General features: G+C 52.5%; 99 protein-coding genes and 8 pseudogenes (1 of these 107 running past the window's edge). 65 read left to right on the top strand and 42 right to left on the bottom strand.

Annotated elements, in window-relative coordinates; all coding sequences use genetic code 11:
* Positions 1-132, bottom strand: partial view of a protease pro-enzyme activation domain-containing protein gene (locus AABA21_RS13425; RefSeq protein ID WP_338250751.1) — the beginning only. The gene continues 2,217 nt to the left of window position 1, outside the view; 132 of the gene's 2,349 nt are visible here — the first part of the coding sequence; it begins with the start codon at positions 130-132; the stop codon falls past the left edge of the window.
* Positions 133-1,148: 1,016 nt separating this feature from the next.
* Between AABA21_RS13425 and AABA21_RS13430 the strand changes: the two genes are divergently transcribed.
* Together AABA21_RS13430 and AABA21_RS13435 are read left to right on the top strand one after the other, a co-directional pair.
* Positions 1,149-1,829 (top strand): helix-turn-helix domain-containing protein, encoded by a 681-nt coding sequence (locus AABA21_RS13430; RefSeq protein ID WP_338250753.1) that lies wholly within the window; start codon positions 1,149-1,151, stop codon positions 1,827-1,829.
* Complete coding sequence (locus AABA21_RS13435) at positions 1,819-2,010, top strand: hypothetical protein (protein WP_338250755.1); 192 nt, start codon at positions 1,819-1,821, stop codon at positions 2,008-2,010. The genes AABA21_RS13430 and AABA21_RS13435 overlap by 11 nt, the downstream gene beginning before the upstream one ends.
* A gap of 805 nt (positions 2,011-2,815) precedes the next feature.
* On the opposite strand, the gene AABA21_RS13440 is transcribed toward AABA21_RS13435, so the two are convergent.
* Together AABA21_RS13440 and AABA21_RS13445 are read right to left on the bottom strand one after the other, a co-directional pair.
* Positions 2,816-3,181 carry a hypothetical protein gene (locus AABA21_RS13440; protein WP_338250757.1) on the bottom strand — a complete coding sequence of 122 codons (366 nt, stop codon included), beginning with the start codon at positions 3,179-3,181 and terminating at the stop codon, positions 2,816-2,818.
* Positions 3,178-4,065 carry a class I SAM-dependent methyltransferase gene (locus AABA21_RS13445; protein WP_338250760.1) on the bottom strand — a complete coding sequence of 296 codons (888 nt, stop codon included), beginning with the start codon at positions 4,063-4,065 and terminating at the stop codon, positions 3,178-3,180. Before AABA21_RS13445 ends, AABA21_RS13440 begins: the two co-directional genes overlap by 4 nt.
* A gap of 917 nt (positions 4,066-4,982) precedes the next feature.
* Between AABA21_RS13445 and AABA21_RS13450 the strand changes: the two genes are divergently transcribed.
* The 3 genes from AABA21_RS13450 (at position 4,983) to AABA21_RS13460 (ending at position 9,293) form a co-directional block, all read left to right on the top strand.
* Complete coding sequence (locus AABA21_RS13450) at positions 4,983-5,558, top strand: IS607 family transposase (protein ID WP_338250761.1); 576 nt, start codon at positions 4,983-4,985, stop codon at positions 5,556-5,558.
* Positions 5,558-6,796, top strand: a complete 1,239-nt coding sequence (locus AABA21_RS13455; protein ID WP_338250763.1) for an RNA-guided endonuclease InsQ/TnpB family protein — start codon at positions 5,558-5,560, stop codon at positions 6,794-6,796. Before AABA21_RS13450 ends, AABA21_RS13455 begins: the two co-directional genes overlap by 1 nt.
* Positions 6,797-7,367: 571 nt before the next feature.
* Entirely contained in the window at positions 7,368-9,293 is a 1,926-nt protein-coding gene (locus AABA21_RS13460; RefSeq protein ID WP_338250765.1) for a hypothetical protein, read from the top strand.
* A gap of 558 nt (positions 9,294-9,851) precedes the next feature.
* On the opposite strand, the gene AABA21_RS13465 is transcribed toward AABA21_RS13460, so the two are convergent.
* Both AABA21_RS13465 and AABA21_RS13470 read right to left on the bottom strand, forming a co-directional pair.
* Positions 9,852-10,451 carry an acyltransferase gene (locus AABA21_RS13465; RefSeq protein ID WP_338250767.1) on the bottom strand — a complete coding sequence of 200 codons (600 nt, stop codon included), beginning with the start codon at positions 10,449-10,451 and terminating at the stop codon, positions 9,852-9,854.
* Positions 10,452-10,596: 145 nt separating this feature from the next.
* On the bottom strand, positions 10,597-11,790 hold the full coding sequence (locus AABA21_RS13470) for a hypothetical protein (protein ID WP_338250769.1): 1,194 nt from the start codon (positions 11,788-11,790) through the stop codon (positions 10,597-10,599).
* Positions 11,791-12,095: 305 nt separating this feature from the next.
* Between AABA21_RS13470 and AABA21_RS13475 the strand changes: the two genes are divergently transcribed.
* The 20 genes from AABA21_RS13475 (at position 12,096) to AABA21_RS13570 (ending at position 35,439) form a co-directional block, all read left to right on the top strand.
* Complete coding sequence (locus tag AABA21_RS13475; protein WP_338250771.1) at positions 12,096-13,223, top strand: DegT/DnrJ/EryC1/StrS family aminotransferase; 1,128 nt, start codon at positions 12,096-12,098, stop codon at positions 13,221-13,223.
* Complete coding sequence (locus AABA21_RS13480; RefSeq protein ID WP_338250773.1) at positions 13,214-14,245, top strand: Gfo/Idh/MocA family oxidoreductase; 1,032 nt, start codon at positions 13,214-13,216, stop codon at positions 14,243-14,245. Before AABA21_RS13475 ends, AABA21_RS13480 begins: the two co-directional genes overlap by 10 nt.
* Entirely contained in the window at positions 14,226-15,617 is a 1,392-nt protein-coding gene (locus AABA21_RS13485; RefSeq protein WP_338250776.1) for a nucleotide sugar dehydrogenase, read from the top strand. The genes AABA21_RS13480 and AABA21_RS13485 overlap by 20 nt, the downstream gene beginning before the upstream one ends.
* Before the next feature lie 37 nt (positions 15,618-15,654).
* Positions 15,655-16,707, top strand: a complete 1,053-nt coding sequence (wecB, locus tag AABA21_RS13490; RefSeq protein ID WP_338250778.1) for a non-hydrolyzing UDP-N-acetylglucosamine 2-epimerase — start codon at positions 15,655-15,657, stop codon at positions 16,705-16,707.
* Positions 16,708-16,724: 17 nt separating this feature from the next.
* Positions 16,725-18,011, top strand: coding sequence for a glycosyltransferase family 4 protein (locus AABA21_RS13495; protein ID WP_338250780.1), 1,287 nt, complete (start codon positions 16,725-16,727; stop codon positions 18,009-18,011).
* Positions 18,012-18,042: 31 nt separating this feature from the next.
* Entirely contained in the window at positions 18,043-18,255 is a 213-nt protein-coding gene (locus tag AABA21_RS13500) for a hypothetical protein (RefSeq protein ID WP_338251047.1), read from the top strand.
* Positions 18,239-18,736 (top strand): sugar transferase, encoded by a 498-nt coding sequence (locus AABA21_RS13505; protein ID WP_338251033.1) that lies wholly within the window; start codon positions 18,239-18,241, stop codon positions 18,734-18,736. Before AABA21_RS13500 ends, AABA21_RS13505 begins: the two co-directional genes overlap by 17 nt.
* Complete coding sequence (locus tag AABA21_RS13510; RefSeq protein ID WP_338250782.1) at positions 18,726-19,934, top strand: DegT/DnrJ/EryC1/StrS family aminotransferase; 1,209 nt, start codon at positions 18,726-18,728, stop codon at positions 19,932-19,934. The genes AABA21_RS13505 and AABA21_RS13510 overlap by 11 nt, the downstream gene beginning before the upstream one ends.
* A gap of 13 nt (positions 19,935-19,947) precedes the next feature.
* Positions 19,948-20,766, top strand: a complete 819-nt coding sequence (locus tag AABA21_RS13515) for an SDR family NAD(P)-dependent oxidoreductase (RefSeq protein WP_338250784.1) — start codon at positions 19,948-19,950, stop codon at positions 20,764-20,766.
* Positions 20,690-21,100 (top strand): polysaccharide biosynthesis protein, encoded by a 411-nt coding sequence (locus tag AABA21_RS13520; RefSeq protein ID WP_338250785.1) that lies wholly within the window; start codon positions 20,690-20,692, stop codon positions 21,098-21,100. Before AABA21_RS13515 ends, AABA21_RS13520 begins: the two co-directional genes overlap by 77 nt.
* 70 nt (positions 21,101-21,170) lie before the next feature.
* Positions 21,171-22,892 (top strand): tyrosine-protein kinase domain-containing protein, encoded by a 1,722-nt coding sequence (locus AABA21_RS13525; RefSeq protein ID WP_338250787.1) that lies wholly within the window; start codon positions 21,171-21,173, stop codon positions 22,890-22,892.
* Positions 22,893-22,941: 49 nt separating this feature from the next.
* Positions 22,942-24,933, top strand: coding sequence for a DUF4012 domain-containing protein (locus tag AABA21_RS13530; RefSeq protein WP_338250789.1), 1,992 nt, complete (start codon positions 22,942-22,944; stop codon positions 24,931-24,933).
* 134 nt (positions 24,934-25,067) lie between these two features.
* A complete protein-coding gene (locus tag AABA21_RS13535; protein ID WP_338250791.1) occupies positions 25,068-26,525 on the top strand; it encodes an O-antigen ligase family protein in 1,458 nt (485 codons plus the stop codon).
* 56 nt (positions 26,526-26,581) lie between these two features.
* Positions 26,582-27,559 (top strand): D-glucuronyl C5-epimerase family protein, encoded by a 978-nt coding sequence (locus AABA21_RS13540; protein WP_338250794.1) that lies wholly within the window; start codon positions 26,582-26,584, stop codon positions 27,557-27,559.
* Between the two features lie 44 nt (positions 27,560-27,603).
* Positions 27,604-29,298 (top strand): lipopolysaccharide biosynthesis protein, encoded by a 1,695-nt coding sequence (locus tag AABA21_RS13545; RefSeq protein ID WP_338250796.1) that lies wholly within the window; start codon positions 27,604-27,606, stop codon positions 29,296-29,298.
* Between the two features lie 4 nt (positions 29,299-29,302).
* The gene (locus AABA21_RS13550) at positions 29,303-30,379 is read left to right on the top strand and encodes a glycosyltransferase family 4 protein (RefSeq protein WP_338250798.1); all 1,077 of its coding nucleotides are present in this window, start codon (positions 29,303-29,305) and stop codon (positions 30,377-30,379) included.
* Positions 30,342-31,106 carry a class I SAM-dependent methyltransferase gene (locus AABA21_RS13555; RefSeq protein WP_338250800.1) on the top strand — a complete coding sequence of 255 codons (765 nt, stop codon included), beginning with the start codon at positions 30,342-30,344 and terminating at the stop codon, positions 31,104-31,106. Before AABA21_RS13550 ends, AABA21_RS13555 begins: the two co-directional genes overlap by 38 nt.
* A gap of 14 nt (positions 31,107-31,120) precedes the next feature.
* A complete protein-coding gene (locus tag AABA21_RS13560) occupies positions 31,121-33,328 on the top strand; it encodes a glycosyltransferase (protein WP_338250802.1) in 2,208 nt (735 codons plus the stop codon).
* On the top strand, positions 33,322-34,164 hold the full coding sequence (locus AABA21_RS13565) for a class I SAM-dependent methyltransferase (RefSeq protein WP_338250804.1): 843 nt from the start codon (positions 33,322-33,324) through the stop codon (positions 34,162-34,164). Before AABA21_RS13560 ends, AABA21_RS13565 begins: the two co-directional genes overlap by 7 nt.
* A 36-nt stretch (positions 34,165-34,200) precedes the next feature.
* Positions 34,201-35,439 (top strand): glycosyltransferase, encoded by a 1,239-nt coding sequence (locus AABA21_RS13570; protein WP_338250806.1) that lies wholly within the window; start codon positions 34,201-34,203, stop codon positions 35,437-35,439.
* An 84-nt stretch (positions 35,440-35,523) separates the two neighbouring features.
* Here AABA21_RS13570 and AABA21_RS13575 read toward each other — a convergent pair whose 3' ends face one another.
* Positions 35,524-36,621 carry a hypothetical protein gene (locus AABA21_RS13575; protein ID WP_338250808.1) on the bottom strand — a complete coding sequence of 366 codons (1,098 nt, stop codon included), beginning with the start codon at positions 36,619-36,621 and terminating at the stop codon, positions 35,524-35,526.
* Positions 36,622-37,037: 416 nt separating this feature from the next.
* On the opposite strand from AABA21_RS13575, the gene AABA21_RS13580 reads away from it, so the two are divergent.
* Positions 37,038-38,246, top strand: a complete 1,209-nt coding sequence (locus AABA21_RS13580) for a glycoside hydrolase family 3 N-terminal domain-containing protein (protein ID WP_338250810.1) — start codon at positions 37,038-37,040, stop codon at positions 38,244-38,246.
* 104 nt (positions 38,247-38,350) lie between these two features.
* Here the strand turns inward: AABA21_RS13580 and AABA21_RS13585 are convergent.
* Positions 38,351-39,172 (bottom strand): annotated as a pseudogene (locus AABA21_RS13585) (IS6 family transposase).
* A gap of 620 nt (positions 39,173-39,792) precedes the next feature.
* On the opposite strand from AABA21_RS13585, the gene AABA21_RS13590 reads away from it, so the two are divergent.
* Positions 39,793-40,014: a hypothetical protein gene (locus AABA21_RS13590; RefSeq protein WP_338250812.1), complete on the top strand. Its 222-nt coding sequence runs from the start codon at positions 39,793-39,795 to the stop codon at positions 40,012-40,014.
* 619 nt (positions 40,015-40,633) lie between these two features.
* Here AABA21_RS13590 and AABA21_RS13595 read toward each other — a convergent pair.
* The 3 genes from AABA21_RS13595 to AABA21_RS39405 form a co-directional block, all read right to left on the bottom strand.
* Positions 40,634-42,328: a sensor histidine kinase gene (locus AABA21_RS13595; RefSeq protein ID WP_338250814.1), complete on the bottom strand. Its 1,695-nt coding sequence runs from the start codon at positions 42,326-42,328 to the stop codon at positions 40,634-40,636.
* A gap of 430 nt (positions 42,329-42,758) precedes the next feature.
* Positions 42,759-43,280: an ATP-binding protein gene (locus tag AABA21_RS13600; protein WP_338250816.1), complete on the bottom strand. Its 522-nt coding sequence runs from the start codon at positions 43,278-43,280 to the stop codon at positions 42,759-42,761.
* Positions 43,281-43,310: 30 nt separating this feature from the next.
* Entirely contained in the window at positions 43,311-43,532 is a 222-nt protein-coding gene (locus tag AABA21_RS39405) for an HNH endonuclease (protein WP_420917115.1), read from the bottom strand.
* Positions 43,533-43,994: 462 nt separating this feature from the next.
* Here AABA21_RS39405 and AABA21_RS13605 point away from each other — a divergent pair, with 462 nt between their 5' ends.
* Positions 43,995-44,270 (top strand): HNH endonuclease, encoded by a 276-nt coding sequence (locus tag AABA21_RS13605; RefSeq protein ID WP_338251031.1) that lies wholly within the window; start codon positions 43,995-43,997, stop codon positions 44,268-44,270.
* A gap of 48 nt (positions 44,271-44,318) precedes the next feature.
* Here the strand turns inward: AABA21_RS13605 and AABA21_RS13610 are convergent, their stop codons facing one another.
* Positions 44,319-44,765 carry a hypothetical protein gene (locus AABA21_RS13610; RefSeq protein ID WP_338250818.1) on the bottom strand — a complete coding sequence of 149 codons (447 nt, stop codon included), beginning with the start codon at positions 44,763-44,765 and terminating at the stop codon, positions 44,319-44,321.
* Between the two features lie 261 nt (positions 44,766-45,026).
* Between AABA21_RS13610 and AABA21_RS13615 the strand changes: the two genes are divergently transcribed.
* The gene (locus tag AABA21_RS13615; RefSeq protein WP_338250820.1) at positions 45,027-45,377 is read left to right on the top strand and encodes a hypothetical protein; all 351 of its coding nucleotides are present in this window, start codon (positions 45,027-45,029) and stop codon (positions 45,375-45,377) included.
* A gap of 769 nt (positions 45,378-46,146) precedes the next feature.
* Here AABA21_RS13615 and AABA21_RS13620 read toward each other — a convergent pair.
* The gene (locus AABA21_RS13620) at positions 46,147-46,926 is read right to left on the bottom strand and encodes a hypothetical protein (protein WP_338250822.1); all 780 of its coding nucleotides are present in this window, start codon (positions 46,924-46,926) and stop codon (positions 46,147-46,149) included.
* Between the two features lie 982 nt (positions 46,927-47,908).
* Here AABA21_RS13620 and AABA21_RS13625 point away from each other — a divergent pair.
* The 3 genes from AABA21_RS13625 (at position 47,909) to AABA21_RS13635 (ending at position 49,323) form a co-directional block, all read left to right on the top strand.
* The gene (locus AABA21_RS13625; protein ID WP_338250824.1) at positions 47,909-48,685 is read left to right on the top strand and encodes a hypothetical protein; all 777 of its coding nucleotides are present in this window, start codon (positions 47,909-47,911) and stop codon (positions 48,683-48,685) included.
* Positions 48,686-49,032: 347 nt separating this feature from the next.
* Positions 49,033-49,188, top strand: coding sequence for a hypothetical protein (locus AABA21_RS13630; RefSeq protein ID WP_338250826.1), 156 nt, complete (start codon positions 49,033-49,035; stop codon positions 49,186-49,188).
* Positions 49,189-49,323, top strand: a complete 135-nt coding sequence (locus AABA21_RS13635; RefSeq protein WP_338250828.1) for a hypothetical protein — start codon at positions 49,189-49,191, stop codon at positions 49,321-49,323.
* Positions 49,324-49,480: 157 nt separating this feature from the next.
* Here the strand turns inward: AABA21_RS13635 and AABA21_RS13640 are convergent, their stop codons facing one another.
* Entirely contained in the window at positions 49,481-50,461 is a 981-nt protein-coding gene (locus tag AABA21_RS13640) for an aldo/keto reductase (RefSeq protein WP_338250830.1), read from the bottom strand.
* 365 nt (positions 50,462-50,826) lie between these two features.
* A complete protein-coding gene (locus AABA21_RS13645) occupies positions 50,827-51,012 on the bottom strand; it encodes a hypothetical protein (RefSeq protein WP_338250832.1) in 186 nt (61 codons plus the stop codon).
* 189 nt (positions 51,013-51,201) lie between these two features.
* Between AABA21_RS13645 and AABA21_RS13650 the strand changes: the two genes are divergently transcribed.
* The 6 genes from AABA21_RS13650 (at position 51,202) to AABA21_RS13675 (ending at position 58,645) form a co-directional block, all read left to right on the top strand.
* Positions 51,202-51,564 (top strand): inorganic pyrophosphatase, encoded by a 363-nt coding sequence (locus tag AABA21_RS13650; RefSeq protein WP_338250834.1) that lies wholly within the window; start codon positions 51,202-51,204, stop codon positions 51,562-51,564.
* A 490-nt stretch (positions 51,565-52,054) separates the two neighbouring features.
* Positions 52,055-52,231 (top strand): hypothetical protein, encoded by a 177-nt coding sequence (locus tag AABA21_RS13655; protein ID WP_338250836.1) that lies wholly within the window; start codon positions 52,055-52,057, stop codon positions 52,229-52,231.
* Positions 52,232-52,278: 47 nt separating this feature from the next.
* Positions 52,279-52,902: a hypothetical protein gene (locus tag AABA21_RS13660; RefSeq protein WP_338250838.1), complete on the top strand. Its 624-nt coding sequence runs from the start codon at positions 52,279-52,281 to the stop codon at positions 52,900-52,902.
* The gene (locus AABA21_RS13665) at positions 52,899-53,507 is read left to right on the top strand and encodes a hypothetical protein (protein WP_338250840.1); all 609 of its coding nucleotides are present in this window, start codon (positions 52,899-52,901) and stop codon (positions 53,505-53,507) included. Before AABA21_RS13660 ends, AABA21_RS13665 begins: the two co-directional genes overlap by 4 nt.
* A gap of 447 nt (positions 53,508-53,954) precedes the next feature.
* Positions 53,955-58,199, top strand: a complete 4,245-nt coding sequence (locus tag AABA21_RS13670) for a chemotaxis protein CheB (RefSeq protein ID WP_338250842.1) — start codon at positions 53,955-53,957, stop codon at positions 58,197-58,199.
* Positions 58,200-58,435: 236 nt separating this feature from the next.
* Positions 58,436-58,645 (top strand): hypothetical protein, encoded by a 210-nt coding sequence (locus tag AABA21_RS13675; RefSeq protein ID WP_338250843.1) that lies wholly within the window; start codon positions 58,436-58,438, stop codon positions 58,643-58,645.
* A 127-nt stretch (positions 58,646-58,772) separates the two neighbouring features.
* On the opposite strand, the gene AABA21_RS13680 is transcribed toward AABA21_RS13675, so the two are convergent.
* The 5 genes and pseudogenes from AABA21_RS13680 to AABA21_RS13700 all read right to left on the bottom strand — a co-directional run bounded on the left by AABA21_RS13680 (position 58,773) and on the right by AABA21_RS13700 (position 63,553).
* Positions 58,773-59,959, bottom strand: a protein-coding gene (locus AABA21_RS13680; protein ID WP_338250845.1) for an IS630 family transposase whose coding sequence is annotated in 2 segments (ribosomal slippage) — positions 58,773-59,509 and positions 59,509-59,959 — 1,188 coding nt in all. Because the reading frame shifts where the segments join, the coding sequence is not laid out codon by codon here.
* Positions 59,960-60,092: 133 nt separating this feature from the next.
* Positions 60,093-60,845 (bottom strand): carbonic anhydrase, encoded by a 753-nt coding sequence (locus tag AABA21_RS13685; RefSeq protein ID WP_338250847.1) that lies wholly within the window; start codon positions 60,843-60,845, stop codon positions 60,093-60,095.
* Positions 60,846-61,300: 455 nt separating this feature from the next.
* Positions 61,301-61,639, bottom strand: a complete 339-nt coding sequence (locus AABA21_RS13690) for a hypothetical protein (protein ID WP_338250849.1) — start codon at positions 61,637-61,639, stop codon at positions 61,301-61,303.
* 179 nt (positions 61,640-61,818) lie between these two features.
* Complete coding sequence (locus AABA21_RS13695) at positions 61,819-62,523, bottom strand: alpha/beta fold hydrolase (RefSeq protein WP_338250850.1); 705 nt, start codon at positions 62,521-62,523, stop codon at positions 61,819-61,821.
* A gap of 320 nt (positions 62,524-62,843) precedes the next feature.
* Positions 62,844-63,553: pseudogene (locus AABA21_RS13700) on the bottom strand (IS6 family transposase).
* A gap of 216 nt (positions 63,554-63,769) precedes the next feature.
* Between AABA21_RS13700 and AABA21_RS13705 the strand changes: the two are divergent.
* From AABA21_RS13705 to AABA21_RS13725, 5 genes are all read left to right on the top strand, one after another.
* The gene (locus AABA21_RS13705; RefSeq protein ID WP_338250853.1) at positions 63,770-64,894 is read left to right on the top strand and encodes a glucose 1-dehydrogenase; all 1,125 of its coding nucleotides are present in this window, start codon (positions 63,770-63,772) and stop codon (positions 64,892-64,894) included.
* The gene (locus tag AABA21_RS13710) at positions 64,887-66,719 is read left to right on the top strand and encodes a glycoside hydrolase family 15 protein (protein WP_338250854.1); all 1,833 of its coding nucleotides are present in this window, start codon (positions 64,887-64,889) and stop codon (positions 66,717-66,719) included. The genes AABA21_RS13705 and AABA21_RS13710 overlap by 8 nt, the downstream gene beginning before the upstream one ends.
* 23 nt (positions 66,720-66,742) lie before the next feature.
* The gene (locus AABA21_RS13715; protein WP_338250856.1) at positions 66,743-67,591 is read left to right on the top strand and encodes an MIP/aquaporin family protein; all 849 of its coding nucleotides are present in this window, start codon (positions 66,743-66,745) and stop codon (positions 67,589-67,591) included.
* Positions 67,592-68,090: 499 nt separating this feature from the next.
* Positions 68,091-68,753, top strand: coding sequence for an RNA polymerase sigma factor (locus tag AABA21_RS13720; protein WP_338250858.1), 663 nt, complete (start codon positions 68,091-68,093; stop codon positions 68,751-68,753).
* Position 68,754: 1 nt separating this feature from the next.
* Positions 68,755-69,075: an anti-sigma factor family protein gene (locus AABA21_RS13725; RefSeq protein WP_338250860.1), complete on the top strand. Its 321-nt coding sequence runs from the start codon at positions 68,755-68,757 to the stop codon at positions 69,073-69,075.
* Between the two features lie 40 nt (positions 69,076-69,115).
* On the opposite strand, the gene AABA21_RS13730 is transcribed toward AABA21_RS13725, so the two are convergent.
* The 3 genes from AABA21_RS13730 to AABA21_RS13740 are packed head-to-tail and all read right to left on the bottom strand — an operon-like array spanning position 69,116 to position 72,766.
* Complete coding sequence (locus tag AABA21_RS13730; RefSeq protein ID WP_338250862.1) at positions 69,116-70,531, bottom strand: hypothetical protein; 1,416 nt, start codon at positions 70,529-70,531, stop codon at positions 69,116-69,118.
* 2 nt (positions 70,532-70,533) lie between these two features.
* Complete coding sequence (locus AABA21_RS13735) at positions 70,534-72,276, bottom strand: FAD-dependent oxidoreductase (RefSeq protein WP_338250864.1); 1,743 nt, start codon at positions 72,274-72,276, stop codon at positions 70,534-70,536.
* Between the two features lie 40 nt (positions 72,277-72,316).
* Complete coding sequence (locus AABA21_RS13740) at positions 72,317-72,766, bottom strand: DUF417 family protein (RefSeq protein WP_338250866.1); 450 nt, start codon at positions 72,764-72,766, stop codon at positions 72,317-72,319.
* Positions 72,767-72,957: 191 nt separating this feature from the next.
* On the opposite strand from AABA21_RS13740, the gene AABA21_RS13745 reads away from it, so the two are divergent.
* Positions 72,958-74,135 (top strand): IS3 family transposase gene (locus AABA21_RS13745; protein ID WP_420917081.1). Its coding sequence is split into 2 segments (ribosomal slippage): positions 72,958-73,248 and positions 73,251-74,135, totalling 1,176 coding nucleotides; the frame shifts between segments, so codons are not numbered across the junction.
* A 144-nt stretch (positions 74,136-74,279) separates the two neighbouring features.
* Here AABA21_RS13745 and AABA21_RS13750 read toward each other — a convergent pair.
* A protein-coding gene (locus AABA21_RS13750) for an IS3 family transposase (RefSeq protein ID WP_338248176.1) occupies positions 74,280-75,408 on the bottom strand; the annotation gives its coding sequence in 2 pieces (ribosomal slippage) (positions 74,280-75,128 and positions 75,130-75,408; 1,128 coding nt in all).
* A 1,092-nt stretch (positions 75,409-76,500) separates the two neighbouring features.
* Here AABA21_RS13750 and AABA21_RS13755 point away from each other — a divergent pair.
* The 6 genes and pseudogenes from AABA21_RS13755 (at position 76,501) to AABA21_RS13780 (ending at position 81,780) form a co-directional block, all read left to right on the top strand.
* Complete coding sequence (locus tag AABA21_RS13755) at positions 76,501-76,998, top strand: hypothetical protein (RefSeq protein ID WP_338250868.1); 498 nt, start codon at positions 76,501-76,503, stop codon at positions 76,996-76,998.
* A 96-nt stretch (positions 76,999-77,094) separates the two neighbouring features.
* The gene (locus tag AABA21_RS13760) at positions 77,095-77,520 is read left to right on the top strand and encodes a hypothetical protein (RefSeq protein ID WP_338250870.1); all 426 of its coding nucleotides are present in this window, start codon (positions 77,095-77,097) and stop codon (positions 77,518-77,520) included.
* A 285-nt stretch (positions 77,521-77,805) separates the two neighbouring features.
* Positions 77,806-78,834, top strand: a pseudogene (locus AABA21_RS13765) (uroporphyrinogen decarboxylase family protein).
* A 76-nt stretch (positions 78,835-78,910) separates the two neighbouring features.
* Positions 78,911-80,053, top strand: a complete 1,143-nt coding sequence (locus tag AABA21_RS13770) for an acyl-CoA dehydrogenase family protein (RefSeq protein WP_338250871.1) — start codon at positions 78,911-78,913, stop codon at positions 80,051-80,053.
* Positions 80,054-80,067: 14 nt separating this feature from the next.
* Positions 80,068-80,931 carry a phosphate/phosphite/phosphonate ABC transporter substrate-binding protein gene (locus tag AABA21_RS13775; protein ID WP_338250873.1) on the top strand — a complete coding sequence of 288 codons (864 nt, stop codon included), beginning with the start codon at positions 80,068-80,070 and terminating at the stop codon, positions 80,929-80,931.
* A 15-nt stretch (positions 80,932-80,946) separates the two neighbouring features.
* Positions 80,947-81,780, top strand: a complete 834-nt coding sequence (locus AABA21_RS13780; protein WP_338250875.1) for a radical SAM protein — start codon at positions 80,947-80,949, stop codon at positions 81,778-81,780.
* Between the two features lie 118 nt (positions 81,781-81,898).
* On the opposite strand, the gene AABA21_RS13785 is transcribed toward AABA21_RS13780, so the two are convergent.
* From AABA21_RS13785 to AABA21_RS13795, 3 genes are read right to left on the bottom strand one after another with little or no spacing between them, the layout of a single operon-like run.
* Entirely contained in the window at positions 81,899-82,261 is a 363-nt protein-coding gene (locus tag AABA21_RS13785; protein ID WP_338250877.1) for a DsrE family protein, read from the bottom strand.
* Between the two features lie 9 nt (positions 82,262-82,270).
* Complete coding sequence (locus tag AABA21_RS13790; protein ID WP_338251035.1) at positions 82,271-82,504, bottom strand: sulfurtransferase TusA family protein; 234 nt, start codon at positions 82,502-82,504, stop codon at positions 82,271-82,273.
* Positions 82,505-82,516: 12 nt separating this feature from the next.
* A complete protein-coding gene (locus AABA21_RS13795) occupies positions 82,517-82,786 on the bottom strand; it encodes a sulfurtransferase TusA family protein (RefSeq protein WP_338250878.1) in 270 nt (89 codons plus the stop codon).
* Between the two features lie 440 nt (positions 82,787-83,226).
* Between AABA21_RS13795 and nadE the strand changes: the two are divergent.
* The 4 genes and pseudogenes from nadE to AABA21_RS13815 form a co-directional block, all read left to right on the top strand.
* A pseudogene (nadE, locus tag AABA21_RS13800) lies at positions 83,227-83,765 on the top strand (NAD(+) synthase); the annotation flags it as partial.
* 125 nt (positions 83,766-83,890) lie between these two features.
* Positions 83,891-84,466, top strand: a complete 576-nt coding sequence (locus tag AABA21_RS13805) for a hypothetical protein (RefSeq protein ID WP_338250880.1) — start codon at positions 83,891-83,893, stop codon at positions 84,464-84,466.
* 305 nt (positions 84,467-84,771) lie between these two features.
* Positions 84,772-84,975 (top strand): hypothetical protein, encoded by a 204-nt coding sequence (locus tag AABA21_RS13810; protein WP_338250882.1) that lies wholly within the window; start codon positions 84,772-84,774, stop codon positions 84,973-84,975.
* Positions 84,976-85,696: 721 nt separating this feature from the next.
* The gene (locus tag AABA21_RS13815) at positions 85,697-85,924 is read left to right on the top strand and encodes a hypothetical protein (RefSeq protein ID WP_338250884.1); all 228 of its coding nucleotides are present in this window, start codon (positions 85,697-85,699) and stop codon (positions 85,922-85,924) included.
* A 279-nt stretch (positions 85,925-86,203) separates the two neighbouring features.
* On the opposite strand, the gene AABA21_RS13820 is transcribed toward AABA21_RS13815, so the two are convergent.
* On the bottom strand, positions 86,204-86,509 hold the full coding sequence (locus tag AABA21_RS13820) for an antibiotic biosynthesis monooxygenase (protein ID WP_338250886.1): 306 nt from the start codon (positions 86,507-86,509) through the stop codon (positions 86,204-86,206).
* A 687-nt stretch (positions 86,510-87,196) separates the two neighbouring features.
* Positions 87,197-87,949 carry a carbonic anhydrase gene (locus tag AABA21_RS13825; RefSeq protein WP_338250889.1) on the bottom strand — a complete coding sequence of 251 codons (753 nt, stop codon included), beginning with the start codon at positions 87,947-87,949 and terminating at the stop codon, positions 87,197-87,199.
* A 610-nt stretch (positions 87,950-88,559) separates the two neighbouring features.
* Here AABA21_RS13825 and AABA21_RS13830 point away from each other — a divergent pair.
* Positions 88,560-89,385, top strand: a pseudogene (locus AABA21_RS13830) (IS6 family transposase).
* Positions 89,386-89,498: 113 nt separating this feature from the next.
* Here AABA21_RS13830 and AABA21_RS13835 read toward each other — a convergent pair.
* The 7 genes from AABA21_RS13835 to AABA21_RS13865 all read right to left on the bottom strand — a co-directional run bounded on the left by AABA21_RS13835 (position 89,499) and on the right by AABA21_RS13865 (position 97,173).
* Positions 89,499-89,963 (bottom strand): hypothetical protein, encoded by a 465-nt coding sequence (locus tag AABA21_RS13835; RefSeq protein ID WP_338250891.1) that lies wholly within the window; start codon positions 89,961-89,963, stop codon positions 89,499-89,501.
* A gap of 96 nt (positions 89,964-90,059) precedes the next feature.
* Positions 90,060-90,668, bottom strand: a complete 609-nt coding sequence (locus tag AABA21_RS13840) for a hypothetical protein (protein WP_338250893.1) — start codon at positions 90,666-90,668, stop codon at positions 90,060-90,062.
* A gap of 712 nt (positions 90,669-91,380) precedes the next feature.
* A complete protein-coding gene (locus AABA21_RS13845) occupies positions 91,381-92,589 on the bottom strand; it encodes a cytochrome P450 family protein (RefSeq protein WP_338250895.1) in 1,209 nt (402 codons plus the stop codon).
* A gap of 240 nt (positions 92,590-92,829) precedes the next feature.
* Positions 92,830-94,281 carry an MDR family MFS transporter gene (locus AABA21_RS13850; protein ID WP_338250897.1) on the bottom strand — a complete coding sequence of 484 codons (1,452 nt, stop codon included), beginning with the start codon at positions 94,279-94,281 and terminating at the stop codon, positions 92,830-92,832.
* Positions 94,278-95,573, bottom strand: coding sequence for a glycosyltransferase (locus AABA21_RS13855; RefSeq protein WP_338250899.1), 1,296 nt, complete (start codon positions 95,571-95,573; stop codon positions 94,278-94,280). The genes AABA21_RS13850 and AABA21_RS13855 overlap by 4 nt, the downstream gene beginning before the upstream one ends.
* A gap of 55 nt (positions 95,574-95,628) precedes the next feature.
* The gene (locus AABA21_RS13860) at positions 95,629-96,534 is read right to left on the bottom strand and encodes a DUF4013 domain-containing protein (RefSeq protein WP_338250901.1); all 906 of its coding nucleotides are present in this window, start codon (positions 96,532-96,534) and stop codon (positions 95,629-95,631) included.
* Between the two features lie 12 nt (positions 96,535-96,546).
* Positions 96,547-97,173 carry a TetR/AcrR family transcriptional regulator gene (locus AABA21_RS13865; RefSeq protein ID WP_338250903.1) on the bottom strand — a complete coding sequence of 209 codons (627 nt, stop codon included), beginning with the start codon at positions 97,171-97,173 and terminating at the stop codon, positions 96,547-96,549.
* 181 nt (positions 97,174-97,354) lie between these two features.
* Between AABA21_RS13865 and AABA21_RS13870 the strand changes: the two are divergent.
* The 3 genes and pseudogenes from AABA21_RS13870 to AABA21_RS13880 form a co-directional block, all read left to right on the top strand.
* Positions 97,355-97,444: pseudogene (locus tag AABA21_RS13870) on the top strand (IS6 family transposase); the annotation flags it as partial.
* 67 nt (positions 97,445-97,511) lie between these two features.
* A protein-coding gene (locus tag AABA21_RS13875) for an IS630 family transposase (protein WP_420917116.1) occupies positions 97,512-98,632 on the top strand; the annotation gives its coding sequence in 2 pieces (ribosomal slippage) (positions 97,512-97,935 and positions 97,935-98,632; 1,122 coding nt in all).
* An 11-nt stretch (positions 98,633-98,643) separates the two neighbouring features.
* A pseudogene (locus tag AABA21_RS13880) lies at positions 98,644-99,399 on the top strand (IS6 family transposase).
* Positions 99,400-100,027: 628 nt separating this feature from the next.
* Here AABA21_RS13880 and AABA21_RS39410 read toward each other — a convergent pair.
* Positions 100,028-100,886 (bottom strand): annotated as a pseudogene (locus AABA21_RS39410) (IS5 family transposase).
* 231 nt (positions 100,887-101,117) lie between these two features.
* Between AABA21_RS39410 and AABA21_RS13895 the strand changes: the two are divergent.
* Positions 101,118-102,794, top strand: coding sequence for an NRAMP family divalent metal transporter (locus tag AABA21_RS13895; protein WP_338250912.1), 1,677 nt, complete (start codon positions 101,118-101,120; stop codon positions 102,792-102,794).
* Positions 102,795-102,859: 65 nt separating this feature from the next.
* On the opposite strand, the gene AABA21_RS13900 is transcribed toward AABA21_RS13895, so the two are convergent.
* Positions 102,860-103,234, bottom strand: coding sequence for a hypothetical protein (locus AABA21_RS13900; protein ID WP_338250915.1), 375 nt, complete (start codon positions 103,232-103,234; stop codon positions 102,860-102,862).
* Between AABA21_RS13900 and AABA21_RS13905 the strand changes: the two genes are divergently transcribed.
* Together AABA21_RS13905 and AABA21_RS13910 are read left to right on the top strand one after the other, a co-directional pair.
* A complete protein-coding gene (locus AABA21_RS13905) occupies positions 103,218-103,721 on the top strand; it encodes a restriction endonuclease (RefSeq protein ID WP_338250917.1) in 504 nt (167 codons plus the stop codon). The two genes, AABA21_RS13900 and AABA21_RS13905, sit on opposite strands and share 17 nt — an antisense overlap.
* A 259-nt stretch (positions 103,722-103,980) precedes the next feature.
* Positions 103,981-104,772, top strand: a complete 792-nt coding sequence (locus AABA21_RS13910) for an ammonium transporter (protein ID WP_338251037.1) — start codon at positions 103,981-103,983, stop codon at positions 104,770-104,772.
* Positions 104,773-104,906: 134 nt separating this feature from the next.
* On the opposite strand, the gene AABA21_RS13915 is transcribed toward AABA21_RS13910, so the two are convergent.
* Positions 104,907-105,062, bottom strand: a complete 156-nt coding sequence (locus AABA21_RS13915; RefSeq protein WP_338250919.1) for a hypothetical protein — start codon at positions 105,060-105,062, stop codon at positions 104,907-104,909.
* A 460-nt stretch (positions 105,063-105,522) separates the two neighbouring features.
* Between AABA21_RS13915 and AABA21_RS13920 the strand changes: the two genes are divergently transcribed.
* Together AABA21_RS13920 and AABA21_RS13925 are read left to right on the top strand one after the other, a co-directional pair.
* A complete protein-coding gene (locus AABA21_RS13920) occupies positions 105,523-106,383 on the top strand; it encodes an MBL fold metallo-hydrolase (protein ID WP_338250920.1) in 861 nt (286 codons plus the stop codon).
* Positions 106,384-106,692: 309 nt separating this feature from the next.
* Positions 106,693-107,514, top strand: a complete 822-nt coding sequence (locus AABA21_RS13925; protein ID WP_338251039.1) for an IS6 family transposase — start codon at positions 106,693-106,695, stop codon at positions 107,512-107,514.
* Positions 107,515-107,737: 223 nt separating this feature from the next.
* Here AABA21_RS13925 and AABA21_RS13930 read toward each other — a convergent pair whose 3' ends face one another.
* Positions 107,738-108,307: a DUF1326 domain-containing protein gene (locus AABA21_RS13930; protein ID WP_338250922.1), complete on the bottom strand. Its 570-nt coding sequence runs from the start codon at positions 108,305-108,307 to the stop codon at positions 107,738-107,740.
* 643 nt (positions 108,308-108,950) lie between these two features.
* Here AABA21_RS13930 and AABA21_RS13935 point away from each other — a divergent pair.
* Together AABA21_RS13935 and AABA21_RS13940 are read left to right on the top strand one after the other, a co-directional pair.
* Positions 108,951-109,646, top strand: coding sequence for an SCO family protein (locus AABA21_RS13935; protein ID WP_338250924.1), 696 nt, complete (start codon positions 108,951-108,953; stop codon positions 109,644-109,646).
* Positions 109,647-109,664: 18 nt separating this feature from the next.
* Entirely contained in the window at positions 109,665-110,930 is a 1,266-nt protein-coding gene (locus AABA21_RS13940; RefSeq protein WP_338250926.1) for a Vgb family protein, read from the top strand.
* 146 nt (positions 110,931-111,076) lie between these two features.
* Here the strand turns inward: AABA21_RS13940 and AABA21_RS13945 are convergent, their stop codons facing one another.
* The 3 genes from AABA21_RS13945 to AABA21_RS13955 all read right to left on the bottom strand — a co-directional run bounded on the left by AABA21_RS13945 (position 111,077) and on the right by AABA21_RS13955 (position 114,914).
* A complete protein-coding gene (locus tag AABA21_RS13945) occupies positions 111,077-111,916 on the bottom strand; it encodes a CHRD domain-containing protein (RefSeq protein WP_338250928.1) in 840 nt (279 codons plus the stop codon).
* A 353-nt stretch (positions 111,917-112,269) separates the two neighbouring features.
* Complete coding sequence (locus AABA21_RS13950; RefSeq protein WP_338250929.1) at positions 112,270-114,186, bottom strand: copper resistance CopC/CopD family protein; 1,917 nt, start codon at positions 114,184-114,186, stop codon at positions 112,270-112,272.
* Positions 114,187-114,218: 32 nt separating this feature from the next.
* Positions 114,219-114,914 carry a hypothetical protein gene (locus tag AABA21_RS13955; RefSeq protein WP_338250931.1) on the bottom strand — a complete coding sequence of 232 codons (696 nt, stop codon included), beginning with the start codon at positions 114,912-114,914 and terminating at the stop codon, positions 114,219-114,221.
* Between the last annotated feature and the right edge of the window lie 429 nt (positions 114,915-115,343).

Here is a 115,343-nt window from a genome sequence, read left to right on the forward strand (position 1 = left end):
GAGCAGATTATTGGTGGCGGTGTGTGATATCGGGGTCATATGCTGGACCAAAGGGATCACATGTCCGGGGATGCTGACCATGTCGGCCTGCGGCCTCTGGGTCGCTGCCAGCGTCATTGAGTTTCCCGCCATGATACTCTGCGTAATCAAAAGCAGGAGCGTAGTGCTAGTGATGAGCGCAAGGCGAGGTTGCCATTTCTGGCGCAATGTTTTTCTCAAGTGTACCTCCGAAGACCCAATGGCGAGGGTGTAAGTAAAAAACAATCCAGTAATACCTGGCGCCACTGGTACATCCCTATAAAGGAAAAATCCTCAATTCTACAGTGGCTGGCATGCTGATCATTGCTTAACCTACGCCAGATATAAATAAATCATTCAAAATACGCTTTAAGATCATCATATAAATATTATACATTTTATTTATTAATTTTCCAAATTACTAATTAATACATCAATATGATATTAAATAACATTAAATTTATTTTGTGGCAATTAAATGCAAAATTGCCACAAAATAAGCAGCTGAGCAAACAAATCTGCTACATATGTGGAAGGAACGTAGACATCTTGTTGGATAGAAGAGGAAATGCATGTCTGAATATCTGACGGTTCCTGAAGTCGCGAACGTCCTGAGCGTGGATGATACGACGGTACACCGGTGGATTCAGCCAGGGATATGAGAAGTCATTCGTCTTCCTGCAGCTGGTTCCCGCACGATGTATCGTATTTAGAAAAAAACACGTAAACAGCTGCTGAGAGAACCATTGTAATCTGGTGCTCAAGAGGCCTTGACTGAGCCGCTTCTGGGCTGGTTCTGTTTGTATGGAGTGGAAGAGCAATCGTGACGGCCAGTCCAGTTGGCTAGACATCAGTGATTGCTCTCTATCTTCTTAGATGTACGCGTTGCTGTGTATGTGTTTGATGCGCGTCACCAACTCCGATACGATGGGCCCACTAGTGCTCTGTCAAGCTAAGATTGATAAGTGAAGACAAATGCCAAGTCCAATTTTGGCGCGGTTTCGCGAACAGATGCGACTCGTCAAGAGAACATTGACAGAGCACTAGTAGTCTGTCAAAACAAGATTGCTAAGTAAAAAGAAAAAGGGTTATCCTTGAGATTACACAAAAACCAACTCAAGGAAGACTCCATGAAAAAGTATATCGTGAAACTGACACCACAACAACGCCAGAAGTTGTCTGAGATGATCAAGAGCGGGAAAGCGGCTGCTCGTGAACTTATTCTCTTGAAGGCTGATTCCGGCCAAGATGGGCCAGACTGGAGCGATGCCAGGATTGCCGAAGCCTTGGACATTAGCATGGCAACGGTCGCTTGTGTCCATATCTGTTGTACAACGGCCTCGGTCCAGGTGGCCATTTCGCCTGCGAAAGCCAGCCGTGTGCGCTGTCGTCGTCTGGATGGCAATCAGGAAGCCCATCTGATTGAGTTGGCCTGTAGTACTCCCCCCGAGGGGACAATGCGCTGGACGCTGCGACTGCTTGCCTCGACCCTGGCCGAACTGGGTTACGTGGAAACCATTAGCCATGAAACGGTGCGCCAGGTGCTCTTGGCCGATGAACGCAAACCGTGGATGATGCAGCAGTGGTGCATTCCCACCCAGGTGGAGGCGGAGTTTGCCTATCATATAAAAGATGTACTTTCGGTCTATACCCATCCCTACAATCTGACACGACCGCAAGTGTGTATGGATGAAATCAATACGCAACTGCTTTCTGAGAGCCGCCACTCCTTGGAGATGAAACCAGGGTACCCAAACGCGAAGACTATGAGTACGTGCGAGAGGGTGTCTGCAATGTTTTTTGGCTTGTGAACCCCTCACCGGTGTGCGCTACACAATGGTTGCGGCCCAGCGGACCAAGCAACAACGGGCTCAGTTCATCTGTCAGCTTTCTGATGAGCACTATCCTGGCGCCGACAAAATTGCCCTGGTGATGGATAATCTTAATATCCATATCCTGGCGATGCTCTACGAGGTTGTGTCCGGTTGCTGAGGCACGCCGGCTGTGTCAACGCTTCGAGGCGCATTACACCCCCAAGCATGGGAGTTGGCTCAACATGGCCGAAATTGAACTCTCGGCGTTGGATCGACAGTGCCTCTCGCAACGGCTGCCCTCTTTGGAAGTGGCCCAATAACACGTCACAGCATGGACGACTCGGCGCAATCAAGCCGCTGTGACCATCAATTGGTGCTTTACCGCTGAAGATGCTTCGATTAAGCTCGAACATCTTTACCCGTCAATTTCCGATTGACAGACTACGAGAGAATGAGCCAGATAGGATGCCTGCCGTCCTATTCTTCGATTGGGAACTCGTACTCGTATCGCTCTCGACAGCAGAATAGCTCTTCGTTCGGTGCCAGTGCTCCCCTCCACCAGCCGAATCACGCATCTCTATCGCTGCGCCTCCTCCCGGGCTGGTGGAGGGGAGCACTGGTATCCGCCACATGCCCACTCATGTGTGCTCCTGCACGCTCAAGTGTCACCTTCGTCGGTGGTACGCTCAACCGTTCTCATATCATCTGTCCCGTAGGACGTATCTCCCACATGAATTGCACCCCATCGGGATCGACGTGCGTTGTGTCGTGTTGGTATGCAGTCGCCTCGCACTTAGAGCCACACTGTGCCGGCGCTTCATCGCGCCACCTTCACATACAAAGGATCGATCAGCGAACCGGCGCACTCCTGGTCCTACCTCATGTGTCTCACGCAGCCCTCTCTCCAGGCAAAATGGCGGCCCGCTGCTTCTCCTCGCAGTTTCAATGGTGCGAGCCGCATCGTGACACAGAGAGGATCCTGCTTAGCTGGTGAAGATGTCGCTCTCGAGGATGGACTTCAACCCAGTCAGTTCGGTAATCGCATTGCTGCGCTCCTTGGACGGCGGACTGCCTTCATAGTGCTCAAGGACATGATTGATCATCATCTTCATGGCCAGACGCTCATCCGGCAGAATGGGCAGCATGAGCGTGATACGCTCGTTCTGTGGTTCCATCTGGCTCATGATCTGCCCCTGGAGCGCCTGTAGTGCCCGCAGCGCCATATTGCGTTCGGCAGTTGGCTCAAGTTGCTCCCAGGCAAAATGGCGGTAGCGCTGGATATACTGGATCATACGGTGCGCTTGCGCCGCGGTGAGACGGAGGCCGCGTGGGGAGAGGGAGTTGTTCATGCGCCTAGTGCTCTTCTTCCATAGGCCGCGTGGAACACATAGGAAGCACGCAGCGTTTCCCATTCCTCGGAGACGTCCTTGACCCAGGCATCAAAGTGCGCCGGGCTCATCTGTGCCTGGGTACAATAGATCCCTTTCAGCGCGCCGAAAGCACTCAAGACGTTTGCCTTGAGCATTGCGCCAACATGCCCTCCCCAGGTACCTAAGGGGGCTGGAATATGATGGATTTCGACATCCTGGATTCCAGCCTCGATGAGCATCTGGCCCAACTGCGGCACCACTGCCATATCAAACCCGCGTTCTTTACTGCACGCTCCCATCCAGGCGAGGAGCCGTGTTGTCTCAGGTCCAGCCTGCTTGATTGTGACTCCGATTTCCAGTATTTCGATCCATCCGCCAGGACGCGTTACGCGGATGAGTTCCTTGATCGCCGTGGGCCACTGGGCCGTGGGAATCGCGGCTACCAGCAGCCGTTGATGAACAAACGCAAACTGCTTGTCTGGAAAGGGGAGTCCGTGCAAGATATCACCGAGCATGAATGTGTATGCGGCTGTTGATGGGTGCTGAAAAGACGTGGATGAAACATCCAGGCCGAGAATGTGTGCCTTGGGAAAGAGGTGACTCATCTCTACCGGCCAGATGCCAGTGCCGGTGCCCACATCGAGAATCGTGTCCGTCTCGGGTGTGAGCGGGGCAAGGTAGTGGTTGCCAATGGCCGCATAGAGCGCACGGTGTTGAAAATTCAGGCGCGAATCTTCTTCGGCGTCCTTGGGGAGGAAATATGGCGTATCAGTCGAGCGCACCCGATCATCGATAGCCTGTGGCTCCACGGGCTGCGGTGCCTGGTCTCGATGGCGGGTCTGTCGGCGACGAAACAAATGCATCGTAATATTCCTTTCAAGAAAGAGATGATGATCTCGTGATGCAGAATTTCCAAGAATAAAAGGTAATGAGTAGCTGCATCTATAGGATTATTTGAAGTAATAGGGATGATATGTTCACAATAGGTATAATACAAGAATCATCTGCATTGCACTGCTCCAATTTGGAGCAGTGCAATGCACTGGGGTGGAAAATGAGCTCATGGTACACGGTGCTATGGTGACAGAAGCCTTCAGACAGGGGAGCTGAGCAGGGAGAAAGCATGCATACGCGATCCCTGCACGAACGCTGTCGGGCAGGTGCCCGGTAAAGTGCTTGCACCAGCTACTGAGCTGATCCTCAAGTGACGTTACATGATCCATTACAGGTTCCCTCCGTGTCGTTGAAAACATAGGCAGACAAAGTCCTATCGAGGCTATGGGCAAGTGCTGACTCTGTGACACCTTGCGTTGTCGTACAACCGTGCGTCGACGAGCCAGACCCTCCTTGTTCCTCACCCTTATAGAGATGGAAGAAGATCCCTTCTGGTTATGGGTAGCAGCAGGATAGGCTAGTAATTGATGCATTCCGATAAATCAGTTGGGGAACGTTCTGGTTGGGCGCATAGGCTCGGTGCGATGTACGCCGTCATGCAGGGGACGTAACGGTTCCAAGGGAGAAAAGGATCCTCGCACAATGAAGGTCTTTATTCTGGTAAAATGCCCTATAAAGGTCTCTTTGAGTTTAGTATAAGAGGTACAACAAGCATTTTGTGGCACTATTCTCGTTCAATGTGGCGCTGCGCCCGCTTTCTTGGAGTGGCTTGCAAGAATATTCACATCCTTTTTGCCTCTTTTTACCAGGATATGCGTGTTGTGAACGTTTTCAAGAAATGATGTCAAATGTTGACAAATGGATATGTCTATGCTATTGTGTCACTATGAAATTAAGTCAGTATGCCAAACAACAAGGAATTAGTTATCGGACAGCGTTACGCTGGTTTCGGAATGGAACGATCCAGGGCTATCAGGTTCCATCAGGAACCATTATCGTGACGGAGCAAGAGCCGGTGCAAGCCACTCAGAAAGTCGCGATTTATGCACGTGTCTCTTCATCCGAACATCGGGAGAATTTAGAGCGACAAGCGGAACGGTTGAGCCAGTATTGTACGGTGCGTGGCTATCACGTAGCGCTGGTAGTCAAAGAGATTGCTTCCGGGGTGAATGATAGCCGCCCGAAGTTGCTCTCGCTCCTAAAAGATACGAGCGTCACGCGGGTGGTTGTGGAGCATCGGGATCGACTGACGCGTTTCGGATTTCACTACATTGATACGCTGTTTTCTGTGCAGGGACGAGTGATTGAAGTCGTCAATCCTGCAGAAAACGATAAAGAAGAGTTATTGGCTGATCTGGCGAGCATTATCTATGCGTTTTGTGCGCGACTCTACGGGCAGAGGCGGGCAAAACGGAAAACCGAGAAGGTTGTGCAAGAGCTCCAGGCAAAGGAGGAAGCCTGATGCAATTGGTCGAACGACATCTCATTCATCGAGCTGATCCACGCTTTGCTGTGATTGATGCGGCAGCGTTTGCGTCCAAGAACTTGTATAATCAAGCTAATTACCAGATTCGGCAAGCCTTTATCCACGAGGGGAAATATGTGCCCTATGTGGAAATCTTTCATCGCTTGAAGCAGCAGGAGTGCTATCAGGCTTTGCCTCGCAAGGTAAGTAATTCTCTCCTGATTCAACTGCATACAAACTGGGTCGGCTTTTTTGAAGCCCTCAAAGCCTATCAAGAAGACCCCTCTTCGTTCACTGGACGCCCCAAACTGCCTGGATACAAACACAAGGAAAAGGGGCGCAACATGCTCATCTATGATAAGCAAGCACTGGGCAAGAGGACTTTTAAGAAAACGGGGAAATTGGTTCCATCGGGTCTTCCCCTGGAGATAGCCACACAAATCACGGACTGGGAGAAGATTGCCCAAGTGCGCATTATCCCTCGCCTTGACGGGTACATGATTGAAGTCGTGTACGAGCAAGCAGTACAAGATACGTCGGTTGATCCGACTCTGGTGGCGGCCGTTGATCTGGGAGTGAATGTGCTGGCTGCACTCACCAGCAACAAGCCTGGTTTTGCCCCCCGTCTGGTCAGTGGCAAGCCCATCAAAAGCCTCAATCAGTATTACAACCAACAACGGAGCGCGCAGCAAAGCCGCCTGAGCCATGAGAACCGTTTCACCTCGCGCCATCTGGATCGCGTGACGACGAAGCGCAATCGCCGCGTAGACAGCTATCTGCACACGGCAAGCCGTCGCATCATAGACCTGTTGGTGAGCGAGGAGATTGGGACAGTAGTCATCGGCAAAAATCCGCTCTGGAAGCAGGAAGTGGCAATGGGGCGGAAAAACAATCAGCAGTTTGTGCAAATTCCCCATGCTCGTTTCATTGACCAGTTGACCTACAAGGCCAAGCTCGCCGGGATACAGGTAATCCTTCAGGAAGAAAGCTATACCAGCAAAGCGAGTTTTCTTGACAACGATTTCATTCCCACGTATCAGGCCAATCGTGCTGAGAAACCGATATTTGCCGGCACGCGCATTGCTCGCAGTTGGTATCGGGCAAAGGATGGAACGGTCATTCATGCCGATATTAATGGCAGCTTGAACATTTTACGGAAAAGTAACTCCGACCTTTTGCAATTGGGGCGAGGAGTAGTGGGGACCGCAGTTTCCCCAAGACGGCTGGCCGTCTGAACGGATGACCGATAGGCATATTTGTCATCATTTCAAGATACTGTTCCCTTTACGACTGCACGAGCCGCAGGTGACGTGATTTCGCGTTTGTTGTCTATGTGGTATGGATCCATTGAAGCTGGGGAGCGAATCGATGACGACCTCATGAAGATGATCTATTTAGCTATGGGTCACATAGAGCAAGATGTCATCGAGATTGATGAAGAAGTTAGCCCCGTCCCGCTGGAGCCGCTGGCTTCGCAGACGAGCTGTACCGTTTTGCCGAAGTAGGGGGCCAATTGCGGGGTCAGATCAAAGCTATACTGTACTCAGCCGTTGGCATCGGTATGGCACAGCAACTGGATGGAGATGACCGTGTTCTCGCCGGAACGTCATTTGACGAAATTGTTGGCATGGTTGCCAGATACCATGCCACAATTTTACAGGTTTCATAGCAATCATCCTCTGCTGCATAAACGGGTCTTCCCACGGGATGCGCAACGAGCTGACAGCAAGCTAGCAGCATAGAAAGAAAAGAGACCTTTAATGAGAGAGCAACAAAACACCATCTCATGAGGAGGTCTCTTTAGGTATGATACCGAACCCGAACATCGAGGTTCAAACCTCTCCAGCGAATCGTCCCTCTGTTCCTGCGTGGTTTGCTGAAGTGGTTATCCTCTCCCAGCATCTCGCCGCAAAAGGGCTTCTGGAAGCTTTCACGCATCAAGTCCGTCTCGTGCGCGGACGTTTCGGCAGCTATGAACCGATTGATTTTCTTGCACTCCTGTTCGGATATGCCATTAGTGGGGAACGGACACTGGCCGACTTCTTTCATCGTTTGGTTCCATTTGGACCAGCCTTCATGGCCCTGTTTGGGCGCGCTGACCTTCCCCATCGGGCCACGTTGAGTCGCTTCTTGGCGTGCGTCGATCATCCCTGCTTGGAAGCGTTTCGCCAACTCTTTGAGCAGAACAGCTTCACAGAAGGGTGGACCACTGAGACGATTGGTGGAATTTGGGATCGGCAGGGACGCCGCTACATCGTTTTTGATGTCGATGCCACCCGTCAGGCAGCGCGGCAGCGAGCATTGCCCTGTGACCCAACGTTACCTTCTCCTCGACGCCGACGTGATGCGGTCTGTGCGCCAGGTTACACCGGACGAAAACGAGGGGAGGTCGTCCGCACTCGCACGGTCGCTCTTCAGATGCATACCCGTCAATGGATTGGCACCTATGCGGGTCGAGGCAATGGTGACTATCAAGGAGAGCTTGCGTTGGCGCTCCAGGCCATTACAACCTATGTGAAGTTCTTTGCGCTCACTCCAGAGGCTGCCCTCGTTCGTCTCGATGGGCAGTATGGTGACACTGTAGCCATTGCTCAACTGATTGAAGCCGGTGTGTATTTTGTCACCCGGGCAAGGGGATATCGAGTCTTGGAGCATCCCCAGATTCAACGCGTGTTGGCTCACCTCCTAACAGCAAAGGTAACCAGAGTGAACAGCGAGGAGATCGTTGAGTTGTTTGATGGCGGCTGGTTATCATTGGATGAGGGAGTGCCTCAAACTCGCATCATTGTGGCGCGGCACTGCGTCTCCACGTCAGGAAAGAGTCCTTCGGTCGGCAAGTGCATCGGCGAGTGGGTCTATGAGATCTTCATCACTACCCTGCCCATCGATGGGTTCCTCGTCGAGGATGTCCTGGATCTCTATCATGGGCGAGGAGCCTTTGAGGCAGTGCTTGCGGATGAAGATGTCGAAGAAGACCCTGACCGTTGGTGCTCCTCCACCGAGTGTGGGCAGGAACTGTGGCAAATAGCCTGCCAATGGGTCTGGAATCTACGCCTTTCACTTGGAAAGATGATGCAGGAAGTTCAGCCACGCGAGATGGAGTGGGCACTGCCCAAAGAGACTCCCCCTTCGCTCTTAGCTACGGAAGACGCGCAAGAGGAGTATGGCCCCTGGCAGTGGGCCGCAGCGTTTGGCGGAGCAACTGGACGTTTTGGTGCTGATGCCTTTGCCTTACAAGAGAACGGGACCCTACGTTGTCCCGCAGGATCAAGCCTTTGGTTGAGTGAAGTTCGTCAAGAAAATGCCTTTACTCAGCGGGCGACGTATCTTGGGTTCCGAAGCGATTGTGAGCCTTGCGCTCTCAAAGAACGGTGTTTGGGGCGCGGTGCAAAAGGGAGTCGTGCCCGTCGGGTAAGCGCTGTGCGCCGTCTCTTGCCCTCGCCGGCTGTGGTTGAGCACAAACCAGTCATGCTCGCAGCGATGCGATGGGTGGATGTGGCAGGGCGAGCCCTTCGCCGCAGGTGGATGACTCATTGGCGGAGCCAATACGTTGAGGTGATCTCACTCACGACAATGGCAGAAAAAATCTCTCCACCTCCTCGACTGCCTCGTGCCGTGCGTTCCCATCATCGCTGGAGTTGGCGTGATCGGCTCGCCTGCAATGCCTGGTGGGGACCACCGCAACGGCGTGTAACCGTGGCTGGTGTCCCCTCCTTTCTCGCAAGCAACTAAGACAGGAGGGATTGCCAAACGAAGTAACACACGTAACGAAGTGCACATTCCCCCTCTGGGCATTTCATGAGGGCCAGAGAGCTCTGTCTGCTTTTCATCCTCTCCAGAAAATTTAGTGCTAGCTTGCTGTCAGCTCGTTGCGCATCCCGTGGGGTCTTGTTCGCTTTCGGTAGAGGTTGCTTGCTTTGGAAAGAAATCGTCACCTCCTTGAGCATCAACAGGAGAAAGTGGGCGCATATCTTGATGAGCTTTTCCACCGAAAGTGAGCAAGACCCGTATAAACTGGTGAGGCTTCATGCTTTTTTCCTGGTTGATGAGGATGAGGCAGTTTTCACCAGGATCCTCTTCCTTGTGACACGATATGGGCCCTTGACTACTTTCGGGGCTTACAGATCGCTTGCCAGGATTTGACAGGCGAGGCTCCGAGATCCTTGAATACAAGGATATGCCACTGAAATTGGGCACGTCATGCTTGCCCATAGCTGTGAGGGGGCCAGCGTTCCTGTCATTATGGGATGTATCTAGAAGGCACGGTAAAAAAGCATCATCCCCGTTTCCTCAGAAAAATGTTTCCACCTGGTACTGCATTTGACAAGATGTACACCACCCCTCTATATATCCATCCATGTGTTTCAGCTTTGAGAGGGGATGGGCGCATTTGCACACAAAGCCATGTTGATAGGCAGGATTGCCAAAGACGAGGGTATAGGGAGCCACATCTTTCGTCACGACCGAGCCGGCGCCAACCAGAGCATATGCTCCAATGGTTATCCCACATACAATAACGGCCCCGGCCCCGATAGATGCACCATATCCGACAGATGTTGGCGAAATCTTCCAGTCATGGGCATCTTTTAAGGTACCAGCCGGGGTAATAGCACGTGGAAACAGGTCATTGGTAAAGCAGACATGCGGTCCAATAAAAACTCCATCTTCTACCGTTACCCCTTCGAAGAGAGAGACGTAGTTTTGAATCTTAACACGTGAACCGATGCGCACACGCGTATCGATGTACACCCCTTTCCCGATGTTACACTGTTCACCGACAGCTGCGTATGCTCTTACCTGCGCATGCTGCCATATCCGTGTTCCTGCTCCAATTTCTGCTCCTGTTTCCACATCAGCCGTTGGATGAATGTACCCCGGTATATCAGCCATCTCTACCCCTCTCTCCTGTCTTTGTATTTCAATCTCTCTTCACCGATAGGTCTGCGAAGCCTTTTTTCTTTAAGAGGCGGCGCAAGATCCTCATATTGAGAGCAATGCTTTGAATTGTGCTTTCCCCTTATATCCTCGTCGTCGCTTATTGTACAAAAATGGGGGTTACAGAACTCATGCCCGTTGTATCATCGATGTCTACAATGTTGTATGTCTTGTTATGACTCGCCGTTGACGGGATCTGGAAGATGGTGGCAAATTGTCCGCGAGATGATGCGGTTAAAGTTCTCACAATGGTACCCACGGAAGAGGAACTGATATTGGGATCGACGAAAACTATTTCTACTCTGCCGTTGGGGGAAAACTGGCTTCCCATGCTAGAAATCCAGCCGTTGGGGGAAGTGACCCGTGGGTAGACTGAGGAGGAAGGTTGTACCTGGAACGATGCCCAGGCCACTACTCCACTGCGTAGGCCGACTGCACTTACATCATTCGTTGATGGTGAAAGGGTGGCTGTACCGGGTACCTGAAAAGCAGTGTGAAATCTGCCAAACCTATTGGTATGGGCCCAGCCTACAACAGTACTTTGAAACGATAGTCTGACGTTTTCATATCGTTTGAAACCTTTTCCATAGATAGAAACGCGTGTACCGACTGGTCCCGTGACAGGCAAAACTCGGATTCTCGGGGTAAAGTGGATGGGAATTCTCCAGGCAGGTGTGTGTCGAGTATCGCTGATGGTTAACAGCGTGCTACTCTGATAGGATCCGTCCTCTGTACTGATGGGAAGCGTAAAGGTGCCATTGCTATCTGTCGTGAGTTTGCCTGTCTGTACTGTTGCCGCCTCATTACGAAATTCAAAGCTGACCTGTTCATTGGCCATAAACCCTGTCCCACGAACAAGGACAGAAGACGGCAGATCCTCGTTGCTGGTTTTAGATGCCTCGGCCGCTGTATAGGTCAAAGAAGGCGTGGCAAAATGGAGTGGCACCCTGGTTGTTATCGAGTCACTGACAGCATAAACATACGATGGCCCATCACTATATTGCCTTGGGAGTTGTAGTGCGACATTAAAGAAGCCTCCCCCATTTGTAACCGCGTCCACGACACCATTCGCTCGATTTTGGAAATATACCTCCACCTTTTTCGAAGCCACATAGTGAAAGCCGGTAACCATGACTGTTGTACCAGGACTGGCGAGATTGGGTCCAACAGACAACGTTGCACCTGGGGCTGAATGAAGACGATGGCTCAACTGCCCATACAATAATGACGTTGCCAATAGTAACACACATCCTACAAGTCCTATCCAGAAGGGCTGGTAATGCTTTCCTCTCATCGCCCTTGTCCTTTCATTTTTACTACATACCCACGTGTCTGGTGCAGTGCCGCATAGCGCAGCCATCTTCACTCCCATACTATGCCTGATGTTATGTCTATATTATAATCATCATAACGTATTAAATATTTATATCGTTTAAAAAATAATTTAAGCTAAAGTATTTCATGTCCTTATTATTATGTAATTAGCAATTATCCATGAAATTTCTATCAAAACTTTTTATCTATCCGTATTATCTTTTCTTAACGGAAAACTATGAGCTGAATGGAATGTCCTTATGCTTTCACGGGAGGAGGAAGCTCATGATCCCTATTGCTTTTCCATTGCTTGGGAACGAGGAAAAAGATGCCGTGCTTCAGGTATTCTCATCTGGTCGCCTGGCGCAAGGTAATCAAGTCGCAAGGTTTGAGCATGACTTCGCGCAGTTCTGTTCTGTTCAGGAGGCCGTCGCGGTCTCTTCAGGGACGGCCGCGCTTCACCTGGCGTTGCTCGCTCATGGTATTGGGCCTGGTGATGAGGTAATCACAACCGCTTTTAGTTTCTGCGCCACCGCGAATGTGATTCTGCTTGTTGGTGCAACGCCCGTATTCGTCGACATAGAGCCGGATACGTATAATATAGACCCCGACCTGGTTGAGAGAGCCATTACGCCCCGTACAAAGGCTCTCCTGCCGGTTCATCTGTTTGGCCACCCCTGTGAGATTGATCGCTTATCCCAACTTGCCCAGAGGCATCACCTTGTCCTTATTGAAGATGCCTGTCAGGCTCATGCGGCTATGGTAGGCAGTAAACCAGTGGGAGGATTTGGGACGGGGTGTTTCTCATTTTATGCCACCAAAAACATGACCACCGGAGAAGGAGGGATGGTTACGACCAACGATGCTGATATCTCCAGACGTCTACGTCTTCTGCGCAGTCATGGGCAGAAAGAACGCTATCAGCATACCGATCTCGGTTATAACTTGCGGATGACAGATATCCAGGCAGCGCTTGGCATTGTCCAACTGCAAAAGTTACAGCACATGACGATGCAGCGTATTGCCAATGCGGCGTTTTTAACGGAACAGCTTGCTGGCGTCGTCCAAACGCCAACGGTGCGTCCTGGTCATCACCATGTCTACCATCAATACACCATTCAGGTTCCGCATGAGCGTGACCAATGGGTGGTGCAACTACGCGAACGCGGCGTTGACGTCGCTGTCCACTATGCTGTGCCCATCCATCAACAACCCTTCTATCAGGCCAGAAAAGAGATGTTCCGCTGTGTATCTGCCCATGACTCCACCACAAGGACCGGCGCCCAGGTAGGGGGACAGTTGCCGTATACGGAACAGGCGGCTCGGCATGTCCTCTCGCTTCCGGTGCATCCCGCCCTAAGTCGAGCAGACGTTATGACAATCACAACGGAGGTTCTGAATTTATGCCATTAAAGATTGGTGTTGTGGGCGCAGGTTCAATGGGAATGAATCATCTGCGTGTGCTCGCTGATTTTAGCGCAGAACAGGTTTGCCTGGTTGGGGTTGCAGAGACATCAGAGGGTGCTTTAGCGTATGCCATGAACCGCTTCCATATAGCAGGGTATCGTGACTATCGTCAGATGATAGATACTACCCATCCTGATCTGGTTGCGGTCGTTGTCCCCACCAATCTCCATTTTGAGGTCGCATCGTATCTGGTAGAGGGAGGCATCAATGTGCTGATCGAGAAACCAATGACCAGTACCATTGAGGAGGCGGAGGCCCTGCTCCGACTGGCACGCAGGAGTGGTGCTCTCGTTGCCGTAGGCCACATTGAGCGCTTCAATCCCGCCATCAGCGTGTTGAAGCAACATATAATGGCCGGTGATATCGGGACTATCTTTCATTTACATGCTCGTAGAGTTGGCCCGTTTCCGCCTCGTATTCGTGATGTGGGGGTAGTGCTTGATCTGGCGACACATGATATTGATATTATGCGTTATCTGACTGGATCAGAAGTGGCGCATGTGTATGCAGAAACGCAACGCCATATCCATACTATCTGCGAAGATCTTCTCCTCGGTGTTATTCGCTTCACGAATGACGTGATTGGTATGCTCGACATCAACTGGCTCACTCCCACAAAGATACGTGAACTCACTGTGACGGGCGAGAAAGGCATGTTTCTGGTGAACTATCTGACGCAAGATATCTATTTTTATGAAAACGACTACACCTCAACGTCCTGGGACGCGTTACGTTCCTTAACCGGGGTAAGTGAAGGGACCATGACGCGCCTCAAAGTGCCAAAGGCTGAGCCTCTTTATTTAGAGTACCAAGATGTCATTCACGCTGTACAAACTAAGATGTCTCCTACGGTAACTGGAGAGGAAGGCTTGGCCACGTTAAAGATTGTCCATCAACTTCTAACGACAACGTCGGAAAGAGCGGCCGCGAGAACGCGGGAGGTAATATATGCCAGCAAGCACGCCTGATGCGACGCAGATCTCAACCGTAGCGGTTGTTGGCCTGGGGAAGATCGGCCTGCCCCTGGCCGTACAGTATGCGCGCAAAGGGTATCGGGTCATTGGGTGTGATATCAATAGGCAGGTGGTCCAGCAACTGAACCGGGGACAAACGCATGTGCAGGAAGAAGCTGAACTGGCACTGGAGATCCCACGCCTGGTACGCACAGGACAGCTCCGTGTCACGACAGAGACAGCCGAAGCCGTGCGCGAGGTAGATGTGGTAGTGGTGATTGTGCCAGTACTCGTGAATGTCGCGCGTATCGTGGACTTCCAGTCCATTGATGCCGCGACCGCGGCCATCGGTTCCGGATTGCAACCGGGTACGCTGGTTATCTACGAGACGACCCTGCCAGTGGGAACGACGTCCTCTCATCTCCGTCCGTTGATGGAAGGCGGCTCAGGTTTACGTGCTGAACGTGATTTCTATCTCGCATACAGCCCTGAACGTGTCTCGTCTGGCACCATTTTTCGTGACCTGGCCCGCTATCCCAAGATTGTCGGTGGTATTGGTCCGGGCAGTACCGCGCGGGCCGGTGCTTTCTATCGATCGGTGCTTGATGCCGAAATTATTACCATGGCCTCAACCGATGAGGCGGAGTTTGTGAAGCTGATTGAGACCACCTATCGCGATGTGAATATTGCTCTGGCGAACGAATTTGCTCACTATGCTGATCGGCACGGACTCGATGTGAGCAGCGCGATCAGGGCCGCAAACACACAGCCGTATTCCCATATTCATACGCCAGGGGTAGGGGTTGGTGGTCACTGTATCCCTGTGTACCCCTACTTCCTTTTCGCTAATCCGATGGAGGAGGATGAAGAGAAAGAGAAAGATGACATGCTCATGCTGCCTCGCAAAGCGCGTGCCATCAACGATGCTATGGCTGAGTATGCCGTTCAACGTATTGAAGGGGTAATTGGTTCTCTATCCCACCGATCTGTCTTGGTGCTGGGGGTGGCGTATCGTGGTGATGTACGCGAAACAGCTTTGACCAGCGCGTACCTGCTACAGCAGGCATTGATACTTCATGGAGCCGACGTCTATGTTGAGGATCCGTATTTCAGTAGCGCGGAATTGCAGGAGCAGGGATACACGCCACTGCCATTGGGGCACGATCAGCGTATCGAAGCCATCATTCTCCAATGCAATCACCGTGCATTTCAGCAATTTGATTTTGGGCGTGTTCCGGCCTGCAGGGTGATCCTCGATGGCCGCCAGGCGCTGTGCCGCGAGAGGATTGAAGCGCTCGGTATACATTACATCGCGATTGGAGATGGGGGCGACAAATCTGGCAGACGCGTTGATGCTGGTGACATTGGATTGGTAGAACAGGCATAGTCTTACGCGTTGTGATGTGGAAAGGGGGAGGAAGAAGTTGCGCTTTGCTTCTATTGTCGGTGCGCGGCCACAATTTATAAAAATGGCGCCGGTCAGTGTGCTTTTACGGCAACATCACGAAGAGATAATCATTCATACTGGGCAACATTATGATTATATGCTGTCAACCAACTTCTTCAAAGAGTTGTCCATTCCTGAACCTGATTATTCGCTGGAATGTGGCTCAGGTACCCATGGAGTTCAGACGGGCAAGATGCTGGCAGCCATTGAGCAGGTGCTGATCAAAGAGCAGGTTGACTGGGTCATTGTCTATGGCGACACCAATTCTACGCTGGCTGCCGCGCTAGCCGCCGCCAAGCTACATATACCAATCGCGCATATCGAGGCAGGACTACGCAGCTTTGATCGTGCGATGCCCGAAGAGATCAACCGTATCGTGACCGATCATATCTCGGACCGATTGTTCTGTCCTACTGAATCAGCTCACCAACAGCTTCTGAAGGAAGGAATTACGCAGGGAGTGAGCGTTGTTGGAGATGTGATGTACGATACCCTGCTGAGTATCCAACCCAGGCTAGTCGATCATGCCAGATCGTTGCTGGCATCACTGGGTCTGACTCCTGGCAACTATATGCTGACCACTATCCATCGCGCTGCCAATACCGATAATGCTGCGGCCATGCAGTCCATTGCAGCTGCCCTCAATAAGGTAGAGATGCCGGTGCTGTTTCCAGCCCATCCGCGCACCAAAGCATGCCTGCAACACTATCAGATTCAGTTGAGTTCCCATGTGCGCTTGCTTGAGCCTGTCGGGTACTTGGATATGCTCGCTCTACAATACGCAGCCTATCGCATCCTGACAGACTCTGGTGGCATCCAGAAGGAGGCATTCTTGCTGGGGGTACCATGCATCACGCTGCGCGAAGAGACGGAATGGATTGAAACAGTGCAGAGTGGTTGGAATATTCTGGCTGGATCGCATTGGCAGGCAATTCTGGATGCGGTGGCCCAACCAGCCCCCCAGCCTCCGCAACACAATCCATTTGGGCAAGGTGACGCAGCACAACGCATCGTGCAAAGCTGGCTATAAAAGGGAGCATCATAGATATGACACACATTCTCTTTGTGACTCCGTATTACCCACCTGAAAAAGCGGCACCAGCGGTGCGTATTAGCGAGACTGCAGCCTGCCTGGTGCGGCGGGGCTATGAGGTGACGGTGCTAACGACCCTGCCCAATTATCCTAACGGCATCGTGCCCCAGCAATATCGGAAGGGCGGTCCTGTTCAGGTCGAAACATACCAGGGGGTTCGTGTGATCCGCGTGTGGAGCTACATCCATCCCAATAAGGGATTTTTTCGCCGCATCCTGTCTCAGCTTTCCTTTGGCTGCCTGGCACCGCTGCTGGGCTGGCACGCAATTGGATCACCCGATATCATCCTTGCTGAATCTCCTCCTCTCTTTGATGCTATTGCGGGACGCTTGTTATCCAGATTCAAAAGATGCCCGTTTATCTTTATTGTTTCTGATCTATGGCCTGCATCCGCAGTGCAATTGGGTGTGCTACAGAATCGTATCCTGATCAGGCTTGCTGAGTGGCTCGAATGGTCGACCTATCAGCGAGCCGCCCTGGTATGGTCTCTGACCGAGGGAATTCGCACCGATATACTTACACGGGGACTACCGCCAGAGAAGATTTTTTTGCTGACAAATGGTGTAGATACGCGGAAATTCAGTCCATCCTCACAGGCACAGGCGCGCGCCGCCTTGGGCTGGGATGACTGCTTTACCGCCCTCTATGCTGGCACCCATGGTCTGGCACACGGGCTTACTCTGCTGCTCAAGGCGGCCGAGATACTCCGCGTGCATCCCAATATACGCTTTGTCCTGATAGGCGATGGAGCCGCGAAAAAGGAGCTGATGTCTGAGGCAGAGCGACGCAGGCTGATCAATGTGCTCTTTTTGGAACCCACCTCGCATGATCAGATGCCACAGGTGCTGGCCGCGGCGGATGTGTGCCTGATCCCCCTGAAAAAATTACCATTGTTTGAGGGGGCGCTTCCATCAAAGATGTATGAAGCCATGGCCTGTGCCCGCCCTCTTGTATTGAGCGTCTCGGGGGAGGCACGGCGCCTGGTGGAGCGGGAGGCGGGAGCTGCTATCTGGGTTGAGCCAGAGAACGCCGACCACCTGGCATCGGCGATCCTCTCCTTACAGAAAAATTCCGCTCAGGCCGCGCTGCTGGGCCAGAGAGGACGAGTATTTGTCGAGCAACACTTTGATCGTGATCATCTGGTAGCTCAGCTTGAGAAGCATATTCGTACGCTGGTCACAAAGCATACTTCCGAACCGATAGTATCCCACCTCAGTATATCTGATACATCATCGACGTAACTGTTCCACCGTTGAACATGGATCAAAACAGATGAGCAGAAGGAGGATTATAGTATATGCATACAAAATCGAAGTGGCAATCAAGCATATTTCTGCAAGATTCTTCCTGGCGGCAGGGGAGGAAAGAAGCGCTGCCGGCCTTTTATTTGTGCTGGTATTTCAGTATGAATCTGATCTTTGGGTTTATAGCCTCATTTCTGCTGCTACTGATTTTGCCTGTTCTGGCTATGCTGATTGTGATTGATTCTCGGGGCCCTATTTTCTATACCCAGGAACGGTTAGGATACCGAGGGTCATGCTTCTCTATGTATAAGTTCCGTACCATGCAGGTTGCAGCGGGACAGCAAACACAACTCACCTGGACAACATCACGCGATCCCAGGATTACGCGCATAGGAAGATTTTTGCGCGCAACTCATCTGGATGAGTTACCACAGGCACTTAACATCTTGCGCGGCGAGATGAGCTTGATCGGACCAAGACCAGAACTTCTTCAGTTTGCCAGCACATTGGAGAAAGAATTGCCTCAATATCGTTCTCGCCTGCATGTAAAGCCTGGGCTCACTGGTTGGGCACAGGTCATGTATCACTACGGCGACACGCTTCAGGACGAGCAGATCAAACTGAGCTATGACCTTTACTACATTGCACATCAGTCATTCCTGCTTGATCTGCAGATACTATTGAAAACCGTTGGGGAGGTGGTTAGGGCTCATGGAAGATAGAAACATTCGACGCTCTGTGACCACGCGTACGAAAATGCCGCGCACGACCTTTCTTCCCTTCGCGGTACCGCATATCACGCAGGCAGAGATTGATGAGGTAGTGGATACGCTGCACTCGGGATGGTTAACAACTGGAGCCAAGACAAAACGCTTTGAGCACGAGTTTGCCGGCGCTGTCAACGCCCCGTACGCGGTAGCGGTGAACTCCGCCACTGCGGCGTTGCACCTGGCGCTTGATGCGCTGGGCATCGGTGAAGGCGATGAGGTCATTGTTCCCGTCTATACATTTACGGCCACAGCTGAAGTGGTTCTCTATTGTCGTGCCCGCCCCATTTTTGTGGATGTTGACCCCGTCACCTGTAATCTCGATCCGCTGCAGCTTGAACGGCGTATCACTCCACGGACCCGCGCCATTTTTGTGGTACACATTGCCGGTCTGCCTGCTGAGATAGACATGATCCTGGCTATTGCCCGCGCCCATGCTTTGCCTGTGATCGAGGATGCCGCGCATGCATTTCCCGCCACCTATCGAGGGAAAATGGTTGGCTCGATCAGCGACATGACGGCATTCAGCTTCTATGCCACCAAAACGCTCTCGACGGGTGAAGGCGGCATGCTGACCACCGCCAATCCTGAGTATGCGCAGCGAGCTTCAATGATGTCGCTCCATGGCATCAGTCGTGATGCCTGGAAGCGGTACAGGGCGGGCGCGTCATGGTACTACGAGGTGCTGCAGGCTGGATATAAATATAATATGACTGATATCGCGGCCTCACTTGGGCTCCACCAGCTGGCGCGTAGCCAATGGTTACTGCAGCGGCGGCAGGCTATTGCGCGTCGGTATACAGAAGCCTTTTCACAATGGGCTCAGCTCGAAACGCCACCCGATCCTGCACATGTTGGACATGCCTGGCACCTCTACATGTTACGGCTATGTCTGGAACGGCTTACAATCACACGTGATGTATTCATTCAGGCACTTACCGAAGCTCGCATTGGGGCCAGCGTTCACTTTATCCCACTTCATCTTCATCCCTTCTACCGTGATACCTATCATCTGGCGCCTGGCGATTTCCCGGCAGCGCTTCACATGTATCAACGTGTGATATCCCTACCATTGTATCCGGGCATGACGGATGAGGATGTTGATGATGTAATCTTTGCCATCGAACAGATTGTTACAACACACAAAAAGTAAGAGTAGGATTGCGATGAAGAAAGATTTTACCTTTCCTCATGAAGGGATGCTTCATAGAGGTCAAGGGCATGGAAATACGATAGATCTGTCCGCATTGCTTGATAGAGAGGTCCTTTCCCTTAATACGCAGGCTTCTTTCACCTTCATCAAGGATCGCATTATCCTTGTGACCGGTGCCGCGGGATCAATTGGATCTGAATTATGTCGTCAGTTGCTTGATCATCAACCTGCACTTGTTATTGGCCTGGACAGCAATGAAACAGGATTGTTCGATCTCGCCGAAAGCCTAGGTCCCCATCCAAATGGGCATCATTTCCTGCCCAACATTGGTGATATAACGGATAAACCAGGTATGGAGCACCTCTTTTCACAGATTCGTCCTCACATTGTGTTCCACATTGCCGCGTACAAGCATGTTCCTCTTCTCGAACGGCATCCGAAACAGGCAATCCGCACCAATGTACTGGGGACGTACTACCTGTGTCTCCTGGCTTTGAAATACGCAGTCGCCAATTTTATCTTCATCTCAACGGATAAAGCCACCAGGCCTGCCTGTGTTATGGGCGCATCAAAGCGTTTTGGAGAGTTCGTTATTCGTTCACTCGCAGGTACCAGCACGTCGGAAACATGTTTTTGCGCGGTGCGTTTTGGTAACGTGCTTGGTACACGTGGCAGCGTCGTCCCGACATTTATACGTCAGATTGAACAAGGGGGGGCCTGTAACCATCACCGACCCTCGGGCTACTCGCTACTTTATGACCTGCACCGAAGCCTGTGGTATGGTTATTCTTACCGCGTCGCTGGCCGAGTCCGGCAACATCTACCTGCTTGATATGGGGCAACCTATACGTATTGTAGATCTGGCCTCGAAGATGATCCAGGCACAGGGATTAAAAGCAGAGGTTGATATAGCTATTGTCTATACTGGCCTGCGACCGGGCGAACGTCTGCATGAATTACTGATCGCGCCTGATGAAGAACTGGTCGCCACCTCGTACGACAAAATCTTCTGCATTACTTGTAAAGATCCTGCTCCTTCCCGCCCAATGATCGCTCAATGGACACAGACATTGGAAATGAACTTGCTGAACGAAAGCGACGAGCAGGCATGTTATCAACTTTTTTCATATATGTATTGTTGTAATGATGTGGTGGTGTTTAAATGAATAATTGTTGTAATAAGGATGTATAATATAAATAGTGTATGGGTGGTGTATGAGGAAGTGAAGGGAATTTATGACTTTTGAGCGATTCTGGCTTGTGGTGACCAAACAATGGCAACTGATTATCGGCTGTATCATAGTGGTAGGATTGGGAACGTATGTCGCGGGTCGTCTAACCACGCCAACCTATCAGTCCAGCGTACTCATGCGTGTTGTTATTCAATCAACGAACACATCCTCTGACTATACTAATCTGCTCGCCAGTGAACAACTGATGCAGACAGAAGCTCAACTTGCCACCAGTGATCCGGTCTTGCGCAAGGCTGCCTCATACTATCCTGGTGTGAGCGTCGAACAACTCGCGAAAGCGACAACGGCTGCACCCAGGCTGAATACACAATTATTTGATATTACCGTCAGGAATGCGAACCCATACACAGCGGCGGACCTGGCGAATACCATCGCCAAAACGTTGATTGACCAGCAGGTACAGGAGAAGCAACAAGATCAAAATCAATCCAGGCAGCAGATTCAGAAAGAGGTTGATGAAACTGGAGCGAAAATTGATCAGACTTCAAAAAGATTGTTGCATCTCCAACAGCAGCTGATCGCGCTGGGCAACAATGCACCGGCCCACGCAGCCAGCTTACAAATGCAGATTGCCAGTGTACAAAATCAATTGAACAAGTTACAGGAGCACTACAGCCAATGGCAAACAATGTTATTGCAACTGAATGTAAACCAGGCTCAAAATAGCGACTTCTTGCGCATCGCTCAATCCGCCCAACCGGCGGATCATCCTGTACAGCCTCAGATTCTACAGAACACGCTCGCCGGCATCGGTGCCGGCCTGTCTCTCGGCTTCTTGCTCGCGATGCTCATTGAACAGTTTGATACACGTGTCCGCTCGGCTGAAGAGATCACCACCATCCTTGGATGCCCCATGTTAGGAACAGTCTGGCAGGTTGAGAACACCAAGAGCAAGCACGAACCCATCGTGAATCCAGAGGTTAGCAGCGCCAATGCTGAAGCATATCGTATGCTGAGAACAAATATCGGTTTTTCCGCTATCAATGAGCCAGTACATTCGCTGGTAGTAACGAGTGCCATGCAAAATGATGGAAAAAGTTCTATCGCCGCCAACCTGGCGATTTTCATGGCCAGAGTAGGGAAGAAGATTCTCCTGGTTGATGCGGACTTCCATCGTCCCACGCAAGGTACGAAGTTTTTAATTGCCACCCGTACAAAAGGCCTCAGTGATGCTATTGTTGCCTGTTCTCAGTCACCAGTGTGGAAGGTTAACAATAATGCTGAACACGATGATTTCTCGCTGGAGACATATATCTACAAGGTAGAAGACATTCCTGATCTGTATATCATGCCTGCGGGCCCACTTCCTCCTAATCCTTCGGAACTACTTGATTCAAAGGCCATGGATCATCTTCTCACAATACTTACGCACAGTGACTTTGAAATGGTGATCTTTGATACGCCACCGCTGCTGAGCCTGGTAGATGCCAGCATCCTGACCGCAAAAGTGGACGGTACCGTGATCGTTGCGGATATTACGCACGTGAAAAAGAAACACCTGCGACTGGTAAAGACACAGCTCATGCAGGCTGGTGCGCGTATTCTTGGGTGTGTAGTCAATAAGCATCCATATAACCGTCACAATATGCCTTATATCTACTACTATCATGATGTTGATGAGGAGCGGCAGATGCCGCAGCAGCCAGAAGAGGGCAATGCTATTTCCTCGGATGCCGTGCCGATCTCACAATCAATCGAGCCGTAAAATCACACATCGTCAGGTCGTATCCGTGGAAAGTGCGAGGGGTGGGGAGATGGGACGAATAAAAGTGGGATGTGTGCGACCAGTTCGCTTGCAATCCCTCTCTGACAATCGTGAGTGGCTACACTCAAGGATGCTTTTGCCTGGTTTCCTGCTTGTCATCATGTGTGGAGCAACCTTGTTCCATTTTGGATACCGCGTAGGAACCGCTCACTATCAACGCGATCTACTGTTAGCAAAAGAAGGCATGCAGCATCTCTGGCAGGGTAAAGAGCGTCTGTTCGCGCTGGCTCTTGGCACTCTGGATACACAGAGCATAGCCAGAACACAACAAGAGTTTGTCCGTGCGGTGGAGATATTTACGCACATAGAAGATGACTTGCGATTTATACCAACTGTAGCGGCCTCTCTTCCCTGGTATGGGCATCGTATCCACAGTGCCCAGCACCTGGTTCCGCTTGCCCTCGCGCTGGCTCAAGCGGGCATAGCGAGTTGTGATGTGTTGAATGTGCTCGCCGTTCGTTTGTATCATCCTTTCTCTACTCAAGCGCATGGACTCATGGTGACGGACCTGCCCATGCTGACGCAGAATATACATGCTATGCAAGCATCAGTCGCACAGGCAGTTGACGAAGCTGCCCAACTGCAATCATCTGATGTACAAGACGCTGGTATACCGAATGTACTGAACATAGCCCACAGCGATCTCCCCAAACTCCAGCATTGGCTGGACGGTATGGTGAACGTATTCTCAATCGCACCGGCAATCCTTGGCATTGGCGCCCCAATCCATTACCTGGTCGAGATTCTCGATGCGACGGAATTACGTCCTGGCGGTGGTTTCATTGGCAATTATGGCATACTGACCCTCTCTGAGGGACGGCTCGTTTCCACCCATATTACCGATACGGATCTGCTTGATCAGCCATTTTATGCTTCGGGACGGGGCATACCGTTTCCCCAGGACGATCACTGGTTTGATATTGCACGCGGCAACTGGGGGCTCCGCGACTCCAATCTTTCCGCGGATTTCCCCACCAACGCTCGCAATGCTGAGTCAATGTACCAGCGTGAAGGCGGGGACACCCCCCTGCAAGGGGTTATTGCCATCACTCCTGCGCTTATTCAGAGCATGCTTGCTGTCATCGGCCCGATTTCTCTTCCTGAGTACCATGAGACGGTGAATGCAGGTAACTTGATCGAGCGGATCCATTATCATCAGCTCGGTCGCGGTGGTGAAGGGCCGGACTATGTTGCCTCGTCAGATGGCTATTCCTCGCTGCGCAAACATTTTGTGGCATTGTTAGCGCACCATTTTGTGGCCCGCGTCCGCCAGGTAGGAACATTGCATATCTTGCAATTTTTTCGCCTCCTGGCCGATGCTCTCCAGACAAAGGATCTACAGCTCTACATCAATGATCCGAAAGCTGAAATGTTGCTGCACCGCAACCATCTCGACGCGGCAATCCAGGCGTCAAGAGGCGACGATCTCTTCGTTGTTGATGCAAATATCGGGGCGAATAAAGCCAATCATCTGATCAAGAATATGCTGAGCGATACCATCAGCATTGATGAGCAGGGCAATGCTACCCATCATATGATGCTGCACTATGCATGGACGACCCGGGGCTCAGCATATGGACTTCCGCTCTATCGAGATTACGTGCATATCTATGTGCCGCGTGGAAGTGTATTGAAGAGGCAGATTGGATGGCAGCCGCGTGGCACCAGCAGTGATGCTGGCCATATGGTCTGGGCAGGTTTTTTCACGCTCTCTCGCAATCAAACCCATACCATTACGCTGACCTGGAGCGTACCTCACGCGGCTGTACGCAATGGGGATGATTGGCGATATCATCCCATGTTGCAAAAGCAAGCAGGTGCTGTATGGATCACACATATACAGATATTGCTGCCAACATGTGCGGCGGTGAAGGGAGCGGCAAGAGGAAGAAACATGCTCCATACACAAACAGCCATATTCGATTTTTCTCTGGTTAAAAATACAGCCTTAAATGTACCACCCTATGTCTGTCCTAAGTGAGGGCCTCCTTTTGTGGATGCGTTGATATGGTATCCATATCCTTCCTTATGCCAGGCATGTAATGAGCTATGGTCGCATCACGCAGGGTGGGCTCGCAAATGGAGTAATGACATACTAGGAGGTGGCAGAAAATAATGCTCATCATGAAATTAAAACAAAAAATGGACACAGCTTACCAGCCATGCAGAATAGTATTCATTATCTGCACCATTTTTGTAGGGTTTACGATAATCACATGGCTAGGACTATTTTTAGGTCAATCTGTTCTGTATGCGTCTGAGACGATCATCGCGCTATGCGCGCTAGCAGTAATGCTCTTATTGCGGCAAAACGAACTGATGGTTGTTTCGATTCTCGCCATTCATTTATATGTTGATTGGTACCTGGGACTGGGCGGAATTGCTCTGCTATTAGCATGTATGTTGCTCATAAATAATTATATGAGACGGTCTCCCGCCTACCTCTGGCAAGAACCGCGCCACTTATGGCTTTGGGGGCTATTTCTACTGCTCTCCCTCTTTTCTGCACTGCATGGCATCTCCCTTGCAGATGCACTGTATTACTACTTCAATATTGTTGTTGGGGCTTTCCTCATGCTCTGGTTAGGCATAGTCATCGTCCGCACCCCGCAAAACCTGAAGTATGCTTTAGGTTTCCTATCAGCCTTCGGCGCGCTCGTTGCTATTCATGCAATCATCCAGGCAACTACAGGCCAAACACTCTTTGCCTCAACTCGTTTTGAGAGGTACTTTACAACCATATCAAACTATGTAATCGCGGATACGTTTCACCGCTCAGGATCTTTTTTGATAAATCCTGATTCAAGTGGCAGCTTTTTCTCTATGATGCTCTTGCTCCCTCTCGGGCTGTTTTGCGCCAGCGCTTCCATATTGGGAAAACTCTTCTACGCTGTACAGGTTGCCTTGATTACCATAGCATTATCTTTCAGCTACAGTACAGGAGGATGGGCTGCTGCGGGTGCAGGATTGTTTGTTTTTATCATGCTGGTGAAACAGACACGTTACCGCTTACAAATCATTATGCTCTCTATTCTTATTGGCATCATGATCCTGAATTTCTTTCCCCAGCAGTTCTCTATCCAACTTCAGCATGCGATTGCGCCGAATGAGTTATCATTACGCCAGGGTGCCTGGCTTACAGGAATACAGGTCATCACTGCTTTTCCTCTTACTGGAGTAGGGTTAGGTCGTTATGCCTATATTATGCGTGCCGAACCCTATCGCGTCATCGAGCAATATCGACCACTGGCACATCCGCACAATTCCTACCTCGAACTTGCTGCATTGGCAGGCCTGCCTGTGATGGTAATATTTGCTGTTCTTCTAATCATTTCTTTCTACGCAGCTCTACAAAATTGGAGACCAACCGAAGGGAAAAAATGTTTGTGGATAAGTAGTGGAATAGCAGCTCTTGTAGCTTTAAGTATGAATAGTTTTGTCGCGAGTGGTTGGACCCTTGCTCCTCTTGCTGCAATTGGCTGGTTGATTCTGGGCCTTATTTCATCTCCGCTCCTGAAGGGACGTCAGCTACATGAAGCGGAGAAAGAGTTATCTGGAGAGGCACAATCATGAGTTTGTACACTCGGAAGCCTGGCGTGCGAAAAAAAAGGTCACTTGTAGATCTTTTTATGTTGGAATGGCGAAACTGGCAGAAGGAGTGCAGCCAACCCCGGCATCAACTGGCCCATAGATTGCTCCAGACAGCAGCCTTGTCGCCATATCCTATCGACCTGGACGCTATGCTGGCTTTGCCTCACGGGATGCTAGATCAGAGTGGCGTGCCTGTTAACAGAGCTTATGGATCATATCCCGAGGTCTATCATCCAACCACGATCGCTGAATATGCTCTTGCTTGTTGGAATGTCTATCTTTATACCAAAGCTGAGAAATATCGTGATGCTTTTATGAGCCAGGTCAACTGGCTCATAGAACATGAGTCCCCACTTGCTGGTGGTGCTGGTGGCTGGCCTATCCCTTTTGCAGTGCCTGCTTACAACGCTTTACCCATGTGGCTATCAGCCTTAACACAGGGAATCGTGCTATCTGTGCTCATACGCGCTTACCAGCTCACAGATGAAGAGCGTTTTCTTCAGGTGGCGCGGCGCACGGTGCGCACATTTGAACGAGACATTCGTGATGGAGGGGTTGCATCACAGATAGGTGCAAGCGGGATCTTTTTTGAGGAGGTAGCTGTCGAGCCAGCGTCACATGTTCTAAATGGCTATATTTTAGCCCTCTTTGGCCTCTACGACTATGTTTTTTGTACTGGTGATAGCACTATTGATGCCCTTATCCAACGCAGTCTCACAGCGCTCCATGATCTCATCGCTGATTTTGATCTTGGATACTGGTCACTGTACGATCTGCATTTTCGCACACCTGCTACATTATACTACCATGCACTGCATGTAACATTGATGGAGGCGCTGGTCCAGATCACTCAATGCGAACATTGTGCGGCACTGGCCAGTCAATGGGACAGGTATCAACGCAGTTGCCTCTGTCGCTGGAGGTATTTCGTTGTCAGCCGCATCATCCGTTATCGGCGGGCGTTGCGACGCAGAATCACATGTGTCACTTTTTTTGCACCATCAGGGATGAACTGATCAGGGCGGTGAGAATGGGGCATTGAGAGGGGAAGGATCAGGTCATGTCAGAAATGAAACAGGATCACATGGATAAGAGCATAGTATGTGCGCATTCAACTGGTAAACAACGTACCGAACCGCTACAACAGTCTGATCTATCCGCAATAAAGAAGAATAAACAATACATCTGGTCCAAGAACTGGTTGCGCTGGCGGCACGGAGCAGCAGCAACAGAGCGTGGATGTTCTGTGAGGGAAAAAATAGCTGAGGTGAGCGCTTATGTAGATTATCAGCTACCGTCGTTAAGTAAACTGGTGAAAGATTCAGGGGTCTACGCTCTCTCGTCTATCGTTGTCCCCTTCATCTCTCTGGTGCTTGCACCATTTTTAACGCATCATCTTTCCTCGTCAGATTATGGTATTCTGACATTGCTTAATACCGCCATTAGCCTGGTAGCGGGGATCACGCAACTTGGTCTGGGATCGGCTTTTCTGCGCCTGTACAACTATGATTATGCCGTGAGCAGTGATAAACGTGATGTTATTGTTACAAGCGTACTCTTGCTTATGGGTATATCTCTCCTGGTTGCCGGAGGAATTGCAGGAATCGCCCCCTTTCTGGCCCATGCTTTACTCGGCCATCCATCACTCAGTCAACTCATCATTCTGGGGGGGATCGTCGTACTGGTGCAAAATCTGACGATTCCCGGCCTGGCCTGGCTACGAGCGGAGAGCCGCGCAAGCTTTTATTCTCTGCTCTCGATTGGCAATCTGCTGATCACATTAGTTGCCAATCTCTTCCTGATTGGAGTGCTGCACCGTGGGATTGACGGCTCGCTCATCGCCACAGGGTGTGGCTATGCATGCATCGTAGTTTGTACGCTTCCGCTGCTCCTTTTGCGTACGGGAATCAGGATACGCCTAGATATTGCGCGTGGCCTACTGGCATTTGGCGCGCCGCTGGTCCTCAATTTTGTCGCGTATTGGATACTCCAACTGTCGGATCGCTATTTATTGAGCCATTTCAGCTCATTTGCAGAGACTGCGCGCTATACGGTGGCCTACAATTTAGGGTCAGCTTTAATGGTTGTTGTCATCACTCCATTTACGCTGGCGTGGCCTACTGCTATGTTTACAATAGCCAAACATGAACATGCGACCAGGGTGTTTCAGGTGCTTTTCCGCTGGCTCAATGCATTTTTGCTGCTATCGGCTTTTTGCCTATCTATCATTGCCACGCTCCTCCTCAACTGGCTTTTTCCGCCTCTCTATCGTTCAGCGGCCCCTGTGATCCCCATGGTCGCCATGTCCTGCGTATTCTTTGGCCTCTACTATGTTTTTAACATAGGCATCAACATACAGCGTAAGACGTGGATGCTGGGAGTATTTACCACCATCTCCTCGATTGTCAATCTACTGCTGAATCTGATTTTGATCCCATGCTATGGAGCGCAAGGGGCTGCGCTCTCAACTCTCGTGGCTTACATGGTGCTTTCCCTGCTGGCGTATGTGGTAAATCAACGCATCTATCCCATCGCCTTTGAGCTAGGTCGCTTTGGTATTGCATCGCTGATTGGCTGTACGCTGTATGTTGGAAGTAGCTTTTTGGCTCAGCATCAAGGGATATATGTCGCATTGGGTATCTATGCGGGTTCTCTTATAGTCTATTCCGGCCTATTTGTTATTCTGGGGAAAGGGGGTGCTATTTTCCGTATCAAAGCTCCTCTGACAAGAGAAGCGGTTCAGGCGGAGGGATAGCAGGATGCGTATTCTTTATATTCATGATATCAACCGGGTTGCCAGTACTTATGCTCGTGAATTTTCGCAACGAGGCCATATCACTGCTCTATACGAGCCTGATCTGCGTGGTGCTGGTTCCTCGCTCTGCGGCAAGCTTTTGATGTTACCACTACGCGTGCTGAGCTTGAGGCATCTGGTGGCAAGGCTTCAACCAGCTTCTTTCGATCTAACGCATATTCATTGGGCCAGCTATGGGGTGCTCGACTTGTTGAGCCAGGTACCGGTAGTTGTCCATTGCCATGGATCCGATGTACGTAGACGTTTACGTCATCCACTCTTGCGTCCACTACTGGCGGTAATATTACGTCGGGCGGCTGCGGTGCTTTGTATCACTCCTGATCTACTCCCAATTGTGCGTAGTGTACGCTCAGATGCCGTTTTCTCCCCTGCCCCAATTGATACACAGCAATTTGCTCCCGTGACAGAACAGGCGATTGATCCACATCACCTGTGGACGATACTGCTTTTTGCTCGTCTCGATCCTGAAAAAGGTACCGGCATAGCAATGGCTGGTATCCGACGCTTCACGCAACGTCATGCCAACATTCGTGTGCGTCTGATTGACTGGGGACCTCTGAAGGAAGAATACCGAAAGTTGTACGCTTACTGTTGTGAGTTTGTGCCTCCTGTCTCACAGGATCAGGTGCAACAGCTTATTGTATCCGCCAATGTTGTTGTTGGCCAATTCGCTCTCGGTGCCCTGGGTTTGTCCGAATTACAGGCCATGAGTTGCGCCAGGCCAGTGATCTGCTCATTTCACTATGATGAGGTCTATCCCACCCCTCCTCCACTCTGCCGGGCAGATGTGGCCGAAGAGATTGATGCGCATCTGGAACTCCTCTTTCTGCAGCCGGAGATGGAAAGAGAACTGGGACAGCAGGCACGTGCATGGGTTATCTCTCATCATAGTCACCACGTGCTTGCAGATAAGCTCGAGGCGCTCTACTGTTCAATTTTGGGATGGGCTAGCCCCCGAGATGCCTTTTTTGAGGAGGTTGGTGATGAGAGAAATAAAGGAACAAAAAGATCCAGCACCTGAGCTGGAGCGTTTAAAAGCCGAGTATGCGCATCGTGATACTAGCGGCCTCTATGTTGGACGCTACAGCTACTTTAACGAGGCGGCCCTCTTTCATCTGCACCGTTTAGAGTGCAACCTGCTGGCGTTGCTGAGACGATATAGATTCACTGGTCTGGCGCAAAAGAAGATTCTGGATGTGGGGTGTGGTAATGGGAATCAACTACGGCGCTTTCTGGACTACGGGGCCTCACCGGCAAATCTATTCGGTATCGATCTGATGTCATCACGCATCGAACGAGCAAGGTATCTGCAGCCGGATATTGATTGGCGGGTGGGCAGCGCCCACCAGTTGCCCTATGCTGATGCTGCCTTTGATCTGGTAACAGCCTTTGTTGTTTTCAGCTCTATTTTTGATGAATCTCTCTGCCAAAAAGTCGCTGCTGAGATGTGGCGGGTGTGCAAACCAGAGGGTTTGATCGTAGTCTACGATTTTACGTATAACAATCCGTACAATGCCGCGGTGCGACGAGTAAGCCGAGGTGAGATTAAAAGGCTGTTTGGCAGGTCTGGTGCTGCCTTTGACTTTCATACCGTCACGCTGGCTCCTCCCGTTTCGCGTATGCTGGCGCCGCGAGCGGATTGGTTTGCCACGCTACTGGAGCAGTGCAAATTATTGAATACCCACGTGCTATGCGCCATCAGGAGCAGTGAAACCAGGCCAGTGGGAACAGCAGGGAGAGAGAGGTAAAGGGGCCGATGACTATGTCCCGATGGCGAGATGACAGCATTGCTTGGCAGAACAACAACAGTGGAGATATACCGGCCATAGATGATGCGCAGGACAAGTTGCTTGCGACTCATCTCGTTACGCTATCGTCTTTGCTCATGCACAATACCCCTTTGTTGGACAGCGAGAGTGCCCAGTGTGCTGCCCTGGTAGCCTGGAACCACTATTGGGAAACAGGCAATGAACAGCAAGGCACGCTTTTTCTCAATCAAGCGTATCGCTTGTTGCTCTACGAGGTACGCATTGGCAATGATGCAGGCGGTTGGCCCATAAACGTACCACATCCAACCATCTCCACGCGCGGTTCATGGCTATCCGCGCTGATACAGGGGGTTAGTTTGCTGATACTGATGAGGGCATATGTACTGACGCGCAAGGAGCAATTTATGCAGGCCATTAAGAGGGTTGTAAGAACATTTGAATATGATATCCTCGATGGCGGTGTGAGCGCGCCCCCCGGTGTGGATGGCATCTGCTTTGAGGAGGTTGCTGTCTATCCTGCTGCCCATCACCTCACAGGTTTCCTCTGCGGGCTGATTGCCCTGCAGGATTATGTGATTGCAACAAGGAATGGTCGGATCGAGCTGCTTGTTCAGTGTGCGCATATGACCCTGCATCGTCTATGCGCCGAATTTGATACCGGCTACTGGACTCGTGCTCATCTCCTGCAGTATGACCTGGCTTCGACGGAGCAGCATCTATTGCAGGAAAGATTGCTCCACAGTTTTTCCTCCTCTGCGGGCTGTATGGAGTGCGCGAGGCGGGCGGAACGGTGGGCAGGCTATGCCGTGAGTCCTCTAGCGCGTCTGCGAGCATCTCTGCGGAGCCGCCAACTGGATTTCCAGCGTATGCTACTGAAGTACATGCGCGCGGCGTTGTTTCCGAAGTCTACCACAGAGGTAGTGCGCATCGTGATACCGATTACGGCATTTCCTCTATCGGGTGGTATGCGTGCCATCATCACCGATGCCGATCGCATCCTGCGAAAAGACTGGCAGATCGCATATCTCACGAATTTCGTTGGAGCCAATTCGGGCGAATACATTATTTATCGTTTCGGCAAGGCGTGGACCCATCCCTGGCAGTTTCCCGCGGTCTGGTTCTATTGTCTGGCCGGAGGGATGAAATTGTTCTCTTTATTGCGTCAGGACGCGGGATATCAACTCCTGCTACCGCAGGATGGGGTATTCTCATCTGCCTTCACGACCATCGTTGGCAAACTGGCCGGAGTGCGTGTCGTAGTGATGGATCATGGCAATATGACCTGGCTAGAGAACCCCGTTTTTCGCGCCGAACGCCTTCGGCAACCGGAGATGGAATCCGCGTCGCGTTTGAAGCGATGGCGGGCGCATATACAATTCCAATGCTACTGGTTTTCCCTGCTATTGCTCGCCCGCATTACCGCTTGTCTGGCCGACCACTTTTTCATTCCCGGCGTAGATGGGGATGAGGAGACAGACGTGTGCCGATACTTGCATATTGAGCCCAGTCGAGTCACCCGCTATGCTTCAATGATCGATCCTGGTCAGTATCACCTGCTGACCGAGGATGAAAAAGGTCAGAAACGAAGACGGTATGGTATTGATCCGGAGGCGATCGTTATTGTGCAGATCTGTCGACTCGCTCCCGAGAAGGGCATAGAGGTGTCCCTGGAGGCTTTTGACTCCTTGTTTGCGGCCCTTCCCCCTGAGCGTAAGACACGGGTGCAGTTCATACTGGGGGGTGATGGGCCATTACGCCAGCACCTGGAAAGGCAGGTGCAGCAGCGTGGGCTGAGTGGATCTCTAACGTTTTGGGGCGATCTTTCACGACAGAAAGCCATCGATCTATTGAGTTTGAGCAACATTTCTCTATATAGCAGCCTGCGAGGCGTTGGAATGCCTTTATCCATTCTCGAAGCTATGGCCTCTGGTTGTGCCGTGATCGCAACGCCAGAACCGCTGGCAAACGTCACACTGCTTGCCGATGGGCGTGGGATTGTTGTTAATGCTGGGGATGCACCTCAGACAGGAAGGGCATTAATGAGGCTTGTTAATGACGCCATACTCTGTCAGAGTATGGGAAAGGCTGCACGAGATTATGTTATCCACCATAATCATCCTATTCAATTTGGCCGTGCGCTGGCCCGCGTCACTGGTTGTTCATCTTTGGATGCATTGAAAGGAGAATCTACAATATGGTAGAGCATCAAGAATCCTTTAATCCGCAGACCTACTGGGAAGACCGTCTGCGTGCATATCCCGGTATCACTGGTGTTGGTTACCTGGGGTTTTCGCCTCAATTCGTTGAGATGCAGTATTATGTACGTCAACTTCAGGTTGAACGCATCTTACAGCAGGTTGGGCTGACCGATCTTGCGCAGGCTTCAGTGCTTGATGTTGGGTCTGGCACGGGTATCTGGCTCGACTTCTGGCATCGGCATGGAGCAAAGCATGTTACTGGACTCGATTTCGCACAACCCAGTATTGACAGACTCAAGCAGCAGTTTCCCGATGACCAGGTCATTCAGGCCGACCTCAGCGTCATACCACTGCCTCTGGCTGTAACAGCACAGTTTGATATTATTTCGGCATTTGATGTCCTGCTCCATATTGTGGACCCGGACCGTCTACGTTGCGCTATCGCCAATCTCGCGGCCCACTGTGCGCCAGGAGGTAGGCTGCTCATTTCTGACCCTATTACCTGTGGTCACGGATATGTGCCAAAGTTTGCTTACGCTGTACATAACAAGGTACGCACGCTGGCTGAATACCGCGCCATATTGATGGAATATAGCTTTGAGATTGAGGTGTTTCAACCCGCAACGGTCTTCTTGAATAATCCCCTGGAAGCAACAAGTTACCTGGCTTTTCTGGCATACAAGGCCTGCTGGAAAATAACGAGATTATGGGGCCGCTCCAGACGATGGTCTCAACTGATAGGCCCCCATGCGGCCAGGTGGGATCAAATAGCTTGCCGCCTCTGTACTGGTCATAGAGCCCCGACAGCCAAAGTTCTCCTTGCGCGCAAGCGTCATTAATGCTTTCAATATAATCCGATTGAGGGTTGGTGGATCTTGGAACGAAAAACGAAGGTATCAATTCCCACACAAGAGCCAAAAACTGGGATACGTGGTGAGAAGACGAAAGTTTGTATGTATGTGCTGGGGATGGCACGTACCGATGTCCGTGTCATGCGGGAGGCGACTGCTCTACAACGGGCAGGGATGGACATCACTGTTGTAGACATCGAACGTGACTCTAATCGACCATGTCAGGAGGATGTAAATCGTATTCATATGAAACACATTACCATGCCCAGATGGTTTATGCCAGAGCGGTTTAAGCCATGGTTTCTAATCAAAATGATATGGTTGATGATACTAGGGACACTAAAACTTATAAATACCCCTGCAGATATCTATCATGCGCATGATGATACTGCTCTTCCTGCCTGTTATCTCGCCGCGCGTATACGCGGCAAGCCGCTTATCTTCGACTCTCATGAATTGCCCCTGGTAGAGCCAATGGTCACAAGATGGAAACTGTTATGCACCCTGGGGCAATGGCTGCTTAGACACATGATGGTCCGCTGTAGTGGCGTCATTACCGTCTCACGTCCCATTATGTATGAGATGCAACGACGCTATGGTGGTCCCATGGCAGTAGTCATTCGCAACATCCCCAGTTTTCAATCACCTGCCGCCAGCAATGCTCTACGAGCGTATCTTGGCCTGAGCGCTGATACGCATATCGCTTTATATCAGGGAAATCTAGATAGTCGCGGGCTCGATAAGTTGATCCTTGCCGCCAGGTTTTTAAATCCCGGCAATATGATTATCATGATGGGGCAGGGCGTGATCCGATCTGAGCTTGAAAGGAGTATCATGCGCGAACGTGTGGGTGATCGTGTAAAGATTATTCCTCCTGTTCCGTACACCGAACTCCTGACCTGGACAGCATCCGCTGATATAGGACTGGTGGTGTATTCGCCCGATGCTGCCTCGACCATCACCCCAAATATTCAGATGTGCCTGCCGAACAAGTTGTTTGAGTATGTGATGGCGGGCTTGCCTGTTCTGGCCTCCTCTCTCAATGCTGTCGCGGATCTCATCAAAACCTATGAGGTTGGGCGCATTGTACCCTCACATGAACCCGAGGAGATTGGTCACGCGATTAACGCCATGTTAGAGGATCGCCAGGCATTAGTTTGTATGCGGGCCAATGCTCTGGCGGCGACTCGACAAGATTTGAACTGGGAGCGTGAAAGCAAGCGGCTGATTGATTTTTACGGCGAGATTAGAGCCACTCGCTAAGGGAAAGACATCCCTCTATAAGGAATGTTCCCATCTATCTCTTTTGAGTGTGAGCAATTTCCGACTTCTACGAAAAGTACTCCATCAATGATGCACAGTGGAAGCAGATGCCCAATACTGCCGGCATGCGCTGATGCCATCCCGAATGCCTATCACAATATCTGGTGTATTCATCGGCGATTGTGAGAAAACGCCAATTTCGGAGTCACTCCAGGCATAAAATACCAGGCCGATGGCACCATGAGCGCAAAAGCTTTTGCTCTGCATGGCTATATATTTTGATGTTGGTGCTAAGCGGTACCTGTTGCTATTGGGTATGGGTCCACCAAAGGCCTGTCCTATACCGATCAATGGCTGATTATTTCTATTCCATCCTCTCCGTTGTAAGCTTTTGAATATAGCAGGGAGGATGGATGACATCGACCAATCATAGGTTTCGGGAGCAGGAATTGGATTGGTGGCAAGCATCGTGGTTGCATAGATATAGAGACCGACTTCATCACAGCCATCAGGCGAAAAGTTATCCGCCACCCAATCGTCCCAACCGAAGGTGTGGTTCGCTGTTAACGTTCCGCCAAAGCCACAGATCGCCGGACGATCGGGGGTGAATTGCTGGATCAAAGCGTGGATCTTAACAAGGAGTTGTTTGGCGTTGCCTTTGTCCCATGGCATCCAATCGTCAAGGACCCAATAGCCTATGATAAGGTGGTTATTGATAACGTGTTGTAGATGTGCTGCGATAGCTGCAAGAAACGTCTCCTCACCACTAAACCTTGGATAGCCGTAAGCACAATATGTATTCAGGGCAGGCGGCGGTGGTATTATGGACCTTGAACGCTGGCATTCGTAGTAGTGCAGGTAGCTGGCAATAAACCCATCAACAACCTTCATATGTAAAGCGTTGAATTTTTGTCCAAGCTCACTATTCTCCGCTGGAGGATTGCCATATTGAAACTCAACTTGAATACCCATAGTTGCTGCCTTTAGGGCTTTCTCGGGAGTAGCAGCACTAAAGCCACCGATAAGATGCATATGATGAAATGGTTTTTCCGGTTTTGGTAGTGGTGACCTGATCCAGTAAAATACAGCGAAGAACAATAGAAGGGCGACAATGCTGATGATAGTAAACCGGAGAATTTTATAGAGCCGTTGCGCCGGGTTATGATGCCTGCTATACTTCATATTACACCATTTCCTCCTCCTGGTAATTCCCCATAATCCATATTCTATGTTGATTAGTATCGACATGGGACGCTGCTCTCTATTTCGCGCTCACTTATTCTATGTCGTCACCAACCTGTTGGTTGAATGTTCTTTGCTCTATCTCTCAATAGATCCGAGCAACCATATCTTCTATATCGCCCTTTCATCAGCTTTTGATATAATAATATATTTTATATTTTATTTTGCAAATTCTAGATTATTTTATTCAATAGTATAATCAAAAGTAGTACGGTGATTAGGAGATGTATATGACCAAGAGATGGGAAAGAAGAGAGATGGGAGAACCTGCTGTCTCTGCACCCCCTCGACCACGGAGACGGTTTATCCGGGCACAATCAGGCTATTCCGGACGAGTAGCTTTTGTGGCTTGCACCATGATCATGGTGCTTGTAGGTGGGGTCGTGTTGCTTGTATTTAGTGGCAGTGTCTGGTCATGGTTTATGTACTCGAAGCCTACAACACTATCTTCCGTGCCTACAAAGCAGAAGCTATCTAATAGTCAGCAGGAACCATATCAACAAATTGTGACGCATTATGTTGCACATATGACCCTGGATGAAAAACTAGGTCAGCTCTTCATGGTAAGTTACCAGACGTCATCATATTCCAATGATCTTGATTCTATGCTTGCCCGATTACATGCGGGAGGCGTCATTTTATACCAACCACAGATCAATACTCGAGCGCAAATACAGCATGATATTGCAAGAATGCAACAACGAGCCAGCTTGCCACTGCTTATTGCGGCCGATGAAGAAGGAGGATATGTTGATCGCCTCACTCATATTTATCCTCCCCGTCCTTCTGCTCTCGCTATCTATCGAACAGGCGATCCCGCAATAGCTCAAAAAGAGGGACACCAGACGGCGCATGACCTGCTTGCCCTCGGTATTAATACAAACCTGGCGCCCGACAGCGATGTCGCGTTGGTCAATGGACCAGATCAAATAACGCGTACTTTTGGCTTTACCGCACAATCAGTCATTGCTTTTTCCGGAGCTTACTTGCGAGCATTACAGCAGGACAATGTAATTGCCTGTGTAAAACACTTTCCTGGACTTGGAGCAGCCACCACAGATGCGCACTTTGCATTGCCCGTTGTTCGTCGCACAAAAGCACAAATTTATGCGACAGAATTGGTTCCATTTCAAACTTTCGTTCAATCTCCTCGTGTCAGAGAGCGCCCGGGAATGGTCATGTCTACGGATGTGCTCATGCCAGCGATTGATCCGCAGTTTCCGGCGGAACTTTCACATATATTTGTTACTGATATTCTCCGTCAACAATTTGGCTACAATGGTGTTGTGATTACCGATGCATTAACTATGCGTGGCATTGCCAACCATTGGGATATGTCCGAGGCATCTATCCAGGCGCTCAAAGCCGGGAATGATATGATCCTTGGCGTTACTAGTTCTACGCAAATGGCCCAGGTCATTGCAGATATCAAATCCGCACTCCAACAGGGCAGACTCTCATCCACCGGGGTAGACACATCGGTTACACGTATCCTTACGCTTAAACTTCAATATCATCTATTTCCTCCCGCAGCTTTGTCAAGACTGGCGGCCAGACTACACTGACTTGTTGTAAAGGGGTGTAGTGGGAAAGAAATGGGGTTCTGTCAGAACTGAGAACAGAGAAGCTCATCAGAGGTAATCGGATGCTTAGGTATCGCTGTCTCTCGCTAGAAGGCTGCTTGCATTGATGACTTCAAGGCCGTAAGCCGATTGAGGAAAGCTTGTCGTTGTTCTGAGCGTGAGGCTGGTTCTCCCATGGTGTTGCGTGGATGAAGATAGTTCCGTAATTCGTCAAAAGCACAACAGAAACGGGCTGCGGAGTCGAAGTTTCCGAAGCCATGCATGGGATAATACCGTTGCTTGATCCCGCGATGGTTTTGCTCTAAACAATTATTGAGGTATGTGTTGGTCCGATGCTGCACGTTATCGCCAAGTGTTTCACGTACTGCTCGTGGATAGGAAGCATGGCCATCCGTTGTCACGCGCTCCGGGGGATGGCCGACAACGACGAGCGCTTGTTTGAAAAACCGCTGAGCGGCCTTCATGTCCCGCCTTTCGCTGAGACGTGAATCAACCAGGTTGCCATCTTCATCAATGGCGCGATAGAGATAGCACCATTTTCCTTTGACTTTGACGTAGGTTTCATCGACGTACCACGACTGCCCTGCTTGTCCGTGCCGTTTGGTCCGCAATTGCTCTGCAAGAAGGGCAGCAAATCGTGTTTCTCACTCCCGAACCGCCTCATACGTGAATGTTACCCCTCGCTCAAGAAATATTTCGGCAAGATCTCGCAGGCTCAACTTGTACCGAAGCCGCCAGAGGACAACCAGAAGGACAACATCGGTGGGATATTCCAGGAAGTTGAAGGGTGTTCCTGTACGCTCGTTAAAGAGGCGCTTACAAGCTGAACAACGGAACGTCCGATAGCCAAGCGTTGTCTTCCGAATTTGTTCTTTGGTCGTAGCTGAGGCGCAATGTGGGCAATGCATGAATCACTCCTTTATCCGATAGGGAATGGTTCTCATCATACATCGCAAACCATTTCCAGGACAAGCCTCTCTCTGAGTTCTGACAGAACCCGCTAACGCCACCATTCCTTGTTCTTTCTCTCATCGACAAGATATCGATGCACCACACCAAATGAGGGGTAATTCTGTCCAGGAACCGGGGCCTCAGGACTCACGATTGAGGGGAAATTCCTTCGCGTGTGTGGTTGTGCCAGAAACTGGGTCAAGGCCCATGTTATGATCTGCGGATGGGATGGGGGGGGAGCGAGGGGGTCGGCTGCATGCCCTGTCATCGCTGCATGCCCTGTCATCAAAGCATATGGGGCAGTGGGCCAGCGGTTTCTCAGCGGGAAACGTGGCGAGGAAGGGGAGCGACTTTTATCACAGCAGGAATGATGGACGGAGGAGTATCCTTTGGAAAGGAACAGGTAGGAGAAAGAGGGCACCATCTCTGGAAAAGAAAAGCTCTGTTCTGCTTATGACAACGCGAGAGAAGTGCCGAGGTTCCGTTGCTCGCGATCCTCTTCGTCCCGCTGTGTCGTATTGTGCTGGTACAACCGGTAGGTATTGGGCATTTCCCTGAGAGGGAGAGGCAGGTCTGTATGAAATGTGATGAATGTCAACAAGAACTGTGGAAAGCTGGCGAGATCGCTCCAATGGGGGCCTACGCGCGGGTTGATGATCAATCGTATCACCTCATCATCTTGGAACAAGAGGGACCGCTACCAGCGACATTTGATGGACATACCGCGTGGTATTGTGCCTCTGCATGCCGGTGTGCCACGCGCGCCAGGCTGATCCAGGAAGCAAAAGCCGCGCGATGATGCAGGAAACCTTCTGGCTTGAGCCACTGCCGCCTTTGCGCCTGGATTTGATCGTATGAGCACGCTGAAGGAGAGCGAACAATCGGATCGATCGGTGAGATGGAACGAGGTACACGCGGGTATTAGTGCTCGACGGGCAACGGTTCTGTTCCCTCCGCGCAACTGCGTGCGAGGATGAGCAGTATCTTGCAGTTGATGCTGGGGTGAAGCGCGTACGCTTGTTGTACGGGCGTGCGCGCGTCTTTGTGTGTAGCACATGTGGCGGCACATTGCCACATGTGCGGAAGAGCGTGTGTGCGAGGACCCGAATGTTCCCTTGAGCCACCGTGTCCACGACCCCAACACGCCCCCGATCCGTCCCCAATACGCCCTCTCCGACGTTTAACTACCATGATCCGACGGTTGGCCTGTTATGCTGACGCCTTGTGACGTCTGGCGACGACGAGTTATAGTTGCCTTTTGAGGAGGCGTGGTTCTGTCAGTGATGTATTTGCTGATGAGAGGGAGATATGTTTCCGCTTTTCCTGGTGTGGCAGAGCACATTTTGATCTTCTGCGGTTGCGCGTCTTGCATCATCAAAAGGGTGCATGAACCGGCAACATGGGTTCACTCCATTGTTTTACCCCGTCTGTTCTATAAGTGGCAGTGAGAACCAGAAGGTGGTGCCATGGCCGAGCGTACTGTCTACGCCCACGGTACCCTGATGCTTCTCAATCAGTGTGCGGCAGAGATAAAAACGTATGCCCATGCTAAGATCAAGTTCATGCTGGGGAGCTGTTCCCTGGGAGCGATACAGACGCTCCCAGATATGCTCTTGCTCTTCTGGCGCTATGCCTGGTCCTGTATCATGAACACTGATACAGGCTTGCGATGCGTCAACGCGTAGCGTCACTTCAATGGGTTGATTGGCCGGCGATTGGCGGTGGGCGTTTGACAGATAGGTTTGCATGACCTGGTTGATGCGCCTGGGATCAATGGTAACCCACACTTCCTGTGGTGGCAGCGTGAGCTGGAACTGCCGGTCACGAGAACGTTTCTGTTGCTGTGCCACCGCTTTCTTGATAAGTTTTTTCAATTCTTCGCGCCGCCTATGGAGCTGCAGCGTATTCTTCTGAATCTGGGCGTCATCGATCATGTTTTCAATCATTCGTTGCTGGGTACGCGCACTCTCATTGGCCGCTTCCAGAGGATCTTGTACCCGTTCGATGCCTTTGCTAATGACCTCTCCTTGCTGTTTGCTCTGGTATTTCAGTTTTTCCAGGCGCCGCAGCGCGAGCTGGATATTGCCCATGGTCGTGGTGAGTGGCGTCTTGAGCTCATGGCTGGCCAGATCTAAAAAAGCATCGATAATCTGACTGGTGGCTTGCAGGACCATCTCGCTGCTCTTCTCATGATCCAGTGAGGCGAAAGAGCGTGCGTATTCGATCATCAACGTCGTCAGGGTCGCTACGGCGCGCACCAGCTCGCGCTCCTCGGTATTGCAGGGATAGTTGCGGCCCAGCACAAATGCCCCTACTAACTCCTGTTTGATACACAGAGGGGTCCAGAAGAGGTATGAGCACGGCAAGTCGATTGATTGTACAAATGGGATATGCATATGCTCACGGTCAACGGTAATCTGCTTCTGCGCATGCAGGTCTTCAATCGCGCCTGGGTCCAGGAAATCAGCCAGTCTATAGCGTCCACTATTCTTCCAGCGTAGTTCAGTCTGTTCTGCCGTCAGACCGCTGAACGCTATGTAGTAGAGCCGTTGGTCGAGCGATCCCAGCGAGAAAAGAAAGACGGCCTGGCCCTCAAGCAGATCTCGAATCAGATCAGCCAGGTGTTGCCCGATGATATGGATAGAGGAGGGAATTGAGAGCGCCTCTTCCGGCGGTGAGATTGCCAGGAGATCGTGAAGATGGAAGATCGCATGGATTAAGGAGAGCTGTGCTGCATTGTTCTGGGAGATCTGTATCTGCTGCAGATAAAAATCTGTCAGGTTATGCAACTGACAAAGGATCTTTGTTGGCTGTTCCTCTTCTTGTAAGAGTGTATACACGATATCGACACAGAGCGTGTGACCAGAGGGTAAAAAACAGAGGATCGTCTGCTTGTTTGGCCCTGAACTGGCTAGCTCCATGAGAGCCTCATAATTGAGACCTGGTGAGATAGGATGATAGGTGAGATCAGAGGCCCGCAGGGATTGAAACAGGTCCAGAAAGGATGTGCCGGATGGAATATCCTTGCATGATAATTCCAGGAGCATCAGCGCAGCCTCATTCAACCATTGAACTCTGCCCTGGGTGTCGAGAATAATGATCCCCTCAGCCATTTTTAGCAGGGCTGTTTCAATTTGACTGGGCGGTACTGGAGGGGAAGATGCCCATGAACACACTCCCCCTTCATGTATGCGAGAAGCAGATGGTCCAGAGCGATGAGCGACGTCTGAAGCCTTGAGCTTTCCTGCACTGGATTTTGTCGTGCTTATTGCCTGAGTGTTGTGCTCTTCCACGTAATGTTCCCTTTTCATCCTCATAGAAAATGGATCACCCATCTGTTATGCTGCTCGCTTGTTAGAGTATACCATACGCTGGCATGCCCCGCTCATTTCGTACGTTCATTTCCCTGGAAGGACCCTGTTGGGTGCATGCTAGAGCTCGTGCGCTCCATGGAGTGTTTACGCGAATGTGCAAACTACCGTTTTGTTAGGCTTGATCCTACCCAGGAACACAAAAAAAACCTCCAAGTGTTACTCTTCCAACCTACCCACTGTTAATCACTCTACCCACTTGGAGGAAGGGGCTAAAGATAGAAAAGAGGGGGGCCCATGCCTCTGCTTGCTGCAACCGATGGAGATAGCGGTACGACTCCCCAACAAATTCCACGATCCGTCCTTTGTGAGTCAGCCGATCAAGAAAGGCTATCGTGAGTGTTAGATCACCAAAAATAGAATCCCAATCACCAAAGCGCAAATTGCTAGTAATAACGAGAGAAATCTGCTCGTACAGGTCGCCGACAAGTTGAAAGAGGAACTGGCCTCCAGCTTTGTCAACGGCGATAAAGCCCAGCTCGTCCAAGATGAGTAAATCAAGTTGGGTAAAGCGAGCCATGAAGTTGGAAAGAATTAATGTCTTCTGAGCAACTTGCAAGTCATTGACCAGAGCAGCAGTTTTGTAGAATCGTACTCGTTTGCCGTGTCGGCAAGCAGCTAGAGCCAACCCAATGGTTAAATGTGTATAGGGTAGGCGTCGTGCGCCTTGATACATTGCTGCATTAGGTTTCACTACGCCCCCTCCGAACCAGACTTGAGCCTTTCAGCTCATCCGGCTCTCCAGAACATCACAGGTACGTTGTGAGAGAACAAGCTTTCCCGAGTGAATTGCTCGGTGACATGGCATACAGACGACCAGCGTTTTTCGACGCAAGGTAATCATCCGTTTGACCCATTCTGGTTTCTCTCGTCGACCTGTCCACCGCGTCTGCAGATCAACGAGTTTGTGCACGTGATGAACCTGACAGTTCTCTGAGAACCGCATAGTTCGCACGTGTCTGCCAGAAGCCGAGTGATAAAATCAGAGCGGCTTTTCCAAAACATCACCGGCTTGGTGCCAGCAATCGGGACGTTTCCTGGTTTCATGGCTTGGAGGGGTTCAAATCCTGACTTATCTGCACCTGTATAGAGCTCGGCGGTAAGTCCCATGGCTTCGATTGCCCGACGAAGAGGAGCAACAATGTCATCGACATAGTCAGCATAGATAACTGTTCCTTTGCGCAGATACGAGCGTACGGCCTCCAATTTTGCCAGAAGCAACACCTGCTCCATAGGAAGTGGGTTATGGGAGGCCGTTAGAAAGGGCTGGAGTAAGTCATTTCTCGCCGTGGCCACACCCTTTCAATGCATTTCCTGCTCATAACGCGGCCGATAGCGAAACCTATACAACATCAGGGCACGGTGCATCATGAGGGCATTATTGACGGTAGAGGCGGTTCGTTCCTAAATCTGTAAACGCTCTTCTGTTACCACTTCGAGCAGTTTTTTCGCTTTCCGCAAACTTGCAGGTTTAGAGAAACCAGGGAGGAAAGAAAGACCAGTCTGGGTCAAACAGATGGCAGCAAGACGGCGCAAAACATGGGTGGTGTGCCGGGAGTGTCATGAAGAGATCCATACCGGAAAAACCACCGCGTCCTTTCGAAAACAGGGACTGGAGAGCCGGATGACACAGGAATGGCTATCTTGCGTATGTCGGGAAGAGGGTAACGGAAAAGAGCCATGAGATACTCTTATGGGACCTCGCCGATACCCCACTGCATTCGGGGGGAGGTCACAGGAACCTGACCAGGGCGGTGTGGATGGTGTGATCTGGGAACGACGTGAGGATGTCAGCGACGATGCGCTGGAGATCGACGTCGAAATGATCGGGGCGGGGCAGAGGCATGGCCTGCAGGCGTGTCCAGAGGGCATCAGTGGAGGCGTTGTGCAGGCCGAGCAGGGCGCGTTGCTGTGCTGATGAGAGGCCAGTACGCTGGCGGTAAAGATGGAGGGCGTGGCCGAGAAAGCCAGGGGCGCTGGCGGCGAAGGCGCGAACGCGCTGGAGAGCGGCGTCGACGTGTTGGAAGCGAGGCAGAGGCATGGGCCTGGTTGGATGTTCCAAGCAGGCCATGTGTGCGAGCACCCACCGGCTTAAAGAGACCCTGGTGAAGAACTCCAGGGTCTTTTCCATAACCACGCTCAATGTGCCATACAGAGAGAGAAAGATGATGTGTATCATGAAAGACCTACCTATCATAATCGACATCTTTCGTAGAACGAATAAGGCACCTCATCAATATGTTTATATCTCCCCGCAAGGAGCATCGTCACAACAATTGCAGGAATGGTCTCAAATGAACCAATACATAGCCTATCCGGCTACTACCCATAACCAAGAAACATCCAATCGCATCTATACCTTCATGGATTATCAACCCGCCCCAGACCAGCGCTGGGGCTTTCTGTGACTCAGTTTTCAATTCCATGGAGGAGACTTTGAATGGATCTCGTATTCCCACTTGAGTATCAGCCTGGCAACTGGTGCAAGCACTTTACCGGACGCTTTCAGAAGCACTGTCAGGCAGGCATTGCGTACATCACATTTCAGGCAAGCGCGCTGCCTTGCCTGAAAGACAACTGTGCTACAGAAATATGCCCTCATGCCTCATTCCCGACCGTGACTGAAGTCCAGGCCCAGATGCAAGAGATGGAAGGGCTCATCAAGCAGGCCTTGCCCAATCTCTCTCAAGGCATCTGCCCACAGTGTGGACACCCAATTGAGCGCAAAGAGATGGAAGGATTTAGCCAGTATGCAATGCCTTGCCGGCACCGCCTGGGAACGACTTTCTAAAAGAAGAGAAAGATCAACATAGAGCTATGTATATCTTAAAACTATTTTGGGGTATGTTTATGAAACAAGTTTCTTCTGCCTGTATCAGGGATGCTCGATCATACCACTTCGTATTGAAGACCCAGCAACGTGGACAAACACAGTCCTGCTCATGTACTGGTGCAAGCAAGGATGAGTATCAAAAAGCCCTCAATGACTTCATCGCGAAACAGCTCTCGCATCAGTCCATTGCATGGGGGAGGGTGAGAAGCGTCTAAAAAAAGAACGTCCCGGCACGCGCCCGGGCGTTCTTTTTCTGTCGGGATACGTTATACCAGCAGCTTATCTCCTTCTTCTTCCCTTGAAGATGATTCCAGAGTTGGAAGTCTGTCAGCAGATATGATTTCTGCGTTGTCAGTAAGCATTGCAACGTCTTTCAGCCCTGCATATCGAGTAGTTCTCTGAAAAAGAGACAAGCTCAGAATGCATGTAAAACTCTTTCATAGCATCGTCAATCAATTGGGAAATTCACTCAAGGGCTGACGGTTTTTGCACTCAAGGGTGGGAATGTGATGCGAAGGATTGGAAGCCATGAGTTCGCATCCAGGGATACTGCTCTGGATGCGAACTCACGGCACTCGACGGTTGTACATTTGCGGGAAGATGTCTCGTTGAATAGAGGCAGAAAGGGGAAGCAGATGTTGTTCTGATGAATGTGCATGTTGGGAGCAAGAGAAGCGCGAGCGGGAGGCAAAGGCCCGGCAGCAAGAGGAACAGCCGGCACATCAACTCATTTCGTAACAGCAGGGAAAACGATATGGAGCAGGGATGTCACAAGAAGAGTGCCAGGGGGAAGATGTGGCACGCGGCATGGTACATGACCGCGGGAGCGTGTGTTTGTGAGGTGAGCGATCCCATGGATCAAGGTCCACTGTATCGCCGCCTGAAGCGTGCATCCCGCGGCAGTGAGGGATGCAGGGGGACTAGGGGGAAAACGGTCGAAGATGAGGGGAGGTGGACCTGGGAGACGGGCCTGCATCCAGCGGGTGAGTTCGTGCTGCGCGAAGTCCACCATGAGGGTGCGGGCTTGCTCGGGAGTCATCTGTTGGGCGACGATGAGCCACTGTTCTTGTGCCTGTCCGCAGTGTGCCGCAGCCTCCTGAAAGGTGGCATTATCATCGGTTTGGATGGCCTCTTCCATGGTGGTAACGGCCCTGGCGGCGGTATCCTGGAGTGCTTTGGCAGCAGCGGCCCGTTGCACTTCTTCGGTGGGAAGCACGTTGAGGTGCAGCTGCAGCTGGTCGCCACTGGCCGCGATCTGGGTGTCGATGCGCGCGTGAAATTGGTCCCAGGTAGTCGTTGGTTGGACCTGGTAGGTATCCCTGAAGAGTCTGAGCGTGATGAGAAACGGCGGGACATTGGCGGCACTGGCGAGTCGTTTGATCTGCTGATATTCCTCCCGATAGTGGGGGTTGGTGGCACTCTGGCTGGTCCAGAGTTGGGCAAACTCCACGAGCCAGGCGGGGACGCGTTCATGCTGCATGGTTGTCTCTGTATTCCAGGTATCCATGGTGTCTCTCCTGTGTGTTGCTCTTGGTCCTTCCCTGGAGGTGGCTCGAAGACAGAGGCATGATCGTCGCACATCTGTCTTGTGAGATGTGGGTTTCTGTTGTTTTCCACGTTTGGCCTGGGAGCCAGAGTGACAGGAGAGTGGTGAGTGTGCGTGGAGAGGGTCGTGAGCGTGTTTTGTGCTGGGGTGCAATAAAATGGGTCAAGGCCCATTTTATTGCACCCCAGCACAGGGAGGAGGCCTGAGTATGATGTGGTTAAGCATCAGGAGAGGGGAGTGGGAGCGCTGGGCACCTGCGTACCATGTCGTCAAGCATGAGGGGGCAGCGGGCCAGCCCTGTTGATACGTAGTAGAGCACGGGGAGCAAGCGGCCTGTGAAGGCACGAGGGTGTGCCAGGGAGGTGATGTTTGTGTGTAGAAAATGCGGCGCGGTGCGGCGACCTGTTCGTGGGTCGCTTGGACGAACGGGGTGAGCGAGCAAGCCATGCATGTTGATGGGTGCTGCTCGTAGGTGTGTGTGGTACCTTCCTTGTCAGGTGTGTCCCTTATTTTGTGATAGGAGGCATACTAAAAACGGTAGGATAAAAATTGGGAAAAGGGAAAACACTGGCAAGGCATGACGACCTTTACCAGTGTTTTTTTGTGGTAAATATGACGATACGTCGTTACATTTACCTGTCTGGGGTGTGCGGTGGGAGGGCATAGATGGTGAGAGAGGGTGAGAGCCAGACGATGCCCGTCGAAGATACCTTTCGGGGAATGTGGTGTGATTTGCCGTCTCGAGGAGCCGAGGAAGATAGAGATACAGAAATGGAGGCGGTAGAACGGTGTCACTGTGAGTGGCGATCCCTATGAGAATCATCGTGAGAATACGTGGAAACGCCTTGGTGAGAATCATCCACCCCTTCCCTTTCTGAAAAAGACGCAGTAAAATGATGAGGTTATAACTCAATGTTTTATAGCATGAAAGCGAAACATATCTATGCAAAATGATCCTAATATCTCCTCATCTTTTACTCCCTCTCCACCTCCGCAAACCAAACTGATGCCGCATAAGCGTCTTGCTGCCTGGTATAAAAGACAAATGCATGCCACCAAGATTGGAATGGGATGTGGAATATTTATTGTTGTTTTGAGCATGTGCATTTGTACAACAGCAGCGGTTGCAAATGTTTCTCCCACACCGCAAACAACGGCGGCTGTCGCAACACCTGTTCCAACAAAAACTAGTGCCACGCCAACGCCAACGCCAACACCAGCGCCCACGCCTAAACCCACGCCCACATCCACACCAGCGCCCACACCAACACCAGTGCCCACGCCCATTCCTACGTTGAAACCAACGCCAAGTTCACCAGCGTATACTCATGCGACGCATGGGCCAACGGTGCTTGGTGTCTCAGTGAGTAATTTCTTTGGGAAATATGGCAACTACAGCAATATTCCGCTGAATCGTGGGTATACGTGGTCGGTAGACGATCAAGACGGCAATCCCTCCCAAGGGGTGGATGCATCGATACACACTGATGGAACCGTGTACCGCGTCGATGTGATCAATTTAACGGATACCAATTGGAGTATCGCGCAATCGACACAAACATGTAGCGCCTTTTTACCAGCAGGGTCGAGCTTTGAGGAGCAAGTAACCGACCAGATAACACGGTATAATTCACCAGCAGGTGAAATCCAACTGGACAGAATGAATGACTATGGTGATTGTATCCTTCAATTCTCAAACACCATCGGCGCGAATAATTAAGTGCCCAAGGCCTTTATCGCGAATGGAGCTTGATATGTTCTGTTATTTGTAGCAGGAAAAGAAGAGAGGCGCACGCATATGCATGATCAGATGGGTTGTCTCCATTTGCCCTCATTGTCATCGTAAAGCGCCTTATACAGAGGATTCTAACCAATAGAATCAATATTCCATTCAAATAGCCAAGTGCTTGAGCGCAACCGGGTCTAAATGATAAGGAAAAAGAGCCCACTAGAGGCAGGATAAGATACTTTATCCTGCTATTTTTATGCACTTTTAGAGGTTACGTATGAATAATATCGTGGTTATATAACCATGTATAAGGAAAAAAGTGTTGGAGTGAACATTTTTTGCAGGAGCACAGGGGATATGAGCGGGAGACGAGTAGGGTCACGGCCGCCTCGCTGTTTCGGTTGGAGGTGATCGAGCAATTATGCCAGGGTGCGTGTTTAGACCTGGTGACGGTGATGGGAGCGGGTGTGCTGATGGAGCAGGAGCAGATGTAGTTGCCAGGATCCCTGGATTTGCGGATGTGGGAGCAGGAGGTGAAAGAAGCACAGGTGCATGGGAACGTGGTGTTGTCGAATGGGGGACGGCTAGTGAGCCTGCATATTGAAGTGTCGGTGGCCCCGGCAAGCTGACATGGTGCGTCGTCAGCACGATTTCGCCTACCGGCTGGCATAATTGGGACCTCAACACAATCAGGTTGCGTTCCAGCAGAGAGAGGCTGTGTGTGTCCGTCCATGGAAACGGACACACACAGCCTCTCTTATACTCTTCGCGGGTTCTGCGCGAAACCTATTGGAAACCTTCTGGTTTCTGGGGAATGTAGGGTTCCTCAAGGCGACGGACCTCGTCCTCGCTCAGGCTGAAGTCAACGGCAGCGATCGCATCAGCTAGTTGCTCAAGCTTTGTCACACCAACAATCGGCGCTGTGACCGCCGGATTTTGGAGTAGCCATGCCAGTGCTACCTGAGCGCGAGTGGCTCCACGTTCTCTGGCGATAGCGGCCACGATATCCGCAATCTTGTGGTTGGCCTCCTCTGCTTGTCGATATAACCTCTGGCCGAACAGATCGGTTTCGCTACGTTTCGTCGTGGCATTCCAATCATGGGTAAGACGGCCGCGAGCCAAGGGGCTCCAGGGGATAACGCCAACGCCTTGATCGAGACAGAACGGAAGCATCTCTCGTTCCTCTTCACGCATGATCAGGTTGTACTGATCCTGCATGGAGACAAAGCGTGTCCAGCCATGCAGGTCGGCAACATACTGCGCCTGCACAAATTGCCAGGTCCACATCGATGATGCCCCGATGTAGCGTACTTTGCCAGAACGCACCGTATCGTGGAGTGCCTCCATGGTCTCTTCAATAGGGACGTTCGGATCGTAGCGGTGAATCTGGTAGAGATCGATATAGTCGGTCTTCAGCCGTTTGAGACTGTTATCGAGTTGCGCAAAAATAGCGGCTCGAGACAGACCTCTTCCTTTCGGGCCATCATCCATTTTATTGAAGACCTTGGTAGCGATGACCACAGTATCGCGTTGTGCGAGCTCGCCCAACACCTTCCCAATGATTTCCTCACTCGCGCCCAATGAATAGACATTTGCGGTATCAAAGGTCGTAATGCCAGCCTCAAGAGCCTGTTTGATAATCGGTCGTGACTCGTCGATGCTCAGGGACCATTCATGCGTACCCCGATTGGGATCACCAAAACTCATGCAGCCAAGGATGATGCGCGAAACTTCGAGCCCTGACTTTCCCAAATTGGTATATTTCATAGGAGCTTCCTTTGTGTCTTGTATAAAATGCTTTGTGGCATTGTTTATATCATCACACATTTCTCCGCTTGCCTTCAAGTGAAACCGAGGACGGAGGCACCGTTTCCCCAGAGCTTTTCCGCGCATGGTGAGCAGCAGATGTCAAGAATATTTGCGGTAGCTCGATCCAGCGCCGAAGGTAGCGTCGCAAAAAAATCAAAACTTAGCAAATTTAAGTGAACACGAACATATTTAACTGGTAAAAGATGTAGACATGCACCTTTTTTCTGCACATGACAGTGATTGGCGATCTGCTGGGTTTGGGAAGCTTCGTCAGGAGCAACTTCGCAGCGCTACGAGCGAGCGAGAGAGCAGCACGCAGGGGATTACTGGGAAGCAGATGGAGGAAGGAAGCGGTCAATGAGGTGCTCGAGTTCCTCCATCTCAAATGGTTTCGCGATGATGGCATCCACCAGTGAAGCGATCTCAGGCCATATGCTGCCCGCAGTGAGCAGCACGATGGGAGGCGGTGCCATGCCCCGTGCGCCGGCTTCCTCACGTAACCCCTTCACCACCTCATTCCCCCCCCAAAATCCCACGAATTGCGCAACGAGCTGCGAGTACGTTGAGAAAAGAGCCAAATAGTCGTTTTATGTGGCTCTGAATGGCGACGTATCCCGCGTTGGTGATACACTGATTGTACCTCGTGCAGAGGTGAGTGACCGTGCATCATTTCCACGGAGGAGTTCAGGAGCAGTTGTATGTCATCGACAGCGTTTTGGGAGTCCCTTGATGCGCTCGTCTCGGCCTGCGAGATCTTCATTGACCGTCCATGTGGTACGGCGCATCCGCGCTATCCCGATTTCACGTATCCTCTCGACTACGGCTATCTACAAGGCACCCTTTCCAACGATGGGTCTGGGATCGATATCTGGAGGGGAACCATGCCGGGGAAACGGCTCACGGCCATCATCGTCAATGTCGATCTCCTGAAACGCGATTCCGAAATCAAACTCCTGATCGGCTGTACTGCTGAAGAACAACAAACCATTTTGCGCATCCACGATCAGTCCTCCTGGGGAGGAGCGCAATCCGCGCTCTTGATTCCGCGCGAGCCCCGTTGAGCCTCCTCTGGCCTCGTGGAGAAAAGACCAGGGGGTAGCGAACGCTCTCAAAATATGTCTCCTTGAAGAGAAAGAACATAACCATTCTCAACAAGGAGGTCCATATGACAAGTATCGACGATGGCTCGGTGAAGATCCAGACAACTTCAGAGTCCAGCCCCTCAACCCCGTCGTGGTTCGGCGAATCGAACCCAACAAGAAACCCCACTTTTAGACAAAGTCTGTGGTGAGGTTACGATAACTGATCCCACTCATGCCCTCTATGGTCAAACCCTGCCGCAGCTTCCTGTGCGGATCAATCACCTCGCGCCCCATGTGATGGTGCTGCTGCCAAGCGGGCGGCGGCACATGGTTCCACGCGCTGCCACGAACCTTGAATGCCCAGCAGAGGCTGTCTCGCCTCCTTCTCTCTTGCCTTCCATCTCGGTCCGGACTATTCTTCCTCTAGCATGCTTGGTGCAACAACTCAAGCAGGCCAAGGAGGAAAGCCATGCCGAGCAAACAATGTCAACCAATCATTCAACAGAATCCTGTGTCGGCAGATCTCACGACGATCTTCCAGCAGCTCCCCCAGAGCCACCAGCAGCAACTTGCCCATCTGATCGCCGACCTCATTCGACGCCTGCGCACAGCCGCACAAGAGGGGGAGGGCGACCATGAACGCTGAATCGCTGTCTCTCATGCCGACTACCGAACAGCGGGCGAAGATGGCCTATGTCTACATTCGCCAATCCTCTCTCATGCAAGTCACGCGCCACGCCGAGAGCACCGAACTGCAGTACTCGTTGGTGGAGCGAGCTGTCAAATTGGGATGGCCTCGGAGGCCAGATCTGGGTGCAAATCAACTGGCAAACAGGGGCAAGCGAGCAGTTCTGGTACCAACGCCGGGTAAGCAGCTACGCCGTGTTTGCGGAAACGCAGGCACTCGAGCAGCGGGTGCAGGAACTCAACGCAGCAGGGCTCATGGATGCGCAGATTGCTGCGACATTGGAGGCTGAGGGATATCAGACCCCTGGGCTTGTTCACCCGATTACGAGCAAGATCGTCTGCCACTTACGTCATCAGTGGCAGATCCCCACGGTCAAGCTCAACAAAAATCAGCACAATCTGGCTCAATGGGAAGATGGCTCTTACTCGGTCGAAGGTGCTGCAGCAAAGCTGGATGTGGGCCAGGACACGATTTTCAATTGGCTGAAAACAGGCAGACTCAAAGGCGAACACCTGGCCAGAAGCATGCCCTGGAAAATTTATATGACGGAAGATGATGAAAGACGACTTCACGAATGGCTGCGACGTCAAGGCCGACGTACCAGACAATCAAAAAGGGAGGCATTATGACGTATTCGAGGAAGTTGCGCTACTGGTCCATCATCTTCCACGCATGGGGTGCTTTCAGCCATCGCCGAGCAGGTCCGCTTTGCCCGACGCCGCTTCGGAACCTACGACATGATCGATTTTCTCGCCGTGCTCTTGGCTACGCTATCAGTGGCGAGCCGACGCTAGAAGCCTTTTACGAGCACCTGCATCCCTTCGCCTTCACCTTCATGGCGCTCTTTGGACGCGATCACTTGCCTGCTCGCTCCACCCTGTTGCGTTTTCTAGCGGCATTGACCCCAGAGCCGGTCGAGGCGCTACGCACGTTGATGCTTTCTGACCTGCTGGCTCGCCCGCTGAATCCAGAGGAGCACGAGGCGGGGGTGTGGGATCGCACTGGCGTGGGGTGGCAGGTCTTTGATATCGATGGCACGCGGGAGGCTGCCCGTCAACGTGCTCTTCCCTGCGACACCGATCGTCCTCCCCCTCACCGTCGCTTGCGTCCTCTCTGTGCTCCCGGCTACACCGGTCGCAAGCGTGGGGAAGTTGTCCGCAGCCGAACAACGGTTTTGCATGCCCACACCCATCAATGGCTCGCCACCTTTGGCAACCCGGGCAATGGGCAGTAGGCCTATCGGTGCGATCCTGACGAAAAGATACGATGTACCATATAACTGAACGTTTCTCTTGCGCCTGAAATCAGAGGCTTCTGACGACGAGACCAGAGATCTCACTGGTCAGGAGTCGTTCAACAAGTGCTTTCCATGTTGTCTAGCAACCCCTTCTTGTTGCCTCTTGCTTTGTGATCATCCTTTTTTATGGCTCCTCACGAAACATCTCTTCAGAGACCATCTGGTTACTTTCACCTTCAACAGACAAGCATCGTTCTTCGGAAGAAGGATTCCCTGCCGCTTGAATCGTCACAAAGAGCTGATATGCATGGGAACATTCTGGTCATTTCTCACGGATCTCACCTCCCCATTGGAGAATCTGATACAATACTGGAGAGAGCGCAAACCAACGCCAGAGCAATTTTCTAGTGCAGCCATTCGGATTGGCAGCGGAGAGCAAACCAGATGAACACATCCATCCCTTTCTCCTCAAGCACCCCCATCAAGGTCATCGGCATCGTCGCATCGCTGGGAGGAGTGGAAGCGGTCCAGCACGTGCTGGCCAATCTGCCTGCCGATTTTCCCGCCCCCATCCTCTTGCTTCAGCACCTGGGGGAGCAGAGCACCATGCTAGTCACGGCCCTCAGTCGCAAGAGCCATCTCCGTATCCGTTGGGCCACAGAAGGAGACGTGCTTGAGCCAGCGACTGTCTGGGTCGTGCCTCCAGGCTTCTCCTTGCATACCTATCCCGATGGAACCATCTCCCTGGTTCCAGCGAGCGAAGTGGTCAAGAGCGGACACAGCGCAAAAGGTTGGCCAAGCGCCGATCAGTTCCTGACGTCCATCGCCTTCAGCTACGGGACTGGGGCACTCGTCGTCGTCCTGACTGGGATGGGGGAGTATGGCGCCCGCGGTGTGCGGGAAGTGAAGCAGCAAGGCGGCATGATCCTCGCTCAGGACGAAGCTACGTCCTTGAACTGGGGGATGCCCAAAGCGGCCATTGAGACGGGTTGCGTCGACCTCATTGTACCGCTGCACGAGATTGCTCCCGTCCTGGTAGGAATCGTCAAGAAAGGGACAGGGCTGCCTCGGAGTCCGCAGGAGATCCAGGCGAGCGAAGCGCTCTTCTCCGGAGGCGGAGTGGCGGGAACTGTACTCCATCGCATGGATTGGTCTCAGACGCCACTGGGACGCGTCCGGGACTGGGGGGCAACGCTTTCGGCAGTGACCCGCATCATGCTCGCCAGCCCGCAGCCACTGGCCGTGCTCTGGGGAGCAGAGTTGATCCTGCTGTACAACGATGCCTGCAGTCCCCTGTTGGGTGATGCCCACCCCCAGGCACTCGGACAACCTCTCAGGGAGAGTTGGAAGGAAGGGGCCGATGTCCTCTTCCCTCTCATCGATCAGGTGCGCAGTGCTGGCCGGGCAGTCGAACGGGTAGACCAGCCGTTTTGTATCCGCCGCTACGGCCTGCTGGAAGAGGAATATGCCACCTTCGCGGTCAGTCCCATTCGTGACGAACATGGCGATGTCGGCGGCTTTCTCCTCACGATGCGTCGGACCACTGACCAGCATACGAGCGAGCGGCGGTTGCGTACCTTACGTGAACTGGGAAGCTCGAAAGCCTTCGCGTCGTCCCCCCAGGATGCCTACGAAGCCGCAGCCCTTGTCCTTTCCGACAATCGTACTGACCTCCCCTTTGCTTTGCTCTACCGCTTCGACGAGCTACGACAACACGCGTTCCTCGCAGGCCTCACCGGTCTCGCCGATGGCGGGCCAGCCAGTCCTCAGACCATCGATCTTGATCGCCAGAGTCCCGCCCTTTGGCCACTGGAGCAGGTCGCGAGCATGGGCAAAGCCGTACGCGTGGAGAATCTCTCTGATCGCGCCGCTTTCCCGGCTGATGCTAGCTTTCCGGAAAACGCGTCAGCCGCATTCTTGCTCCCCCTGCGACCCTCACTGGATGCTCCTCCCACAGGATGTGCTGTCCTGGGTGCCAATGCACGCTCCCTGCTCGATCCAGCCTATCGGGACTTCCTCGACCTGGTCGCCAGGCAGATTGCCCAGAACGTGCAGGCCGGACAACAGATCGAGGAAGCCCGTCGGAAGGCTCAGGCGTTCGCCGAACTCGATCGTGTCAGGACCGAGTTCTTCAATAACATTAGCCACGAGTTCCGTACTCCCCTCACGCTGTTGCTCGGTCCACTGGAGGACCTGCTTGCTGGAACGCGTGGCCAGCTTTCGCCACCGCAACAGTCGGCAGTGGAACTGGCCCACCGCAACAGCCTGCGCCTGCTCAAACAGGTCAACACGCTGCTCGACTTCTCGCGCCTTGAGGCCGGGCGCATGCAAGCTCGACTTGAGCCGATCGACCTGGCTGCGCTGACCATCGAACTGTCGGAGGGGTTCCGGCCTGCCATCGAGCGGGCTGGTCTGCATCTGTTCATTGATTGCCCTCCTCTGCCAGAACCGGTGCTTGCTGACGGGGAGATGTGGGAGAAGATGGTGCTCAATCTGCTCTCCAATGCCCTCAAATTTACGTTTGCTGGAAGTATTACCGTTCGCCTACGCGCTCTGCCCAATCATGTGGAACTCACCGTCCGAGATAGCGGTGTGGGGATCGCACCAGAACATCTTCCTCACCTCTTCACTCGTTTCTATCGGGTGCCCGATGGCCGGGGCCGGACCAGGGAGGGTTCAGGGATCGGCCTGGCACTGGTTCATGAACTGGTTCACCTTCACGGAGGGGCGGTGCGCGTCCAGAGCCAACCCGAACAGGGCAGCACCTTCACGATCTGGCTTCCGCGCAGGATCAGACAATTGCCAAGGAAACCGGTTGACCAGCCTCTCCTGTCCACGGCGACCGGTGTGATGCCATTCCTCCAAGAAGCCAATCAGTGGATCGAGGGCAAGGTGGATCAGCTTGCTGACGAACTGCTGCCCTCGGTTGAACCGTTGTCGGCACGCAGTCCGGGTGCTCGTGTCCTGGTGGCTGATGACAATGCCGATATGCGCGACTACCTGCACCGGTTGTTGGGCTCCTATTGGACGGTGGAGACCGTTGCTGACGGCGAGCAGGCGCTCTTGGCCCTCGAACGCGAACTCCCAGATGTGCTGCTGGCAGATGTGATGATGCCCAGGATCGATGGCTTCGCTCTCTTGCGCATGATCCGCGAACGTCCTGCGATCGCCACGTTGCCTATTATCTTGGTGACGGCGCGGGCGGGAGAAGAAACGGCGATCGAGGGGTTGCTTGCTGGCGCAGATGACTCGATTATCAAGCCATTCTCGGCTCGTGAACTGGTGGCACGGGTGGGTGCGCAGCTCGAACTGGCGCGACTGAGGCGGGAGAGCCGGGCAGCGATTGAGCGCAGCGAGGCCTTTCTGCGAACAGCCGTCGAGGCAAGCGGGGTCGGAGTGTGGGAGCTCGATGTCCGAACCAGGCAGTACACGTTGTCAGAGCGGGTGTATGAACTGCTGGGCATCGAGGCAGACGGCGAGGATGTGAGTACGGCAGTGACTGCACACGTCCATCCAGAGGATCGCGAACGGCTCAATCAGGCACAGGCCCAGGCCCTCAATCCGCAGGGAGATGGGCGCTACCATGTGGAATACCGGGTGCGGCACAAGAGCGGGCGTCTGCTCTGGCTGGACTCTCGCGGGCGTGCCAACTTCCAGGAGCGCGAGGACGAACGGCACCCAATCATGCTGCGCGGGGCCATCCTCGATGTGAGCGAGCAGAAGCACCTCCTGGAGGTCGTCCGGCAGGCGCCCGATTTCATCGGGGTGTGTGGTCCAGACCTCATGCTGGTCTTTTTGAATGAGGCAGGAAAGCGGCTCATCGGGCGCGAGGGAGTCGACGTCTCTCAGATGAGTATTCCCGACTGTTTTTCCCAAGAGGAGCAGATGCTGATCCGTGAGGAGGTGCTGCCACAGGCGATGGGTGAAGGGTTGTGGATGGGAGAATTGCACCTGCATCACCAGGGTCTCTCGTCCCTTGTGCCAGTGGACTGCCACATGTATGCCAATTATGCGGATGACGGGCGTTTTGTGGGGCTGGCCATCATCGCCACCGATATTAGCGAGCGCAAGCGTGCCGAGGCGGTGCAGGTCCATTTCCGGGCGCTCTTTGAGAGCGCTCCGGGCCTCTATCTGGTGCTAGAACCCGAGGAGTTCCGGATTGTGGCGGTGAGCGATGCCTACTTGCGTGCGACCATGACGGAGCGGGAAGAGATCATGGGCAAGACGCTCTTCGAGGTCTTCCCCGATGATCCCAACGAACCCTGGTCTGACGGGGTGCGCAATCTGCGAGCTTCGCTTGAGCGTGTGCGATCAGAGAAACGGGCCGATGTCATGGCGGTTCAACGCTATCCGATACGTCGTCCGATGCCGGAAGGCGGAACGTTCCTAGAGCGCTGGTGGAGCCCCATCAACTCGCCGGTCCTGGGTTTGGACGGAGAAATGGCCTACATTATTCACCGCGTGGAGGATGTGACGCCCTTCATTCGACAGATGCAGGAGCAAGGCCGAGAAGCGGACGGTCTGCACCAATTGGAAAGCCGGGCGCAGCATATGGAAGCCGAAATTGTCCTGCGGGCGCAGGAACTCCAGCGGGTGAATGAGCAGCTCCGGGAGAGCGAAGAGCGGTATCGGAGACTTTTGCAAGCCTACTCATCCCCTCAGCACTCCCAAGGGAAGACTGGCCAATGAGAAACTCCTGCCAAGCACGATCCGTACAGATGCAGCGAAGCAACAGAGCAGGCCGAGAAGATCCACAGTGTGTACCATATAACTCTTATTATATGGTACGATCAAGCAAAATGGAAGGGATCGACAAGGAATCAATCGGCTTCTGTAGCCCATTCATCGTTCCTTGTTACTCCTGTCCAGAAGAGGCAGTTTTCGTAGTTATATGGTACTCACTACAAACAGAGAGAGAACACACGATGCCAGATCAACCGCCATTGACTGCTGATGCCGTCGAAGCCTTCGTCGCCAGCCTGCGCCAGCGATTGGTGCCCGCCAACACCGTGAAATCCTACGCCCATGACCTGCGTTTATTCCTCCGAGCTGCACCGATGACCCTGCCAGAGGTCCATGCGGAAACAGTACGAGCGAGAGATGCATCGCGTGTCCGGCGGTGCCAAGCGATGTGAGTCCCTGCGTACCAGCGCCGCTTGGTACGGCATTGGGCACATACGTAATTGCCTGGCTCCCCTGGCCGATGGGGCTTGTTGATGTGGTTGTGTTGCAAAAAGAAGGAGGGGAATGATAATTAGTCTGTCACACTTTGTTTGCAACATCTACGGGCTCGGAATCGGTGGTTGTGGCTTTCAAAGAGGGATAGAGCCGCTTGAGCTTGATGCGCGCATCTGTGGTGGTGAAGCGCCAATTGACCGTGGTTACAGCCGCGTTGCGCTGTTTTTGCCAACACGCGATCTGGTGTTCCAGTTCTTCCATCGTGGCCATGCGGCGGGCGAGGCACTGGCGAGCCAGGGCAGCGAATTCGATCTCGGCCATGTTCAGCCAACTCCCATGCAGTGGCGTGTGATGGATCTCCAGTTTGGAGGCCAAGCGGCGCGCTTCGGCGGGCGGGAAGGTATGGTAAAAAGCGGCTGGAGAATGGGTTGCCAGGTTATCCATGACCAGCACAATTTTCTCGGCATGGGGGTAGTGGACATCAATCACTTCTTGCATGAAGTGGGCCCAATCCTTGCTCGTTTTCTGCTCGGTCACCTTCACGATCCGTGTGCCGGCGAGCGGTTCGCACGCCAGGAAGAGGTTGAGCATGGGTCCCTGTGCATAGCTGTAATCGTAGCGTTCCGGCTGTCCTGGTTGCATGGGGCGTCCTTCCTGCTTCTCGGCAATCAGTTGCCTGCCTGATTCATCCATACAGATTTGAGGAAAGCGTTCGTCATACGGCCGGGTGTACACTTCCAGCACATCTTCCATGTGCCAGACGAATCGCGCATCGCAATGAGGGGGAATGCACCAGCACTGCTTTAACCACGGCTTGCGCTCGTTTTTTTGAGCGTGCGTCGCACGGTTTCGTAGCTCACCTGCTCCACGTAGCCCAACTCCACCATGTGATGAGCCAGCAGGCGCAGCGTCCAGCGGATTTGCCCCTCAGGACAGGGACTGCAGGAGAGCGCAATGAGATGGGCTTCTTGCTCTCCATCCAGGGTGCGGGCTCGCGTTTGCGTGTGAGGCCGATGGCTCAGCGCATCCTCCAGACCGTTGGTCACGAAACGTTCGCGGATCCGGATCACTGTATAGCGGCTCATCTCGAATGCCTCGGCGACGTGTTCATCGGTCCAGCGCGGACCTGGGGCGCTCCGATCGATTTTGAGTAAGACGCGAGCATGCGCCAGTTTGCGGGCGGGGGCCTTGCCTTTCGAGATGAACTGGTGGAGCACGTGGCGCTGTTCCTCAGTTAAAGCAACTTCATGTTTGTGTGGGCGTTCCTGCATGGCTTTCTCCTTGCTCTCGGTTTGTTCTTCCAAGCTCAAGGATAACAGATCTTTGTTTCTGTTGCAAACGTTGTGTGACAGGCTAATTATGTTCCCCTTCGGTTTTTTGCAACACAGCCTCGCCGCGTACATTTCACCGCTTTATGGAGCTTAAAATGATGCGCACTGTTCCTGCGTCGAGGTCGTAGTCGCCACCAACGATGGTCAATGTGCCTGTCTGGACTGCTGCGCCGATGATTGTTGAGCGCGAAGAGAGCGCATGCACCGTGTACACGATGTTATTGTGGATTGCGCTGGAGAGGCGAGCATTTCCCTGGCCCTGTGCCTTGAGGACAGAAGGGCGAATGTAGTCAACAAGATACTGGATGTGACCCGGCGCGACTGCGTGGTGATCAACGGCTTCAAGGGCAGCCTGTACTGCCCCACAGCGTTCATGCCCAAGCACCACCAGGAGAGGGATGGCGAGTTCTGCAATGCCGTACTCAATGGTGCCAAGCGCTGCATCATCTATGACCTGACCAGCGGTGCGGATTGTGAAGAGATCGCCTAAATGCTGATCGAACACCAGTTCAGGTGGTACACGTGAGTCAGCACAACTGAAGACGATGGCCAATGGCGTCTGTTTCTGCGCAATGGCTTGGCGCAGTGCGGCGGTCTCACCGCGCTCAAAACGGCGGTTTCCATCGAGCAACTGTTGCAATGCTTGCTGAGCGGTAGGGACGGTTTGCGTGGCAGTGGGAGGGCTGCTCGTCTCCGGTGCTCTTCCTCCTGCCGGGGTAGCGTAGAGGGTCGGAGCTGTGGGAGAGGAGGAAAGACCGGTTATGCCCATGACAGCCAGACCTGATGCCGCCAGGAAAGCACGCCGCGTTGCCAGTTTGCAGAGCATACGAGGTTCCTTTCTTTGATACCAAAATGACGCCAGGAATGCCGCAGAAAAAGAAACAGGGTCTAACTGAATGTTCTTCAATCTTATAACTGATTACTGCTTGCTTGTCAAGAACCTTATTGGTAATTTGGGCCAAGAGTGATTGGGTGTACATGCGAAAAATACATGATCACGTTTTTTCGTGGTGGCCTGGGGAGAAAGAGGGAGGAGGAGAACCGGGAGGGAAAGCGCATGGGGAGAGGATGGAAGCAGGTTGAGGCAGGAGCAGGAGCGCTCAAACAGCGACGGAAAAAGCCACCCAAAGAAAAATGGAATTGACGGTGCCAGCCTCCTTGTGTCATTCTTTGAACAATATGTGAGATGAATTTGTGAACACTACGTGAGAGGGGAACAAGGTGAGCAGGACCGGTCACCGTGCCGGTCCTGCTCACTACCGTGTGAGAGGATGCTGGCCGTTATGGCTCCACGTGGGCGTGCAGGAAGGTAGCCAACTGGGCGGTGTGGATGATGCCATCTGGGAAAGACGTGAGGACGTGGGTAACGATGCGCTGGAGCTCGGCGTCGACGTGTTGGGAGCGAGGCAGAGGCATGGCCTGGTTGGATGTTCCAAGCAGGCCATATGTGCGAGCACCCACCAGCAAAAAAGAGATCCTGGTGAAGAACTCCAGGGTCTCTTTGTAACCACCCTCACCATACCATACATGCAGAAAGAAAGACGATGTTTCTCGTGCAAGGTCTCCACAATACAATCCAATGGTGAGCAACAGTGAGCCATCGTCGCTAGAGCATGGCATGAGATCCGGTTCATGGCACTCGACGGTTGTAAATTCACAGCGGAATGGACAGGAAATTTCCGCCGAGGCGCATCTCGAAAAGAGAGGGATGCAAGCAAACGAGCAGCATCACTGCTCTGGTCGAGGCCGTGGTGTCCTTCATCACGCCTTTCGCCCGCTGCCAAGATCCCCGACGCGCTTTACGCTGTCGGGGATACTTGAACGGAGTTCGCAGCGGTACGGATCACGTCGATCACGAGGCTGGGGTTGGAGAGCATGGGAACGTGGCTGCTGTCTACCTCATAGGTGGTGGCACCCATCCGCTTCGCCACGAAGCGTTCCAGCTCCGGATTGACGGTGCGGTCGTTCTTAGCGACGATGTACCAGCTCGGCTTCGACTTCCAGGCGACGCCTTCAACCTTCTGGTTGAACAGGTCTGCGACCGGCACGCCCTGGGTCGCCCAGACGAGCTTCTGCTCCTGCTCGGACAGGTCTCCCGCGAAGCACCCGATGCCTTCCGGAAGCAACCAGACGCGCCCGTCCGCGATCTCGATATGGGCGAAAACGTCCGTGACAGGGAACTGGGCCTGTAGGCTCTGCGCCGTCTCGCTCTCGTCCGGGGCGAGTGCGGCGATGTAGACCAGCCCGGTGACGCGGTCATCGGTTCCCGCGGCTGTGATGATGGTTCCGCCCTGCGAGTGGCCGACGAGGATGACCGGGCTGCTGACCCGCGAGAGAGCGCGCCTGACTGCGGCGACATCGCCTTCGAGTGAGTCGAGGCTGTTCTGGGTGGACACCACCTCGTGGCCCTCCGCCTGAAGCGTGGGGATCATTTTGCTAAAGCAAGAACCGTCGGCCCAAAGCCCGTGGACGAACACAATGCTCGGTTTGTTCTGCGTGGACATAGTCCGCTCCTTTATGGGGTATGACACCGAGATAAAAAATGGGACTACGTGTTTGTTCCAACGAGGTCTTCTTGTCTTCACCGTACCAAGTATACGGCCTAACTGTTGCTTTGTCAAAGAGAGCAGCAAGAAGCCATCGGATGACGCGCATCGCTCCCGAGGCGCTTTCCAGCATTCGATGGTGGTAAAGCAACGGCTGTATGAGGCAACAGTGACAACGGGCCTGTATTTGACGTGGCGTGCCCCCTCCCTCTTCGGCTGTGTTGCAAAAAACCGAAGGGGAACACAAAGGACGGAGTTTCGTCGTCCTTCTGCTAGGTTTAGATGGCCACTCCGAACAGTTTTGCGATGAACGCCGCTTGCCTTAGATTATCTCCTTTGCTCACTCCTTGCATCTGTCCTTTTCGCATCATGTTTATGACTTCGTATCCCTGCCATGTTCGCCAAGCCGTCGCGAACGAAAAGAAGCCCATGCCTGGTTTGACCAGTCGTTTGATGAACCGATGGTCTTGTTCGACCAGGTTGTTCAGGTATTTGCTCTGTCGAAGTTCACAAGATACGACAAGCGTCCTTTCTCCTTTCAACTCGCAGAAGGCTTTGGGGTAGGCCGCATTTTTGTCGACGGTGATCACACGGGGAGTCACAGTATGGCTCGCAGCCAGCGTTTTCACGAAAAAGCGCGTCGCAGCTGGGGCATCGCGAGTTGCGCTCAGCAAGAACTCCAGGGTATTTCCTTGTGCGTCCACTGCACGATAGAGGTACGTCCAAATCCCCTTGATTTTGACATACGTCTCATCCACGGCCACGAATCATTGGTCGTCTTGAGATGAGGCCGGCAGCGCCTCTCCAACTCGGGGGCATAGCGCTGGACCCAGCGATACATCGTCGTGTGGTCCACCCAGAGTCCTCGCTCCGCCATGATTTCTTCCAGGTCTCGATAGCTGAGCGCATAGCGCAGCTACCAACGGACGCACAGCAAAATAATCTCGGCCTCGCAATGACGCCATTTGAAAGGAGCAGACACATCCATACTGGGGATTCCTCACGATCTTCGAAATAAGCCCAAGCTTATCATTCCCCTCCTTCTTTTTGCAACACAACCAACTGGCTCTACTGTGTGATGTGCTCGGGGAAAATCTCCCTTGTTGATGGCAGCTGTAACAAATTCGCCACGCCACGCGAGCAAAGAGCAGGCAAGCATAATCCAGGAAGTGTCGTGAACACAGAGTGAAAGAAAGGACAGACAATGAAAGCCATAGCAGTCTACCCCGGTCAACCTCATACCATGCACCTTGAGGATGTGCCAAAGCCTGATGTGAAGGATATTCCTGGTGGGCGAGGTGTTCTTGTCAAGATATTACGCGTTGGAGTTGATGGAACGGACAAAGAGATTAACGCGGCCGAATATGGCCATGCGCCTGAAGGCCAGCAATTTCTTATCACCGGGCATGAAAACTTTGGTCAGGTTGTAGAGGTCGGCCCAAATGTGCCCAGTACGGTCAAGCCTGGCACCTATGTTGTCGCGACTGTCCGACGGCCTGGCCACAGTCTCTACGACACCATTGGCCTTCAGGATATGACCACTGATAGTGTGTATTATGAGCGCGGTATCAATCTATGCCATGGGTATCTCACCGAGTATTATATCGAGGATGCAGCGTATATTGTTCCTCTCCCCGCTAGCTTACGGCAGGTCGGCGTCTTGTTAGAGCCACTGACCGTCGCTGAAAAAGGACTCAACCAGGCTTATGAGATTCAGAGGCGTCTCAAAGTCTGGCAACCACAGCATGCGGCAGTTGTAGGGGCTGGAACGATAGGTCTATTAGCTACAATGGCGATGCGCCTGCGGGGTCTGGAAGTGACCTGTTACTCACGACGGCTACCTCCTTATCGCAATAGTGACCTGCTCATCACGCTTGGTGCACGTTATATATGCTCACAGCAAGTCTCATTGAGCGAGGCCAGCGAGATGTATGGTCCCTTTGATATCATCTTTGAAGCGTCTGGTTTTAGTCCGCTGGTTTTTCAGGCAGCCGAGGCACTGGGGAAGAATGGCGTGCTGGTGCTCTCAAGTGTCACCGGTGGGACGAAGAAAGTCGAGATTAATACGGACAAGATCAACCAGGGCTTTGTGCTTGGCAATAAGGTGATGGTTGGAACCGTGAATGCCTCACGCACGGATTTTGTCAGCGGCGTAGATGATCTGGTGAAGGCAGAGGCTTTTTATCCTGGTTGGCTCAATAACCTGCTCACGACACGAATACAGGGGCTGGAAAATTATGAGGATATGTTGTGCCACCTGATAGAAGACAAAGACGCTATCAAAGTATATGTCGAGGTGGCAAAAGAGCAGGAGGAAGATCATGAGTAACGTGCCTATAGCCGATTATGCGCTGCTATCGGATTGTCGTTCGGCCACACTGGTGAGTCGAGGGGGCTCTATAGATTGGCTCTGTTTTCCACGTTTCGATGGTCCATCGGTTTTTGCTCGTTTGCTGGGTGAACAGGCAGGACACTGGTCAATCAGTGTGGATGGGGAAGTGAATGTGAGCCGTCGTTACCTTACAGGCACGATGGTGCTCGAGACCACCATGCGCACACGAACCGGACACGCGGTGCTGCTTGATGCCATGGCAATGGGACGCAACGAGCGTGGTCATGATCTGGGTGTTAATTCACCGGGTATTGTGCTGCGCTCACTGGCATGTGAGAGCGGCACAGTCGATATCAGCATCGAGTACGCTCCTCGCTTTGAGTACGGGCTCATTTTTCCTCTCTTGCGACCCATACAGGGAGGCATCCTTGCGCGTGGTGGTGCCGATGTGCTGGTATTATCAACACCGGCAGAGCTCTCTATCGATGGTTCGGTTGCTCGCACTCATATTACACTTCGGGCCGGAGAGCGCGTGAATTTTGCGCTGCAACATCAGATGTGTTGGGAGCAGACGTCCCAGGTCCATCGTCAGGCAGAGATCTCAGATGATCTCCAGGACACCATCAAGGGATGGCAAACCTGGTCCGTGCTGCACCAGAAGTATGAGGGGCCGTGGCGTGAGCATGTTCATCATAGTGGTTGTGTGCTTCAGGCGCTCATGTTTCGCCCTACCGGCGCTATAGTGGCGGCCGCGACCACATCTTTGCCGGAAGCCGTTGGGGAAGGACGCAACTGGGACTATCGCTATACCTGGATTCGTGATGCCTGCCTGACCCTGGAGGCGCTTTGGATTGCCGCGTGTCCCGACGAGGCTCACTGGTTCTTTTCCTGGATGGCTGGTGCCGCTGCGACCCAGATTCGGCGAGGCGTTGCACTACAGATTATGTTTGGTGTCGGCGGAGAGCATGATTTAAGTGAACGCCAGCTTCCACATCTGGAAGGATGGCGCAATAGCCGACCAGTGCGCGTTGGCAATGGAGCATGGGAACAACGCCAGCTCGATGTCTATGGAGAGCTTCTCAATGCAGTTCGTCGTCTACGTGACCAGGTGAGCGGATTAGATGATGTCTCCCGTAATTTCTTGATCGAAGTTGCTGATGCTGCGGCTACCCACTGGCAGGAACAAGATCAGGGGATCTGGGAAGTACGTGGAGCGCCCCAGGATTTTCTCTATTCGAAGCTGATGTGCTGGAAGGCGCTTGACTGCGCCATTGAACTTGCTGATATCCTGGGTGCGAATGGTCGGATTGAAGGATGGAAGAAGATACGTCAGAACATCCGTGATGCGATCCTCACGCGCGGATGGAGTGAGAAAGCCGGTGCATTCACACAGGCATTTGGCTCTGATAGTTTGGATGCCTCTGTACTGATGATGCCAATCGTCGACTTTTTGCCCGCGACCGATCCTCGTATGCGCTCCACCATTGATGCGATTGCCGAGCGGCTCACTGATGAGCACGGTCTGGTGTATCGCTATCGGGCCTCGGATGGTCTGGGTGGCGAAGAAGGAACCTTCCTGCTCTGCACATTCTGGCTAGCTCACGCACAGGCATTAGCTGGAGAAGTCGGGCGAGCTCGAAAAACATTTGAGCAGGCACTGACGTATGTCAATGATGTCGGCTTGCTGGCCGAGGAAGTCGATCCTGTGAGCAATGAACTGCTCGGAAATTTCCCGCAAGCATTCAGTCATATCGGACTGATTAATGCGGCCTGGGCCATTTCACAGGCAGGGGTAAGGGAAGAGAACGTCGTCCTGCGTTGATTGTCTGTTAAAGAAGGGAGAGCATGATGCGGCAGCATAAGTGGTGGACACATCTTCACTGGCCTGAATACGGAGCTGAACTTTTGGGAACGGCATTTCTCCTTTTCTTCGGTATCAGCGCCGGAATCTTTGATTTCGATACAAGTTTTCCCCTTGTGCATCTGCTCCCCAACCAGGGCCTGCGTCTGCTGATCACTGGACTTCTGTTTGCTGGCGGAGGTGCCCTGGTCGCGCTGTCACCGCCGGGCATGCTGAGTGGAGGACACATCAACCCGGCCGTCTCGCTTGCCTTCTGGCTCCAGGGGAAGATGCACCATTCTGACCTGGCAGGGTATCTGTTGGGGCAGTTTCTGGGTGCGATCATAGGAAGTGCCCTGGTCGTCCTGGCCTGGGGTGAGCATGCATATCGTGCGGGAGTGGGCCGAACAGTGCCAGGAGCAGGATATCCTCTCTGGTTTGTCTTTCTCATGGAGGTTGGGATGACCTTTCTGCTGGTATTCTTTATCTTTCTCTTTGTCAGTCATCACCGCCTGATGCGCTGGACTCCTTTTATGGTCTGGATACTGGTCGCGGTGCTGGTCTGGTTGGGCGCCCCTGTCTCAGGCACCAGCCTCAATCCAGCACGCAGTTTTGGTCCTGCCTTCGTTTCCTGGTTCTGGCAGGATCAGTGGCTCTATTGGCTGGCGCCTGTGGCCGGGGCCCTATGTGCCGTTGGCGTTTTTCGCCTGCTGACCGCCAACAAGCGCGATGTACTGACTGGTAAGTTATTTCACATGCCCCATTACCGCAGTGTCTTCAAGGATGTCAAAGCCCCTTGCCTACCAGCGAACGGAAAGCTCAAAGCGACTGAGCGGTATCGAGCAGCGAGATAATCGAGTGCGTGGATTCTTTCACGAGGAGTCGACTTTTGAGAAGTTCTGCAGCGACCTTGATACCACATGAGAAGCGTGCTCAGATAACTATTGCCTCACTATTGGCTGGCCACATCGGCGCAGAAGCGGACCATCCCTGAGGAGTTTACCCAGATCGCGGGCTATCATCGCATATATGCCATTGGAAGTGATCTGTGGAGCTAGGCCAGCGCGGCTGAGCGACAGTCTGACAACAAGGCATAGTCGGCGATGGGTACGTTACTCATGTTCTCTCTCCTCGGACCTTCCGACGCAGTTGTATGGCCAACATCCTGGAAGACAGACGTTTCTAGCATCCTAGCGGTATCGATACGATGAGCGCACAGATCTATCCATTTCTATCATACTACACCCTTTCGTTTAGCTTGATTGGACGGTGGGAGGGAGGTATACTGCGTTGTTTCTGCTTCAAGCCAAGACACCATTGCAGGGTTTCTGGGCAGCGCGAAAGGACACGGTGATGCGTGAAGGAAGAAATCAGCCAGCAAGCCAGAACGAGCTCCATTTGCTGGAACTGTTACGCGATGGCAACGAAGATGCTTTCGTTTCCTTGATTGAACGATATCATACGTCGATGTTTCGCCTCGCCATGATCTATGTTTCTGAGCGAGCTGTTGCTGAAGAAGTCGTTCAGGAAGCCTGGATGGGCGTGCTTGAGGGACTCAACCGCTTTGAGGCCCGCGCTTCTCTGAAGACCTGGATCTTTCGCATTCTGACCAACTGTGCGAAAACACGCGCCTGTCACGAGAAGCGCTGCGTCCCGTTCTCTTCCCTGGCGGCCCTGGAAATCGACGTCGATGAGCCCGCTGTGGATCCTGATCGTTTCTTACCAGCGGATGCTCCCTTGCCGGGGCACTGGGCCTCGCTGCCAGCGAACTGGGATAGCATTCCCGAGCAGCGACTCCTTTCGCGGGAAACCTATGCCTGCATCCTCTCTGCCATGGATGCCTTACCGCCTGCGCAGCGCCTGGTCATCATTTTGCATGACGTCGAAGGTTGGACATCTGCAGAAATCTGTAACGTTTTGGGCATTCCCGAGACAAATAGAAGAGTCCTTCTTCACCGGGCGCGATCGAAGGTTCGACGAGCACTGGAACAATACTTTGAGGAACAAGAGAGCTAATATGGAGAACTGGTTCAAACGATTTTTTAGACATCCCACGCATTCCACGCACAACAAAAATGCGATAGATAAAACGAACTCTACTCAGGGGCTTGCCTGTCGGGAGGTCGTGGAGCTGGTGAGCGATTATCTCGAAGGCGTGCTTGTATCAGAGCTGCGCGCGCAGCTTGAGCAACATCTTGAGGAATGCCCCGGGTGTATGCAGTATCTGGAACAGGTGCGTTTGACCATCAGCATGTTGCGTAACCTGGCGTTGGAACCCGTTTTCCCCGCGACAAAAGCGGAACTGGTGCAGGTATTTCGGCAGTGGAAGCAGGACTGAAGCTCCTTCTGCCTTTGGCTTCTCTCACAGATCACACCGCCTATCCCAGCATAACCGGTAATACCACGCCCAGGCCGAGCACAACCAGCCAGAGCGCGGGCGCAGGGGCTCCCGATGACCGACGCGGGCGCTGTTCATGTCCCGCGACGCGATGACTCAGGAGCAGCCGTTGTGCATGGTGGTTTTCTAACCAGAAAAAGACCAGGCCCGTCACAGTTCCATAGATCAAATGAGCGGGTAACGAGGGCAGGAGCTGATCGGCGGCCTGTATGGTCCAGGTGACGGGATGACCAAACAGAATGGGCATGAGCGTCAAAGGGCCCAGGAACCACCATGCCAGCCCGTACAGCATGCCCCAGGCCATACTTGAGCCCGCATCAGGTGACTCATGGTGAAAGAAGAGCCCGTAACTCATGCCGATCAAGACGCCTATGATCAGGTAGGCCGCGAAGCTGGCGAGAGGTGATGACCCTCTCAGGAGTGATGCCATCTGTGGGAACACTCCTGTCGCCACCGTAATGCCACTAAAGAGCAGTCCTCCCAGGACGCTGGCAAGCGCCCCCCACGCCAGTGAGCGCAAGGTCACGATGCCAGGCCCCTCCGCCTGGCGCTGGATAGGATCGGATTCGATGAACAATCCTATCCACAGGCGATTTCCCCAGGCATAGATCCAGCCTAACAACATCCCGTAGATCGCGTGACCGATGAGCGAGCCGAACAGGGCACTTCCATGCAGGTACGACCAGTCAATGGGCTGGTGGAGCAGGAGAGGCAGGAGAGTGAGTGGCCCCAGAAACCACCAGAAGAGTCCGTAGGCCAATCCCCAGCAGATGCTTGAGCCCGTGCCATGGATATCCTTTTGAAACAACAGGCCAAAACTGGCACCGATGATGGCCGCGATCAGGTAATGCACCAGTATCCCGACGGCTGAGGAGTCGGAGTTGATGATGCCCGCGATCAGTACAAAGGCGTTGTTCTGAGCAAACCAGGCACTAAAGGCCCACCCACCGATCAGCCCTGCCAGCCCTCCAATAGTGACGGCACGCAGAAATGTAAATGAAGACATCCTGTCCCACGCATCCGCTTTCATCTTGAGCAGTCCGCTGACGAACCCCAGAGGAAAGCCCAGGAAGAGGAGATAGGCCACCAGTTCGGGAACGTGCGCGCGCGCCTCGTTGAGCATCCCCATACGTCCCGCCCCCCGGAGCAGTGGAAGCAGTCCGGTCGGGATCGCCAGCCAGAGCAAGAAGGCAGAGCTCAGGCCCCAGATGAGCCCTGAGCCGGCAGAGGTGATGTGCCTGGCTATGAGCCAGCCGAAGAGCAGTCCGTACAAGGCCCCCAGGAGCGCACCCAGAAGTGGCGAGAGCGATGATGAGGGGATCCGGGCCAGCAAGGCTCCTCCGATACCTCCTACCACTACACCGGTGATGATTGTTCGTGACAGGGAGAAACGCATAGCTACCTCTCTTTCCGTTTCTCACCCAGTGATGCCTTTTCCTGGTGTGGTCCACTGAACTGACGGCGATCGTTGCGTTCTAGCGTCTGGGCAATGTCGCCGGGGAAAAACAATGCGGTTATCCAGTCGCTGAGGACGCGCAGCTTGCGTTCTAAGCCGGGAAGCTTGGAGAGGTAGATCCCTCGCCATAGGACCCAGGCAAAGAAACCGGAGAAGCGCAGCCCCTTGATTTCAGCGCACGCTGTCTGATGGCCAACGACGCATAGCAGTCCGAAGGCGTCAAAATGAAAGGGTTTGCGTGGGCGATGATGGACGCTGGCATATAGGTTGTCGGCGAGCGTGTGTGCCTCGCGCAGCGCAAACTGGGCCGTCGGAGGACAGGGCTGACCCGTTTTCGCATCCGTGACCAAGGCACAATCGCCCAGGGCCCAGATACCATCCAGGCCGGGGACGGCCAGGTAGGGGTCCACAAGTATTGCCCCTCGTGCATCATGCGCCGCTGCCAGCGTCTGCACGAGCGGGTGGGGTTTGACTCCCGCTGTCCAGATCAGCGTCTCAGCCCGCACTTCTTCCTGCGGCTGGAGCCGAATCATGCCTTCTTGCGCCTCGACCAGGCGCGTATTCAGCTTGAATGTGACTCCACGAACCCGCATGCGTTCAAGCGCATACTCTGCCAGCGAGCGGCTTAGCTCCGGCAAAATGTGATCGCGTGAATGGATCACCATCACGGTGACCTCATTGGGTACCAGCGTGGGATACGAGGAGAGCGCGCCACGTACGAAGTCATTCAATGCGCCGGCCAGTTCCGCGCCGGCGAAGCCCGCGCCGGCGATCACAAAGGTGAGCATGGCACGTCGCTGTGCTGGATCGGGCTCACGGTCGGCCAGTTCGAGCATGGTGAGCACATGCCAGCGAATACGCATGACATCGGTCAGGGACTTAAAGTTCAAGGCGGCTTCCTCAATCCCTTTGAGTCCCAGGTAATTGGAGACACTGCCCACCGCGAGCACCAGGTGATCGAAGCATATCTCGCTCGGATGAGATATATAAGGTGGTTCGGGCGATAAGAGCAGCCGTTTCTGCTCCACATCAATACACTCGACCTGGCCGTACACGATATGCGTGCGTCGCAGACTGGTACGTAGCGGAGTGCAAATGTGCATCGGTTCCAGGCTGCCCCCGGCGACCTCCGCAAGCATCGGTGTGAACAGCAGCGAGTTTGAATCACTGATCAGCGTGAGCGAAACCGTTGGATCGGAAGCAAACAGCCGCTCCAGGCGTTCGACCGTGCTCATCCCCGCAAAGCCTCCTCCGACGATGACGATGCGTGTCCTGATGACTCGTTCTGGCTCAGGTGGCTCGTATTCCGGCCCCAGGAGCCGCGCTGTGAGATCACTTATGCCCTGGACAAGCAGTCCCAGGCTGGCGCCATAGAGGACCCAACCCACCAGCGCGGGGAAGAGCAGGCGCATTCCTTGCGCCGTCCATTGCGGTGGCTGACCTGACAGGAGAGGCAGAAAGATGACACTGACACCTACCCAGAGCAGAATACCAAACGCGGCCGCCTTCATCGCGCTCGGCGCGTATGCCTGGGACGCGGGACGAAAGGCCATGGCAAAGCAGATGCCCACGACTACGCCCGCCAGAAGGCCGGCGAGATGAACAGGAAGCGTCAGCACCAGGATGACTCCGCTCAAGGCGCCGGCCAGTAAACCGATCAAGCCTCGCCGTACATATGTATTCATACGATAATCCCTTTTAAGGCCAGCGCTCAACATAGCCTGGCTATCGCTTGCCAGCCATTGAGGCTACCTGAACCATGGGCTGTTTACTGGTTTGTCGGGCCGCGTCCATCGCTGCGATGCTAGTAGCGGCGGCGGCCAGAACCACGTCCTTCAGTAGGAACTGTCCCGCCAGGTTAAGCGCGGGGAAGCCGGTCACCCCGGGCGTCGTCAGGAAGATGAACAGGGTCCCGGCAAACAGGATCAGGCACAGCAGACCAACGTAACGCAACCAGACCCCCGCAAAGAGGAGGAAGGCGGCAATGATTTCGAGTGCTCCAAGCACGTAGACAAATGAGTTAAATGCCAGGAAAGGGAGCGACGCGTGAAGCAACATTCTGATTGGTGTAGGATCGACGAACTTCAGCGCTCCTATCCAGAGAAGAACAAGAGCCAGGCTGAAGCGCAAAAAGTAAGGCGCAATACGCTCGATAAATGAAAACACGCTTTTCATTGTATTCTCCTTCGTTATGATAGAATCCAGAATGGATGGAAGAGTAGATTTTTTCGTACTCCCTTCTTGTCTCTGGACCAGAGAAAATGTTACATATCGCTGGAGAGAGCTTATGCATTGCCTCACAACAATCTTCCTTTGTTATCTTCATATTGTAATTGTCCCGGTTTGGATGACTCAATAAACTGAACATGGAGAGTCGGAGAAGGAGTGAGGAAATCATGGCAACGGGACAGACATACGACAAAGCCTTTAAGCAAGAGGCAGTGCGATTGGTACAAACGAGTGAAAAATCACAAAGGCAAGTGGCAGAAGACCTGGGAATAGCGATGAGCACGCTGAGCCGCTGGTGCTCAGAATTGGCAGCCAACGGAGAACGAGCGTTTATCGGGAGTGGACATCTGCAGCCAGAAGCGGAGGAGATGCGCCGCTTACGCCGAGAAAACGAGATCTTAAGACAGGAGCGTGATGTCTTAAAAAAGGCGCTCGCCATCTTCTCGCACCGGTAGAAGACCGTTTCCACTTTATCGAGCTCCATCGAGGCCACTTTGAGGTCCGCCTCATGTGCCGCGTGCTCTCGGTCTCGGTTGGTGGGTTCTACGCCTGGAGGAAACGTCCTGCCTCGGCCAGAGAGCAAGAAGATGGCACCATTACCGAACAGATTGTGAACATCTATCGCCAGCACCAAGGGCGCTACGGCAGCCCACGGATCCATGCACAACTGCGTGATGAAGGCATTCATGTCGGGCGTAAACGCGTCGTACGCCTCATGAAGCAGGCACAACTGGCAGCCCATCACACGACCCATCGCGTGATGACCACACGAGCAGACCCAGCCGCAGTTCCTGCGGAAAACGTGCTTGACCGTGCCTTTCTGGCGCAGCGACCTAACGAAAAGTGGGTTGCTGACATTACGTACATTCCGACAGGGAGTAGCCGGATGTATTTGGCGGTGGTGCTTGATCTCTTCTCTCGACGCGTTGTCGGGTGGGCGATGAACCACAGACAAGATGAGGTGCTCGTGGAGCAAGCAGTAACCATGGCGGTCACCCACCGCAAGCCTGCAGCAGGGCTGCTGCATCATTCAGACCGTGGTTGCCAATATACCAGCCAGGCGTACCAAGCCTTGCTCAAAGGTCTCGACTTTCAGATCAGCATGAGTCGGAAAGGCAATTGCTGGGACAATGCAGTCATGGAGCGGTTCTTTGGAACCCTCAAGCGAGAATGTACCTCACGGGCACACTTTGTGACCCATGAGGAAACACGTCTGGCCATTTTCGAGTACATCGAAGTGTACTACAATCGAGTGCGCAAGCATTCCACATTGGGCTATCTCAGTCCAATGCAGTTTGAAATCATGAAGAACTGACTTTTCCACTTCATGGGATCATTCAAAGCGGGACAACAACATATCGCTCTTTCTCCTGGCCTGGAATTGCAGCAAGATCGCCAGTATGGTGGTACCACTTGTCTAGACAGAAATGGGCCAATTTTAAGAGAGAACTCAGCAGTATTAGAGAATTGATGGTGAACAATCAGGTCGATACACTGCAAAAGGTGTTTTGTACTCTAATGACTGATGGTACCGTTGGTAATTGTAAAAATGAAAATAGTCTGCTAATCCTTTTCTCGCTTCGGACACGGTTTGGTAGTCTTTGATATAGACCTCCTCATATTTCACACTGCGCCATAAGCGTTCCACAAAAATATTGTCTAACGCCCGTCCACGCCCATCCCAACTGATACGAATAGCTGACTGGAGTAAACGACCAGTGAAGTCTTTGCTCGTGAATTGGGCACCTTGATCGGTATTGAAAATCTCTGGCCGGGCCGCTTGTAACGCTCGGTCTAGCGCTTCCAAGCAGAAACTGCTATCCAATGTCGTTGAAAGTTCCCACGCCAGCACAAATCGGCTGAACCAATCAATAATCGCCATCAGGAACACAGAGCCTCGCGCTAGGCTAATGTAGGTAATATCGCAGCTCCAGACCTGGTCAATCCGATCAATGCTCATACCACGCAGAAGATAGGGATAGCGTACCGAGGGTTCTCCCGGCAGGCTCACCCGTGGTTTTGGATAGATCGTTTCCAGGCCCATCCGCTGCATCAGCCGTCGTACTCGTTTCCGATCGACGGTATATCCTTGTTCTTGAAGGAACACCACCATTTTCCGTTTTCCATAAAAGGGAGTCCGCGTATATTGTTCATCAAGCAATCGCATCAACAGCAGATCTTCCTCACTTTCAGGCACAGGCTCATAGTAATAGCTTGAACGAGCTAAACCCAACAGTTCACACTGGCGCGCGATCGACAAGTGCGGGTGATTGGGCTCGATCAAGAACCGCTTGCCTTCAACGGTACTGATCTGATTTTTTTTTAAGGAAATCTGCCTCGACTTTGAGTTGACCAATTTGTTGATATAAGCTTGCTATCAAGGCGTCGTCATTCTTCGCTCGCTCAGATCCAGGACGCTCAAAGATGGCTGGCAGCTCATCGAGAACTTGCTTTTTCCATTGCGTAATTTGGGTAGAATGCACTCCATACTCTGAAGATATCTCGTTGATTGTTTTCAGACCTTTTATTGCTTCCAGAGCCACTTTTGCTTTGAAATTGCTGCTGTACTTTTTTGGTGAACGTGCCATGGTTTTCCTCCTTGCGGATGCTTGTCTCCTTCCTGCTATTTTATCTCATTGACCTGTCCAGTTTTCCGCCCCCATTATACAGGGCATCGACAGTCCTGGCTACACTGAAAACCGGTCAGTATACTCAAGGACAAAAGGAAGATGTGTTTGAGGCAAGCGGAATCGAGTCTGTCGCAGAGGCACTCTGGAGTGGGAAGATAAAGGGGGGATGAGGTGGGAGAAAAGGTGCCGATGCCCGTCAGACGGACCTTCCGCCAGCAGGTTGCGCCTCGATATCAGCAGGCTGCTGCCTCGCAAATTCGAAGTGTCGCCATTTGAACAAAGAGCGGGTTTGCATACAGAAGAGAAGCCTCTCAATCAACAGAATATTTTTGAGTTTACCTCCACCTTGCTATTTCTTGCAACACAACCCGGATTTACATGAAGTCGCCAGGAACATCAGTGAACATGAAAAAGAGCGAAATCATGAGAAGTAGGAACATGTGTTTTCCTTGGAAAGGATGAGACGGGTTGTAATAGCATTTGTTGTTCCTTCGTGAGAAGGGTATGGCATTGTGAGAGAAGAGAGAGGTAAACTGTTTTGGAAGGAAGCATGTTTCAGAGGCAATTCTGGCGCATCTAGTTGCCTCATGAGAAATCGTAACTGAACATGCAAGAGGACCGATCAATTGGTAGTGTTCAGGATCTCCTCGAAGCAGGTGAAACCTTCCTTCAGGCAGAAAACGGGCAGCAAGAAAGGATGAAAAGATGATACCTCGGCTACGATTTCTCGCGAGGCAATACGAGTAGTATTGCGAGTAGTATCGAGTCGTATCATGAAGTGAGCAGGACAGGGATACGAGTCAGTATTGCAGACGGGGCATTGCCCTCCATGGAGTCTGGCTCTGAACATTGCCATTTCTCGTCCTTCACACTAATAGCATTCGTACGACCTTTCTATTTGCAGTAAAAAAGCGCAGCTCTTTTCGTGATAGTAACAGCATAATCAAGGTCAGCATTAGTTGATGCAAGCGTGTCTGTTGCCCTTTTAGGCGGTATTGTTTCTTCGTTTTCGGGTTTTATCAAAATACGTTGGGCAAAAGGAGAGAGAGCATGAGCAGATCCTCATCGTTAGGTGGCGCAGAAACGTCAACCTCGTCGATTGGAGCACAGCAGCAAGAGGCAAACCGAGCTCCCATTACGCTTAGCGAGTCCAGTCTACTTATCATCGCACTCGTACGCATTTTCGTCGGCTACCTCTGGTTTCAACAGCTTTTTTGGAAACTGCCACCTACCTTTGGTGGACTTCACACGTTTGTGGTACGTGAGGTCAAGGGCACCTTCCTTCCAGGTTATGGCGCTATTGTACAAAATGTGTTTCTGTCACACTTCGGCCTGCTTGGTACCTTCACCTTTATCGCAGAACTCTTAGTCGCTCTCAGCCTGATGCTTGGCATCTTTAGCCGGGCTGGTGCATTGCTGGCAACGATTCTGGCGTTGCAATTGTATGTCGGGCTCTCTAACACTGGAATGGTATTGGACCTACGGTATGCTGGTCCTGCTCGGGCTCGTGTTGCTTCCCTTGCCAGCAGGCCGGCGTCTTGGTATTGATCAATGGCTGGCTCCACGCCTGCAGGCTCTCGCGACCAATAAACGCTATGCTCTCTGGCTATCCTGGTTTGTCTAGTAGACGCGAGGAGGGAATTTATGAACAGGGCATTACAACGCGGAGCAACTTCCGGCCTGCTGGCAGGGCTGATTCTGGGTGTGCTCTTCTTTGTGGACTATGGGCCAGGCGCTGCACTGGTCAGAGCGGCTAGCTGGTTTGGGCTCGGCCAGCTTGGGGGCTCAAAATGGCTTGGGTTTCTGATCCTCATTGTGATGGGTGGACTCTTTGGCCTGCTCTTCGGGGCTTTGCAGCGCAATAGAACACCAGAGTTAGGACGGTTACTGCTTCAGGGGCTGACCATGGGTATAGTCTGGTGGGTGATCGTTGTGTTTCTCATAGGCACAGGACTCTACCACGTCAGGCTCGATCTGAGTGGTTCCCTCTATGCCTTTGGGATGCTCCTGCTTTATGGCGTCCTGCTGGGCTCACTTTTCTTCCAACGCTCAACGGTACAGGTAAAGTAGTTACAACGGCTGGAAGTGTGAATTTGGTAAAGAACGTTAAGCAGGTCGAAGAGATCTTTCAGGTGGAATCAGAGCTTTCATGCAAAGAACCTATTGAGGTTCAGTGCGTCATATTAGCCGAACTTTTATAGAAGGATAGGATAACCATGAACTTTTTTATGGTATACTTCTATTCGAGAAAAACAAACATTCGTTATTCGTACTGTCTGGCTGGTCAAACTTTTCACTGACAGTGGCGTTGCTGCTCTTTTGTGCAAACAGGTAGAAAAGAGAGGTGCATGTTTCATGGTAAAAGACCTGCTTATAGATGCGCTACGAGGAGGACGAGTGGCGCAGGTCCCGTGGCTTCCACACATTGGGACGCACGCGGCGCAATTGCTAGGCGTCAGTGCGGAGCACTATCTGCAAGATGCTGACCTTCTGGCCAGGGGAGCAACCCTCTGTGCGGCCCGTTATCGTTGCGATGGTATTCCTCTGCTTGACGACCCGGCTCTGGAGGCGATGGCGTTGGGATGTACTGTTCACTGGTCAGAGCAGGGACCACCTTCCATCGTTTCTTCTCCACTCTCTACGCTCTCACCTGAGCAGATTGTTGAGCACCTTCCTCCGCTGCCAGATGAAACAATGGGCCGTTGGCCCACGGTAATTGCAGCGGGAGCGCAGGCAAAGTTCGAGCTAGAGCGGCGTGATGTTGCCCTGGTAGGTGTGGTCGCTGGCCCCTGTACGATTGCCTACCAGCTGCGCGGCATGCGGTTGTTTGCCGATCTCTTCCGCAGCCCTGAGAGCGCAGCACAGTTGTTCGCCTACGCCGGCCAGGTAAGTGCGGTCTCCGCCCGTATCTATGCAGAGGTTATTGGCTGTGACATTGTTGCGGTCAATGATACTCCCGCTACGATGTTGCAGCCGGCCTATTTTCGAGAATATGTGCTTCCTAATGTGCAGCCAGCATGGCAAGTCATTCATGGAGCGGGCAAGACCTCAAGCTTCTGGGCTTGAGGGGACAGTATTCGAGTCATCCGTGAGATGGCAGGTAGCGGCGCACATAGCATCGCGATCGACGAGTGCATGTCCCTGGCGTATGTTGGGGAGATCGCCCAGGAGCATCACGTTGGTTTTCTCGGCAATCTCCATGTGACTGCGGCGCTCTTTGAGGAGACCGAGGAGGCGGCAGCGGACGCCCAGCGTTGCCTACGCGAGGGACAACGTTTCCCCGGTTACGTCTTTGGCCTGGGAGGGCCACTGACTCAGCCTATACCTCCATCCAGGCTTGATGCAGCCATTGCGACCCTCTTTACTCAGGCGCGAGGTTCCTAATCGACTAATAGGGTAATAGAGATCACCGCTTCAACGAAACAGATAGATAGAGACGTAAGCAGAAAGGCGAGCATTCATGTCAACAACGACTACATCGCATCCCTTTTATCTCGACGCTCTTGATGGTGTGATTACAGAGATTATTGCCCCTCTTGCCCCCGAGATCGATCAGGCAGGAACGTATCCCCGGGCTGCTCTAGAGGCGCTGGGAAAAGCGGGCCTATTAGGGCTGATCAGTGCGAAGGATGTTGGAGGGTTAGGCGAAGCCCACCGGGCTGCAACGCTGGTCGTTGAGAAGATCGGTACCTACTGTGCCTCCACAGCTATGGTCGTGTGCATGCATTATGCAGCGACTGCGGTTGTCGAGGTGTATGGAACACGCGATGTTCGCGAAGCCATTGCTGCTGGTCAACATATTACGACGCTGGCATTTTCTGAAAGCGGGTCGCGCAGTCAGTTTTGGGCTCCAACGAGCACGGCTCTCTCTGAAGGCGATGCGGTTCGTCTCGATGCCCAGAAGAGCTGGATTACCTCAGCCGGGCAGGCAGATAGCTATGTCTGGTCGAGCCTTCCACTGACGGCGGAGGGAATGAGTACGATGTGGCTCGTCCCGGCTCATGCATCTGGTCTACAGGTGACGGTCCCATTTAATGGATTGGGTCTGCGTGGCAATAGCTCAAGCCCGGTAAAAGCTGAGGGCGTGATGGTGCCGAAAGAGGCGATGCTCGGTGAGGACGGCAAAGGCTTTGATGTGATGATGGGCGTTGTCCTCCCTTATTTCCAGTTAATGAATGCAGCACAGAGCTGCGGGGTAATGGAGGCGGCAACAAGTAAAGCAGCCGCACATGTGGGCGCGACCAGGCTTGAGCACCTGGGACAGTCAATCGCGGACCTGCCAACGGTTCGCGCCTATCTTGCGCGCATGCGCATTAAGACCGACATGGTACATTCGTTCCTGCTTGATAGTATTGACGCGCTTGAGGGCGGGCGGGCGGACGCTATGCTGCGGGTGCTGGAGATTAAGGCCGCCGCAGGTGAGTCGGCGACCGAGGTTACCGATCTCGCGATGCGCGTCTGCGGTGGGGCCGCATTCCGCAAAGAGGTGGGGGTAGAGCGTCACTTCCGCGATGCCCGCGCGGCTACCGTTATGGCCCCGACGACCGATGCGCTCTACGACTTTATCGGCAAGGCGGTGTGTGGCATACCCTTATTCGGCTAAAGAGGAGGAACGTGATGAGCAAAGATACGGCACTGCTGCTCGGAGCAGTGGCCTATGATCCCAAAGTGGTGACAATCTGGGAGGGCTTCAAGGCCTACTTTGAGCGCCAGGGACTTCTGATGGACTATGTCCTCTACTCAAATTATGAGCGCCAGGTCGAAGCTCTCATCGATGGTCATATTCATATCGCCTGGAACTCTCCTCTCGCCTGGGTACGGGCCCATCGCCTCGCCAGCGCTCGCGGCATAGAGGCTCATGCCATCGTCATGCGTGATACCGACTGCGATCTGACCTCGGTAGTGGTGGTACGCGAAGATTCGTCCGTGAAAACGGCGATGGATCTCAAGGGACGAGTCGTTGCGGTCGGCGCGGTGGATTCGCCGCAGGCTACACTGCTCCCACTTGCGCACCTTCATTCGCTCGAACTCGACCCGCGCGCCGATCTGACCATTCAGTATCACAACATCCTGGTGGGCAAGCATGGCGATCATATTGGCGGGGAGCGCGACGCAGCAGAGGCGCTTGTCGCAGGGGCAGCTGATGCAGCTTGCCTGCTCGAATACAATTATCACCAATTTCTCTTGGACGGAACACTGCCTGCCGGTACGACACGCATACTGACTCGAACCTCTTCGTTTGATCACTGTAACTTCACAGTCGTGTCGACAGCGTCACCCGAGATGATTGAACGCTTCAAGGCGCTGCTCATCGACATGTCTTATGATGACCCAGACGTGCGACCTCTCTGCGATCTGGAAGGGTTAAAAGCGTGGTATCCAGGCCGGGTCGCGGGCTATCAGGCACTTGAGCAGGCTGTCGCACTCGCTGGCTTTTACGATCAGCAGGGAAATATCACTGCGCATGACTATCACTTTTAGGCAAAGGTTAGAGAGATGCTTGAAAGGCAGGTGGTGGATATGCCACTAGTCCATACTGATGAGTCGGGTGATGGAACAGATCTGCTCCACCGCCTGTGGATCTATACGAATTATGATTGCAATCTTTCATGTAGCTATTGCGTTGCGGAGTCCTTTGTGGGAGCCGCGCGCAATGGAGTTGCGCTACAAGAGGTCTGTCGCCTCATTGATGAGGCGGTTGAGCTAGGGATGACAGAGCTCTTTCTGACGGGCGGTGAGCCATTCATTCTGCATGATATCTTCTCAATGCTGCAGTATGGCCTGGAACGAATGCACGTTACAGTGCTCAGCAATGGCATCCTGCTCAGGGGTAAACGCCTGCAGCAGGTAGAGGCCCTGTCGCATCGTGAGTGCCTGACCATCCAGATTAGTCTGGATGGTTCGGACGCGTCAACGCATGACTTTTACCGGGGCACTGGAAGCTGGCAGAAGGCCATTGATGCTATTGTACGTCTCAAAGCAGCCGGTTTCCATGTTCGCCTGGGGACAACAGAGACCCCTGAAAATCGGCATGATCTTCCCGCGATGTGTCAGCTCCACCGCCGACTTGGCATTCCCGATGAAGATCATATCGTCCGCCCCTTGGTCCGGCGTGGCTTCTCTACGAAAGGCATGGCAGTTTCCTTACCCGCTCTCGAACCAGAAGTCACGGCGGACCGGCATGGTATCTACTGGCATCCCGTAGCGACTGACCCGGATCTCCTGATTTCGCCCGACCTCTTCCCATTAAGGGATGCGGTAGAGCACATCAAAGAAATTCGCTCTTCCATGCTCGCAGTCACAGGCGGAGCTGCCAGCCGCTTCAGGTGAGGATAGGTGAGAGGTGCTCCGTGTGAGCGTAAAACAAGGTAATCACGAGCAGGCAAAGACGCCTGCACGTGAAGAGAAATATTTCCCCACATAGGGAGAAATAACAGGTCTATAGCTACTAGTACGACACCGATGCCGCATCATTCGAGAGGAATTCGACCAACTTCGCTCCGCCAACAATGGTCGCACCTTCGATCAGGTGCTCTTCAGTATAAGAGCGCTTCTTGTAGCAAGGAGAGCAGACCCAGATTTTGCCACCGGCCTGGATGAAATTTTTCAGCAAATCTGCCATCGGCTGAAAACCTTCCTCATGGATGGTTTCGGCGGTCCCCTTGGCGGCCAGGCGAGCACCCTCGCTACTCAGGAAGACCATTGTGTCTTTGCCAGAGGCCATGGCGGCATTGGCCACGACCAGAGCAACCGTCGCGCGGTCGTGATCATCCGTGGAATGAGTCAGATTGATGCAGAAGCCATTGTGCATGATGAAAGATTATCCTTTCTTTAAGAGAAACTGATTGTCGGGAAGCTCCCGCAATCCCTGTACTAGTATATTACCAGTCATGCGGCACCAAGCTGCAAGATCTTCAGGCGCAGCAGGATCATACGCTGTTACGAGAAGAGCTTGCCCGGATTGCAGTTCGCGCATAGCCAGCATCACCGACATGACGAGCTGACCACACCCTTCCTCTCCCAGGTCAAGTAAACGATCGGCGTGCACTGGCATGTTGCTCACGCTTTAGGCCTTTCTTACAAAGTAACGATTACCCAATTCACCTTCCGGCCCTGCAAGCAAAGCATTACCAGTCATGCGGCACCAGGCCGGCAAATCCTCGCGCACTCCAGGATCGGTTGAGCGTACCTCAAGCACGGTACCGCTCTCCAGCCGCTTCATCGCTTGCAGCATGAGAATCAGTAAGCCGCCGCCGCAGCCCTGATCTCCACCATCACACAGTGCGCTCACAGTGATAGTATTTCCATCCTGTGTAGTAAAGATATCTTGAGTCAATGCAGAACCACCCCTCTTTGCTTACTGAAGCATCTCTTCGCCATTGATCGTACCACATTATTGTTCTGATGGCATAGCCGATCAACAACGCCAGAAAATCAAGTGGTTCATAGCGGTCGAAAAATCGGATTTGCTGCGCGAAGCTTTCAAGAAGTCCTTTCGTTGCGAGGTGTTGGGAGAGGATAACCACTTCGGCAAACCACACAGGAACAGAGAGACGATTTCCTGGAGAAGTTTGAACCTCGATGTGTGGGTTCGGTATCATACTGTAACGTACCTGATAAAAGGGTTCTCGCTCATCTTCCGTGCAAAAAACTCATCAGCAGAATTCTGAAAACCCTTGATCTGCTCCGGAAGCGGATGGCGAAAAGGTGAAAAGTTCTCATAAGCTCATCCTGCACGGAAGATGAGCGAGAACCTAATTTATGGGACCATTATAGGACGAAGAGGACGCGCAGAAGGCACTGCAATTTATTGCTCCCGATCGAACCTACAGCATGAACATTCAGCCCGCTGTTGATAGCGCGGTTGACTCGTTTAAGGAGGCCACCGGGTTCAAGATGTCGGACTACAATAAGGGGAACCAGAAGGCGCAGGAACGAATGACGGTCCACTATCGCTTCGCCAATCATTTCAATGCTTTGGTGGTAGGCACGGATCACGCGGCGGAAACTGTGTCAGGCTTCTTTACCAAATATGGTGATGGTGGCGTAGACCTGACACCGCTATCCGGGCTTACCAAGCGCCAGGGAAGGCTGTTGTTGCAATACCTGGGCGCGGGCGAACAGATCTATACAAAAGCGCCAACCGCCGATCTACTCGACGAAAAGCCAGGACAATTTGATGAGGATGAGCTCAATATTACTAGGATATGATCGATGATTACCTCGAAGGAAAGGAGGTTCCCGCCGAAGTAGCTCAGCGCATTGAGCAGAGATATTACGCGATGGGAGTGTCACTTCTTATGATACGGCTATGAATTCTATCTGGTATTATACTTTTATGCATTGAGGACTCGATCCTACGTGATCCTTTGGCTCCTTACCGTTTGAGGTATGCTGGTGGTCCTGGCTAGCGTGTGGCATTCTCAAAAAGAAGCAGATCATGATGAAAAAGAAAACGAAAGACCTGGCGAAGCAGATACAAGACGCGCTCCTCGCTCTGCCAGATGCGATGCTGATGGAGACACTCACACGGTGGCTCGATCGTGCTGAGGATGAACTGGCATACCTGGATTGGAGTGACGAGTATCGCTATATGCTTGGGTACCGTGTTCAATCGGACACGACGGGCGCAATCTACACCTCTTTCGAGTCATTGGATGAGGCAGAGCCTGACGGAGATGGCGGGACCTGGGTTGTGCCACCTATAGAGATGGTACGCAGCCTTCTCGTGAACCTTTCACCAGAAGGTTTCTATCGCGGTATTCTTCCTCTAGCTGGTGACGCGCTACGCCACCAGGCATACGAAGAGGGTTGGGACTCTCCACCGTCGACTTCCAGTGATGGCTACAATTTCATGCGTTGCCTGGCAATTCATCTGCGCTACAAATATCTGGAAAGGCAAGGGATGAAATACAGGTATAGCTTTTCCTTGCAGCATATAACAGGCAGAAGAAGGCCGATGGATCATTCCAGTGCTGAGTTTGCATTCTGGCACGCTTTTGTCTCACATCAGTGAATATCGTGCCCTCTCTGTACAACTCGTTGATAAGACGGAGACCAGATCTAGTTCTTCCCAAAGGAGGGGATGGGGCGAGTATATGTTTCAGAGCATCCTTCCTGTTTTGAGGAGAGGTGAGCCTGGCATCATGATATACTCAGAGTTGCGGAAGGCAGGAAAGGCCAGCATGAGAGATCAGCCAATACGAGAGGCCGTAGAAGAACAGAAACGTGGCTCTGAGGAGCGTTCGTGAGAAGCCCGAAGTCGTTTTCAGACGCTGAGACGCAGTTTCGAGGCAATCTGTACCGGGGAAGAGCCCTGGATTGCCCTGGGGAAGTTTATGCACCAATTTTGGGGAATTCAAAACCTACCAGGAGGAACTGATACGCGATCCGATCCATCTTCCTCGGGAGGCGACCGCCGAACAGTTCCAATGGGCCGCTTTTGCGCGGCGTCTGCCGAATACCTGTGTCACACATATGGTCTTGATTGCCCCACACGGGTACACGAGCCAGCATACAGCCTGAAAGAACCGTGGTACCATGGATTGGCGGCGATCGTGCCAGCGTGCAGGAAAGGCTTCGTCTGTGCACGCCGCCAGCGTTTGCCCGACGCAACATTTTTTGTGGGGATCGCGTGTTTGTGAACAAGTACGAGCCAGGCCGTGTGAGACGGTTGGTGTAACAGAACCATGCAAAATGTCATGACCAGTTGGGATCTGTCATTGCGTCCTGCCTTGCCACGCCTCGTGACGACGAGTAAATGTGACGGTGCGCCGACATATTTACTGCATCCGGGGAGTGGTGTGGGAGCACAGGAGGAGGGATGTCCTGCTGGATGGAGCGTGGGAGGAGTGCTGTCGGAGCGGGAGAGGCGTGAAAGAGGCACAAAAAAAGAGCGGCCGTTCTGCGCCACTCAAAAAAGCTTACCTATCAAGTAGAGCTGATCGTGGTCCAAAAATCAAGGGGGCGTTGATGGTTGATGGTTGATGGGAGAGGGGAGAGCTGGCCAACTGCATACCATGTCGTCAAGCATGAGGGGGCAGCGGGCCAGCACTGTTGTTGTCGTAGAGCACGAGAAGCAAGCGGCCTGTGAATGCCCGGAGCGTGCCAGGAAGATGCTATTTTTCTGTGCAGCAAATGTGACGATGCATCGGCATATTTGGGTGTCATCTGGGCGAACGGGGTGAGCGAGTAAGCCTGGTGAACGTGCCAGGCCTCTCGCACGTGGTGAGAGGAATGTGTTGTGGTGCTAGACGTTCGAGGGAGCATGCAGGAAGGCGGCCAGCTGGGCAGTGTGGATGGTGGCACCAGGGAACGACGTGAGCACGTGAGCGACGATGCGCTGGAGATCGGCGTCAACGTGCTGGGAGTGAGGGAGTGGCATGGCCTGCAGGCGTGTCCAGAGGGCATTCGTGGAGGTGTCGTGCAGCCGAGCAGAGCGTGTTGCTGTGCGAGCGAGAGGCCAGTGCGCTGACGGTGGAGATGGAGGGCGTGGACGAGAAATCCAGGGGCGTTGGCGGCGAAGGCATACCAGGCCGTGAGGCGAGTGGTGTTGTTGGCCATCATGGTGGTCCATTCTGTTGAGCTGTTAAAAGTGGCGAATAGAAGTGATTTCACGAGAGTTCTGCCGTCGCTGCGTGAAGGTATCGCACGAAAAGGGGCGAATGTTGGGAACTGAATGGAAGAGTCGTGTGAGGAGGAAAGAACGGGGCTGGCGATCTCAGCAGTAGCTGATCCGCAGCCCTGATGGTTCTTATGGCGTGGTTCTCACCTCGTAATGGCGAGCGAGTGGTTCAACTTTTGAGAGCAGGTTTCTGGCTTCTGGCTCAAAAACAGGGATAGTGTAGTCTGGCCCTGCAAAGGCCCGCACAGCATCCAATGATTCAAAGAAATTGACCACGACGAACTCTACTTCACCGCTGGCCTCCTGTCGGAGAATGTATCCGCCTTGATACCCATCGATCTGGTGGAGACCAGGAATCACGTGTTCTCGAAGCAACCTCTCGTAGGCATCTGCGTGTTCTGTCGATGTCCAGCCTTTCCACAAGCGTGCAATCAATGCGTCGTACCTCCTGTCATTTTGTCTGCGATAAGATGCTCAATGAACTTGTTTGTAGTATATCTCTTCTCTCCGTTGGTTCGTAAGAGGAAGAATAGCTTTTTTTCTCCCGGATGCCTCTTTTTGTGATGATGGCACTGTCGATGGTGCTATGCGTTGACATTGGCTGTTGTTTGTTGCCCTGTGTGTTCCATTCCTCTGAAAAAGCCTTCCTCTGAAAAAGCCTTCGCATGACGGGGGCTGAGGGTCATCCCACCTCCGAAGATGACCTGGTTTTTACCCTTTAACTGTTCAGCTTTCCGCGAGGCGCACTGACAGCGTCTGTGAGCGTCGTCTCGCAGCCCCCTTGAGAAGCCAGCGCGCCTAGGGCATCCAGCGTCTGAGCGAGCTGAAGCCGATTGCGAACCAGGGTGGTTGTCCGTGTGGATGCGGGAAGATGCCGAGAAGATGCCAAAGGATACCAGCAGGGAACCACCCGGAGTAGGAGTGAGTGTGCAGCAGGTCGAAATGCATCACCACAAGTTCGTCGAGCTTCCACTATGGCCCCTCCTCTTTTCCCGTTCTGCCGGTTTTCTTTCCCTTCGTATCCTCTCTTGGTCTAGACAGGCTTGCCATTCTCGGTTTATTTAAGCAATGGCAGCTTGCCCTGATCTTGTTTGCCCGGGAGCTGGATTCGCCGCGTACATTTCACCGCTTTATGGAGCTTAAAATGATGCGCACTGTTCCTGCGTCGAGGTCGTAGTCGCCACCAACGATGGTCAATGTGCCTGTCTGGACTGCTGCGCCGATGATTGTTGAGCGCGAAGAGAGCGCATGCACCGTGTACACGATGTTATGGTGGATTGCGCTGGAGAGGCGAGCATTTCCCTGGCCCTGTGCCTTGAGGGCAGAAGGGCGAATGTAGTCAACAAGATACTGGATGTGACCCGGCGCGACTGCGTGGTGATCAACGGCTTCAAGGGCAGCCTGTACTGCCCCACAGCGTTCATGCCCAAGCACCACCAGGAGAGGGATGGCGAGTTCTGCAATGCCGTACTCAATGGTGCCAAGCGCTGCATCATCTATGACCTGACCAGCGGTGCGGATTGTGAAGAGATCGCCTAAATGCTGATCGAACACCAGTTCAGGTGGTACACGTGAGTCAGCACAACTGAAGACGATGGCCAATGGCGTCTGTTTCTGCGCAATGGCTTGGCGCAGTGCGGCGGTCTCACCGCGCTCAAAACGGCGGTTCCCATCGAGCAACTGTTGCAATGCTTGCTGAGCGGTAGGGACGGTTTGCGTGGCAGTGGGAGGGCTGCTCGTCTCCGGTGCTCCTCCTCCTGCCGGGGTAGCGTATAGGGTCGGAGCTGTGGGAGAGGAGGAAAGACCGATTATGCCCATGACAGCCAGACCTGATGCCGCCAGGAAAGCACGCCGCGTTGCCAGTTTGCAGAGCATACGAGGTTCCTTTCTTTGATACCAAAATGACGCCAGGAATGCCGCAGAAAAAGAAACAGGGTCTAACTGACTGTTCTTCAATCTTATAACTGATTACTGCTTGCTTGTCAAGAACCTTATTGGTAATTTGGGCCAAGAGTGATTGGGTTTCAGCGCGACATACGGAGGATGACACCCAGTTATCCTTGATCTCGTGTACATATTTTAGAGAGACCACGTGAGAGTCGCTCTCTTACGGAACGGGACTGCAGACCCCTTTTCAGCGCGTGGGAAGACCCCTGATGCTTCATTGGGGGATGTGGTTGGACCCCTCATAAGTACGTGAGGACCCATTGGCAACCTCTGGTATGTCGGTGGGCATACCGCATCCACAGTCCCAGGTCTCTCTGCCCAGGAGTTGCTCGAAGATGAGAGGAGGTTGGACTGATGACGAAGAAAGCAGAGCAGCGCCCTGATCTCAATGCGGTTCCCCTGTTCAAAAACGAGTCCTTGTACGTTGGTATCGATGTCGGGAAGAGGTTCTGTCAGACCTCAAACAATATCTTGGCACAGAGCCAAGCTTCTGTTATTCTTACTGGGAATAAGAAATGTAAAAGGAAAGCCTCAACCGATGAAATGTCCTTATTGTGCGGCATCCGTAACCAAGAAGCGTGCGAAGAAAACGGAACTTGGCTATACAACCTTCTTCTGCCCAATGTGCCGGCGCACTTTTTTTTAATGAACGAACTGGCACTCCATTCAACTATCTTGAGGCCCCCACAGACGTCGTCTTCCTCGTTGTTCTGTGGCGACTGCGCTATAAGTTGAGCCTGCGTGACGTCGCCGAAATGTTTTTAGAGCGGGGTTTTATGTTTACGCATGAGACTGTCCGGGACTGGGAAACACGGTTTGCGCCCTTGCTTGCGGACCAATTACGGACAAAACGGCGCGGCCAGGCTGGAAGATTGTGGTACGTCGATGAGACCTACATCAAAGTCCAGGGGAAGTGGTGCTATCTCTATCGGGCCATTGATACGGATGGCAATCTGGTTGATTCGCGGTTGAGCGAAAAACGAGATATGGACGCAGCCAAACAGTTTTTCAAGCAGGCTATGGCTGTGGTTGGGCATACTCCAGAGTCGGTGACGACTGATGGGCATCGTTCCTATCCACGTGCAGTACGCGAGACCTTGGGCCATGAGGTCGTACATCGGACGAATGTCTATCTGAATAACCGCATCGAACAAGATCATCGAGGGATCAAACAACGCTACTATCCCATGCGTGGCTTCGGGAGCTTTGCATCAGCAGCCCGCTTCTGCCGTGCGTTTGATGAGCTTCGTCAGTTCTTTCGGGTTCGGATCATCAGAGAGCAAAAGGTTTCTTTGGCCCAAAAACGTGAGGTGTTCCGTCAGCAATTGGACGCATTGAAGACTTTGGTGCCGATGGCCTCGTAGGGAGAAGTGCGAGATAAAGGACATGCTTTGTTTGCTTTTGTGTTCTCAATTCTGACACTTCCGAAACCACCTGATCGGTTTATGAGTTCCTTCCTATTTCTACCTCAATAGGGTTAGGCTGTTCGTCGGCGTCCCTGGTACTCATATTTATTATTAAAGATGCGATTGCCACAAAAGATATTTCGTTGGCTAAATTCCTCTGGAGTGGTGGCCCGAAGTTTTTCTTGCCCTCGTACATGGTCCGCTCCGAGTCCCTGATACCAAGCGCGATCTAATGTGTAGTATGGATCACGTGCCCAGTCTGGGCACTCGAGTGAATACATATGACAGAGGTAGTTGGCAGATGCTGCGCAAAAAACGGCCCAGCGAAATTGCTCGGGTGTTATATTTGGAGGAAGCAATAGTGGATCGTGAAGTAACGCTTCACGGTGCCCTTTAAATTCACCGAAGAACTGATGCATAAATTTGCCCAGAGGAATCCACGGATCTTCTCCTGCGCAGATTTGTTCAAATGAGCGTTGCAATGTCTGGAAGCGAGCACGATCTCGTTGCTCTATTTGTTGCTCGCGCACTATCATGTATTCTTTCCTCCCTTTCTCTAAGTATATCACGTGCGAAGGAATATTTATAGATTGGAAGTGATCCCTGAATTGAAAGGGATCACTCCTGTTCAATTAAGGGAACAACAAGTCAAGCTGGTCATCTACCTGCCAGAACATTTGGGCTTCTGGAAGGAGAAAACGATCAATGATCTGTTTGGCCTGTGCCCGATTTTTGATCTTGAGGTCCCTCATCAGCACTTGAATGTCATTCACATCCTTTGGTCGGCTCGCCGCGATCTTGGTGGCAAACACATATTCCCTGGTGGGAAGATAGCAGTAGAGGATTCCTTGAAATGATTGCCAAAAGGTGACCTCTGGTTGAGGAGCATCATCGTAGTAATATGAGGCCGCCTCATCATTGAGCCAGTCTCCTGCAAGTTCAGAATGACGTTGTGCGATGATGTGCACCGCTCGCTTAAATTCTGCTGAAAAAGGTACTCCCGTACGAGCCTGAGCTATTTCTGTGTGTTCTATGGAAACCTGAAATACTCGATTTCTTGGGATACGTGAAGGCCGCTGGATGATGGCAAAGTCGATATCTTCAGTAAACCTCCGCTTTTTTTGTATCAACATATATGCTCCTCCAGCGATTAATAGATGAAATTGGGCCGAGGGAACTTGCAATTGTCGGAGGACTTCGGCTAACTCATCTAAGTATTTTTCAATTTGCTTGCTATCCATGTCTTTTCCTCTTTCATTATGAGAAATGAAACAATAAGGAAAGGAGAATAAGACATGTTGGGCTTAGCTGATATACATCAGCATGCTACAAGCATGTAATATATTTAAACTCCTTTCCATATTATACGCTAATCAGATGTTTTTTTATAGACAAAGTGCTTTCACCTATAGCAGTTTGTCTCAGTCCGTAGGAGAACCTGACTTATGCAAAATCCTCCTCTGCTCGTTGCCAATCGCACTCTGTGAGGCCGATTTGCAATGCTCGCTCGCACCATTCGTCGTCGAGGCCTCTCCGGGCGGGACAGATGGGCGCATCGTATTTCCTCTTGCCGTATTTTTTCTTATTTGGAGAAAGTAATGGTAGCTTTTTCGTGCAAGACAGGTTTCCACAAGGACGAAAAGCGCCTGGTGGTACGTCATATGTGATTGTTTTGCTAGTTGTTGAGCAGCTGTTTCTACACTATCTACCCAGCCACCAACCTGTTTTCCCTCTGCGCACAAAGAGGACAGATCATCCCTGTGGCTTCATCGCTGAAGTCTGTGTTTCTCCCCCTATGAAGCAGAGCTTTGCTCGACCTCACCTTTCTTGGCGGTGCATCTCTTTATGAAGGCGATGTGGAAAACGAGCAATTATCCTCGCGCAACTTTCTGATTTTGTGAACAGATGTCCCAAGTAGCCAACACAGGGGAAAGATGCCCCTCCTGCTCAGTTTTAGAAGGTTACGGGAAGCGCCTCGAGTCCACGCAGGATCATACCGCCGCGCCAGCGCAGGTTCTCGGGCTTACTTGCCAGGTGGAGATTGGGCAGGCGTTGGAGGAGTGTGGGTATGGCGATCTGACCTTCGAGTCTGGCCAGGGGCGCACCGAGACAGTAGTGAATACCTTGTCCGAAGGCAAGGTGGCGGTTATTCGTCCGTGCAATATCGATGGTGTCGGGATTATCGAAGTAGTTGGGGTCGCGATTAGCTGAGCCAACCACGGCCAGAACCATCTCTCCGCGTGGGATAGTCGTGCCAGCAATAGTGACGTCTTCGCGAGCATAGCGCTCGGTCGCCGTTTCAGCGGGACAGACGAAGCGGACCAACTCTTCAATTGCGCTCTTGCTTAGCTCTGGTGCGTTGCGTAGCTTTTGCATCTGGTCAGGATGCTCCATCAGTGCCAGCATGCCGCTACCGATCAGGTTTACTGTTGTCTCATGACCAGCGCTGAGGAGGAGGAAAATCATGGAGACGACCTCGTCTTCATTGAACATATCGTTGCCTTCTCTGGCTTGTACCAGCGCGGTAATCAGGTCGTCCTGGGGGTGGGCCTGGCGCTCTTTGATCTGTTTGCGCAGGTAGCGCATAAAGCTCATCATCGCAGGCACAATCACCAGGGGATTTGGATTTGACGCGGCTGAAAGGAAGGTTTTGGTCCAGCGATGGAACTTCTGGTTGTCACTGCTGGGAATACCCAGAATGCGTGCGATCATGGTCAGAGGCAGTGGTAAGGCGTAGTCAGCGATCAGATCCATCTGCCCTCTGGGCGCGATCCCCTCTAGCAGCTCGTCGGCCACAACCTGAACCTGGTCCCGCATCTGCTCAATACGCCGGGGCGTAAAGGCTTTATGGACCAGGACACGCAAACGGGCGTGATCAGGATCATCCAGGCTGAGGAGGCTCTTTGAGAGTGGCTTGAACATAGCTGGCATGCGTGGGGCCTTCTTCAGCTGTTCTGGTGTCATAGCGTTCTTGGGATCTTTGACAAAGCGCTCATCCTTCAATACCGCCAGGACGTCGTTGTAGCGTGTAACCAGCCAGGTTCTGCCGAATCGTTTGAGCGTGACAGGATAGACCGGGGCTTCGCTTCTCAGTCTGGCATAGAACGGAAATGGATTGGCTTTGAATGTCGCGTCGGTGATATCAATATTTGTCAGTTCCATAATCTTGTTCTCCTTGTGTTACTGTTTGGCGTAACGATTATCTTTTGCTACCTCTACCTGAGGGGTAGCGATGGTATCTTCTCCTTGAGATGCGAGTGTATCCCGTAAGAACACTGCCACGACCAGGATGAGCAGGCTGAGGCAGAACGTGATGACGAATGCCTGATGAATGCTGCTCGCTAATGCCTGCCGCACGATCTCAAAAAGATGGTCGAGTAGCGACGTCGGGGCAAGCCCTTTCTATACAATGCTCTGGCGATACGCTGTACTGGTGAGCACCTGCTTATCGGTGGCCGCTTTCAGAAAGGCTGCTGGTAGGTGGCGAGCGGCGTTTGGTAAGTGATTGCTGATCTCTAAAGATGAGACCGTATTGATGATGGTGCCTAATACAGCGGTCGCCACGGTTGAGCCCATAGAGCGTAGAAAGGTGACTGCGCTCGTGCCTACGCCCAGGAGTTGCCTGGGCAGGGCGTTCTGTGTTGCCAGATTAACCAGCGGCATGAGTATCCCCAGACCAATGCCGATCAAAAACACGTCGCGTGTAATCTCGAACGAGGTCGTTGTGGGTGCCATCTGCGTCATCAGAAAAACACCTGTGGCAAGCACCACAGCGCCGATAATGGCAATAGACTTGTAGCGACCAATCTTCGCGATGATACTGCCGGTGAGTATTGAGAGTATCGCCACCGTGAAGGTCAGCGGTGTCATGACCGCACCTGAACTGGTGGGACTCTGTCCCTGCACTGCCTGCATAAAAAGCGGCAGGTAGACGACGATGGCGAAGAGCACCATACCGAGTAAGAGCGAGAGCAGTGCGCCAGCGGAGAAGCTCTGGTTCTTAAAAATGCTGAATGGCAGGATCGGGTCCTGTACATGAGACTCGGTGTAGCAAAAGAGCAGGAATAGCAGCACAGTGGCTACGAAGAGTCCGAGTATCTGTGGCGAGTTCCAGCTAGAGAGCTCACTACCCCACGTCAGAACGAGCAGCAGACAGATGATCGTACCTGCGATTGTGAGCGCCCCGATGAAATCGATGCGCCGCAGTTTCTCGCGGATAGACTGTGTGGCTTTCTCTGCTAAGAAGGTGCGCGGGAGCCATAGGCTCGTCAGGACCAGGGAGCAGACTCCCAACGGAATATTGACGTAGAAGATCCAGCGCCAACCGAGATGATCGGTGATCCATCCACCTGCCAATGGTCCAATAATGCTGGCTATGATAATCACGGCTGAGAAGAGACCCAGCCAGCGCGCACGCTCTTTGGGCGGGAAGATATCGGCCACAAGGACGAGCGTCATCGTCTGCAGGATGCCTGATCCCATTCCCTGTACGCCACGAAAGATGATGAGCTCGATCATACTATGTGACGTTCCGGCGAGCATTGAGCCTAGCAGAAAGATTAATACTCCTCCAATGAGAAACCATTTGCGACCAAAAAGATCGGATAACGTGCCCGCGATGGGAATCGTGGTGGTCGAGGCCAGCAGATAGATGGTTACCAGCCAACTGTACAGGCTAAAGCCGTGCAGGTCCGCGATAATACGTGGCGTGGCTGTATCGACGATCGAGCCATCGATGGCTGCCATCAGCAGGGTGGTGAAGAGCGCGCTAATGGTTGCCACGAGCGGCCAACCACGCAAGCGAGCTGACACCGTGCTTGCGCTCTCTGTGGCGCTGTCTTGTGTTGTGCTCATCTGGGTACTCCGGTGCTTCGTGGAGCGGAAAGACTTTTATTCTGGCTCTGCTCGATGATCTCAACTGCTCGTGCAACGCCGTTCTCGGCGCGGATACGCTGACCAAGTGTGGCTGCCTTCTTACGCATCGCGTTATCGTTCATGGCCTGCTCAATAGCATGTGTGAGCCTGCCGGCGGTGAGCTTTTTGCGCGGGATCGGTTGAGGTCCGACGCCGAGCGGGTGGACGCGCTGACCCCAGAATGGCTGGTCGGCGAAGAAGGGGACGATGATCGAGGGAACCCCTGCCGCCAGTCCCGCTGCTGTGGTACCGACGCCACCGTGATGGACGACCGCCGCCATGCGTGGGAAGAGCCAGCTATGCGGGATCGACTGTGTCATATAGACATTCGATGGCAACTGTTCTTTTTTGAGGCCGCCCCAGCCTTCATAGACCACGCCGCGCTGGCCGGTGCGCTCCAATGCTTGCAGGACCAGGTCCGCTGTCTCTTCTGGCTTACTGTTGGTCATGCTGCCGAAGCCGACGTAAACGGGTGCGGGACCCGCTTGCAGGAATTGCACGAACTCGACGGGTGGCTCCCAGCCCTCGGATGGTTCGAGAAGCCAGTAACCAGTGACGTGTTGCGACGCATCCCAATCGTGTGGTCGTGGAAGAACATGCGAACTATAGCCGTAGAGTGTTGGTTGCTTGCTTTTGCGTAAAGCGGAGAAGGGTCCCCAGAACGAGGAGGGTTTCAGGTGTAGCGCCTGCGTGCGGACCTTCGTATCCCCGCCACGGAACGATTGCCACATCATCTGTTGCGCGATCTGGTGGGATGGCTTGTTGAGCCAGCGGGTCAGTGGAGACTGCGGCAGGGGCGTCAGCGCGCTGGGAAACTCGCTGGTCGGATGGAAAGGAACCAGATAAGCGAGCAGGAGTGGGATGTTGAGATACTCCGAGAGCGAGGCGCCGCTGGCGATGCCACTGAGTCCACCCAGCATAAGATCTGAACCTTCGCAGGCACGGATGCTGGCCTCAACGGCCTGTACGGCCTGCTTTTCGGATGCTTCCCGCATACGTGCCAGAACGGTTAGCATGTTCCCTTTGTCTAAGAGCCCTTGCATCTCTCTGGCGGCAGCCTCAGCACTACCGCCAGTCGAAAAAGCCTCCAGGCCATACTCGGTGATCAGTGATTGAAAATCGTCCGAAGTCACGACGCGAACAGCGTGACCTGCATCCTTCAAGCCCTTGCCCAGCGCTACATAAGGCTGCACGTCGCCACGGCTCCCTCCGGCAATAATAGTAATCTGCATAAAGTGTGTACTCCTATCCTATTCGTGCGGTTGAATGGTAGTCCGTATGTCTGTACTAGATTACTGTTGGTGTCTCTGAAAAAGAGACATTGTTTGATGGTGTCGTGCTGTTTATTGATGTGATCCCGATCTGCATCCCATAGCGGGCAAAGAGATACCACATTGCGAGCGAGCAGACGACAATGGTGAATAAGCCAGGCAGGACCAGCAAGACCAGGCCCAGGCAGCTTACAAGGAGCGTGATGACTCCCAGCAGGAATAGATTGAGTATGAGTATACTAGTGGTGGCGCGGTGCTGGAGAAGAAGCGTGATACTGGTCGTTGGTGAGAAGAGTCCCCGTTGCATGATCGCCTGACGTACTCCTCCCAGACCCAGGCCGAGCCCGATTACAGAGATGAGCAGGGTGAGTAGAACGTACAGCGCGATAGTTGCAGCGTTTGGTCTGCGAAAGTTCGTATCTGACACAACAGCTTGCAAGACAAAGATGGCCAGAATCATTACGAAAAGCGGTACGATCTTTGCGAAGATGGAACCAGATTTTGGTGCCTGCTTGAGTGCGGCTCCCGTTTGTGTCTGCTTGTGGCTGCTCATGAGCAAGCCTCCAACGATGGCAATCAGAGGGATGCCGATAGAGAGGATAATGCTCAATGTACCCATGCTGCCGGTGTTCACACGTAGACCAATTGTGCTCATCCCTATGATGGCTCCGGTTATAAGGATGGGCAGGCAGTAGAGGAGTCCAGCCATTATCATGCGCAGGCCATTGCCGAGTGCTTGTTGCCAGCGTATTGGTGGCAGATTGGCCTCTCCGGCGTAGACCGCACGCACGATCTCGAGGCCATAGCCAAGGAGCATAAGCTGACCGATAACAGGAATCAATTGCAGCAGTGTCAGAGCGAGAAGGCGGCGAGTCCAGCCCCTCCCCTGAAAAGGATAACGTAATGCCTGTGTCAGGATCATTTTTCATTTCTCCTACAATGGTTCTTTTTTGATGCCGTTAACAATCAGTGAGGCAAGCGTATCAGGCAATGTATCCCATTGTGCTTCAAGCGTTTGATCGCCCATGCTCTGTTCTAGCAACAGGCCAAGGATCATCCCTGCAATGGCACGTATCGTCAGATCGATATTCTGTGGTGAGATCATGCCTTGCTCTGACCAGTGGCGCAGGTATGCTTCACCTCCTTGCAGCATCGGTCCCAGCACCTGTTGATGAAACCGTTCGCGTAGCTCCTGATTGACCAGAATCTCCGAGACAATCACTTTAAAGAGTTCGAAATTATCTTTTTTGAAGGCCATCAATGGCTGGTGGATAAAGGCCTTCATAACGCTATGAATGTCTGCATCGGGTTCTAGCAAAAAGCTCATATCCTGTTGAGCTCGCGTTCTTGGGGGCTCAAGGATGCCAAGCAAGAGCGCCGTCTTATTTTCGAAGTATTTATAGATCGTTCCATCCGCCAGATCAGCCTCGCGCGCGATATCTTTAATGGTCGTCGCATGGAAGCCTTTCTGCGCGAACACCTTGATCGCCGCATCGAGGATCTGAGCGCGCCGGGCGGCAGCCAACTGCTCTTGTAGGGACGCTTTCACGGGATCTTTCATAAGCCTGCCTCCTTTATATAAATGAATGAATGATCGTTCACTGTGAATGATTGTTCGCTCATTATAATAGAGAGATGCTAGGCTGTCAAGGCTTGTGATACCATTCGATCAACATGGTTGTGTTGCAAAGATGACGCCAATGCGATAAGCTTGGGCTTATTCTCTGAAGAGAGGCCCTGCCATGGAACATGCCAAACTATTCAAATGGCGTCATTTTGAAGCAGCGATCATTTTGCTCTGTGTTCGTTGGTATCTTCGGTATGCTTTAAGTAGTCTTCCACACTAGATTTGATGCCTGGCTTCTCCTTGAGGTATGCTAAGAGAAAAAGGACAATTCAATGGTTCTGATCCACCAAGTCAACCTGACGGAGGAAGAGCGCAAACAACTACACGATCTGCTCAAAGTGGGAGAACATCCGGCGCGAACCATTGTTCGAGGATATATCTTACTGCTGGCCCATCAAGGCAAATCGGACGACGACATTGCGCAGACTCTGGAAGTAGGACGAGCAACAGTCCAACGAGTACGGAAACGCTATTGTCAAAAAGGACTTGCATATGCCCTCAACGAGTTGCCGCGGCCTGGAGCCAAACCCCGACTGGACGGGAGACAAGAAGCCTATTTGATCGCTTTAGCCTGCAGTGATGCTCCCGAAGGGCGCACCTGTTGGACCTTACAACTGCTCGCCAATAAGTTGGTCGAGCTTCACATCGTCGAGGAAATTTCTGATGAAACCGTCCGTCGTGTGCTAAAAAAAACGACCTCAAGCCCTGGCTCAAAGAAGAGTGGTGCATTCCCAAGGTAGGTGCGGAGTTTGTCTGGCGGATGGAAGATCTTCTCGACTTGTATATGCAGCCCTACGACGAAGCATACCCTGTCGTCTGCATTGATGAACGTCCCTGCCAATTGATTGGACATCTCCAGTCACCGGAACCACCGCGCCCCGGCCGGCTCGCTCGCGAGGATACCGAGTTTTCGCGACATGGTGCATGTAGCACCTTTCTCATGTTTGAGCCACAAGCAGGCTGGCGCCATGCTCTCGTGAAAGCAACACGCACGAAGCGAGATTTTGCCGATTGTCTCAAATACTTGCTCGATGAGAAATATCCTCAGGCTTCCAAAGTGCGACTGGTGCTCGATAATCTGAATACACATACTCCTGCTGCACTCTATGAAACGTTTGCCTTTCCAGAAGCGCTCCGCTTAGCCAAACGAATCGAATGGCATTATACACCCTTGCATGGAAGCTGGTTGAATATGGTTGAAATCGAGCTTTCCGTCTTAGTGAACCAATGTCTCAAGCGGCGCATCGGCGATATCGAGCAACTCCGTCAAGAAATCGCTGCGTGGGAGCAGGCACGCAACGCGCAAAGAGCTACGGTGCAATGGCGTTTTACTCCTCCTGATGCGCGGATTAAACTGAAACATTTGTATCCGTCACGTGAGGAGGCTCCTTAAACGAAAAGAGGATCAGGCATCACCTTCAGTGTGGAAGACTATTAAGCTACCGAGACCTGGAAGAGATGATGCGGGAGCGGGGCCTATCCATCGACCATACGACCATCTATCGTTGGGTTTAGCACTATGCTCCAGAATTGGAAAAACGCTGTCGGCTTCACCTGAAAGCCTGGAATGATTCGTGGAAAGTCGATGAGACGTACATTAAAGTCAAGAAAGTTTGGATGTACCTCTATCGCGCAGTGGATTCTGAAGGAAATACGATCGAGTTTCTCCTGAGCCCAACGCGGGATGCAGAGGCTGCCAAACGCTTCTTCCTCAAAGCCTTGCAACGCACAACGTATTCTCCCCCTCAAGACCGTTTGCCCCTGGAACTCATGAAAGATCCCTCGGTAGAGGATGCAGCTCAACCCACCGCTTCTGCTCGTTTTGAGGTCCGCAGCATGATCCCAAGAGTGATCAATGTCGATAAGAACGCAGCCTATCCCAAAGCGATTGCCGGGCTTAAAGCAGCCGGAGTGCTGCCTGAACATGTGGAACTGCGGCAAGTGAAATACCTCAACAATCTGATCGAGCAAGACCACCGGTTCATCAAACGCTTGACCAAGCCAGGGATGGGCTTTTTCTCCTTCGAAACAGCCTGGCGAACCGTCCAAGGCTTCGAGGTGATGAACATGCTGAGGAAGGGGCAGGTACAAGGCGTGAACAAAGGCGATGTACAAGGGCAGGCCGCACTGGTCGCCAGACTCTTTGGAGTTGTTGTCTAAGCTGAACAAGGAGAGGCATTCCACGCTCATCTTGTTTCTTCTCATTTCTTGCAACACAACCCCTGAAAGAAAAGGGATGATCTGAAAGAAAGAGGATGACCTGAAAGAACTGGAGCTGAAAGAAACAGATCTACCTGAACCGTGTATGGATGGGTCTGGGTGGTGGTGTCTGTGTGGAGGAGGATGCACACCCCCTGGAAAGAGGTGGTTGGTAGACGGACATATCCCCACGCCAGTCGGTTGAGTTGAGCTTCATCCTGACGAGGAGGGGATGGCGTGAACCGTGTATGGGAGGGCCTGATTGGTGGTGCGCTGCGCTGGTGAGTTGGTGGCGCGAGATCTGGTTGCTGACGTGTCAGGAGACGGCTATGGTTTGTGCTGGTGGCAGCGAGAGTTGAGGTGGGAAGGATGTCAGGTGCCATGTCAGGTGACGGGTCAGGAGACAGCGTGGCGTGTGGAGGGAGGGAGTGGTCTGGTCGGATGAGTGCGAGAGCGCGTGAACAGGAGAGAGGTGGGCGGTGCTGGAATGCCCTTTCCAGCACCGCCCATGTAGCGACAGCCAGCATATTCCGCTTTTGCTATTGTTGAGTCCTGATTTCTTGTAGTTACGTGTTAGAGTGTGTCGTAATTAGGTTGCCACTGAATGGAAAGGAGCCAAACGAGTCAGAAAGAGCCGGATCGAAGCGATCTGGATCAAAGCTTCACTGCTGGAAGGCAGGCCCTCATAATCGCGAGCCAAGCGCCGGGAACGGATCAACCAGCCAAAAGTGCGTTCCACCTTCCATCGGTGCCGTTGCACCTGAAAGCCGCCTTTGGGGCCACAAACGCGGACAAGTTCGCCGTTGATGAGAGCCCAAGGATCCGGCTTGGGAACAATCTCGGTTGTCCAACCCAGGTGCTCTTTGATCCACGCAACGAGTGGCCCGCTGTAGCCGCTATCGGCGAACAGATGCTGCAGACGCCTGAAGCGCCCGGCGAGATCCTGCAGGAGCAAGGGAGCTCCTCGACGATCAACGAGTCCTGCCGAATGAACCTTGACAGCGAGCGGCAGTCCAAGGGTATCCACCAGCAGATGCCGTTTGCGCCCGAAGATTTTTTTTCCCGGCGTCGAAGCCGCGGTCGCTGCCTCGCACGGGACTGGTCTTGATCGATTGACTATCGATGATGGCCGCACTCGGTTCTTCATCTCAGCCTCTCTGCGTTCGGACTTGCTTGCGTAATGCGGTCATCGCCTTTTCCCAGGTGCCATCGAGTTTCCACCGACGGAAATAATGATAAACGGTTTTTCCGTTGGGCAAATCATGTGGCATCTGCCTCCATGAACAGCCTGTTCGCAAAAGGTAGAGAATGCCATTGACGATCTCGCGCCGCGCAATGGGTTCACGAGGCGACCAGTTTCCGGGTTCTGGAATGAAGGAAGCCAGGATCTCCCATTGCGCATCGGTGACATCGGAGGGATAGGGCTTTCGGACACGCTGCTTGCTCATCTGATCTCATCCTTTCTCTTGGCTTGACGGTCTCCTTTCTTTTTCTCTATCGGTACATTTCTTAGTTACGACACACTCTTAATGGTAACCTATTTACGAGCGCTTGATGCGAAACGTTGCGCAAGAACATTTATTTAGGGATACAAACCAGAATTTTACAGGGGTGTATTATTCTTTATTCTGTGGTTTTGTGTTGCCTGTGGCGAAAAAACATTTTGAGGGAAATATAATATGTCAAAAAGGAAGCATAAGAGTTCTTCGCGCGTTAAGCCGGGGATGCTGGTGAAGACGGAGAATGGGAATCTGGGGGAAGAGGATATTAGTCAGCCTTATGTACATGAGGTGGTGAGGGATGAGCAGGGGAATACCTCAAAACTTATTGTTCGAAAAGGGACCGTGTTTCAAAAGCAACTGGATGTGCCTTTAGATCGTGTGCAAAAAATTGTGCCCGCCAGCAGGCCTGAGGACGGTAATCCCGGTTATGTGATTCTGGATATTGATGAGCGTGAGGCTGAAGCATTGAACATCCGCAGGGTGGAAGAGGTAATGAGCAAGCAGCAACATCGGGATTCGTTACTGACAGAGGTTGAGAAGGATATTCCTACCGCTGATGGTGTCCGGGCAATGGAAGTCAGGCGCCATGAGCATAGCGATCAGGATGATGACCATGATACGCAGTTGCCCTCTTCTCTATGGCTGCGTATCCTGGGTCCAGGTTTTCTGGCGGGTATGGCCGGCAATGACTCATCTGCGGTGGCTTCATATTCTATAGATGGTGCGCAGGCGGGCTTTGGGCACCTCTGGCTGTTGTTGCTTTCCACCCCTTTATATCAAGTGGTACAGTACTCCTGCGCCCGCATAGGGCGTTTGACGCAAAAAGGTCTGGCGGAAGTGTTAAGCGAGCATTATGGCCGTGTCAGTGCTATTGTGGCTTCCCTGACCTTGATCATCGCCAATGTCGCCCTCATTACCGCCGACCTGGTTGCGATTGGTAGTGGCTTTCAACTTTTGACAAATATCAACTGGATCTGGTTTATTGTTCCGATCGCTCTGATCCTCTGGTACTTAACCGTTTTTAGCAATTTTGAGGCGCTTAAAAGAATTTTCATTGTGATGGGCCTGGCATTTATAACCTATATTATTACCGATATTATGGCCCGGCCAGATTGGGGCTCGATTCTTAGCAATACTTTTCTACCACATATCAATTTTACTTTTGCCAGTAGTAGTAGCGCCGTGGCTTTGTTGGGCGCGACTATCTCTCCCTATAACATTTATTGGCAGGTGCATGGGGAGAAGGAAGAGCGCCGACCGGGTAATACCAGGCAGAAATTGTTGCAGGCCTTTGGGGATATCGGTGTTGGTGTCGTGAGTGGAAATCTGGTGGCCTACTGTATCATTATATGTACCGCGACCACATTGTTCACCCATCATAAAAACATTACCACGGCCTCCGATGCAGCGCTGGCCCTGGTCGCAATTATGGGGCCCGTGGCGAAATACCTGTTCGCAGTCGGTTTGATCGGCGCGGGCCTGGTGGCGATCCCTGTGTTGCTGGCCAGCACTTCTTATGCCGTTACCGGTACGTTTGGCTGGCCGTCCGGCCTATCGAAAAAAACCTGGCAGAGCGAGGGCTTCTACCTGATCCTTACCATAGCCCTGCTGCTTAGCATGCTGCTTGCCTTCTGCCATCTGGATCCAATTCAGCTTATTCTGTGGGCGAATATTATCTCTGGTGTGCTGGCGCCCGTGCTGGTTGTGTATCTCTTGCTGGTCGGCAATAATCGCAAGATTATGCACCAGTATGCCTTTGGCTGGATCTCTAATGTGTTTTTGGTATTGACCTTCCTGATTATGGCTGTGGCAGCTGTCATGCTCTTCTATGGACTTTTGACCGGACAGCAGTAAGATAGATATCCTGCCGACAAATGATCCCTATCTGTTTTTTCTGCTTCTGGATTCCAGTCAGCAGGCTAGAAGATGTTGGCGACGCGGCTGATCAGGAACGCGACGATCATAAATGAGATGAGTCCCTCTAACTTCATCAATACTTTGGCTCGGCGACCGAGCGGGGCGGTATCGGTGGGACTGAACGCCGTGGCACCCGTAAAGGCGACAAAGAGGTAATCAAAGAAGTGCGTTTCCCAGGAGGCTCCATTGACCTGTTGGGGAAACAGGAAGTCGTTGGCCTGGTGCGCGTTTTCGTGCCGCTTGCGTGGACCTCCACCATCGATGTTCCAGTACCATACCGAGAAGACGAGTACATTGCTGATCCATAGCAACGTCTCTGAGCGCAGCAGGATAAAGCCACTGTTGAAGGTCGATATTTTGATGATGAGCAGTGCCATTTCCACGATCAGGGCCAGCGTTACAAATCCCATTGCGGCCAGGCAGCAGGTTCTTGAGGAAGAGCGCAAAGAGCGTGAGCGCCTCGCGTACATGGATTCGATCGGGAAACTGCTGGCGCTCTCCCCGCGTGAGTTTGAAGAGGTCATCAGGAGCCTGTTTGTTGGGCTCGGGGTTCTTCAGGACGCGTCGGTTGTTGGAGGATCTGGAGATCGGGGTGCTGATATCATTGGGACAAACCACAGCGGCGAGAAAATCATCATCCAGTGCAAACGCTACGCACCAGGGAGTCGCGTGGGCACTCCGGATATTCAGCGCTTTATCGGGGCGATCCACATTCACAAGGCCGCACGGGGTATTTTTGTTGCGACGTGTTCTTTTTCTGGACCGGCGGAGGCCCTGGCCGAAGAGCATCATGTGGGTCTTGCTGATGGAGAGCGATGTGTTCGGTTATTGCAGAGGCTTTCTGAGCAGCAGCAACAGCACTAGCGAGAGATAGGAGGCATGCTGACTGGTGTTCCCGCTGCTTTCTGTTTCTGTGAGTACGGCAGATTGTTCTGTATGTGTCGTTAGGTGTCCTTGGATCTGTCAGAACTCAGAACACAGTCAGGGAATGGATGAAAGGTTTCCCCACTTTTCCTCTAAAACAGCGCTCATATACTTGTGTTTTCCCCACCAGCTGCTCGTTTTGCAAGAGGCATTCCCCACTTTCTGGGGACATTTCTCGCCGTGTCCTGAGTTCTGACAGATCCCTCATTGGGTCTGGAATCCTGATGGCTGGCTGCACAAGCTTGGCGCTCTTGACTTCGCAGGTGGCATCGTCGTTCATACCAGTGCAGGGTTTGCTGCGCTGGCAGTGGCTATTGCCGTTGGAAAGAGGATCGGCTTCAAGAGGGGAGAAGCGACGGAAGTCAATAACGTTCCCCTCACCGCCTTGGGAGCTGCATTGCTCTGGTTTGGCTGGTTCGGCTTTAACGCGGGAAGCGCATTAAGCGCTTCCCCTCTGGCTGTGGGCGCATTTGTCGTGACGAATACGGCGGCAGCGGCCGCCGGACTTACCTGGCTGGCACTTAGCTGGGTTCAGAACGGTCGACCAAGTGCTCTGGCACTAGTAACAGGGGCAGTGTGTGGCTTGGCTACTATCACACCTGCAAGTGGATTTGTTGGCCCCATATCCAGCATTGCCATCGGCGTACTCGGAGGTCTTGGGACCTATCTGATGGTACTCTTACGCACTAAGTGGATACAGATCGATGACACGCTTGATGTGTGGGCTGCCCACGGCATAGGAGGACTGATAGGCGTGCTACTTACTGGTGTTTTTGCGGAGAAAGTGATCAATAGCGTCGGAGCAAATGGGTTGCTCTTCGGCAATCCAGGGCAACTGCTGGTACAGATTCTTGCAGTGGGAGCAACGGCGGCCTATTCTTTCGTATTCACGTTCCTTCTGCTCAAACTCCTTTCTATTATGGGGTTGGGGGTCACAAGTAAAGAGGGAGCGGTAGGACTCGATACCGTCAGCGCAGAGAAGCCATCTTGATAGGAGTAGGAAACCGAAGGGATGAGCGCATTAAAGGAGGAGGACGACGATTATGAAAAAAGCCAGGACGTATGAGAACGTGGTAAAGCGTTTTGTTGTTGTCCCGGGTTTGAATGATCCCATGAAGTGAAAAGTCAACGCTTCATGATTTCAAACTGCATTGGGCTGAGATAGCCCAGTGTGGAGTGCTTGCGCACTTTTAATTGGAGATAGAGCAGATGATCATAGGAATGAAATGTCTTTAAGGCTGCTGTTCGGCGATGGTAGTTCGTCCATTGCTGGTTCCTCATGATGGTGACCTCTCGCGCGCTTTCCTTCGCTCTGTAGCAGATCATCTTTTTCTTTACAATATTTTACCAGATAAAAGCATCTTCTGTATCGGGATGATATATTTTTATATTTTGTTTGTAATACATATTTTACTTCTAATATTAAAATTGTGCATTGTTTTCTATATATTACTAGAAAATTGCTATTTTTCTATTCGCTTTTGAAACTATTGAGAAAACATGATCGATGCTTTATGGTAGCACTTCCTGCATGGTTCAAAAAGTGTCAGAGAGAGGGGGGTATCCGCTGGCCGAAATCTGATGAGTATCTTTCCCGAGTACGAAAACGTGTTACCCTCTGATATGGAGGCTGGATAGAATCATGCTGTCGTTTGACTCGTATTTTATGCGTCAGCAATGGCGAATTTATGATCTTTTCGACACACGCATATACATTTTATACAGCAGAGGAGTACCAACTATGGCTCAGAGCACGCCAATCGAACTTCCGCCTTCGGGCGCGGTCAACACGGACGCCGGGGAATTATACTTCATAGGGAATGCCACCACCCTCATCACGTACGATGGGTTCACCCTCCTCACCGATCCTGCCTTTATGCACCAGGGAGGCTTCACGCCACTTGGTCATGGCATATATGCTCGGCGCGAGACTGAACCGGCATGCGCACCCCAGAACCTTCCGCCACTCGATCTGATTGTCCTCTCTCACTATCACGGCGATCACTTTGATGATGTGGCAGCCAGTGAGCTCGATAAGCAGATTCCCATTGTCACGACCCAGCACGCGACGGAACAGCTTGCTCCGTTGGGATTTAAGAACCTCCACGCAATTAACACCTGGGAATCGCAACCGATCAAAAAGGGTGACTCCGAACTTCTCGTGACGGCTATGCCTGCCAAGCACGCTCCTGACCCCGTTGTCGACCTCCTGCCTCCAGTGATGGGCAGCATGTTGGAGTTTAGCCGCAAGGGTGAGCATTTGTTTCGCTTGTACATCTCGGGAGATACGCTCATCTTTGATCCTCTTCACGACATTCCAAAGCGCTACCCTGATATCGACCTGGGCCTCTTCCATGTGGGAGGCACGACGCTCCTGGGTGTGCTGGTCACGATGAATGGGGAGCAGGGCGTTCAAGCAGTGAAGATCATCCATCCCCATGAAGCCATCCCGATCCACTTCAACGATTACTCCGTCTTTCTGTCGGGGTTGGACGATTTTAAGGAAGCGGCGAAGAAGGCTTCCCTCACCACGAACATACACTATCTCACACAAGGCGACACCTATCGATTCCGTGTGGGAGTGAAGTCAGGTGGGGATTGATGTTTTCGATACCATGCCCTGATTTTGGATGGTGGCAACTTAGTCTCGTGACCTTCGGACACGCTAGCCAATCATTGCCTGTTTTTCTGCTGACACAAAGACCAGTAGTACGATCAGGGGGTGATCTAGTAAAGGATGATAAATGATCGCATCTTCTCTGACAAGCAAATAGGGAGTAAAACCTGGTTTATCCCGCGGGTTGCGCAACAAGGGGTTCTGTCAGAACTCAAACACCATCTTGGCGATGTGATTACCTTTCTGTTATACTCATCCTCGAAAAAGAGTGTTGAACGAGGAGAGCATGAACTGATGAACTGTCCCCATTGCGCAGCGTCTTCAGCAAAAAAACGAGCGAAGAAGACAGAATTGGGTTATGCAACCTTCTTCTGCCCAGGATGCCGACGGACCTTCAATGAACGGACTGGGACTCCATTTAACTATCTTGAAGTACCTACTGATGTCGTTTTCCTTGTTGTTTTCTGTCGACTACGGTATAAGTTGAGTCTTCGTGATGTGGCTGAGATGTTTTTGGAACGTGGCTTTGTTTTCACACATGAGACCGTTCGAGAGTGGGAAAGACGTTTTGCGCCCTTGATGACCGACCAGTTGCGGACAAAGCGACATGGACGAGGAGGAAGATCCTGGTACGTGGATGAGACCTACATCAAAGTGAATGGAAAATGGTGCTATCTGTATCGAGCTGTTGATGAAGACGGCAATCTTGTGGATTCGCGGTTGAGTGAAAAGCGCAATATGGATGCCGCACAACCGTTCTTCAAGCAAGCCATCGCAGTTGTTGGGCACACCCCGCAGCAGGTCACAACTGATGGGCATCGTTCCTACCCTCGTGCCATCGGCGAAACGATGGGAAATGACGTATTGCACCGGACAAGCGCCTACCTCAACAACCAGATTGAACAAGATCATCGCGGGATCAAACAACGCTATTCTTCGATGCATGGCTTTGGAAACGTTGTATCCGCTGCTCGCTTCTGTCGAGCATTTGATGAGTTACGCCAGTATTTCCGCCTTCACGCAACGACAAAGAACGCCATCTCACTGGCTCAACGGCGCCAGATTTTCCGTGAACGGCTTGTGGCCTTGCATGAACTTATAATGCTTGTTTCATAGCTTTACCACAGTCTTTGAAGAAGCTCTTTTGGATCTCTTGTACATCTATGTGTTCTCAGTTCTGACAGAACCAAAGCAGGCAACACGTTCATTGTTCGCTCGGGCGAGCATGCGAGGATATCATCTTGCCCCGCATCTCGCCCTCCTATACTGTACTTCTTTTCCCTTATTTATCCTATGTAGGTATTACTTGCGAGGATATCTTGCTTCTCTACGTGACGCTTTAGCCTTTGAATGTAAAGGTCTCTCTCAGGGCCATCAATCCCTGGTAGTTCCAGGCTCTGGCCTGTGGGGCCGCCGCGTCATCAGAGGTCCGTACCAGCGATTGCTGATCCGGGTTGAAGACTGCATGTAGTGTGGGTGTTTGAGAATTGGTGCCATCATAGTTGATGCTGGCACGATACACCGCGCGCTGCGTTCGAGGCAGGGGTGCTACTTCAGCTGGGACGCTCTCTAAGTGCTGCTCAAAGCTGTTTAACAGGGCTGTAATCTGTAACGGTGTGGCGTCGGCGTCGACAAGGATTACGTCTTGCCAGCGATCGTTTTGCCCTTCAATGACTGGTTGGGTCAGGCTCAGGATGGTGCGCTGTGACACATCAATGTCTTTGATCATTCCATTTTCGATATAAAACCCAGTCACGCGCCAGAAGGGATAATTTGGCAGGCTACCGTTGAGGCCATCACCGCATTTACAGGGATTACAATCACAAGGATCGCATGAACAGGAATCTCCACGAGCTCCAAAGATGGCTCCTTTAACCAATGTGTGTTGTTGCTGTCTTGTTAGTACCATCGTCGTCCTCCTTTGATAGCAATGCGATACTTATTTTTATGCCTACCAGTATTTAGTATAACATAAGATGTTTGGGTGCTGTTTGTGGAATATGGCAGTTCATTATCGTTAATACTGGTACCATTATATACTGCTTTCAATTTGTTTTTTGGATAAGGATTGATCTATCAAGTGTGCATTAGGAGAAGTACCTATTTTGGGGGTTGTTTTTTAGTGATGAAATGGAGGGGTACGCCGCTTGCTGATCAAAATAACCTCAATCTACTATGCTCCCAAGAGATACAACTTCGCAAAATTGTAGATGGGTTGGCGAGAGTAACGCAGCCTGTTACTACTATCTTACAGAAAAAAGTTAGGGAGAAGGCCGAATAGGCAATACCACTCTGATCTCCTATCCTGTGGTCATATTTGCTAGGGATATGTACCTATGCTCAATCTACAGCGTCCTCCCTATTTTCTGTCTCCTCCCCACTGTATTAAGGGATTTGTATGGTCTGAATGAAAGATGTTAAGGTTCCTGCGCTTGCGCTGTGTCTATGCTTGTTTGGAACAGGAATACTGTGGGCGAAACGCCTGGTGTACATCAGTCTGAAAATGAAGAACACTGTCATATATATAGCTGGCTAGAAAAGGATATCTATTCATGATTCCAACCGTATCGAACGAAGAAGAAGGGGTCACGCAAAAAAGTACGCTGAAAAAAGAGCATCGGTGGAAATGGCTTGTTGCCCTGATGGTAGGCGTGCTCCTGATCCTGGTGGGCGCGAATGTGTTGTTCTACGTTACCAGACTCAGCACAGCGCCAAAGAGTGCTCCCGTTGACCAGTCGTATCAGGGCACGGACATGGGAAAGACGCCGGCACCGGTATTTCAACTTCATGATCAAAATGGCAAGCTAGTTTCATTACAGGCGCTTCGCGGTCGACCCGTTGTCTTAACCTTTCTCTATACAACATGTCCTGGCCCGTGTCCGCTCACCGCCGAAAAGATGTACTCCGCAACGCAACTGCTCGGAGCGCAGGCCGCACAGGTCCACTGGGATGCTGTTAGTGTTAACCCCGCAGTCGACAATGCACATCTGGCGACGGCATTCGTGGCCGCGCATCGCCTGACCGGCTACTTACACTTCCTGCTGGGAACCGAAAAGCAGTTGCGCCCCATCTGGAAAGACTATGCCGTTGGTGTCACGCCTGCCCAGGGCAATGCGGCGATGACGCATTCGGTTGGTATCTACCTTATTGATGCTCAGGGGCGGGAACGCGTGTATCTGGGGAGTAATTTCACACCAGAGATGTTGGCAAAGAATCTGCAGCAGTTGCTGGCGAACAATACAAAGTAGCGTGAGGGAGGATGGTCCATGCATACGGATCAACAAAAGAGGCAACGGGAAGTAGACCCCGACCAGTATGGGAGGGCTCTAGATGATGGTGGGACGTTGCCAAAGTCTTCGCCACTGCCTGTGATTCTTCTCAGCCTCCTTCTCTGTATTGTTGTGGCTGCCGCGGGCCTGTTTATTTTCTGGCCATCAAATGGCGATAATGGAGCCCAGATGAAGGGGACAGATGGGACTGGTGGCGCGTCTGCCACGACTAAGGCCGCCAATGTTGTCACAGGTGGCATCCTGCATGCGGGGAGCGTGGCGGTGAAAACGTATCCCATTTCCCATCCCAATGTCGATTTAATGCCCCCAATTGCCGATAAACAGGGCAACATCTGGTTTGGGGACATGTCGAATAATCGGTTGGTACGCCTGGATACACGTACCGGAAAGATTGCGGACTGGCCTCTCACGCAGAATCAAAATGGTATCATGAATACTGTCCTTGACGAGCAGGGAAACGTCTGGTTTGCTGAGCAGAGTAGTAATTCTATTGGTCGCTTCCAGCCACAACAGCAGCAATTGCAGCGTTTTCAGTTGCCAACCACCCAGGGGCAAAGATTAAGTCCTCAGGATCTCTTTTTTGATGCGAAAGGGATGCTCTGGTTTACGGCGGTGAGTAGCGGCCAACTGGGTCAGCTCGATCCCGCGACCGGAAAAGTCCGCCTCTGGTCATTACCGCAGGTTGATGGAAACCAGCTGTATCCTTATAGTATCACGATTGATTCACAGGGACAGATCTGGCTCGGAATGCTCACCGGAGGGGTGATTGCTCGCTTCGATCCTGCAACCACCCAATTTACCATATCAAAGCTTGCTGATCCTCAAATGGAGGTGTCTGCATTGGCATCTGAGCAGCATGGTCAGATCTGGTTTGCTGAACTACAAACAGGGAAAATCGGGAAGATTGATGTCAAGACTCGGCAGGTGACAGAATATCAGGTCCCCTCAGGAACGCAACAGACTGATACCCCATTGACGTTTTCTGGTATCGCTGTCTCGGCTCAGGGTGAGGTCTGGATTGCTTGCCCGAATGGTCACACCCTCATTCGCTATCTTCCCCAGACCAAGACATTTACCGCTGTAAAACCGTCGATTGCTCAGAGCCAGCCCTATCATCTGACGTTTGATACACACAATCATTTATGGCTCACGTCAAGTGGAGATGCATCATCCAGTTATATTGGGGAAATTGATCCGGCGCAGGTTCATACGATCAACGAAGTACAGAGCCCACTCCAATAGAATGAAACAAGATCTTTATGCCTGGAAACACCACCCGGCATGAAAATGTTCATTTTGAGAGGAGGAACGGGAACCAATAGGTGACCCTCAGCGGTCGCAGAGATGCCAGCAGACGCTGGCATCTTTCTCTCTCGGCGTTAGAACACTTAATCGGGTACGACATTTCCACACAGGATGGGATTATAGCCTGTTTGGGTCGAGAGATCGGTTGAATAGTGGACATTGATATCCCAACCCGTACTTGGAATGGCTGCGACTCCGCTGAAGGTCATTGTTTTGCTGGCATTGCCAGCACTGTCGGACTGCAGCGGGCTCAAGTCATAGAGCACCTGCATAGTGGCCTGACAGTTGCCAGCATGGATATGTGCGGCGTGCTGACTATTTGGGGCCAGCCCACTCACATGTAAGGTGACTGTCAGCGTGCCATTATTCAACTGCAAATGAGCGGTACCAGTCGCATTTTCATTGGCATCAAGGGTTGGCCCCAGCGTTGTATTGACGGTTGTGAGCGCTTGAGGATTCTGAACACTCGCGCAGGCGATGTGCGCATGTTGGTCAGCCGGTTGCATATTGGGGCCATTGTGGACGACGATAGACCAGCCGGTCGCGGGAATTCCACCTGCCACATTGTGTATGACTGTCGTTGTTGTGCCCTGTCCCTTGGCGTCAGCGACGACATTTTGCAGCGCATATAGAATACCCGAAGGGTGATCGCAGCTTCCTTGATGGATATGGGCAGGATGCGTGCTATTGGGGGCGAGCCCCACCAGACTGGTGGTCACAGTGAGTGTCTGATTACTGGCGTTGTAGCTCAACTGGGCAGTTCCGGTAGGGCTGTGGAGAAGCCGGACGGTAGCTGTTGTGCTCGTGGCGGCCGATGCCGTTCTGGATAGTATGCCTGGAGTAATTGTTAGCATCAATATTGCTCCCACTATCATGATCGCCAGGATGGGTTTGCTTGTTCGAGCTGAAGTTTTTGCAAACATAGCAACTCCTTCTTTTTTTCATCGTGACAACAACACTATCAGTCATTATGCCTGCTTGCTTATGGCAAGCGCAATGTCAACCAGGGCGTGTCGATGTGACATGCATTTGTTTCATTATGCTTTGATCCGGCAGCCATGCTATGAAGTGAGTGTGCATGATGCTTCGTGGACAATGTGCTCATTACTTGTGCAGCATATGGCCGATCGGATTTCTCTCTGTAACTAGCGGCTCCCGATAGAGGCCGAGGCGCATCCCGACGGCCAGGCGCGCCTCCTCTGGCTAGACGTCCAGTCATGCTTGCGGCTCATCGATGTGAGCGGGATGAGAGGATCATTGAGAATGAGAGTGCCGCTTAGGGAAGCGAAAAGTCGATGCTGCTGGTCGCATCATTGAATCCTGGCCGAGATACGAGAATGACCATATTCCAATGCCCCGACATGCCTAATGTGGCATCTTCTCCTTGATACTGTCCTGGTTGACCTGCGATTGGGGTGAGATTGAGTTCCTGAGTCCCCATATCCATATCGAGCATGGTGAGGCGTATGCTCACCGCATCAACGTGCGTGAGCGGTGCTCCATTGCTCTGCTTGAGCGCCATTTCAAAGGTGTTTTCCCCGACCTGTCCCGGATTCACAACAAGGCTATACCGAAGATCTGCCATCTTTCCCTGATAGGTTAATGGTGCGCGGCTATCCGTATTCCCGGTTCCGGTTGCGGTTACGGGCGGTGGGGGACTCATACTGGTTAGCACGCCAACAATGAGGAGTAAACACACAGCCAGCGTGGCTTCTAGCGTGATCGACGCTTTGAAGATGCGCTGTAAACGGCGCGTTGTCGCTGCCTCGGTTCCTTCCTGTTGCGCATCGACCTGATCGTGAGTGGGTGTGGATGCATTCGCTGCCTGCATGCGTGGACCGATGCGGAGCAGGTGCAAGGCTCCCGGGACGAGAATGAGCGCGAATAGCACAAGTTTGACGATGAGCGTGCGCCCATAACCGCTCTCCACCAGATTGGCCCATGAGCCTAGCATGAACGATGCCTGAATGGTTCCCGTTATGACGAGGAGGGTCACGCAGAGTATGGCGATCCGTGAGAAGCGCGGCAGGAGCGCCGCCAGCAGGCGTGAGCGCGCGGTTTTTTCAGGCGCTAACAGGCGTAAACCGGCCGGGACGAGGACGACAAAACAGCATACGCCGCCAATCCAGAAACCGGTGCTGACCAGGTGAATGAGATCGAAAGGCAGCAGGAGCCAGGCATCTGCCTGCGCGGCCGCGTGCGCATCGAGCGAGGTGGTCCCCATCATGGCGATACTGAGTATCAGGAGCAGGCTATAGAGGCGCCGGGGTCGTCTGGCATGCCGGAACAGGGCGCGCCAGCACAGCAATGCCGTGCCACCTGCCGGCAGGATGAGCGCCAGGCGCAGCCACCAGATGATGCCAAAGCGGCTCTGGAACAGCACATTCCCCAGGGCTCCATTGCTGATGATGTTCCAGGGGGCACTCTCGCTCGCGAACGCCGCCTGATAGATCCCGAAGGCCAGCGTCAGCGCGAACAGCACGGCGATACTGCCACATATCAGCCGCAAGGCACGGAACTCTATCTGTACATCCGTTTTACCGATCGCTGCGTCGCTGTGGTCGCGTAGAGAGGTAGAGGCCGGACGCCAGACGAGCAGCACGAACGCAACCGTTCCCAGCAGCAGGGCCATGCCAAGGTAATTCAGCCAGCGCAGCCCAACGCTCCAGGCGTTCAAATTATTTTCTCCACCCTGTTCTTGTGCGAGTAAGGCGTCTGTGTTGGCTACGAGAGGACCAGTCCCGACCACAAAACTGAAGGCCCCCTGGACATGATGCCCATCTTCGCTTGATATATTGCTATAGACGACGGTATAGGTAGCGTCTGGCAAGTGGGGACGGAGTGAAATGCGCAGCGTATAGCCATCGCTTGAGGTACGGCTATCATCAAGATCGACGCGCTGCCGAGCCGGGTTATAGACCTTCAGCGTACTAAAGTGCGGATCAATCGTTTCTGTAAACCAGACCTGGACGAACGTCGGGGATTGACCAGCGGGGAGATGTGCGTTTGCTGCCGGATTGCTATGGTCATACTGAGCATGCCATGCCAGTGTGGGACTGGCGAACGCTTTCGGTGATGCCGCTATGCTGGCGCAGACAAGGAGGAGCATCGTCAGTAACACGACCGTGCCTGATCGTCGCAACGCTGAGCCGTGGCGCAGGAAAAACATCGTACGTCCTTTCGCTGCTCCCATCAGCACTTGTTACGCTGATGGGAGCACCAATGTTAGCCTTGCAACCTCTCAACCGGCTCCTGTTGAGCCTCTCCCGTTTTCACTGTTGTGCGACGCAGCAGGGCTACGCCGGCGACAATGATGCCCAGTACTCCCAGTACCGCGCCAATGCCACCGATCGTCAGAGCCTGGCTGGCGGCGTTCTGCGCAGACGTGACTTGATTCTTCAGCGCATCCGTATTGGCTGGCTCCGCGTTTTGTGTCGTTGCTGGATAGGCGTTGATAGCTGCAACAGCTGAAAAGCCATTCGGGCTGCTGGTGAATTTCTCATCGACCTTGTCGCTATTGACGGTGCCATAGATGTGAAAGGTATAATTGCCAGTCGTTGTGGGTTCAAAATAAGCATTGTATTTGCCCGGATTGGCATACCTGGGCGAAACGGTCAGGGGGATGGGCGCATGGGCACCTGTGCTGACCTCCACCTTCAGGCTCTGTTCCAGATTGTTGACTGGATTCGCGACGATCCGTGAACCATCTTGCACCTTATAGGTGCAGGCATTACCCAGACAGACGGTCAGGTCCAGGCTGTTCGATTGTTGGGCGTATGCTGGCTCATTCAAAAACCCAACCACAAAGGTATATTTGCCGACATGGCGTTTCTCGTGGGCGAATGCTGGATGCGCCACGACCACTACCAGAAAAAGGGCTGCGATGAGGGCTACACTACTGAGAAAAACAGATCGCTTCATGTTCAGAACTTTCTTGTAGAAAATAGAGGATGTACATCTCTCACGCCACATCTTGTAGCTTACTATTTCTCTTCAGGAAGAGATTAGCTGAATTCCTTCATTCTGTCATGAGGATTGATCCCTATTTTTGGTACCCTATTGACCGTGGCGCTCGATGCTGAGCTTTCCCCTGCATGCGATCGGCCTGCGAGAGCGATAGCATAGGGCGCCGAAGCGCGTGCTCTAGGGATATATACCTATCTCAATCTACAGCGATGCCCTATTTTTGCCTCCATTCGACCAGATTGAGGAAAGGGCCAGGAAGACAAGAGGGAGAAGTTTCGTGAGGCAATACACATCCAGCGAACAGCGGAGACGTAAATAATGATACATAGTATCATTGACATATAAATATCTGTGCTGTACACTCAGCTATGGATACATAATCTC

This window comes from Dictyobacter halimunensis, from assembly GCF_036245075.1.

What these genes read in the sequence shown, in the direction of transcription:
- AABA21_RS13430 (WP_338250753.1), top strand. Translation starts at nt 1,149, where the DNA reads ATGAAAAAGTATATCGTGAAACTGACACCACAACAACGCCAGAAGTTG.
- AABA21_RS13440 (WP_338250757.1), bottom strand. Translation starts at nt 3,181, where the DNA reads ATGAACAACTCCCTCTCCCCACGCGGCCTCCGTCTCACCGCGGCGCAA.
- AABA21_RS13445 (WP_338250760.1), bottom strand. Translation starts at nt 4,065, where the DNA reads ATGCATTTGTTTCGTCGCCGACAGACCCGCCATCGAGACCAGGCACCG.
- AABA21_RS13450 (WP_338250761.1), top strand. Translation starts at nt 4,983, where the DNA reads ATGAAATTAAGTCAGTATGCCAAACAACAAGGAATTAGTTATCGGACA.
- AABA21_RS13455 (WP_338250763.1), top strand. Translation starts at nt 5,558, where the DNA reads ATGCAATTGGTCGAACGACATCTCATTCATCGAGCTGATCCACGCTTT.
- AABA21_RS13460 (WP_338250765.1), top strand. Translation starts at nt 7,368, where the DNA reads ATGATACCGAACCCGAACATCGAGGTTCAAACCTCTCCAGCGAATCGT.
- AABA21_RS13465 (WP_338250767.1), bottom strand. Translation starts at nt 10,451, where the DNA reads ATGGCTGATATACCGGGGTACATTCATCCAACGGCTGATGTGGAAACA.
- AABA21_RS13470 (WP_338250769.1), bottom strand. Translation starts at nt 11,790, where the DNA reads ATGAGAGGAAAGCATTACCAGCCCTTCTGGATAGGACTTGTAGGATGT.
- AABA21_RS13475 (WP_338250771.1), top strand. Translation starts at nt 12,096, where the DNA reads ATGATCCCTATTGCTTTTCCATTGCTTGGGAACGAGGAAAAAGATGCC.
- AABA21_RS13480 (WP_338250773.1), top strand. Translation starts at nt 13,214, where the DNA reads ATGCCATTAAAGATTGGTGTTGTGGGCGCAGGTTCAATGGGAATGAAT.
- AABA21_RS13485 (WP_338250776.1), top strand. Translation starts at nt 14,226, where the DNA reads ATGCCAGCAAGCACGCCTGATGCGACGCAGATCTCAACCGTAGCGGTT.
- AABA21_RS13495 (WP_338250780.1), top strand. Translation starts at nt 16,725, where the DNA reads ATGACACACATTCTCTTTGTGACTCCGTATTACCCACCTGAAAAAGCG.
- AABA21_RS13500 (WP_338251047.1), top strand. Translation starts at nt 18,043, where the DNA reads ATGAGCAGAAGGAGGATTATAGTATATGCATACAAAATCGAAGTGGCA.
- AABA21_RS13505 (WP_338251033.1), top strand. Translation starts at nt 18,239, where the DNA reads ATGCTGATTGTGATTGATTCTCGGGGCCCTATTTTCTATACCCAGGAA.
- AABA21_RS13510 (WP_338250782.1), top strand. Translation starts at nt 18,726, where the DNA reads ATGGAAGATAGAAACATTCGACGCTCTGTGACCACGCGTACGAAAATG.
- AABA21_RS13515 (WP_338250784.1), top strand. Translation starts at nt 19,948, where the DNA reads ATGAAGAAAGATTTTACCTTTCCTCATGAAGGGATGCTTCATAGAGGT.
- AABA21_RS13520 (WP_338250785.1), top strand. Translation starts at nt 20,690, where the DNA reads ATGACCTGCACCGAAGCCTGTGGTATGGTTATTCTTACCGCGTCGCTG.
- AABA21_RS13525 (WP_338250787.1), top strand. Translation starts at nt 21,171, where the DNA reads ATGACTTTTGAGCGATTCTGGCTTGTGGTGACCAAACAATGGCAACTG.
- AABA21_RS13530 (WP_338250789.1), top strand. Translation starts at nt 22,942, where the DNA reads ATGGGACGAATAAAAGTGGGATGTGTGCGACCAGTTCGCTTGCAATCC.
- AABA21_RS13535 (WP_338250791.1), top strand. Translation starts at nt 25,068, where the DNA reads ATGCTCATCATGAAATTAAAACAAAAAATGGACACAGCTTACCAGCCA.
- AABA21_RS13540 (WP_338250794.1), top strand. Translation starts at nt 26,582, where the DNA reads ATGTTGGAATGGCGAAACTGGCAGAAGGAGTGCAGCCAACCCCGGCAT.
- AABA21_RS13545 (WP_338250796.1), top strand. Translation starts at nt 27,604, where the DNA reads ATGTCAGAAATGAAACAGGATCACATGGATAAGAGCATAGTATGTGCG.
- AABA21_RS13550 (WP_338250798.1), top strand. Translation starts at nt 29,303, where the DNA reads ATGCGTATTCTTTATATTCATGATATCAACCGGGTTGCCAGTACTTAT.
- AABA21_RS13555 (WP_338250800.1), top strand. Translation starts at nt 30,342, where the DNA reads ATGAGAGAAATAAAGGAACAAAAAGATCCAGCACCTGAGCTGGAGCGT.
- AABA21_RS13560 (WP_338250802.1), top strand. Translation starts at nt 31,121, where the DNA reads ATGTCCCGATGGCGAGATGACAGCATTGCTTGGCAGAACAACAACAGT.
- AABA21_RS13565 (WP_338250804.1), top strand. Translation starts at nt 33,322, where the DNA reads ATGGTAGAGCATCAAGAATCCTTTAATCCGCAGACCTACTGGGAAGAC.
- AABA21_RS13575 (WP_338250808.1), bottom strand. Translation starts at nt 36,621, where the DNA reads ATGAAGTATAGCAGGCATCATAACCCGGCGCAACGGCTCTATAAAATT.
- AABA21_RS13580 (WP_338250810.1), top strand. Translation starts at nt 37,038, where the DNA reads ATGATCATGGTGCTTGTAGGTGGGGTCGTGTTGCTTGTATTTAGTGGC.
- AABA21_RS13590 (WP_338250812.1), top strand. Translation starts at nt 39,793, where the DNA reads ATGAAATGTGATGAATGTCAACAAGAACTGTGGAAAGCTGGCGAGATC.
- AABA21_RS13595 (WP_338250814.1), bottom strand. Translation starts at nt 42,328, where the DNA reads ATGGCTGAGGGGATCATTATTCTCGACACCCAGGGCAGAGTTCAATGG.
- AABA21_RS39405 (WP_420917115.1), bottom strand. Translation starts at nt 43,532, where the DNA reads ATGCGGTTCTCAGAGAACTGTCAGGTTCATCACGTGCACAAACTCGTT.
- AABA21_RS13610 (WP_338250818.1), bottom strand. Translation starts at nt 44,765, where the DNA reads ATGATACACATCATCTTTCTCTCTCTGTATGGCACATTGAGCGTGGTT.
- AABA21_RS13615 (WP_338250820.1), top strand. Translation starts at nt 45,027, where the DNA reads ATGGATCTCGTATTCCCACTTGAGTATCAGCCTGGCAACTGGTGCAAG.
- AABA21_RS13620 (WP_338250822.1), bottom strand. Translation starts at nt 46,926, where the DNA reads ATGGATACCTGGAATACAGAGACAACCATGCAGCATGAACGCGTCCCC.
- AABA21_RS13625 (WP_338250824.1), top strand. Translation starts at nt 47,909, where the DNA reads ATGCAAAATGATCCTAATATCTCCTCATCTTTTACTCCCTCTCCACCT.
- AABA21_RS13640 (WP_338250830.1), bottom strand. Translation starts at nt 50,461, where the DNA reads ATGAAATATACCAATTTGGGAAAGTCAGGGCTCGAAGTTTCGCGCATC.
- AABA21_RS13650 (WP_338250834.1), top strand. Translation starts at nt 51,202, where the DNA reads ATGTCATCGACAGCGTTTTGGGAGTCCCTTGATGCGCTCGTCTCGGCC.
- AABA21_RS13655 (WP_338250836.1), top strand. Translation starts at nt 52,055, where the DNA reads ATGCCGAGCAAACAATGTCAACCAATCATTCAACAGAATCCTGTGTCG.
- AABA21_RS13660 (WP_338250838.1), top strand. Translation starts at nt 52,279, where the DNA reads ATGTCTACATTCGCCAATCCTCTCTCATGCAAGTCACGCGCCACGCCG.
- AABA21_RS13665 (WP_338250840.1), top strand. Translation starts at nt 52,899, where the DNA reads ATGACGTATTCGAGGAAGTTGCGCTACTGGTCCATCATCTTCCACGCA.
- AABA21_RS13670 (WP_338250842.1), top strand. Translation starts at nt 53,955, where the DNA reads ATGAACACATCCATCCCTTTCTCCTCAAGCACCCCCATCAAGGTCATC.
- AABA21_RS13675 (WP_338250843.1), top strand. Translation starts at nt 58,436, where the DNA reads ATGCCAGATCAACCGCCATTGACTGCTGATGCCGTCGAAGCCTTCGTC.
- AABA21_RS13685 (WP_338250847.1), bottom strand. Translation starts at nt 60,845, where the DNA reads ATGCTCTGCAAACTGGCAACGCGGCGTGCTTTCCTGGCGGCATCAGGT.
- AABA21_RS13690 (WP_338250849.1), bottom strand. Translation starts at nt 61,639, where the DNA reads ATGCCATGCTCTAGCGACGATGGCTCACTGTTGCTCACCATTGGATTG.
- AABA21_RS13695 (WP_338250850.1), bottom strand. Translation starts at nt 62,523, where the DNA reads ATGTCCACGCAGAACAAACCGAGCATTGTGTTCGTCCACGGGCTTTGG.
- AABA21_RS13705 (WP_338250853.1), top strand. Translation starts at nt 63,770, where the DNA reads ATGAAAGCCATAGCAGTCTACCCCGGTCAACCTCATACCATGCACCTT.
- AABA21_RS13710 (WP_338250854.1), top strand. Translation starts at nt 64,887, where the DNA reads ATGAGTAACGTGCCTATAGCCGATTATGCGCTGCTATCGGATTGTCGT.
- AABA21_RS13715 (WP_338250856.1), top strand. Translation starts at nt 66,743, where the DNA reads ATGATGCGGCAGCATAAGTGGTGGACACATCTTCACTGGCCTGAATAC.
- AABA21_RS13720 (WP_338250858.1), top strand. Translation starts at nt 68,091, where the DNA reads ATGCGTGAAGGAAGAAATCAGCCAGCAAGCCAGAACGAGCTCCATTTG.
- AABA21_RS13725 (WP_338250860.1), top strand. Translation starts at nt 68,755, where the DNA reads ATGGAGAACTGGTTCAAACGATTTTTTAGACATCCCACGCATTCCACG.
- AABA21_RS13730 (WP_338250862.1), bottom strand. Translation starts at nt 70,531, where the DNA reads ATGCGTTTCTCCCTGTCACGAACAATCATCACCGGTGTAGTGGTAGGA.
- AABA21_RS13735 (WP_338250864.1), bottom strand. Translation starts at nt 72,276, where the DNA reads ATGAATACATATGTACGGCGAGGCTTGATCGGTTTACTGGCCGGCGCC.
- AABA21_RS13740 (WP_338250866.1), bottom strand. Translation starts at nt 72,766, where the DNA reads ATGAAAAGCGTGTTTTCATTTATCGAGCGTATTGCGCCTTACTTTTTG.
- AABA21_RS13755 (WP_338250868.1), top strand. Translation starts at nt 76,501, where the DNA reads ATGAGCAGATCCTCATCGTTAGGTGGCGCAGAAACGTCAACCTCGTCG.
- AABA21_RS13760 (WP_338250870.1), top strand. Translation starts at nt 77,095, where the DNA reads ATGAACAGGGCATTACAACGCGGAGCAACTTCCGGCCTGCTGGCAGGG.
- AABA21_RS13770 (WP_338250871.1), top strand. Translation starts at nt 78,911, where the DNA reads ATGTCAACAACGACTACATCGCATCCCTTTTATCTCGACGCTCTTGAT.
- AABA21_RS13775 (WP_338250873.1), top strand. Translation starts at nt 80,068, where the DNA reads ATGAGCAAAGATACGGCACTGCTGCTCGGAGCAGTGGCCTATGATCCC.
- AABA21_RS13780 (WP_338250875.1), top strand. Translation starts at nt 80,947, where the DNA reads ATGCTTGAAAGGCAGGTGGTGGATATGCCACTAGTCCATACTGATGAG.
- AABA21_RS13785 (WP_338250877.1), bottom strand. Translation starts at nt 82,261, where the DNA reads ATGCACAATGGCTTCTGCATCAATCTGACTCATTCCACGGATGATCAC.
- AABA21_RS13790 (WP_338251035.1), bottom strand. Translation starts at nt 82,504, where the DNA reads ATGCCAGTGCACGCCGATCGTTTACTTGACCTGGGAGAGGAAGGGTGT.
- AABA21_RS13805 (WP_338250880.1), top strand. Translation starts at nt 83,891, where the DNA reads ATGATGAAAAAGAAAACGAAAGACCTGGCGAAGCAGATACAAGACGCG.
- AABA21_RS13825 (WP_338250889.1), bottom strand. Translation starts at nt 87,949, where the DNA reads ATGCTCTGCAAACTGGCAACGCGGCGTGCTTTCCTGGCGGCATCAGGT.
- AABA21_RS13835 (WP_338250891.1), bottom strand. Translation starts at nt 89,963, where the DNA reads ATGATAGTGCGCGAGCAACAAATAGAGCAACGAGATCGTGCTCGCTTC.
- AABA21_RS13840 (WP_338250893.1), bottom strand. Translation starts at nt 90,668, where the DNA reads ATGGATAGCAAGCAAATTGAAAAATACTTAGATGAGTTAGCCGAAGTC.
- AABA21_RS13845 (WP_338250895.1), bottom strand. Translation starts at nt 92,589, where the DNA reads ATGGAACTGACAAATATTGATATCACCGACGCGACATTCAAAGCCAAT.
- AABA21_RS13850 (WP_338250897.1), bottom strand. Translation starts at nt 94,281, where the DNA reads ATGAGCACAACACAAGACAGCGCCACAGAGAGCGCAAGCACGGTGTCA.
- AABA21_RS13855 (WP_338250899.1), bottom strand. Translation starts at nt 95,573, where the DNA reads ATGCAGATTACTATTATTGCCGGAGGGAGCCGTGGCGACGTGCAGCCT.
- AABA21_RS13860 (WP_338250901.1), bottom strand. Translation starts at nt 96,534, where the DNA reads ATGATCCTGACACAGGCATTACGTTATCCTTTTCAGGGGAGGGGCTGG.
- AABA21_RS13865 (WP_338250903.1), bottom strand. Translation starts at nt 97,173, where the DNA reads ATGAAAGATCCCGTGAAAGCGTCCCTACAAGAGCAGTTGGCTGCCGCC.
- AABA21_RS13895 (WP_338250912.1), top strand. Translation starts at nt 101,118, where the DNA reads ATGTCAAAAAGGAAGCATAAGAGTTCTTCGCGCGTTAAGCCGGGGATG.
- AABA21_RS13905 (WP_338250917.1), top strand. Translation starts at nt 103,218, where the DNA reads ATGATGAGCAGTGCCATTTCCACGATCAGGGCCAGCGTTACAAATCCC.
- AABA21_RS13900 (WP_338250915.1), bottom strand. Translation starts at nt 103,234, where the DNA reads ATGGCACTGCTCATCATCAAAATATCGACCTTCAACAGTGGCTTTATC.
- AABA21_RS13915 (WP_338250919.1), bottom strand. Translation starts at nt 105,062, where the DNA reads ATGAGGAACCAGCAATGGACGAACTACCATCGCCGAACAGCAGCCTTA.
- AABA21_RS13920 (WP_338250920.1), top strand. Translation starts at nt 105,523, where the DNA reads ATGGCTCAGAGCACGCCAATCGAACTTCCGCCTTCGGGCGCGGTCAAC.
- AABA21_RS13925 (WP_338251039.1), top strand. Translation starts at nt 106,693, where the DNA reads ATGAACTGTCCCCATTGCGCAGCGTCTTCAGCAAAAAAACGAGCGAAG.
- AABA21_RS13930 (WP_338250922.1), bottom strand. Translation starts at nt 108,307, where the DNA reads ATGGTACTAACAAGACAGCAACAACACACATTGGTTAAAGGAGCCATC.
- AABA21_RS13935 (WP_338250924.1), top strand. Translation starts at nt 108,951, where the DNA reads ATGATTCCAACCGTATCGAACGAAGAAGAAGGGGTCACGCAAAAAAGT.
- AABA21_RS13940 (WP_338250926.1), top strand. Translation starts at nt 109,665, where the DNA reads ATGCATACGGATCAACAAAAGAGGCAACGGGAAGTAGACCCCGACCAG.
- AABA21_RS13945 (WP_338250928.1), bottom strand. Translation starts at nt 111,916, where the DNA reads ATGTTTGCAAAAACTTCAGCTCGAACAAGCAAACCCATCCTGGCGATC.
- AABA21_RS13950 (WP_338250929.1), bottom strand. Translation starts at nt 114,186, where the DNA reads ATGGGAGCAGCGAAAGGACGTACGATGTTTTTCCTGCGCCACGGCTCA.
- AABA21_RS13955 (WP_338250931.1), bottom strand. Translation starts at nt 114,914, where the DNA reads ATGAAGCGATCTGTTTTTCTCAGTAGTGTAGCCCTCATCGCAGCCCTT.